Below are 115343 nucleotides of genomic sequence, written 5' to 3' on the forward strand. Positions count from 1 at the left end.
CAGCGCGTGCTCGAAGATCGCACGCTTCAACTGCGCACGCTCATCCATCGCTACGGGCATCGATTCTCGGAGTTCCAGTTCGGATGGACATCGGCAAACGCCGACCGCCCGACCATGCGGGCGCTCGATTCGCCTTGAGGTCAGTCGGTATCGCCGATTTCGCCACCGGAGTCCCCATCGCCACTGCCACCGGTGCAGTCCTGGACGGAATCCAGGGTGGATCCCGGAGCTACCCCCACCAGGGTCACGAACACGGGATCCATCGCATCGAGCAAGCGTGGGGCAGCAACAACTGGCAAGTCCATGGCATTCATGGTCGTTTCCTCAGGGGTGTGGTTGTCAATTGGCCGAAGCCACGGAAGAAAGCACCGGCGCGCCAGCACCAGTGGGCACAGCCTCGTCGTGCGGCTGAGCGAAAAGCGACTGAACCATTCGCGGATACACCAAGGGATGCACCGTTGGATTGCTGTTCATCTCGAGCAGCCAGATCTTGCCCTCGGCATCGCGGATAGCGTCGACGGTGTAGGCCACGCCAGCGCCCGGTGCCACAGGTATTCCTGATCGCAATGCATGCCCGTACGCCACGAGCGTCGCATGGCCTGGATCCCCGGGACTGCGCAAGTCAACGACACGCCGTCCCCTGGGATGCATGAGTTCGGAGCCATAGCGGAAGTCGACCAACTGCTTGCCTCCGCGTGCAGGCACAGCCTCGGGGTCGACTTGGCGGTAGCTCATCACCATACGGCTTCTTTCCAGCAGCTTCCCCACCAGTTCCGGGCTGCGTCGCTGCGTCAGGTGTGCACGCTCTTCGACGAGTTGCAGCCACGTCAAGTGACCATCTCCTTTGACCGCAGCCATAGTGTCGACTTCCATGCAGACAGGATCTTCGTCCCAGTACCAGATCTTGAGAACCTCGCCCTCCACGAAGCGCTCGTAGTACTCGGACTGCGCGATATCGAGCGCAGTCTGCGAGGCAGATCGGAAAGGCCCCCTGATGTCCTGACCGAACGAGGAGGCCGCGCGCTTCACGATGACGTCGGACATTTTGGATTCCGAATCCACCGAGAACGCGGGAACAGGCAACCCCTTTGTCGCGGCGAACCGCTTGAACCCGAGCTTGTCGCTGGCGATCGGCCAGCGTTGTGGCGCATAGGGCAGCCACCCCGCGAAATGCGTGACGTTGTCGGTCCAGACAGGCTCGTAGCTGTTGCGCCCGTCCTTCAGCGTCAGGAATTGCGGGTGCAGAGCCCAGTGCCGAGGACCATGGCGCAGCAGCGCCTGCATCGAGTTCCCGGCCAGCAAGAGATCCCCACCAGCGGACTGGACTCCGATCCGGAGCCACTTGACGTGGTCCATGAAGCTGTTCTTGGAAGCGGGCACTTTTCCTCCGGTCGTTGAGAAGCCTCCACTTTCGTCTCGGCATGCAACCACCAGGAAGGGCCACGATCGCGTCGCGCAGCAGCCACGCCGAGAGGCGAAGGCATTTTCCGGTTATCCGCAGTACGCGCCCAAAGGTTTAGGGCATCGACATCTTTTTTTCGAGTCAAGGTCAGAAATTTTTTCGAAGCCCCCTAAACATCGGCGTCGCAAGCGCGGACAACCACTCAACGCAGCGATCTCAGAGTTGTGGCCGAGCCGGCGCTTCTGAGGTTTTGTTTGAGCACAACCTTTCTGCACAGGAATCGGATCATGGTGGCGATCGTCAGCGGCAACAGCCTGGGTCTCAATCTCAGCTCATTGGCAGTTCTTGGCGCGAGTGGCCGCTTCGGAGCTGCCGGCCAGGGCCGTGGCACCGACAGTGCCTACGTCAACGTAGCCAACGGCAACCTGATCCTGCAAAGCAGGGACGATCTCCTGGTCGGGCGCGGCCTGGACGTCGATTCGATCCGCACCTACAACAGCCAGGGACAGCTCACCGACGACAACGCAGACAACTGGCTTGTCGGCGCCTTCGGCCAGCGCATCGAGCTGAACGGCGCCATCGGCGCGGATGGAAGCACCCTGACGCGCACGGACTGGGATGGCTCGAGGTCCGTCTATGCCTGGGACTCGGCACGCGGCCTTTACGTGAGCACGCAGGGTGCCGGCGCGTTCGACACCATCGCACACGACGCCGTCGCCGCCGAGTTCGTCTGGACCGACGGCGACAGTGGCCGCAGCGAACGCTATCAGGATGCCAACCCCGGCAAGCTGGTGTCCGTGACGGATGCGAGCGGCAATGCGGTCACGTTGGCCTACAACGCGAACGGTACGGTGCAATCGATCACCGATGCCAATGGCGAGGTGACCTACTACGACTATGCAGGCACGAACCTGACCCAGATCCGCACGGTCACGGCCGGCAATGTCACCACCACGCGCGTTCGCTACGCCTACGACAGCGCCAACAGACTGTCGAGCGTGACCGTGGACCTGAGTCCGGAGGACAACGACATAGCGGACAACAAGAGCTACGTCACCAGCTACACCTATGACGGCAGCAGCAAGCGGGTCGCGTCGATCACGCAAACGGACGGCAGCAGCCTGAGCTTCACCTATGTCCTCGCGGGCGGCGACTATAAGGTCGAGACCGTCACCGACGCGATGGGCGGGGTCACGCACTTCAGCTACGACACCACTCAGGGCACTACCACTGTCATCGACCCGCTGGGCGCCACGATCGTCTATGCCTATGACGCGCAAGGGCAGCTCACCAACGTCATGCAAGGCGTCTCCGCCCTGCACCCATCCGGCTTGTCGCAGGTCAGCTATATCTACGACGATGCGGGCAACGTTGTCCGGGTCACCGATGGCGAGCGCCACAGTGTCGGATTCGAGTACGACTCACAGGGCAACCTGATCCTGGAAAGCGATTCGGCTGGGAATACGCGAGTTCGAACATACAACTCGGCCAACCAGTTGCTCACGGATACGCGCTACGCAAAGGCCGGAGCAGACACGGTGGCGGGCCTCCCGGAGACCACGCGCTACGTCTACGCCCAGGGCAATCCGCTTCAGCTGCGCTTCGTCGTGAGCGCACAAGGCACCGTCACCGAGTACCGCTACGACGCTCACGGCCTGCGCACGAGCAGCATCAGCTACTCCGGCTCCATCCTGAGCACGGACACCCTCCCTACCGAAGCCGAGATGCAGTCGTGGCGCGCCACGCAAGACCTGACGCAAAGCCAGCGCACCGACTACACCTATGACGCGAGAGGCGCCCTTTCAGGCACGACGACCTTCGCCTTGATCGGCACCGACGGCGAGGGCGTGGGCGGCACGGCGCTCGCAACCCACTACGTCTATGACCAGCAGGGCTTGCTGATCCAGAAGATCGACGCGGTCCCCGGCGCGCAGACCACCTACGTCTACGACGGGATGGGCCGGCTCCTTGCGGCGGAAGGTCCCTCGCTTGACGGCAGCACGCGCAACCTCTCCGTCACGAGCTATGACGATGTCGGCGGCAAGACGACCGTGACATCCACGAACGGACTGTCGACGATCTCGGCCTATGACCACAACGGCCGACTCGTGAGCGTCTCGCAGCGCGGCCCGAACGCCGAAGCCCTCGGAGAAACCACCTACGCGTACGACCGGGACGGCAACCTCCTGATGACTCAGGACCCCACCGGCGCACGCCACTGGTCGCTCTATGACGAAATCGGGCGCAAGATCGCGGACATCGACGCCACCGGTGCGTTCACCGAATACACATACAACGGCAATGGCCTGCTTCGTAAGACGATTGCCTACGCAACACCTGTCGACACGACTTCCCTGATCGATGGTGCTGGGCTTCCACGCACCGCGTGGTCATCCAACGGATCAACGCTCGGACTGCAAGACCTGAGACCTGCCGAGACGGCACAGGACCAGAAAGCCTGGCGCTTCTACGATGTGGCGAACCGACTGATCTGGCAGGTGGATGCACAGGGCTACGCGACGCAAACCACCTACGATGGCGCATCGCGTGTCATTGCCGTGACCCGACTGGCGAATCCGATCGACATCGCCGCACTGGACCTCGACGGGGACACCTCGGTCTCGGTCGATCCCACCACCGTCGGCGGCATGACCCTTGTAGTGGATGCCGCGCCAGTCCCGCTCGGCAGCAGCATCACGCTGGAAGCCGTCATCGACGGCACCGGCGCAAGCGGCATGGTCACCTTTTTCAGCGGCGAGACCATCCTCGGCAGTGCGCAGGTCGTCGACGGCAGGGCCGTCCTCCAGACCCGTGCGCTGCCCGTTGGCGTATCGAACATCCGAGCAGCCTACTCCGGCGACAACGAGCGCCCGGCAGGCATATCAACGGTGTTCCAGAAGACGGTCGTCGGCGCGACCACCGGCGTGGTGCTGGCGCTGCCGGCGGCAGCTACGAGCTACGGCGCGCCCTTTGTCCTGTATGCCTCGGTGAACACCCTGTTGCAGGGCCTCCCTGCGGCCTCCGGCGATGTCGTCTTCTACGACGGCGATGACGTCATCGGCACGGCCTCCATCGCCAACGGCGTGGCGGCACTCGAGATCGCCTCCCTGCCGCCGGGCACGCATTCCTTCCGTGCTGAATACGCCGGAGACGCAACGCATGCGCTGGGAGTCTCGGCGGCCTCCAGTCTGGTGATTCAGCCCAGGCCCACCTCGGTGGACTTCAGCATCGCGGGGAACGGCGTGGGCAGCGGACTCTACGCGACCGTGGTGCCCGCCTTTGGCGACACTGCGCCCGCGCCAACGGGAACGGTCAGCTTCTACAGCGGAACCCTGAAACTGGGTAGCAGTCAGCTGGAGTACGGGCAGGCCTCCATTCCGTTGAACATCAATGCCAACAGCGTGCCGTTCACCGTTGTCTACGAAGGCGATGCATTCAACGCCGCCAGCACCGTCACGAAGCCGGTACGGCCCACGGTCCAGCTGCTGACGGATGTCTCTGGTGGATGGACTTCCGAAGGCACCAACATCCATCTGATTGCCGGCGTGCAGGGTACGACGGGCGCAGGCGGATTCGTCACCTTTTTCGACGGTGATACACCACTCGGTACGGCGGCGGTCGTCAATGGCAGCGCGGATATCCATGTCAACTTCTTGACCTCTGGCGAGCACCTCATCCACGTCGGATATTCCGGCGACGCAAACAATTCGCCTGCATCCGGGATGTCCCAGTACATCACGATCCTGAGCAGCGGTGCCGCCTTGCCGCCAAGCAACACCACGATCGGCAGCCACGCGGTGCAGCTTGGCGTCGCAATGCCGAACTATGGGCGGTACGGATTGCCGACGGTCATTCAGGCTATGGCCAACAGCTCGGACTCGGCGCAGCACCCGTTGACAGGCACGTACAGCGTTTTTGACGGGGGCCAGTTGCTAGGAAGCTATCCTCTCGATTCTTCCGACGGATCGTGGATGGACCTCCCCGTTTCAGGTCTTTCGCAAGGCCCTCACTTGATTCGAGTGGTGTATTCCGGCGACGAATACAACAGCTGGGCCTCAGCTGATATCTGGGCGCACGTCACGTTAGCTCCCACAGAAGTCCAACTCACCGCCTCGACACAACAGGCCATCCCGGGTGTTCCCGTCTTGCTGACCGCACGTGTCGGCCATGAACTCCCTGCGAACTATCAGGGTACCTCGACGGCCTCCGCCCCAACCGGCACAGTCAACTTCTATAACCAAGGGGTCCTTCTTGGCTCGGCCACGGTCGTGAATGGCCTCGCGACATTTTCCGTGAGTGATCTGCCGCCTGGCGATATCCAGATCACGGCTGTCTACTTTGGAGACTGGTTTAACGCAAGCAACGGCTCCGATTCGCTGCCCCTGAATGCATCGAAGCCGAAGGAATACCTTGAACTGCATGCCGGCTCGGCTTCCGCGGTCTATGGCACCCCCGTGTCGCTGGAAGTCACCACGCGGGCGACGGACGGCATCCCGGAGGGCGCCACGATCGACATCTACGATGGCGACACGCTGCTCGGTCATGCGACCGTAAGCGAGGGACGCGCCACGCTGCAGACCACCTTCTCTACAAGCGGGACGCACGAGATCCGGGCGGTCTATCTCGGCGGTCCAGACAGCGCGGCCGCGACAAAAAGCGTGGAGATCGCCGTAGGACCGGCACCAGCCTCCATCACGAACCTGACGCCGGCCTCCGTCTCCAGGAACGGCGATTTGTCGGCCCAGATCGCCGGCATCGATGCTGGCGGTTTCGTGAGTTTCTTCGAGGGCACGCGCCTTCTCGGAACAGTCGAGATCGTCAACGGCCTTGCGACTCTCAGCGGCGCCAGACTGTCGGCTGGTGCACACGAGATCACGATTGCTTATTCGGGCGACGCCCTGAACGCCAGCAGCGAACTGAGGGTGTCACAGATCATCGTGGGCATGCCGATCGTCGACTCGGCCCAGGACCGGACAACCCTTCAGTTCTTCGACAAGGACGGAAGAGCACAGGCATCGATCGACGGCGAGGGCTACCTCACAGAGTATCTCTACGATGGCGCGGGTCGCCTCGTCGAGACGATCCGTTATGCAGGGAAGGTGCCCGACTTCAATGGGGCACAGAGCATTGCGCAAGTGGCGGCGGCAGCTCGTACAACGCACAGCCTGCGCGGCCTGCGGCCCGAAGCGAGCGCGAACGACCTGCACACATACAACCTCTACAACGCGCGCGGACAGCAGGTCGGGCAAATCGATGCAGAAGGTTACCTGACGGAGACCGAATACGACGCCAACGGCAACGTCGCGACCACCACCCGTTACGCGAATCCGGCCATCACCACCGCCGGCCGCGCCAGCCTCTCAGCTGTGCGCCCCACCTTCAGCGCCGAAGACCAGATCGTCTACCAGGTCTGGGATGCGGCCAACCAACTGATTGAACGCACCAACGCCGAAGGCACCACGACCTTCTTCAGCTACGACAGCGTCGGCCGGCTGGTCTCTAGCACCACCTCGCTGGGCGCCAGCAGCCGCACGCTCACCCAACGCCACGACATCCAGGGCCGTCTCATCGGCGAACTCAGCGGCGTGGGCAGCGCCCTGCTCGACGGCGCGCAGACCCAAGCCGACGTCGATGCCATCTGGGCCGAGTACGGCATCACCCACACCTACGATGCTGCAGGCCGACGCACCAGCACCACCGCTCCGGGCAATCAGACCACCCTCTTCTTCTATGACAGTGCGGACCGCCTGACCCACACCGTCAACGCGCTCGGTGAAGTCACCGAGACCCGTTACAACGCTCTGGGCCAAGTCAGCGCGGAGGTACGGTACGGCAGCCGGCTGAACTTGGCCAGCGTGGCCTCTCACCCGGGCGGATTGCTCAACCCGGTGCTCGGCGTCCTATTCGACGATCTGCGCTCTTCCACCGACAGCGTCCTCACTCACAGCTACAACGCCACAGGCACGCTCGCGGCAACCACCGACGCGCTCAACCACACAGTCTCCTACGCCTACAACGCCTTCCGCGAGGCCGTCGCCAGCCAACAGACCATCCAAGGCCAGGTGGTACAAAACTCCAGCGAGTTTGATCGCCGTGGCCAACTGATTGCCACGACGCTGGACGCCCAAGGCGTAGCTGCAACTGCCGATCGTATCTACGACGCATTCGGCCGCCTGGTTCAGAGCATCGATGCCAATGGCAACAACAGTTCGTTCGACTACGACCGACTCGGCCGCGTGATCACCGCCACGGACCCCTCCGGCGCCGCCAACAGCAGCACCTACGACGCCTTCGACCGCGTACTCACCCGCACCGACGCGTTGGGCAACACCACCAGCTACAGCTACGACACCGCCGCACGCAGCATGACGGTCACGACGCCGAGCGGCTTCACGACCACCACCACGCACGACGCGCTGGGCCACACCCAGAGTCTGCTCGACGGCAACGGCAACATCACAACCTACGCCTACGATCTGGATGGCCAATTGCTGTCGACCACGGTCGGAATGATCACGTACAGCTACGACGCCCAGGGCAATAAGGTCACCACGACCACACCGTTGGTCATTAGTGAAGCCACCTACGACACGAACGGCCGCCTGAGCACCAGCGTGGACGCCAACGGCAATGTCATCGTCTACTCCTACGACAAGGCCAACCGGCTGCTCAGCCGCGCGGTCGACCCCGATGGGCTCAACCTGACCACAACTTACCAGTACGACGCCAAGGGCCAGCGTCTGAGCGAAATCGATGCGCGCGGCATCGTCACCCAGACCAGCTACGACCTGGCCGGGCAGGTGATCACGCAGGTGGTGGATGCTGGAGGCTTGAACCTCACCACCACCTTCAGCTACGACGCCGCAGGCCGTACGCTCACGACGACAAGCCCGGGCGGTACCGAGACGCGCTATACCTACGATGGCCTGGGCCGACGCACTACCACTCAGGTCGATCCTGACGGATTGAGCCTGACGACGAACTACGTGTACGACGCGAAGGGCAATCTCATCGTGCGCGTCGATCCGAATGGCAATGCCACGCGCTACGCTTATGACGAGAATGACCGGCTGGTCTTTATCGTCGACGCCACAGGGGGAGTGCAGCGCACGCTCTACGACGACAACGGCCGCATCAGCCGCACCACTTCTTTCGCCCAGCGAATCGACCTCTCCCTCCTGGGCGACACACTCTCCGTTGCCGAGATCACCGCACAGCTACAGCCGTCCGCGTCGCAGGACGTTGACCAATTCCGGCTCTACAACGCCGACGGCCAGCTCAGCTACACCGTCAATGGCACCGGCGATGTGGCCACTTTCGAGTACGACGGCAACGGCAACCTCGTCCACTCCTTGCGTTATGCCAATCGCATCGACCTCGATGTCTGGGAGCCGGGAACACAGCCCGATGTAACGGCCGACAGCGCCCTTGATAAGAAGGTCGAGACCACTTACGACAGCCTGAACCGAGCGGTAATCCTTCGCACCAGCGTCGACGACGGCACACGCATGGCCGTCGTCAGACAGCAGTTCGATGGCAATGGCAATCTGACCTCGAGAACAGCCTATGCCCAGACGATCACCCACGACCGGCCGATCTCGGAGTTTGAACTCTCTGCGTTGATCGAGGGACCCGGCTCGCCCCAGGACATGGTCACGCGCAGCATCTACGATGCTGCGGGCCGTCGGACCTGGACCACCAACGGCATGGGCGACGTCACCCAGTTCGTTCACGACGCCAACGGTAATGTCGTCAAGCAGATCCGCTACGCCAATCGCCTTGATTTGGGCGCCGTCCCGAATCGGTCGCCCGACACCGTGGTGGCCAGCGGAGCCGATCGCATCACGCTCTTTGCGTATGACGGCGCCAACCGGATGGGCTACACAGTGGACGCAATGGGTGGCGTCAGCCACTCCATCTTCGACGCCAACGGCAACGCTGTCCAGCAGATCGCCTACGTCAACCGGGTCGCCGCGCCCACCGCAAGCACTGTGGTACCAGACGCTGCCGCACTGCAATTCCTCATCACGACGAATGCGGCCGACCGTGTCAGCCGCCTCGTCTACGACAGCGCCAACCGTGCCGCCTATGCCATCGACACCGGCGGCGGTGTCACGCACAATACCTATGACGCCGCAGGTAACCTCGTCGCGCGTACAGCCTACGCCAACACGATCGACGCCAGCGTGCTCACGGCTACTGCGGGCATCGCAGCCGTGCAGGCCCTGCTGTCTTCTTCCGCGGCCAACGACCGCACCACGCTCAGCGCCTTCGATGCCGCAGGGCGTGCGGTGTATACCATCGACGCCCTTGGCTACGTCACGGGGACTGAATACGACGGCATTGGGCATGTCACCGTCACCTCGCACTATTCGCAGGCTCTCACAAACCTCGAACCTGGCGTTGACGCCACGACTCTCTATGCTCGACTGGCATCGAACGACGGCCAGCAGATCCGTCATGAGAGCTTCTCCTACGACGCAGCGGGCAACCTCGTAAGCGCCAGCGACCGCCTTGGATACTCCGAGTCGTACGCCTATGACGGCCTTGGCAACAAGGTCTCGTTCACCAACAAGCTCGGCAACACTTGGTACTACGACTACGACGCAGCCGGACGCCTGAGCATGGAGTATGCGCCGGGAGGGGCCACTTCCCCTTCAAGCTGGAATTCCGCAAGGGTCGAAACCCGACTGGAGTACGACGCCTTCGGGAATCTGACCTCCCGCACAGAAGCCTATGGACGGCCAGAGGAGCGAACGACGGAATACTCCTACGATGCGCTCGGACGTCAGGTCCTGACCCGCTTCCCGCAGGTGGGGGTCTACAACCACAATGAGCCGGAATGGTATGGAGGCATCTACGGAAACTCGCGGTCGGAAGATTACACGTCGCTCACCAGTGAAGTGTTCTACAACAGCTTCGGCGAAGCGGTTGCGAGCCGCGATGTTTCGGGGAACTGGAGTTACAAGGGCTACGACGCTCAAGGTCAGCTGACCTACGAAGTCGATGCCATGCGCTATGTGACGTCCTACCAGCGCAACAGGTTCGGCGAGACGACCGCACTCACACGACACGCCCAGGTTGCCAATATCGCATTCAACCCGGGAGTTGAGATCGCTCCGTCCGCGAGCGAGATCGCATCGGGTATCACACCTTCGGTTTCCGACAGGACAATCACCACCGAGTACGACCGGCTCGGGCGTGCTGTTCGCGTCACACAGCCGGCCGTCTGGGTTGGTGTCGGCAACGGTCAGGGCTATATGGCGAGCGCCGTCACGCAGAAGACGTATGACGCCTTCGGCCAAGTCATCCTTAGCGCCGCGCTCGCCGACGCCCCTACGAACACATGGGCCGTCACGACCAACTACTACGATGCGCGCGGGCAGCTCATCGCCACGGTCGACCCCATGGGGTTCACCACTTCCAACGACTACGACGCCGCTGGCAACCTGATTTCGGTCTACGAGTTCGCCAACGCGGGTGCGACGGGCACGCCCTCTTCCCTCACGCTGCCGGTCAACAGCGACAAGGATCGCCTTGTTACCTTCGCCTATGACGCCAACAACCGAAAGATTCGCCAGACCCTGGTCAATGTCACCCACAGCGTCGACTCGGACGGCACCGCGATCACTGGAAATCTCACCACATCCTACGGCTACGACGGGCTCGGCAATCTTGTCCGCACAACGGACGCCACAGGCGGCAACACCTATACGTACTACGACGCGATGGGGCGCGTGTCTGCCGTTGCGGGACCGGGTCGAGTTAACTCGATCGGCAAGCGGATCACTCCGTTGACCGAGTTCAAGCGGGATGCGCTTGGCAATGTGGTCGCGAAGTACGAGTACGCGGCGGGTGCGGTGTCCGCAACCGAGGACGCTTACTATCTGCGTAGCGGCTGGTACGACACTTACTTCGATTGGGATACCGGCACTCTCTACAACGAACAGGGTGGGTGGGATGCCTACGGTGGGTGGGACGGCTACGGTGGCCGGTACACCGGATATAACGCGCTGTATGACCCCGGCTACGCTTATGACGACAACCGCGCCAATCACGTCACGACCAACGAGTACGACGCTCTCGGACGCCTCATCCGCACACAGGATGCTTCTGGTGCTCTCCAGGAGATGTCCTACGACGCCGCAGGACATTTAGCCAAGAGCTGGCAAAAAGTCTACAACTACGAGTCCGAAAATCCAGAGCAAGTCATCTACGCGGTATTCGAGTACGACGCGCTGGGCCGCCAGATCTCGACCTTCACACCTGCCTCCAACAGCGTAGTTGGCTCGGAGGGCATTGTCGTTCGATCGCAGGATATGGTCGGCTCGGTGCGTACGCAAACCCTCTGGAACGCATTCGGCGACATCATCGCCAAGCGCTCCAGATCCAACATGGACGATGGATCTGGCTACGATGAGCGATTCGAGTACGACAACGCTGGCCGCCTGTGGCGTACAGACAGCGGCGACGGCGTTTTCAAGGTCATGCTCTACGACCTGCAGGGCCGCCAAACCTCGACCATCGCCAGCGGTTCCGCTGTCTCTCTGTGGGGCAACTATTCCGCTCAAGACGTAGATGCTCTCGGCAGCAACGGCGTGCGCCGCACCGACAGTCAACTCGATCTGCTAGGTCGAGTCGTCGCCCAGACGCTGCCGCAGCGTCAGGACAGCATCGACCCGACAGCTTACCGGCCGATCGTCTACCAGACCTTCGACCGATGGGGCAACGTACTTTCCAAATCCGACCCACGCAACGCAGCCTGGGTGACCTTCTTCGACTACAACCACAACAATCAAGTCATCGAACAACGTCAGCCCGACGCCAACGGTTCCGCTACGGGCGACGTCCCGATCACCAAGATCTACTACGACGCCATGGGCCGCCAGGTGGCCATCCGCGACGCCAATGGACATGTCAACGGGCAAGTCTGGGACGCAGGCGGCAACATGATCGAGGAGCACCATGCCGACGGCGGCGTGGTGACGCAGACCTTCAACACTTTCGGCGCGCGCACGAAGGTCGAAGACGCGGAGGGCAATGTCACCCGCTACCGCTACGACCGCATGAGCCGCAACACCGCGATCACTTACGAGAATGTAGGTATCTACACCACCGATGCCAGCCTGGCATGGACTGGTGGGCTGGGCACACTCTGGACTACCAGCCAGTACGACACAGCCGGGCGCAAGATCGCCCAAAGCGACGGGACGGGCGCCACCACTCGCTATGAGTACGACCTCCGCGGCAATGTCATCAAGACCACCGATGCCAACGGCTTCGTCTCCAGAACTGCCTTCGATACCTATGACCACAAGATTGCGGGGCAGGACGCCAACCTCAACATGGCCACCTGGGCCTATGACCCCTTCGGGCGCGTCTTCAGCCATACCGACATCGGTGGCGCCACCTACACCTACGAGTACGACCAAGCCCGACAGCTGATCTCGGAGAGCAACACGCGCGGCAGGAACATCAGTTATGCCTACGACGCCGCCGGCCAGCTCGTGGGCATCGAGGACCACGCCCTGAATCAGGTCAGCTTCTACGACTACAACGCTGCCGGCCAGCGCGTGCGCGAAAAGATGGTCCAGGACGGCGTGACGTACCAGGATCAGACGATCGGCTACGACACCCTCGGTCGCCAAGCGCTCATCGACGCCTTCAACGGCGTGCATGTCATGACCACCTTCGACAAGGTGGGCAACAAGCTGCAACAGCACACCACCTACACCACCCAGCTGGGTGCAGGTGTCAAGGATCTCTGGTACGCCTACGACGAGATGAATCGCCAGATCCTCGTAGACGGCGCGGTCGACGGCAATGCCGCCAACGAGGCTAACATCACGGCCACCCAAGGCCATATCCTGGCCTACGACCTCAACGGCAACCGCACCATGGACAAGACCTGGGGCAACCGGGTCGTGGTGCAGATGACCACGCTGGACGAGTCCGGGGCACCGCTTTCGACGCCGGTGTATGCCGGCGCCGTGCTCGACCAGGGCGTAACGACCCAGTGGTACGACTACGACGCCATGAACCGCCTGTCCCAGGTCTGGATCGGCAGCTGGGCGCAGTACCAGACCGGCATTGATGAATCCGGCAGTGCGCCAGCGCCCATCTATGGCCCCACCACCGCTTTCGGCAATCCCAAGGCCATCAAGCTGGACGAGCGCCTGTACGACGGTGCGGGCCGGGTGGTGCATTCCGGCCCCACCGGCTCCCTGCCGGCCAGCTACCTGGCCATGTTGACCGCCGGCAATGCCGACCTGCCCGGTGCCGTGAGCGTTGCGACCCAGTACGACGCTGGTGGACGTGCCATCAGGCAGATGGTCTACAACGATGCGAACCCGATGGCCAGTTACTGGACCTTCTACCAGCAGTTCCTGCCGGGCATCCCCTCCATGTCCGACACGCCCGTGGGCAGCGGCTATGACAGCGCGGGCAATCTGCAGGCCTACCGCGTGTTCCGTGGCATCGGTGCGGCCCAAACGTCCGAGACGCATGTCATCCTGCACGACAAGTTCGAAGGCTACGTGCAGACGCAGACCTACCAGATCGACATCAACGCGTCCAACCCCGCGCCCATCGGAGGCGTGACCACCCAGGCCTACGACGTCAACGGCCACCTCACGAGCGTGACGGACATGACCAGTCCGTTGAACAACCGCACCTTCATCAACGACGCGCAGGGCCAAATCCTGCAGAAGCTCAGTGCCCCCGCCTGGCAGAGCAACCAACTGATCGTCAATGGCGAGGTCACGGGCATGTACGGCATGCTGCCCGATACGCACTTCCCCAAGCTGCCCAACGGGCTGATCAACTACACCCCTACGGGCAACTTCAATCTGGATTACCAGTCCGTGACCAACCGCTACCCCAACGCGGCAGTAGGTCAGTACACGGTGCAGTCCGGTGACACCCTGCGCGCGATCGCGCTCAATGCCTATGGCGACAGCTCCCTGTGGTACCTCATCGCCAACGCCAATGCACTGGAAGGTGACGCGGACCTGCGCGTCGGTCAGGCAATCAACATCCCCACCAAGCTTGGGGCAACCAACAACGCCAGCACCTTCACGCCCTACGACCCGTCGCGCATCATCGGCTCCACCGATCCCCAACTGCCCGCTCCGGCGGCGGCGAGCAAGAAAGGCAAGTGCGGCGGCATCGGCAAGCTCCTGGTTGCTGTCGTGGCTGCCGTCGCAACTGTTTTCACAGCAGGAGCAGCATCTCTGGCCTTCGAAGGCGCGCTCGGCACGACCTTCGCCTCATCGGGCGTGGGTGGGATCATGGGTGCTGGTGCCGCTGCTTTGGGAGGAGGCTCTATCACCGCTTCGCTCATCGGCGGCGCGGTCGGTTCTATCGTCAGTCAAGGCGTCGCCATCGCTATCGGCGAACAGGACAAGTTCAGCTGGAGCAGCGTGGCACTCGGTGCCTTGGGCGCAGGCGTCTCAGCAGGCGTCGGATCCCTTGCCTCGAGCTTGGGCTTCGGCGCCGGCCAGTTGAGCGGGCCGGCAAGTTGGCTCGCTGCAGCCGGGCGCACCGCCATCTCCAGTGCCGCCACCCAAGGCATCGCGGTGGCCGTGGGCCTGCAGGATCATTTCAGCTGGAGCAGCGTGGCGGCCTCTGCCGTTGGCGCAGGCGTGGGGGCAGCGGTCGCTGAAGGCGTCAACTCGGCGATGAACTACAACCCGCGCAACTTCGATTTCGGCAAGAGCCTGGTATCCGGAACCCTCTCAAGCATTGCCGCAGGGGCCACCACCGCCGCGCTGCGCGGTGGTCGAGCCAGCATGACGCAAGTTGCTGTCGATGCGTTTGGCAATGCCCTTGGGCAATCCATCGCTGAGAGCTTCGGGCAGACGGCTAGCAGCAGTTCCAGTACAGGCGAAGATCAACTGGGTGAGCTGATCAGGAGAAACAACGGCTGGGCTGGCGTACCGAGCCAACTCACTTTCGCAGAGGACACGATGAGCCGGCGGGCAATCAACAATCCCTATGGATTGCCGACGTCGAGTCCTACCCAACTGATTAGCGATCAAGGATGGACACCAACCAACAGCTACAGCTACGCGGGCATCAGCGATGGCATCACCAATTGGCGAAACAACCCAGCAGCGTCGAGCCAAGCTGCAGAGCCTGCAAGCAACGGTCCTGTCGTTCGAGACTGGGATCCAGACAACGTTCAAGAAAGCGCAGTGGAGCCTGGACAGCTAAATAGAAACCTAAGCCAAGCCATACCATTTTCCAAGATCAATGGAGTGACGTACTACAAGGATGCAAACGGCGTCATCACGGACTACGACCCCACGCCAAAATACGTACGCAATCCGGTGGCAGGCAGCAATCGCGCGGAAGTAGAGCAGCGAGCCATGAATGAAGCTGCCCGCGATGGCGCACAGCAGTTGGCACAGGAGGCTCAGGACGCGTCAGATCGTGCAGCATTTGAGAAGCGGACCAGCATCGGCGGCGCCATGCGCGGACTGGGCTCTTTCGTTGAGGGTACTGTTAAGAGTCCTTACCACCTATATCGCTCGGTGGACGAGGTTGGGATCACCGGAACCGCCGAACGCATGGCCGAAGGTTTTATCCAAGAACCTTCGCGAATGATAGAGGCGGCAAGCAGTGGTGACATGCAGACTCTTACAGAGTCTGCTGCAGGCATGCTGCTTGGAGTAAAGGGCTTGCGTGGCTCTAACGTCGGACGGGAATCACTATCAGTTCTTGAACGAACAGATCAGCGTCTTAGCATAAAGCTAACCGAAGAGGCTGGGAATAAACGAGTTGGAAACGCTAGCGGTCGCCTAGAGGAAGGTACAAGTGCAGAGCGCGCCGCCGCGGCGGCCGCAGATATTCCGCTGGGCCTGAGAGGAAGTGGTACTACGCTGGCGGCAAATATGGGTGGCTTGGAGCAAGGCTTCCAAGCACATCATCTGGTGATGAGTTCTATGGGGAAGGACTCCCTTGCGCTCAAGTACCTGGCTGAGAAAGGCTTGTATGACATCAATCGCGCGTCAAACGGAATTGCACTCCCAAGTTCCGAATTTCTTGCGCTAGCAGATGAACTCCCGATGCATCTAGGGAGTCATGGCAAAATCTACAAAGAAGCGGTTAGTGCCGAACTCAACGCCCTAGATATCGCCTATCGGAGAGGCGTATCTGATGCAAGCCTAATGAAACGCATAGGCATCATAGAAAACAATCTTGCTGATCGACTGCTAAAAGGCGAGATATGGTTAAATGGGCGTGATGCCGCATTGCGGAAACTGGGGCCTTACAAATGACCATCCTGTTGACTAGAGATACCAGCGCAAACACTCCTTATCCGTCTTGCAGACTGTCCGACGTTCACCAATTAGACAGTATTCATTTCTGGGGAGGGGTTAGCTTGAAAGGAAAATTTCCTCAATTAACCGTGTTCGCGGAAGATGATCCAAACTCCCCTTCAGGATTAACAGATTTCATTGGAACCATCCACCTGAATTTTGTTTCTGAAAAGCTGAAAGATGCGCTCCTAAAGGCCAATGCAGAAGTTGAATTTTTTCCTGCAACCGTCATCTACAACAACAAAAAAATACCCGAAAGTTTTTATGCTATAAATTCGCTCCACAGAATCAAGGCACTCGACCTCCCCAACTCCGATGTCGAGATTGATGATGAGTTAGGGGATGTTCTTGTGGCTCGAAAAATTCGAATTGATGACTCGAAAATTGAAAAATACAATTGGCTTATCATTGACGAAATAAATCGCATCGCCGTCTCGAAACACCTCATGCACGGAATTCAACAATCAGGTTGCTCTGGCTGCAGTTTCATGGATTCATCGAATTTACGATATTAATCGCTTCAATCCTCGCGCCCATAGCCAATTGCATAGGTCCTCAAAGCTCTAGCAACTTGCCGAGCATCTAGTTCTAAGAAGTGTGGTCACTGTCGCAGTTCAAATTCCAAGAGACCCCTAAGTCACTCGATAACATTGGCAATCCAGTCAGACCTGCACGTCAGGATCAGCCCCAATGTCGCCAATGACATCAATTGATATTACATAGATCGAAGCCTCCAAAGGCCCAGCGCGGCAAACAATGCCAACATGCTCTTTCAATTGAAATCACTACACGCTGCATTTTGGATGCCCTATTGCGCTGGCTGAACGATATCTCAAGGGGATATGTGTCTAGAGTATTGAGCAATCAGGAGGAACTCACCTTGCTGATGGGCCCGAAGCGCATCACGATCATGTCGGTCGACATGAGGCAGCCTCCGAATCATCTGCGCGCCCGCGCTCGTAAACAAAGCTTCGGGCGCCCTGGCGAGCGGCGCAATCCCGCCCGGCTGCAGCGGGTGCCCAGAACTCAAGCCACCCAAGCCAACAATCGCCAGACGACAAGAACCGGAGGGAAGACCGATTGGGCCGACTTGACGGAAAGATAGCCGTGGTCACTGGAGGCACCAGCGGCATCGGCCTGGCTTCCGCCCAGCGCTTTGTCGAGGAAGGAGCCCGTGTCTTCGTGATGGGCCGACGCGCCACACACGTGGAAGCCGCCGTATCGCGCCTGGGTCCCACTGCGGTGGGCATCCAGGGTGACGTCAGACTGCTTGGGGACCTGGACAGGCTGTTCGCCACCGTGAAGTCGCGAGCGGGCCGCATCGACATTCTCGTCACCAGCGCCGGCAGTGCGCAATTTGGCGTACTCGGCGGAATCACCGAGCACCACTTTGACTCGATCTTCGACACCCATGTGAAAGGCACCCTCTTCACCGTCCAAGGTGCACTGCCACTTCTTTCGAGCGGCGCTTCAATCATCCTTGTGGCATCGAGCGCCGCCTCCACGGGGACGCCCGCCTACAGCGTCTACAGCGCGAGCAAGGCGGCAGTGCGTAACTTCGCCCGCAGTTGGCTTCTCGACCTACGCACCCGCCGCATCCGGGTCAATGTGCTGAGTCCAGGTCCCACGCACACAGAGGGCCTGACCTCGCTCGCTCCGCCGGGCCAGGCACAGCGGATGATCTCGGCGCTTTCGTCCCGAGTGCCGATGGGTCGCATCGGCACGCCACAAGAGATTGCCGGTGCGGCCCTATTCCTCGCCAGCGAGGACAGCAGTTTCGTGAACGGCATCGAGCTTGCGGTCGACGGCGGAATGACGCAAATCTAGGCACCGTACACACCGACAGCCGTGCCCACGGCATCGATCACGCGGGACAATGCCTGCGATTGATTGAAGTCCCGGTACTTGTTCGCAAGCCGCGAAGCCGCATGACGGGGCTCAGGATCGTGCAGCATGGTCGCAATGCGTTCTTCGCCGCGCCGCACACCATCGTTGGCGGACAGAGACCAGGCAGCGCCTGTGCCGGCCACCACACGGGTGATCAGTTCCTGTTCGATCGTCGTGGGAAGAATGAGCAATGGCACACCGGCCAGCAGTCCTGCGGCAAGCAACCCGTGTCCGCCGTTGTTGATGATCAGATCGGCCTGCGACAGCAATGAAGAGAGTCGAACGGCCTTGTCGCGCACAACCCAGTTGTCCCCAGAGATGCGCGAAACAGCCTGCGGCAGCAGTTTCGGAAGCACTGCAACCACCGTGGCATCCAGCCGCCGCAGCGCTGCGATGATCGCCACATTGCGATCGTCTCTGGCCAGATAGAGCAGCACGCGCTTGCCACTCCCCAAGCCTCGACTGCGTCCTGAGGCAGGCCAGTCCACTTGGTCGCCATACGCATCCGAGAAGATCGGCCCAATGTAGGATGCAGACGGACGCGGCGCAAAGTGGTCCAGCTCCGGCCATGTCGACAGCAACTGTGTCCCAACAGCAAGCAGGCTGCCGAGGTTTTCAAGAGAAGGCGCACCATATGCATCGCATGCACGGTTGAGCCGCCGAACGAGGTTTGCCTCCAGCGCCTCGACCGCAGCTCTGGCCACATCGCTGCTCGGACGCCTCACGATCGATAGGCAGCCGTCAAAGATAGGAACCTCCCAGCCCGAGTTGAAGCGCACGAGCGGCAGGCGATGCAGATGAGCGATCAACCCGGCGATCGGTGCGAAATCGGCCAGCAGCACATCGGGGCGCTCGACGGCGAGCAGCGCTTCCCACTGCTTCAGGGTGACCAGCAACTCGACGTCATTGCCAAACACCAGCCGTTCCAGGATCTGCGCATAGCAGTCGATGCGGGGACGTGGCCCGCTTCGCTGCTTCAAGGACGCGCCCGGGCATTGCACTGCGGGAATTCCTTCGCTGTGCCAGAACGCCTGAGCGGCTGGCAGGTCCGTTGCGGCGACCGTCACCTCGAACCCCTGCGCCCTCAGCGCCTGCACCACCGGCCTCATGCGCAGCAGGTGCCCCCAATTCGAGCCCAGCTCCATCACCACCAACACCCGCTTGCCCGTGCCCCGTCCCATCACGTCATCCTCGCTCGCCCTCGTCCCCCCGCTCATACCCTGCCCAGCACCACATCCGCCAGCGACCTCCCGTTGACGTCCCGGTGCGCCGACAGCGCCGCATGCGCCACCTCCAGGAACTTCGTCCGGTCTCCCGTCTGCCCGCCCAGGATCGCCTGCGCAAACTGCGCCGACAGACTCGCCGCGTCCAGCCCCTGCGCCCGCCGCACCGACGCCTGTGCCTGCTCCGCCTCCCCCTGCAGCGCCTGCGCCACCGCCAGCGCACCGTGTGTGTCCGCGAAGTTGCGGTCCAGCGCCAGGGCCGCATTGAACGCCTCCATCGCCGCGCCCACATCGTTCTGGAACAGCGCCGTCCACCCCAGTCCGTGCCAGCTGCCGATGTGCCGCGGTATGAACCTCACCGCCCGCTCGAACGCATCGCGCGCGCTCGCGAAGTCCCCCGACAGCAGCAGCGCCATGCCCGCCGCCGACCAAGTACGTCCGTCCTGCGGATGCCGCTGCAGCGCCGAGCGCAGCAATTGCAGCGCCCCCTGGGCATCGCGCTCGCCCAACCTCACCGAGGCCGCGGCCACCTGCGCCTCGTGCTGCGAAGGCTCCAACGTCAGCGCGCTCGCCGACCAGCGCCGGGCATCTTCCATGCGCTCCTCGTCCGCCGCCATCAGGCTGGCCACGCCAAAGGCCTGGGCCGACCGGCACTGACCTTCGTGCTTCTCGAAGAGCGCCAATCCCTCCTCCAGTTCGCCTCGCCGATGCAGCTGCCGCAGGCTCAGCGTCAGCGCTTCGGGCACCACCGCCAGATGCTGCTCCACCAAGGGCCCGAGCAGCGCCAGCGCCTCCTCGCTGCGCTCCTGGCCCGCCAGCGCGCTGGCCAGGTTGAACCGCAGCACCGCATCGTCGAACCCCTCGCCGATCAGCCCCTGCAGCAGTTGCGCAGCCTCTTCCCACTGGCCCTGCGCCATGTCCAGCAGCGCCAGCCGGTGGCGCCAGCCCGCATCGCTCGCATGGCGCTGCAGCACCCAGTGCGCCTGCTCCTGCGCCCGCCCGAAGTCCCCAACTCCCAGCGCCCGCTCGAAGATCTCCCCGCGCAGCGACATGTTCTCAGGATCCGACGACAGGTACCCCAGCAACCGCCCAAGCTGTTCATCCTGAACTCGCTCAACCGATACGGATGGTTTGGAAATAGACATGCGAAAGAAGGAGTGAGGAAAGTTTGATGAAAGTACAGAACCGGTGCCGTTGGCGGCTACGTCGAAGCGGTCGGCCGGACTCAGACATGTTTCTTTGCGGTGCCGGCTTCAATCGAAGGTGCCACGAGGCGCCGCATTCGCCCCAATGCCTGTTCATGCAGTTGCGAAACACGTCCTCGCGTGATGCCCAGCGTGCGAGCGATGTCCTCATAAGTCAACCCCTGCAGATAGTGCAGGCGGATCACGGATTGTTCCCTCGGCGTCAACTGGGTGATCAGCTCACGCACGCGCTGCTGCTCCTGCTTGAACAGGACGGATTCGTAGGAGCCATCGGGCAATGCGCTTTCTTCGCCGCGAAGCATCCCGGTGTCGTCGAGCATGAAGCTCAGCATCATGCTCGCGCTGATCTCTGCCATGACATCCATGAGTTGAGTGGCATCGGGCCTTTCGCCTTCCACCCTGGACGATCCCCGGGCCGCCGCAACGCGCTCAGCCACCAGCTTCCTGTGAAGACTGAGTTGCTCCTGCCGCTCGCTGATGTGCTCGAGGCCGTTGCGGATCGACCCCAGCATGCGCACATGCGCATAGGTCCTGAACTGCGCGCCGCGATGGGGGTCGTAGCGATCCAGTGCCTCGATCATCCCGAGTGTGGCCCACTGTACATACTCTTCGAAGTCCGTTTCGTGATTCACGTGTTTTGCATAGAGGCCTCCGGCCACCGCCTTCGCATAGGGGAGATGCAACATGATCAGTGCCTCTCGCGCCAGGGCATCGCGCTCGTGGATGTGCCGGTGCCACAGGACAGCTTCGGCCGCCCTCTGATCCGCGAGTGCCTGGGCATCCCGCTCGTCGGGCGAATGGCGCCTGCGCCCTGCCTCCTGCATCGCGAGAGCGCCGAGCTCCGGCGCACCATAGGGCGCGGTGAAGGGCACGTCGTTCACCATGCCTGCTCGCTCAGTGGAAAGAGCCCACCAGGCCCTTGAGCAACAGGCTCCAGCCGTCGATCAGGACGAACATCAGGATCTTCAGCGGCAGGCTGATCGTCGACGGCGGCATCATCATCATGCCGAGCGCCATGAGGATGCTCGCCACGATCAGATCGATCAGCAGGAAGGGCAGGAAGACGACGAAGCCGATCTGAAAGGCCGCGCGCAACTCAGACAGCATGAACGCCGGGATCAACTGCAGGGTGCCCACCTCTTCGGCAGACTGCGGAACGGGTGACTTCGACAGCTCGATCATGAGCGCCAGGTCCTGCTCACGGGTCTGGCGCAGCATGAAGTCGCGCAACGGCCCGCTGCTTTTGGCGTAGGCCTGCTCCATCGTTTGCTGTCCGCCCATGAACGGCTGGAAAGCATCCTTGTTGATCTTCTCCAGGACTGGCGCCATCGTGAACAGCGTCAGAAACAGTGCCAGGCCGATAAGCGCCGTGTTCGGCGGTGTCTCTGGCATCCCGATGGCATGACGCAGCATCGACAGCACGATGACCGTGCGCAGGAAAGACGTCACGCACACCAATAGCGCCGGCAGGACCGCCAGGACTGTGAGCCCGAGAACCACACGCAGCGCCTGGGCGGTCTCCGTAGCTGGCGCGGGCGCCGCAGGCGCAGCAACAGCGGCCCACAAGACCCCCGTCGCACCGAACTGCAAGCCCAACGCGAGGGCAACGCGCATGGCCGTGCCCCCGCCCCTCACGGCATGCTCCCTTCGGATCCGTTTTCCGACGGCGCGCTGTCGGGGCCCGTGCAGGGAGACGATCGCTCGCCCAGCAGCGAGACCGCTTGCTCCGAAGCGCCGACGAGCCACTGCCGGCCGTTCCATTCGACGACGTGCACGCTGGCACGCGGCGTCAATCGCAGCGAGCGGACCATCCTCAACTCTTCCTGCGGCCTTCCGCTCGGGGATTTGCCCCCCAGCGACAGCCATCGGCCTCGGAGTACCGAAGACCAGTCGGCTACTCTTGGTGAAGTGGCCATGCCGCGGCGCAGCCCCCAAGCCAGCGCACCGGCAACCACCAGCACCACGCTCAGTGCGCCAAGCACACCGATGCCCCCTGTTTCCCACACCGGTGGCGTATCACGGCGAACGGGCAGGGACGAAGGCAGCGTCGATGAGGCAGCGGGTACATCGGAAGCGGCCTGCGCGGCGCCCTCCGCCCAGACTGGCAGCACGCCGGCCACCCAGACGATCAACGCGCGCGCCATCAGAGCGTGCACCCGTGACCAGCAGCGTACGCCGCCCACGCCCCGCTTGAAATTCGGATGGTTCACGTGGCCAGCGGCGTCGGCAGTTCGGTGATGCGCACGCCAAAGTGGTCGTCCACCGCCACCAGGATCCCGCGTGCGATCAGTTGCCCCTCCAGCAGGAGGTCGACCGGTGCGTCGACCGCGCGGTCAAGGCGCAGCACCTGTTGCTCCCGGGCTGCGAGCAGGTCGCCGACCGTCACTTCCGCCCCGCCCACGCACACGGTCAGGCGGGCCTTGATCTGATGCAGCGGATTGGCGCTTCTGCCTGCGCCAGCTTCGGAGAGCGAGGCAATGAGCGGTGCATTGGCGGCCACGGGCGTGGCCAGTTCGGTGAAGGACAACCTCTCGGCAGTCAAGGATTGGTTGGCTTCCGCCTGGAGCGCGCTGGAGTATTCGCCGGATTTCATGACATGGGGTGGAGAGAAAGGGGGAAACAAGTGTGGGGAACGCGCTCAGGTCAGCCGGGACCGTTGCCCGACAGCGAACCCATGAGCTCGACGCCGCGCTGATCGCCCTGCCTTCCAAGGAACGCTTCGCACAGCGGCAGGCCTTCATGCCGGTCCGGATCGGGATGCGCACGCACGTGCAGCGGTGCATCCAGCCGGTGGGTGGTTCTCAGCACGTCGCCCGTTCGCAACGACGACAGGACCCCTAGTCCGATGTCGATTGGCGCGAGTTCAACGCTGAGCCAGGCGACGCATGGCGCGAGAGCTTCGGCAACCGGAACGAGCGCCGACGTGTCGTTTCTGAGCAGAGAGGGTGTAGCAACACCACGCCCTTCCCACAACTGCTGCGAGGCCCGTGCATCCGAAACGACCAGGATCCGCATCCCCGCGCAGAGGATCTGCAGGGCCAAGGCACCCGACCAGGGACGCATCAGGAAGTCCGGAAGAGTCAGCTCGCCCGAAGCGGCGCTCGACTCGGCGGCACCAACCCCAAAGCACGCTGCAAGGCGTCGGCACCAGTCCAGCCATGCCTCCTGGGCCATCTGCTGGGCAAGCGTCCCTCCGAGGGCAGTTTCGCGCCCTCCCCCGCCATACATGGCGTCCAGGACCGCCCGCTGCAGCACTGGTTGCGTCGGGTGCTGCGCGCCAGCATCACGCAGCGCGCGCCACCAGACATTGCCGCTTTCCTCGCCCGACCAAAGCTGCCACTGTTGCGCAACAAGATCGTCCTCGGGCCAGTCTCCGACAGGGGCCACAGAGACAACGCTCTCGCCTGGCGCCTGAGGCCCCGCCCCCTTTACGTTCCAATCGGCAGACCAGTTGGCCAGCAGGTCACCGAGGGTTGCGCGTGCGGCCTCGAGATGCACGCGGCCCCAGTGGTGCAGGGGACGCACGCCGGGTGCTTCGGCGACAAGGAGCGGACCAGGCATCGGCGTCATTTGCCATCCATGCCGAACAGGGCCGTCAGCATCTCGCTGGCCGTGGAGACGACCTGCGAGCACGCCTGGTAGCCGCGCTGCATGATCACGAGGTCGCTGAACTCCTGCGAGAGTTCGATGTTCGACCCTTCGATCACGCCCGACTGGATCTTGCCGAATTGCCCGCTGCCTGCCACGCCGGACGACCAACCCGTGCCGTTTTTCGCGACGTACTGGTTGTTGCCGATCGATTCGACGTCGTCCGCATTGCGAAAGAGTCCGAGTGCCAGCTGCGCGCCCTTGACCGTCTGGCCGTTCGAATACCCCAGCACCAGAGTGCCCGTGTTGTCGAAGGTCCGGCTGGTCAGCGTGCCGAATGCATAGCCATTTTGGTTGCTCATCGCCAAGGTGCTGATCGAGCCGGTGTCGTTCGACGTCACATTGCCCGAGAAATCGAGCGTCAGCGTGGTCGCCGTGACACCAGAGGGCTGGTAGGTGAAGGACAGGAGCTTCGTCTCGGCGGTCGGCCGGGCGTTGTTGAATACCAGTCGACTCGTGCCGACGGTGGTCGTACCGTCCAGCAAGGTCACCGTCCAGTTGCCGGGCGAACCACTCACGGGAGCCAGCGTCATCTTGAGCGTGTGGCTGCCGCCGGCTGCGTCGATCACCGTGATGTTGTTGACCGTCGCCGTGGACGCGCTGGCGGCGGAAGACACATTGCCGGTGAAGACGACATTCGTGGTTGGCTTCGGCGGATTGACTTCGAGTCCGGCGACCGACATCGCAACAAGGTCGCCGCCAGGCCCGAGCGCGAGGACCTGATGACCAGTGGTGGACGACACCAGCTGCCCCTTGTCATCGAACTTGAACTGGCCATCCTGCGAATAGCTGATGCGCCCCTTCTCGTCGCGCAGCGTGAAAAACCCTTGCCCGTCGATCGCCAGGTCAAGCGCGTTGCCGGTGGTCTGCAGCGGGCCCTGCCCGAAGTTCAACCGCGTTCCCACCATGTTGAGCCCGCGGCCCGTCTGGCCCTGCGTGCCGGCTGTGCTCATCGTTGCCGGGTCCGAGAACAGGTCGGCGAACTGCGTGGTGGACCCCTTGAAACCCGGCGTGTTGAGGTTGGCGGTGTTGTTCGAGATGGTGCGCAAACCCGATTCGAAGCCTCTCAGCCCGGTCGACGCAATCCTGATGGACTCGATCATGTGTATCCCCTTACTGCACGGAAGTGATCTGGCTCATGCTGATGTTCGGAAGCGTTCCGGTCGCGGTGCGCACGCTCAGTTGCGGCGTCGCGCCGGACAGGTCGATGCTCACCACCGTTCCACTCACCGCACCGGTGCTGGTCGAGACGCCCACGGTGCGGCCGATCAATCCAATCGACTGCTGCGAGGCCTGGTTGAGCACCAATGCCTGCATGCTGCTGTTGAGCTCCTGGGTTTGCTGCAACGTCGTGAACTGCGCGATCTGGGCCATGAACTCCTGGTTGTCCATGGGTTTGAGCGGGTCCTGATAGGTCAGCTGGGTCATGAGCACCTGCATGAAATCCTGCAGGGTCAGGTTCGCGCTGGCGGATGGGGCGGTCGCAGCGCCTACGGGACTGGTTGCCATGGGTTCTCCTGATTCAATGTCACGGGAAGGAAGTCTGCCGCGCGGGGCTCAAGCGGCGACGAGGAAGGCCCGGCACCGGCGGTCGCCTCGAATTCGCAGCGACCATTGCAGGTGAAGGACACGAGCCGCTCTCCGCGCGACGCAACCCAGCGTTGCAGCAGCGGAAGGAGCCCTGTACTGTCGATCGATCGGTCGGCACCGACCCAGACTTTCACGCCGCGCTCGTTCCATTCGGCGTACAGGCGCAGCGGCTCATCGGACGGCGCCGGGGCGGCGCGAGCCCCTGCATGCGCTGTATCTAAAGCAGGTGTCGAGAGCTCCTGCCACGGCAGATCGGCGGGCAGGTCATGCAATGCGTCCTGGGATGCGAAGGAAAGAAAGGCACGCCGCGCGGACGTGCTCGCGACCGGATGCACCTGCCCATGAATGGCTTCGGGACCAGCACTCGCCCGAGACGCGCGTCCCAGGCCAGGCGTCGCCACTACGGTCAACCCCGCGCTGGACGCAGCGCCTCCCGGGGGAACGCCCCTGTGTCCACCTTGGGGACGGCGGCATTGCCGACGCCGGGAACATCGGAGGCATGTGATGTGAAGCCATTGCGGGCAGACGAATCCGCATCGACACCTGCCGCAGCAACGCTGCCGGTCCGTCGCAAATGGCCGGTGTCCTCCTGCCCCGGCTCGCGCGCGGAGTCTTCGCGCTTCGGAACCCAGCGCAGCGGATTGGCAAAAGGCTGCGCCAGCGTTCGCAGCGGCCGTAGCGGCCGTAGCGGCTCGTGCCCGCCTCCCGTATCCGGGTGTCCTGCCTGGACAGCCTGCTCGAACGCCCGGGACCAGGCGCTTGCCGCCCCGGAGTCCCTGCCGGCGCCGGAATTCGTGCCCACCTGCGTCCGCAGGATCACCGGCGTCTGGAGTCCCGTGACAGGGGATTCGCTCATGACCATGCCCCTTCCGATGCACGCCGTGCGAGCCATTCACGATCGGAGTCAGCAGCCTGTCGGCGCAGCGCTTCTTGCGCGAACTCCTCCACTGCCTCATCGCGATGGGCTTCGATGGCATCGATCTTCTGCTGATGCGACAGGCAGTCCCGAGCCGCCTGCGTGCAATCCTTGCGCAGGTCGGCGCATCGCACCTGGGCCTGCATCATCCGCTCCCGCAATTGAGCCAACCATTGAAGCGAGCGGGCATGGGCGCCAGGGTCCACCTGTTGCGCGACGCGCCCGGCGGCCTGCTCGACGGCCGTCGAATGCGATGCGACCAGGGCCTCCAGCGCCTCCCGCGCGGCCGCCGACTCAGCCTGCAGGCGTGCGAAACGAACCTGCAGGGCATCGAGCTGCCAGCCCAGGCGCTGGCGCAGGGGCTCCAGGGCATAGTCAAAGCCACGGGTGTCGACAGTGCTCACGCTTGGCTCCCCGGGCCATTCGGCGCAGCCAGTGCGCCGCGCCAGTCTCTTTGCCAATCGGTCAAGCCGCCAACGGTGTCGCCGCGCGCGACGCCGCCTTCTTGCTGACGCAGGAAGGCGTGAAGTTGCGGTTGGCACGCCAGCGCGGCATCGAGTTCGGCGTTGGAGCCCGCTTCGTAGGCACCGAGTTCGACCATTTGCCGGTTGCGCTCCAGCAGCGCGATCGTGCGCACCGCATCGGCGACGAGCTCCCGCTCCTGCGCGGTCGTGAGTTCCGGCAACAGGCGGCTGGCGCTCTTGAGCACGTCGATCGCCGGGTACTGCCCCTGATGCGCGAGGCGGCGCGACAGCACGATGTGCCCGTCGAGAATCGCACGCAGGGCATCGGCAACGGGTTCGTTCATGTCATCGCCTTCGACCAGCACCGTCATGAGCGCAGTGATGGCGCCGCCCGACGGAGATGTGCCACAGCGCTCGCAAAGCTCGGGCAGCTCCGCGAACACCGAGGGCGTGTAGCCGCGCGCGGTCGGCGGCTCCCCCGCGGCCAGTCCCACCTCCCGACGCGCCATGGCCAGCCGTGTGATCGAGTCCATCGTCAGCAGTACTTGGCGACCTTGCGCCCGGAAGTCCTCGGCAATGGCGAGCGCGGCATGCGCCGCACGGATGCGTGCCAGCGCGGGCTGGTCGGCGGAAGCGACCACCACGACGGAGCGCTTCATGCCTTCCGCGCCGAGCTGCTTCTCGATGAAATCCCTCACCTCGCGTCCGCGCTCGCCGATGAGTGCGATCACGTTGACGTCCGCCCGCACATGGCGCGCAATCATCCCGAGCAGCGTGCTCTTGCCCACGCCCGAGCCTGCGAAGATGCCCACGCGCTGGCCCTGGCCGAGAGTCAGCAATCCATCGATGCACCGCACGCCCGTGTCCAGGCGATTCTCGATGCGAGGCCTTTGCATGGGGTTGATCGCAGCGGCCTTCAGCGCAGCGGTGCGCTCGGTCCAGGGGGCCTGAGCACCGTCAAGCGGTTGCCCGAAGCCATCGACGACCCTGCCGAGCAAGGCATCTCCCACGCCGAGACGCGAACTGTCACCGCGCGCGATCACCAGGCTGCCGGCGCTGAGGCCTTGCATGCTGCCATAAGGCATCAGCGTAACTTTCGCTCCATGGATGGCCACGACCTCCGCAACCACCTCTGCATGCGCACCGCGACGCACGTCTTCCGCAGGCACGATGCTGCACAGCTCGCCCACATGCACGCGCGGCCCTTCGGCCTCGATCGCCAGCCCGCGCAGGTTGCGCACTGTGCCGATGCGGCGCGTGAGTTCGAGCATCGGGATGGCCGCACGCAGCGCGCGCAGCCGGGGCCATGCCTGCGCGTCTGGAGCTGCGGCTTGGGTCGGGAACGGCGCGGTGGTGGCATCGAGCACACTCATCACGGGATGCATCCTTCGCTGCTATGGCGCTGGCGGAATGCTTCCGTCAGGGCCTCCAGTTGGGTTTCGAGCCGGGCGTCCAGGCAGCCGCTGGTGCCGCGCACCACACAACCGCCCAAGGCGACCTCGCCATCCGCGCGCCAAGCGACTCGCCCTCCGCCCTGGTCGGCAAGCCATTTCGCGAGGGCAGCATCTGCTTGAAGAAGCGCGAGGTCGTCCGCGTGGACATGGATCGACAGCAGCCCTTCGAGCGTGTCGCCACAGCACTCGCTGACCGCTTGGCGAACCGCTCGGACGACGACCTCCGGGTCGAGCGCGCGTTCGCCCAGCAGCCGTCCGATGGCCGCATGGCACAGCGCCACCATGTCGTCTTCCGCAGCTTCCAGCCGCCGCGTCAGATGCTGCGCGGTCTGAGCCCTGAGCGACAGCATCAGCTGATCCAGGAGGCCGCTTTGCCTCGCCATCGTTGCGCGCCCGTTTTCGTTTTCTTGCTGGACTTCGATCGCGCCAGCTTCCCGCCCCTGAAGCAGTCCCTCCTGGCGACCCTGCTCGAACCCCGATTGCCTGGCCTCCTCTCTTCCGGCCTCCAGGCCCTCTCGATAGGCCCTCTCGACAGCTTGCGCCCGTTCCGCCTCGGACTTCTGCACGGCTGCGGCGTGAAGTTCGTTCGCGGACTTCAGCACGGCTGGCTGCGCTTCGAGGGCTGGTCGCGGGAAGGCGTCCGACGAGTCTTTCGATCCGGTCGCGGCCCCCTGCGCAACGGTCGTGGGCCGCAGCAGCGCGCGTGTGGCGGGAGGGTGCGGCACGCCACGCAGAACCACTGCGCCGGCCGACGCAGATGCGGCGTCCTCGCGAACGCGGCTCACCGGCTGTTCCTCCGGCCAGCGAGCGGCTCACTGCCCCATCGTTGCCACCACGCCGATCGCCGCGTTGGCCGCACTGGCTCGACGCCATGCGATGCGGCGCCATGCGATGCGGCGCCATCGGCACCGGTGGCACCTGAAGAAAAGGACGCTTCGTCCAGACGCGCCTGCAGCAGCTGCATCAGGCTGGTCTGCCAAGGCTTGCGGGAGGAGACGACGCTCTCGCTCGCATCGCTTCGCGGAGATGACGGGTGGCGCTCCAGCCGCGTTCTGATGCCGGCGGCCTTGGCTGCAGGAAGCAGCTTCAAGACCTCCCCCTGCCAGGGCCACGCGCGAATACGCAGCAGCTGTGCCGTCAGCTCCACCGGTTCGTGCAGCAGCACGCTTGCGAGGGCCGCTGGCGACGCACGAAGGATTGCGTCTTCATCCGATGCGGCCGCTTGGCCATGCTCGGGCAAGTGGGCCAGCGGGTCGGCGCCTATTCGCACAGCACGCAGCAACTCCTCGTCGATCGGGATTCCCAGCGTCTCCAACTCACCAAGCAGCGGCAACAAGGTTGCGCGATCCGCGGCGGGCAGCTGCGAAAGCACCCAGGCCCGGTCGTGCTCGGACATTGCTCTGAGCAGCAGCGCCGCCTGACGTGGCTGCGGTTCACCGCCCGATGCCGTGGACATGGCCGAAGCGAACAGCGACTGGCTCACCGGGTTGCTCCCACGGGCTGGCGATCGTGGCCCGTCGTCGGCACGGTCCGCGGGGCCAGTGGCCTGACCGCGTTGGCCTGCGGCTGCATCCAAGCGCGCACCTTGGCCAGTGCCTCCAGGCGTTCGGCCTCAGACAACGGGGCCGCAGGGTATCTTGCCTTCGCTCTGGCCGCACGGATGATCGCCCAGGCCAGCAGAACGACGGACGCGAGCAGCAACGCCAGGACCGGGCCCGAAGACACCGAGGCAGGAAGCGCCCAATGTGCCGGTGTGCCTGAACGCAGGCTCGCATCCTGCTTCTCGCTCGCCTGCAGCTCTGGATCTGGTTCGCTGGGCGCTGCTGATGCGGGCGACGCAAGGAAGCCCGCGATGGTCTGAACGACCACCGTGTCGCCTCGCTCAAGCGAGGCGCCTACGCTCGCGGCCACCATCTGCCGCAGTTGTTCGTGCTGCGCGGGCTGCAGTGCCTGCTTGACCACCACCGCGACCTGGACGCGCCGCACCGATCCCGGCTGGCTCATCACCTGCTCGACCCGGTGACCCAGCGCGTACTCGACCTCCTGCTGGCTCGTACCACCCGCCGACGCCGTCGCGCCACCCGAAGACGTGGTGTTGAGCGGAGCCCCCGCATCCCGGCTGGTCTCGCGCTGACGGGTCACCACGCCGGTGGGCGCAACGCCCGGCTTGCCGGGCGCGCCGATGACTTCATCGGTCTTGACCTGGACCCTGTCCATGTTGAGCACCACGTCGACGCTGGCCAGTGCCTGGCCCGTCCCGAGGGCGCGCTCGAGCACGACCGTCGCCTTGCGCGCGAGGTACGCTTCCGTTTCCTTTTTGAGGTCCAGCCGCCCGCTGCCCATGTCGTCGGCTTCATTGACTCCGCTGCCGTTGCGAGTGAGCGCAACGCCGCTGCGGTCGACAATGGTGACGTCCTGCGGCGAGATTCCTGGGACGGCGGCCGAGACCAGCCGCTGGATGCCCGCGACCTGTTCGGCCCGCAGGCCCTGCCCTTTCTTCATGCTCAACGTGACCGACGCCTTGGGCCTGATGGTGGCCTGCCTGAACAGCCCCTGCTCTGGAAGAGCCAGCAGCACGCGTGCCTCGCGCACCTCCGCCAGCGACATGATGGTCCGGGTCAGTTCGCCCTGCAGCGCCCGCTGGTAGTTGATCTTCTGCGCAAACTCGGTCATCCCGAGGTCGTTGTTGTTGAACAGCTCGAAACCCACGGCTCCGTGCAAGGGGATTTCCTTGCCCATCAGCTTCATGCGCGTCCTGAGCACCTCGTTCTTGTCGACCAGGATCGTGCCCGTGCGCTCTCCACCGGCGTCGGTGCGTTCACCCACCACATACGGAATCTTGAGGCGCTCCAGTTCCGCGGTCATCGCCGCGCTGTCCTGCGGCGTCAGATCTGCAAAAAGCGTCTCGTACTCGGTCCGGGAAAGCCAGAAGGCGCAGAAGGCAGCCAATGCCAGCAGCGCGATGCTTCCCACGAGAAAAACGCTTCGCCCGGTGGTGCCGAGCTGCCGCGCTAGCGCGGCCCAGAAACGTTGGATCACCTGTGTTCCCCCATCCCGGAAGCCAGGCGCACCGCCCCCACTTCACTTGCCTTGCGTGCCATTGTCACCATGGCTACACCTGCATCCTCATCACGTCTTGGTAGGCTTCGAGAAGCCGCCCCCGGACCTGCATCATCAATTGGAATGACAGCCGGCTTTCCTCGAGACGAATCATCATCTCGTGGAGGCTCTGCACGTTCCCGGTGGCCAGTTGCTGCAGGTCGACCTGCGAAGCCACGAGGTCCCGGTTGACCGCTTCCAGCCCGCGGCTGACCATCGCGCCAAACTGGTCTTGCACCTGCGCGCCGTCGGCGACTGCCGCTGAAACGGCAGGCATCACCTCATCCGGTGAAGAAATTGCGGAGATGCTCTGAAGGGCCATCAATGCGCTGCTCATGCGTTCTGCCCCCCAATGTCCAGTGCACGCAACGCGAGCGTCTTAGCGGTGTTCATGGCGACGACATTGGCCTCGTAAGAGCGCAATGCACTCATCATCGTCACCATCTCGGTCGCGCTATCGACACTCGCGTATGCGACGAACCCCTTGGCATTCGCAAACGGATTGCCGGGCTCATACACAAGCCGGGATGGTGCGTCCGCAGGCTCCACACTTGCGAATGGCAGGCCCGCGGCACCTTGTGCTCCTTCGGCAAAGCGCCCCATGGCGGCCTCAAAGCCCGATGTCGAAGCGAGCACGGCGGGAGTGCTGCGGCCGACCACACGCATGGGCTGGTAGCGTGGCGCGCCAGGGGCCTGGACGGTGTTGGCGTTGGCGAGATTGAGCGCGGTCACCTCGACACGCGTGCGCTCCAGCGCCATGCCGGCGGCGCTGATGGCAAAGACCTGCGAATAGTCCATCGACGACATTCCTCGGTAGGTGGGATTGTTACTTCTTGCCGTCATTCACTGCGACGGACAGGATCGCGTAATGACGCGACAGGCCCTTCACGAGCGCCGTTCTGCGCGAGGCGGCTAACCTCGACATCCAGCAAGACCTTGGGCGACAGCCCCAGCGCCGATCCCTGGGACGCGGCCTCCAGCCGAGGCGCCACGCCGGCCAGGTCGCTCATCTCGATGCGGCCCCGGCTCGAGAGCCCACGGCGCGCCTCGTCGAGCTGCGCCTCGAAATCAACCGACAGCGGCACGTAATCGACGGAGTTCGCGTTGGCAATGTTTGCGGCAATGGCCTGCTGGCGCAGGCTGGCCGCGTCCAACGCAAGTCCGAGTGCGGTGGCCGTGACGGCCTCGATGCTTGTAGACATGGTGATGAAATCCTTTCTGTCCCGTCCATTGGCTACTACTGGATGACCAGTTCGCCGTGCAGCGCACCTGCGGCCCTTACTGCGCGCAGGATCGAGATGACATCCCGCGTATTGGTCTTGAGCTTGGCCAGCGTCTGCACCAGATCGGCCACTGTGTTGCTGCCGGGTGCAACATAGCCAGGTCCGTTCTGCTCACTGACGTCGACCGTCGTGTTCGTGACAATGGCGGTGCGCACGCCGGCATTGGCGCCCCACAGGCCCGAGGGCTGCGATGCGGAGTTGTAGTTAGCGATCGATATCTTGAGATCGCCGTGGGAGATCGCGACCTGGGAGATGCGCACATCGCCTCCGGAAACCACCGTGCCCGTGCGCTCATTGATGACGACGCGCGCGCGCCGATCGGGCTGCACGCTGACGTTCTCGATCTTCGCGATGAAATTCGCGAGTTGCGCCTGCTGGCCCTCGGGCACCCGGACCTCGATGCCCTCGGCATCGCGCGCACGCGCCAGGCCGGCACCGACCTGGGCATTGATCGCGGAAGCGATGCGGCTCGCGGTGGTGTAGTCCGCATCGCCGAGCACGAACGTGAGCGTCTGATCAGCGCCCAGCACGTCGGCCTTCACGCCCACCTCGACCTTGGCACCGTTAGGGACGGAACCCGATGTCGGGTGGTTCTTCTGCACCACATTGCCGTTGGCATCGTAGCGGTAGCCCCCTACTGACAATGCCCCTTCGGCCAGCGCATAGATCCGGCCATTGGCCGCCTTCAGCGGCGCAAGCAGGAGACTCCCCCCAGGAGACTGCGGGCGTCCCCTGCGGAGGTCACGGTCACATCGAGTGTGTCGCCCTCGCGCGCAAACGGAGGCATCACCGCCGACACCATCACGACGGCCACGTTGCGGCTTTGGACCTGGGCCGGCGAGACACTGAGATTGAACTGGGAGAAGACGTTGGCTAGCGCTTGGCGTGTGGTGGCATTGGTCGGCGAGTCACCGGTGCCTGCCAGGCCCGTCACGATCCCGTAGCCGACGAGCGCATTGTCCCTCCAGCCCTGCAGCTTGCCGAGATCTTTCACCCGCACCGGAGCAGTCTGTTGAGCATTCGCCGGGGCGCTCGCCCCCATCAGCAGCGCGATAGCGGCGATGCTCGCAGCCACGCCTCGGCGTACGCCTGAACGCATCGGCGAGGGTCTCGACGATCTGGATTGGATGTGCATCACAGCCCCAACCAGTCGAGTGCCTTGCGCCACCAGCCGCGGCGCTGCCGCTCCGAGAGATCGCCTTCGCCGATGTAGTGAATCTGCGCATCCGCAAGGCGCGTGGACAGTACCACGTTGTCGCTCGAAACGTCCTGTGCTCTCACCCGTCCCTCCAGGTTCACCTTGTGCTGCTCCTCGTTGACGGTGAGCAACTGCTCCCCCGCGATGCGCAAGTCGCCATTGGCCATCACCTCGCGCACCGACACGCTCAGTGTCGCCAGCAGGCGGTTGGCGCGCTGGGTCGTCCCGCCGCCGTCGAAACTGCCCGCCTGGCTGATCGAGCCGCCGCGCTGGCGGCTGCTCGACAGCGACGACAGGCCGAAGTTCACGGCGTTGTTGCGCTGGGTCGTGGTGTCTGTGCTGGTGCTCGCCGACGATTGTTCGTAGACCTGCACGGTGATCAGGTCGCCGACACGAAAGGCCTTGTGATCCCCCGCGAGGGACCTGTAGCTGGTCGCGTCGTACAGGCTCTCGGCGCACGCAACGGGCATGCCGAGCCCCATGACGAGCAAGATCGTGATGCCAGCCAGGCCGGCCTTCAAGCCATGACCAAGGAAAGAGCACCGGGCGCTCATTGGCGGACCTCCACGATACCGGGCCCGACCACGCGGGCCACGATGGAACTCGATGCACTGGGCAACTTGACCCGCACCGACTGCCCCTCGATGCCGTCCTGCAGCACCTCGACACGGCTCTCCAGAGCGATGCCTCCCTGGCTCGTGCGCAAGGTCGCGTACTCGCCGCGCGCGATCAGCGGCGCGGCCTCCACATCGGAGCGGGTCAGAACTTGCCCTGCAGCCAGCGGACGGCGCAATCGCAGAGCGCCGTCTGCCGGACCGTCGATCCCCCGCACCGAGGCGGTGGCAGGTACCGCGACGCCGGCCACACGTCCGGCAGCCACCGGCACCGAATTTCGTCCCGCCCAATCGACATCGTGCACAAGCAGCCGGCTGCGTTCGGGGCGCGAAGGATCGATCATCCTGCCCGCAGGCAGGTCCTCGGACGCGATCAGGCCCGGGGCAAAGACACTCACGTCGAAGCTCGTGGCGATCGTGCGCACGAAGCGCTCGTCCGACCAGACATCCACCCACACCACCTGGCGCCTGGACAACGCGGGGGCGGTCCACGCATTCGCATCTGCGGCACCGAGGGTCGACCGGGCGCGCAACTCCAACTTTTCGCCCGGCACATTCACGTCGTCGGGCACCTGCGCGAGATCGACGTCCGCCCGCAGCCGTCTGGCCTCGAGCTGATCCTTCAGGTGCTGTCGGGCTGCCGAAGCGATCTGCTCGCCCGCCAGGACGCTGACAGCGAGCCGCACGCTGTTGGCGGCCGGCCCCTGCCACTGGATCTGCGTCTCTTCGATTCCGCTGCGCCGTCTGATCCATCGCAGCAGGGATTCGCGCTCCAGCGTCACCGGCTCGCCCGAACGGGGCACCGTGCCGAGCGGCAACGCCATGAGCAGCCGCAGTTGCGCGAGATCCTGGCTGCTGAGGTTGGCGACCTCGCCAAGCGTGACCTGCTGCTGCCTCACCTGTGCCTCGGGCCGCAATTCGAGCCGCACGCGTGCCGCTGCAGCTTGGGCTTTCACTTGGGCAGGAGCCAACGCCCCGCAGGCCAACACGCAGGCGGCGGCGATGAATGGAGCGGCACCCGTGCGGGACCGGAACAGGATGGTCACGGCATGTCCTTCATCGGCGAAGGTTGTTGACCATGCCCAGCAGTTCGTCCGACGCCTGCACGACCTTGACGCTGGCCTGATACGCCCGCTGCGCTACCATCAGATTGACCATTTCGTCGACCATCTTGACGTTCGACGCCTCCAGAAATCCCTGCCGAAGCGAACCGATGCCCTCCTGTCCCGCACGACCGGCCATGGGCTCGCCGGAAGCATCACTGGAGCGGTAGAGGTTGTCCCCCTGCGCAAGCAGCCCCATCGGATTGGCGAACCGAACCAGCTGCAGCTGCCCCACCTGCGACGCCTTGGGCTGCTGGGGCGTCGTCACGCTCACGGTCCCGTCGGGCGACACGGTGACCGAAGTCGCCGTCGCTGGAATCGTGATCCCCGGCTTGAAGGGGTGACCCGACTGCGAGACCAGTGTGCCATCGGCATTGACCTTCATGGAACCGCCGCGACTGAAAGCAGTGGCCCCGTCGGGCAACTGCACCTCCACGAAGCCATCGCCCTCGATCGCGAGGTCCCACGAGGAGCCTGTTGGATTCAACGCACCAGGCTCGAAGAGCCGCGCAAGCGCGTTCACGCCGACCCCCGCACCCGTGCCCATGGCAGCACCCAAGAGGCCGGGCACCGCTTGGTCGGCGCCCGCGGGAGCAAGCCGCGAGGCCTCCGTCATCATCAAATCGGTGAAGCTGACCCGCCCCTTCTTGAAGCCGGGCGTGTTCACGTTGGCCAGGTTGTTGGCGATGGTGTCGACGTGCAGCTGCTGGGCCTGCATGCCCGTGGCACCGATATAGAGAGCATCAAACATGAGGGATGGTCCTTGAAGGGAAAGCAGCGCTGTGCGCGAATGGGCCTCGGATCAGGAAAGTTCGCCGAGCTTGCGGATCGCATTGCCCAGCATTTCGTCGTAGCCGCTGGCCACCTTTTGCATGGACTCGAAATGGCGCATGGTCTGCATCAGCTGCACCATCTCCTGAACCGTGCTGACGTTGGCGTTCTCGAGCGACCCTTGCCGGACTTGGACATCCGACTCGCTGGCCATCACCATGGCGGCGCCTGGAGCCAACAAGCCGTCACCGAGACGCTGCATGCTGGCCGGGTTCTCGAATCGCACGAGTTTCAGCTGCGCGATCGGTGCGCCGCTCGCGGCGGCGGATAGAGGCTCGGTGATGTTGCCGGACGCGTCGACCACGGGCTTGAGCGTCGTCAGGAAGATTTCCCCGTTCTTGCCCATCACCGCATGTCCCTGCGCGGTCACGAGCCGTCCGCGCGCGTCCAACGAGAAATTCCCCTGCCGGGTATATGCCGCCCCCTCGGGGGTCGTGACCTCGAAGAAGGCATCTCCGGAGATCGCGAAATCCAGCGGCTCACCCGTCATGCGCAAGGTCCCCGGCCGCACGTCCAGCAAGCTTTTTGCCGTACCGAATGCGGCGGCGGGCTGCGCCGGCGTCGGCGACGCCATCTGGTCGAGCACTTCAACGAAGGGACGTGTCGCAATGACTTCGCGTCTGTAGCCAGGTGTGGTGACGTTGGCGAGGTTGAGCGCAATGCGATCCAGGCGCTGCATGTCGTTTTGCATCGTCGCAAGGGAAACTGCAAGGAGGTGGTCCATGGTGCGCGGGGTGTCAGTGAGATATCCGTGGGGTGAGGACGGTCAGGATGCGAACGGTCATTGCTCTGGACTTCATATGGCGATCACACCCCAAGCCTTGAGCTCGATGCTCTGAGGCACCTCCGTCATGGAGAGCACGCGCAGATGAGGCATGACGCGTTCCGAGATCGAACGCACGTGTCGACGCAGTTCAGGCGAGCACAGGAGGACGGGAAGCAAGTTGCTTTTCATCATGCGTTCGGCCTGTTGGACCAAGCGGGCAATGAACTGCTCCGTGAGCTTCGGATCGAGAACGAACGGTTGCGCCGGTTCCGCGCCACTGCGCGCTCGCTGCACGCTGTGCAGGAACTCGCTCTCCACCGCAGGGTCGAGCGTCAGTACCTGGAGCGCGCTGGCCTCCCCCATCAAGCTCTGACAGATCGCCAGGCCCAGTCTGTGGCGCACCGCTTCCGTCAGAGTGACGGGATCCTTGCTGTGCCGTCCAGCGTCGACCAGGGTCTCGAGAATGGCTTCCATATGCCGGATCGAAACCTTCTCGCGCAGCAGGTTCTGCAGAACCTTCTGGATGTCGCTGACCGACAGCACCGTGGGCACCAGTTCTTCCACCAGACCCGGTTGACTCTGACGCACGCGGGCAAGCAACTTGTCAGCTTCTGCACGACTCAGCAGCGTTGCCGACTCGCGCCGCAAAACCTCGGTGAGATGCGTGAGAAACACCGTGGGGCCATCCACCAGCGTGAACTTCTGGGCAACCGCCGTCTGCCGCTGGGATTCATGGATCCAAAGGGCCGGTAGCCCATAGGTCGGGTCTCGCGTCACTTCGCCGGGGATGCTCTGGATATCTCCGCCCGGATGGATCGCCAACAATCGATCCGGACGGACATCACCCTTCGCACACAGCACGCCGTCCACCATGATCTCGTAGCGATCGGGGGCAAGCTTGGTCGCAGCCCGGAACCGGACAGGCGGCAGAACCACGCCAAGCTCCTGTGCGTGGAGCTTGCGGAAAGTGGCGATCCGCTCCAGAAGGGGACTGGCACCGTCCTGCACAAGCGCGGACCAGTGCGCCCCCACGGCGATCTCGATCGGCTCGACCGCCAGCATGGCGTGAGCCTCGACATCCCCGCGCGCGCCCCCCGCCGTACCGGCCTCCTCGCCCTGATCCACGGCGGCCGCGTCGGGCATCGCCGCCGACGGTCGCTGCATGCGGTGCGCCACGGCGGCCGCCGCAAGCATGCATCCCACCAACACCAGCGTCGGAAGCACTGGTACCCCCGGCAAGGTCAGCAGTCCTGCCAGGGCAAAGGCGACTAACAGCAGCGTCTTCGGAAATGAGGTGATCTGTCGCAGGACCTCCGCGCTCAGATTGGAGTCCGATGCGGAGCGCGTGACGATGATCCCGGTGCCGACCGCGATGACCAACGCGGGCACCTGGGTCACGATCCCGTCTCCAATGGTCAGCAGCGTGTAGGTCCGCAGCGCCTCGCCCCAAGGCAGGCCATGCTGCAGCACGCCGATCACCAATCCTCCGATGATGTTGATCAACATGATGATGATGCCGGCGATCGCATCGCCCTTGACGAACTTGCTCGCGCCGTCCATCGCACCGTAGAAGGCCGACTCCTTCTCCAGGTTCTTGCGCCGCGCCTGGGCCTGGGCCTGATCGATGAACCCCATGTTGAGATCGGCATCGATGCTCATCTGCTGGCCAGGCATGCTGTCCAGCGTGAAGCGCGCGGCGACCTCCGACACTCGCTGTGCGCCGCTGGTCACCACCACATACTGCACAACGATCAGGATCAGGAACACGATCAGGCCGATCACGTAGTTGCCGCCCACCACGAAGGAGCCAATGGCTGCAATGACCTTGCCCGCATTCCCGTCCGACAGGATCAGACGCGTCGCCGCCACATTGAGCGAGAGCCGAAACAGCGTGGCGATCAGCAGCAGCGACGGGAAAGTGGAGAACTCGACGGGGCGCGCAATGTAGAAAGTCAGCAGCAGAACCAGCAGCGCGAAGCCGAAATTGGTCAGGATGAGAAAGTCCAAAAGGCCTGCGGGGATCGGCACGAACAGCACGATCATCACGCCCAGCACCAGCAACACCATGGCAATGTCGCTGTGCCGCCCGAAGAACCGCTGCAATCCAATCATGCGGCCCGCCCCTGATGGGTTTGAGTCGAACGACGTGCATCGCGCTGCGCAAAGACCCAGACCACAATGCGAGCAACGGCCGCGTAGTGCGCCATCGGCACGTGCTCCTGGAGCGCCATTTCCGCATACAGCGCGCGGGCCAGCGGCGGATTCTGGACCACGGGAATGCGGTGCCGGGCAGCGATCTGGCGCATGACGGCGGCCATCGGCCCCTTGCCCTTCGCGACCATCTGCGGCGACGTCATCTCGCCATGCACATAGCGCAGAGCCACCGCCACATGCGTCGGATTGGTGATGAGCACATCGGCCGACTTCGTGTCGCGCAGCGCCAGGCTTCGCTTGAGCATTTCTCGCCGAAGCTCGCGCAGCCGAGCACGTATACGCGGGTCGCCGTCCCGGTTCTTGGATTCATCCCTCATGTCTCGATGGCTCATGCGCATCGTTTTCGCGAACTCGCGCCGGCTATACAGCAGGTCCAGCAAGGCGATGAAAGCAAGCATCGCGGCCAATCGCAGGCCGAGCGACGCAAAGTCGTCCAGCATGGTGCGCACAGTGCCTGCCGCAGAAAGGCCAGTGAGGTGGAAGAACTGCGGCAGCAGCGACTTGATCGCGGCATACGCCACCACCGTGAGCAATGCAAGCTTGAGCAATGCCCTCAATGCGAGAAAGAGCATTCGCACAGAGAAGACGCGCTTGAAGCCCGCCACCGGGTTGAGTCGATTCCAGTCTGGCTTGAGAGGATCCAGCGACAGAACAGGTCCTGTCTGGATCAGATTGCTGAACACAGCGGCGACCAGCAATGTCACAAAAAACGGAACAGCTTGCGTAAATGTGAACCACAGTCCCTCCGCCAGCAGCGAGCCGGCGACAGCCATGTCCAGATCGACGCGCCCCGCGAGCACCAGCAGTGTGCGATCGAAGCGAAACTGCTCGCTCCAAGTCACCCATCCCTGGGCGGTCAGAAAGAGCATCGCGGACGTGAAAACGATCGCGGAAATGACATCCACGCTCTTGGCCACCTGGCCGCGCTCGCGCGCCTTCTGCAGCTTGTAAGGCGTGGCGGGCTGGTTGCGATCCAGGTCGCTCTGCGACATCAGCGTCGCCCTCCAGGCTCATGTCCCGCAACTGAGACGGCCAGGAACATCGCCGTCCAGTTCTCGAAAATCGAGGCATACACCCTGCTCATGACCGAGCCCATGCCCGAGAACCATAACGAAAGCGCAATCAGACCGACGACGACCTTTGTCGGGATGCCGACAGCCAGCATGTTCATCTGAGGCAGATTGCGCGAAAGCACACCCAGCACAAACTCCGCGATCAACAAACAGAAGACCACAGGAACCGCAAGCGCGAACGACAGCCCCAGAAGGCCGGCCGCCTGCTTGAGCACCGGCCCCAGAGCCGCATCGACGGGCCAGGGCTGCCCAAGTGGAAAGCGTTCGAAGCTGTAGACGACGCCACGCAACAGCGCATGATGGCCATCAACCAGGAAGAACACGACCACGCCCAGCTGACTGAACGCAGTTGCCAACAGCGGCATGCTGGCATGGGTTGTCGGATCAAATACCTGCCCCAGACCAAACCCGATCTGGATGTCCAAAAGACGGCCGGCCACCGCGAACGTACTGAAGGCGAGGTGAATGCCGACGCCCAGCGTCGCACCCATTGCCACTTCTGTGGCAGCAGCCTGCATGAGCAGGCCAGGCTCCGCCGCGAGTCGTGCCATCAGGGCCTCAGGAAAGAGCCCCCCGCTCGCATTCGTTCCGGTCGCAAGGACGGCGGCAAATCCAAGAATGGTCAGCACCCGCACCCGCAATGGCGTTCCGCCCGAGGCGAGGATGGGCGTCAACAGCAGCATCGCGCCGAGCCTGAGGGACGCCAGTGCAGTGGCCACCAGCAACGAAGCGCCAGGCAGCAGGGCAAAGCTCGAACTGTGCACGGACTCTGCTCAGAACATCGATGGGATCGACGACCAGAGCTCGGTGGCGTACTGGATCAGCTTACGCAGCATCCAGGCCCCAAAGATGATCAGTGCAAGGCCTGCCGCCACCAGCTTGGGCACAAAGGTCAGCGACATCTCCTGAACCTGAGTGATCACTTGAACCACACTGATCAAAAGGCCGACCAGCATCGTGAGGCCCAGGACAGGCGCGCAGGTAACGAAAGCGACCCACAGCAGGTCGCTCATCATGCGCAGAGCTAAATCGGGGTGCATCGGCGCCTGTCAGTAATAGGTAGGCAATGCCCCTAAGGGCCGGCCCTCGACGCCATGGCAAACACTAGAAGATGTCAGCATTGCATCTTCCTCCCTCGTCCCGCCGGCACTTCTTTGCGTCACTTCCCGCGCCCTCCGCGCCGCTCGGCAACCTTAGAAAGTCCGGTTACTCTGTATGCGGCTGACTGTGTTTTGATATCTAACCCCCACAAATCTAACCTTTAATTACCAAGAGCTCGCCTTCGATTACAAAATTTAGGAATGCCCGCGAAGAATTTAGATCTAAAGCATTAGGAACTTTAAAGACCGCTTCTACGGCAGTTGCGTCTCTGCAACTTGCCTGCCTGGCATTGCGTCGGGCAGAGCCGCCGCTGTTAAAGCACGACTCCGATAGGACGTTGGTTTAAGCCGCGTTCCGGAGTGATTGATCTTCGAATTTGTCAGGCGACCGCGACCAATCACTGATTGCAGGCGTTTCAGGGGCAGCCAGCCCTCGTAGGTGCGGATGCGAGTAATGTCCAGGCCCACGACTGGCTGGGCTCGCCTGCCCATCTGGCAGCGCAGCCCCTCGAGCCCGAGCAGGCGAGCTACGCGATGCTTGCCGCATGTCTTTGCCCAGATCGCGCATGTCCATGGTCAGCTCGCGGTAGCCATAGACACCGCCACTCTCCAACCAAGCGTGCTTGAGAAGGCCCAACAGACGATCGTCCTTGCCACGAGTACTCATCGGCTCAACCTTCCAGTCGTAGTAGCCGATGGGGCGAACGACCACGACCTTGCACAGCCTGCGAACGCTGTGCCCGCCTTTATGGCGCTCGATGAACACGTACTTCACCCGGACTGTTTGGCAAAGTACGCCGCGGCCTCCTTTAGGAGGTCGCGCTCCTCAGTCACACGTTTGAGATCGGCCTTCAGCCGCCGCAGTTCGTCTGTCTGCGACACTTACGCCTGCCGATCACCGGCGGTGGATTCGATGGCCGCCGCTTTCGGCACCTCCCAAGCAGCCACACCCGGCGCCAGCCCACTGGCTGCCGTCGTCGGAGACCGTCAACTCGGCCATGCCAGTTCAAAGGCGTCGGTAATTGACCGCTTACAGACGAGGGAACATCTTGTGCCTCAGCTCGCGAAAATCAAAGTCACGAGAACACCCCATTATCAGCAGCCAGGGCCACCTCGAGCCTCAGATCGCGATAACGAAGGTCACGAGAACGCCCCATTACTGCCGGTTGGCCCGGCGCACGCACTCGTGCGCAAAACAGCAACGCATTGTCGCCAGCCATGCAGATTTCAATCTCGATTGCTTACCCCAGATGGCAGGGTCGTGCCGCGCTGAAGCGAGCACCGCCGTGACTTCATAGGTAGCTATCTTTTCAGCATTCCTCCAGTGCCCCTCGCAACGGAACCGTAGCCACCGCACAGGTCTGTCTAGGTCGAAAGCTGGTCGTCTCCTCTACTGGACTCTCGAACGACATAGCGATCATTCTCGTCCAGCTCATCAGGGTCTACCAACACGACCGAACGCTCGCCAGTACTGGAAACGTGAATGAATGAATACGGGTTTGCTGTTTCATCGTTCACCAAGAGCAACGATCTATCAAGCGTCTGAGCCAACCGAGCGGCTGCCTCAGGAACATCGGGGCGTGGTAATTCTTCAGAGATGTACAGAGTGATCAACTGCGAGTACCGTTCCGCGGAATGAGCGTCAGCGACGCACGTCACGAGCGCATCCTTCATTTCGCCGATGCTGTGGACAACGTCCACGCTCTCAGTGGAGATGCTCAGCATCTCTGCTATGCAACGTTGCAACAGGCCGTCATCGGCGGGGCTCTCCAGGGAAGCATCAAACCAGATCATTGTCCGAGTCTCCAGATCTCGAGCGCTCGTCGAGCAGTCGCATCGTTAGTTGTCCGGATTGCATTTTGCATCGCCTGCGGTGTGTTGCCTTGCGAATTGAAAATGCCCAGCGCCTTGAATTCACCCCTATCGAGCGCGTGGAACCCAGGTCCGCTGTGCGGCACCAAATGGTCATCAAAACGCTCATAGGTTCTTCCGTTAACCGTGTACAGGTTTCCGCTTCGTGTGCCCTGTCCATTGTTAATGGCCTCTATGTCCGCCTTCATATCCACAGACGGTTCGGCCACGGTATTTTTTCCCTTCGGCCGGCTGTTCTCCTTGACGCCGCGAATGCTATGCCGTGAGGCGAGGGGCGGCTTGTAGTTCCAAACTCTCTTCGGCCCAATATACAAGCCATTGGTCTGCTGACGCGGTGGCAACCGAGGCTGCTGCCCCCTTGCTGCCAAGGTCGCCGATCCAGCCCCAAGCACCCCCGCTGTAGCCAAGCCCGCCTGCGCCGCCACTGTTTCATTGGCCCCCAGCAATCGTGCCCCCAAAACCCCGGGGATCGAAGTCGGCATAAGGGCCATGCCCAGGTTGTTCCCCGACCGCCGGAAGAGCTCCCTTTCGGGCTCGCTCATGTAGTCGGCAGGCGCGGTCACGTAGGGCGAGCGCACCTCGTACAGAGACTGAACCTTATTCACGGCTCCACGCAGCTTAACGGCATCCTCCGCGCTTAACGCCAGCTCACCGCGGTCATAGGCCATCAACTGGTCGCGAGCCTGCGTGTATTTGGATTCCTCGAGTTGGTTCGGCCAATGCTTGCATTCCTGGTAACGCGCATTGATGACCCACGGATCGCGCCACGCCTCGTCCTTCGTGGCGATCCACTGTATCCAGCCCATCGCTCGCTCCGCCTCCCGGACATTGCTCCAGATCCTTTCGCAGTCCATTTTCTGGAGCATTCGGGGCGGCGTCGGCGCCACCTGCGTATGCAAGCGACCGATGGTCCCATTGCCGCTGAATGGCGTGTCGCCCATCAGCCCGCTGCTCCATTCATTTCGCAGAGGTCGCCGTGCCGTGCCGCTGCCCGGCTTTCCACAAACACAGTTTTTGCCCCTGTGATGACTTTGACATTGCCGGCGTCCAGAGAAACGCCAGATCGCACACCGCTTCCGGCATTGCCCGTCACCCCCTTCACGACGCTGTCAACCATCAACACCTTCTCGCTGTGGGCAAAGACCGAATGCGCATACGCGGCGCGTTCCGGAGGAAGGAAGGCGACAATGTCGAAGGGGACAATTCTGCTGCCGACCTTGCAAAAATCCGGAGTTACGTTGAGCACCATGAACTGCGCTTCGGCATCGGCAACGTGCTTTTCCACGGCCATCAAGCAGCTCCCTTCATCCGTTTTATCGCATGAACTGACTTTTCATCGATTGATTGGTCGCGCAGCTCGACCGCAACGATGTCGCGCGCCTGATCAAGGGTCAGCCGCCAGGTGAGATGAACCTGCATGTCGTCCAGATCGATATGCACGGTATCGAGCTTCATAGCCTCGCAGTACTGTCCGCCGTTTCCAGCCTTGCACGCCGCTTCAATCCGAACTTGGGGCAGTTGCATCTCGATGGCAGGCGCGGAGGCAAAGAAGCCGGCCAGGCCGATTTCCTCGCCCCCGACGAGCCCGTCGGCAATCACCTGGTCGCCCGGCGCATACTGGAAGAAGCGCTCGTCAAAGTCCGAGGCATAGTCCATGACGCGCTCATGCTCGACCGCCTTGCGCCAAGCGTCGTCGTATGTGCCGGCCAAGGAAACACGTGGCTCCCAGGATCGGGCGATCGGCGCCAGCCCAGCAACCACAAGGTCCCGATTGCTACCCGAAATGGGTGCATCCGCATACTCGATCTGCGGTGCCTGCACTAACTCTCTGCCTTCGTAGCGGGCGCGGGCGTCGTGGTCCTTGTGCGCCGTCCCAAACCAACCCGTTCCACATGGATTCGGCCCGTACGTACGAGGCGACGCGGAGGGGGGGTCGCCCTTGTCGAACCACCACCCGCCGTAAGCGAGTTCGTAGCGAAGCGGAACCCCCGTTGTGGGCTCAGGATCAGTCAACACATAGTGCGCCGCCTCCGGCCCGGCGGCCCAATATCGGGGCCCCGTCAACCGAAGCGCTTTATGCAGCAGCGGCTCTCCTTCGCGTTTGACGGTGAGGGCAACATTCCACGCCTTGCACGGTCGCTCATCGAAAGTGCGCGCCGTACCGGTTAGGTAAACATCTGTCGCAGGCTTGGCTAACAGTACGTCGGTGGCGGCGCGCAGGCTCGACAACTCGGCGTGCCTAGGATCCCACAACTCATCCGCCAAAATTGTCCCCCGATGCCCTAGGGCGGGCTGCAGGCGGCCTGCAGCGAGAACAAAGCTCGCACAGACGATCACGACGTCATAAAAGCGTCTTCCCTTGCCCATCTTGTCAAATTGAAGATGAGGAAAGGGCGTCGCATTGCGCACCTGCTGAAGGCGTGGCGCCGGAATTGCCGCTGCCGATGCCGCGCTCAAAGTGTGCTCCCGGAGGTTCCATCGCCCGATTCAGGACGCACCTCTTTCGCACCTCCCATTCCCGCCACCGCAGCCGATGCGACGCCCAGCAGCTGCGCAGGGTCGACTTCTCCTCCTCCTTCGCCGCCTCCCGCCGAGGAGACCTGCCGGGCCACCGAAGCCAGTTGAGAAACCTTGCCTAGAAGTTGGCCTGGGTCGCTCATCAGCTTGCCCAGACTTGCCGCCGGGCTGTCGGGGGGCTGGAACGGCGGCGCAACCGGAACAGCCGAAGGCTGCAGAGCGGCCTGCCCGCCGGTGGGATTCAGCCAGATATTTTCTCCGTTGACGGTGACATCATCTCCTTGCGCAGTGATGTTGATCTTCTTTCCCGTAACGGCGATGGAACCATCGGCCCGCAGTTGCACGACCGAGGCGCCAACCCGCAGCGAAATGGTCTTTTCGTCCATCTGAATGTGGCTGCCTTTGTCGCCTCCCACTGAAAGAGCGTATTGCTCGCCGACCTTGGTGGTCTTCGTCTTGCCGACCATGGTGTTGTCCATCATGCCGACGACGCTGTTGCGCAACACGCCAACGTTGAACGAGTAGGCCAATCCGATGTTCACCATCTTGGCGAGGCCGACGTTGTGCATGTATGCCATGCCGATAGTGGATGTTTGGTTGCGGCCCACTTTCTTGCTGCGGTCTTGCCCTACCGAGTGGGTCTCGTCGTGCTCGACCTCGATGTCCTGGTTGCGCTCGGCATGCAGCCACACCTGCTCCTGCCCCTTCTTGTCCTCGAAGCGAAGCGCATTGGCGTTGGCGCCGCTGCCGCCTTCGGAACTGCGCGTGAGCAGGCCGCTTTGCGTGGCGTTGTCGGGCAGCGTCCAGGGCGGCATGTTGTCGGCGTTGTAGACGCGGCCGGTCACGATGGGGCGGTCGGGGTCGCCGTTCTCGAAGTCGACGATCACCTCCTGGCCGATGCGAGGGATCTGGATGCCGCCGAAGTTGGAGCCGGCCCAGGGCGAGGACACGCGCACCCAGCAGGAACTGTTCTCGTCCTTCGTGCAGTAGCGGTTCCAGTGAAAACTCAGCTTCACGCGGCCGTACTCGTCGGTCCATATCTCGCGGCCGGCCGGGCCGGTGACGATGGCGGTCTGCGGGCCCGTGGTGCGCGGCCTGGGCACCGGTGGCACCGGCGCGCGAAAGACCTTGCTCGACGGAATCACGTCGAAGTCGACGCGGCACTCGAATTCCTGCTGCGAACTCGCATCGCCCACATCCTGGAGTTCCAGATGCGCATGCGTGACAAGGTACTGCCGGTTCGATTCGTTCTGCGGATGGCGCTCCAGCGTCATCATGCAACCCGGCACCACCGCGCGCAGGTTGCCCGAGCCGCTGGCGAGCTCGCCCTGGCTGCCCGTCTCTTCCATGCGCGTGCGCACCAGTTGCTCGCCTTCGGACTCGACGACATAGTCGCCCGGCCAGCCGTAGCGCTCCCAGGTGTTCTGCGCGGTCTTGCGCGGCATGGCGCTGATCTGCTGCAGCTCGGCCTTGGGGCGCTTGAAGTCGAAGTCGTCAGTCACCCAGCGGCCGCTTTGCAGTTCCTCGCAGGCGTTGAAGCGGTCGCAGTGCTCCTCGCGCACCGTCGCGTCCGCCGGATGGAAGGGGATGGTGCGGTAGCCCTCGTGGGCGAAGGGCTGGTGCGAGGCCATGTCATCCACGATGACCAGCTTGTGGCTGTTCTCCTCGTGCTCGAAGTAGAAGTACAGGCCCCATTCGTGCAGCAGCCGCGCGACGAAGTCGTGGTCGCTCTCGCCGTACTGCACCTGGAACTCGCGCGGCGGATAGCTCCTCGTCGTCCGGATTTCGAAGGGCAGGCCGTACTTGCCGAGCACCGCCTTGACGATGTCCAGCACGTTCTGGTTCTGGAAGATGCGGTAGTCGCTCGTGCGTGTCGCGAGCGTGAGCCATGGTTCGATCACGGCCTCGTAGAGCGCGCGCCGGTTCTCCAGCCGCAGGAAGCGCACGCGCGTGACCAGCCCCGAGATGTGGCGCTGCTGCGGCCCCGAACCCGGACGGCCGTCGAGCACGATGTGCGCGGCCAGCATTTCACCCACCAGCTGCTTGATGGCGACGTTGGCCGCCTGCCGCTCGTTGTAGCCCTGCTGCTCGGGCGTGGCCAGCGTCAGCGTGTAGCCGAACAGCCTGCTCAGCCCTTCACTGCCGTCAATGGCAATCGGCTCCAAGGCGGGCTCGCCGCCCAACATTGGCATGGCCGGCGAAGAGACGCTGAGAACGCGCGCAAGCTGCGCGGACCCTGTTGGCATGGACTCCCCCTGAATTGACCTCGCGTAACAAACGGCTCTGGACCCCGGGTCTCAGCGCAAGGAAGCCCCGAAGGTCGGCCGCAAGAAGCTCAAGCCTCCTTGTTTTCCTTAATGTTCCAGCCCAGCACCGTCTCGGCGCCCTTGCCGCCCTTGTCGGTCTGTTCCCAGTACTGCTGCTTCACCTTCGCGGCTTGGAACGCGTACTGCACCAACACCGCGTCGCCCCCCTGCTCCGCCGAGTACTGCACCGAGGTCACCAGCACCTCTTCGAGCGTCACACGCGTGTACTCGATCTGCGAGCCGCCGGCCTTGCATACCGACACTTCCACCTTGCTCAGGTGCTTGCCGCTGGCGCAGTTCTTCAGCACCGAGGGTGCCGCCTTGTCGATGCGCGCCAGAACCTGCAGGTCGTTGAAGCTGGCCTTGCCGACACCGCCGCCACCGCCGCTGACCATGTTGCCGGGCTGCGTGGCTCCCCACGCGAACGACTTGATGTCGGTCCAGTCCTTGTGGTTCGAATCCTTCGATTCGCCGTTTGCGCCCTCTACGCGCATGAACATGTCTACCGCCATGTTTAACCCCAAAAGTTATATAGGCCCGATTGCGGGACACCGTTGATATAAGCCGCCCTGTTTAGCAGCCCGTGCCTCTATCAATACCGAAACTAGCGAACTCTAAGCCAACCTGCCAGTGTCCAAAGTCACATATTAGAAGCTCAACGCCGTTGAAATTACGAATTAAATACTCATTCGACGGCGCGCAGCGCTTTACAAGTGCATCTTTATCGGACGTAGCCGTTACTCTAGTAAAAGATCGTTGCAGGTGCGCGAATAATTTTTGGATTCGCGATTTTTTCCAGGGCTTGTGATTTATTCGGCAAGAAATTGGTATCGACTGAAATTTTATTAATTCTTCCGTCTTAATCGACACAAATGGCAGGGCTTCTATGGGAGGCCGAAATGAACCAAAGCAATGCGGGATCCCCGTTTTTGAAGAGGCTCCTGCGTTCGCGCTCGGTCGAAAGAAGATTGGAAATTGGAGATTGACGGCGTGGACGGATCAATCAGCTTTGAAACCCGGCTGGACTTTTTCGCTCTTTGCGAAGGCGGTCATCGAAGGACCAGGCGCAGCAGGAACGGGAATCCGCACCGAGATATCAAAATACCAATGGTGGTCCTTCTGTGCTCGCTCGTCGGCGTGTACCCGTCGCTATGGGCGGACATCGAGTCCATCGCGCCCAAGATTGGATGTCTGCCGCAGACCTTGAACGAATGGGTCAAGCGTGCCGAGTCGGCACTGGCGTGCGTGAAGGTATCACGACTAGCGAGGGCTTGCGGATGGCCAGCCACCTGCCTCAGCTCGAGGCGCCGGCGTCTACGAGGCAGGCCTCGGTGAGACTAGGGCCCGTCCGACCTCGTTGATGCGCGCTTGATCAACTGGCGATAACTAGCACCACGAGAATGCCCTGTTATCGGTGGTCGTTTCCGTATCGCATCTCAACCCACGATAAGCCGGCGTTTACGAAGGTGAGCTTTGGCGGGTGGAATGCCACCACCATGTCGGAAATTGGTTCGAGGACGAGCGAGCGAGCGAGCGAGCGAGCGTGCGTGCGTGCGTGCCGCTGCACGCGCGTGCTCGTCTCACCGTTCATCTCATGCGTTTGAACTGCCTTGCCCCCTTTACGTTGCCTTTGGACGCGCCTGCCGCGCATCATTGCAATCCGTTTCCTTCTGGTCACTCCTAGGCTCGACAACACAAACAAATTGATCACCCGCGCTGCATTGTTCGGCCAGCGGTTGATCGTCCTCGCGGTGAGTACTCACAGGCTCCGCCTTTCTTCACGTTCATCAACACCCGATAGCCTGCATCAGGGATGCATCTCTTTCAGAATACTTGCCGCGAGTAGTGGGTCAACGTGTTCACGCCATTTAGAGTAATGAAGGGAGCGAGCCTGACGGCACTGCCGTTGACCTGTGCCGCGTTACCGACCCAGTTGCCTGGGTTGTTTTGCTGTGCAAGCCACAGCGCACCCCAAATATCGATGACGAAACCGCCCATCATTTCCAAGCGGTTGAAATCGGCCATGGTGGTTAACGTGCCATGAGGTGCGGTTCCCAGTGCTATGTTGTCCGGACGGTTGATGGCAACCCACCAGTGCGTGATCTCTCCGGCGTTCCCGCGCTGATGGTAGACGTCGATGGAGCGAATGGGACAGGTGAGCGCACCCTGCAAAGCAATGCGATGTGTGACGATGCAGTGCACTGCCAGAGCCGCGGAAGAATGGCAGAAGAGTCCCTTCCGGGGGTCAACAAGGCCTGGGTGCCAAGCGCGCCAATTGTTGATTCGGAATCGCGCGACACCTTGAAGCACCGGCCAAGCATTCAGTCGGGCGAGTTCGCCTGCGCCTGCATTGTCCCAGTCGGCAATCGTTGTCTGATTGGGGCGGAACGCTCGCACAAAACCGGAGGACAAAATGCCTTCTTCCTCTAGGACAGCGATATGCGGGGCATAGGGGCCGAACGCAGCGTTGTTGGCATCGTCGTAGAGCTCGGCACATATGGTGCGTGTCCGCCAGTTCAGCAGGTCCAACTGGTTGGCCACATTCGCCATCAATGTATCTCTGTCCAATAGGAACTGCGCATAGGCATCTATTTGCGCCTTCAGGTTCGTGACACTGGCGCCACGCACTGAATTGATAACACCTGTTCCCGCGTTGTATCGGCCGGCCTTAGCGGTGAGCCAGGTTTGCATTCTCAGCGCGAGCGTGAGCCAGTTCGCACGGCTAGGAACCTGATCAAAAGCTGTAAGCGCATTGTCCACGCCACTCAACTCATTGCTTCGTGCATAGCTCCCGCTTATCAGCCCCCCCATGTACCGGTAGTTGGCCGCACTGGCCCCGGCGAAAGCGGCCGGTGTGGGCAGCACCGGATACGTATTGGGGCCGAAAGTAATGTTCATATTACACAGTCTTACACCCACAAACTCTGACCGCATCGCACAAACATGGTAGGCCCAGCAATGTAGATCCTTTGCCTCTCACGACATATGAGGCCATTTCCATTACGCGTGATTAGCTCGCTTTGAAATGCAGTTGGTGGCCTAGAACGCTCGGATTCACACCATCTTGCGTGGGACATATGACGCATCTTCAGCGGCGAGCGGGACGGTGATTGAGGCGCCGCGCACGCCAACGGGTGTTCAGCCCGTCCCTACCCCCCAGCAAGAGCAAGGTCGTAATAGCAAGCAATCGACAGGTGGCCTGCAATGACGAGACAGATCATTAACAGCCAGCCCTGCGGCTGTTTCGCGGCGCTCTCCTTAGCAGTTCACCAAGCACAGTGCAGCGTCGCACGCAAGGTCAACTAGCGTCAGCTGGCATCTAAAGCACATACAACTGTGCCTCACATCCCCAATCTTGGTGATGACGAGGTGGTCGGCCGCGAGTAGTTTAGGAATGCTAAGCACGCCCAAAAGGCAACCCTAGCCATCGGCGCACAACGAGGAGAAGAGGCATGGCACCCGCAAGGAAAAACATCTCCAACGCCGGCGCTCCGCAGACGCAGGAGCGAATAAAGCCGTCTTCAGACAGACTTGTCATTCCGACTCAAAGCCGCCACAAGCCTCCACGCAAGCAAACTCCGCTGGACGTTGCGGTTGAGACCGGTGCACTCCTCGACAGCCTCGCGAAAGTGAGCCAGTTGCTGTCCACCCCAGTCGCGGGCAAGGAAATCCTTCACCCTGTTCAAGCGGCCACCCTTGCAAGACTGGCACATCTGCACGGCATCGCTCCGCGGCAACACGACTGTGAGTCATGTAGTGACGCTCGGCACCAGTTTGCAGGAACCTGGACGGCAGAGAATGCACGCGCGCCAGATCTGGCGCTAGGTGAGAAGGTACCAGCAAAGAGTGAAGTAGACGCCAGCGGCGCGATCAGGAAGAAGATCGGGCGGGCGGACCCGGAGTTCGCCAATCTAGTCTCCAACGCGAACACCGCCATCCTCTTCAAGGATGAAGAGAAGACCGGCGCTGACCGGATGATGACCCCGCGCATGAAGCGCAGACTCGACGCCCTGGCAATAGCCGTCGCGACCGAATGGCCGGGCGTTAGGCTGCGAGTGACCGAGGCCTGGGACGAAAACAATGAGCATGCCGGCAGTAGCCTGCACTATGAAGGGCGGGCAGCCGACCTAACCACGAGCGACCTGGACAGCGCAAAGCTCGGCCGCCTCGGCCGCCTCGCAGTTGAAACGGGGTTCGATTGGGTCTGGTACGACAACCGGGCGCACATTCACGTCTCCGTGAAAGCCTAGCAATGAGCCCGCATGAAAGCTCTGGCGTTGTTGCCGCGTCGAACAGATCCAAAGTCAACCATGGTCATCGATCGACGACGAGAGCTCTCCTCCCAAATTAACTGCTGGATGCGAGCATTGACCATAGGCAGCTTGTCGGCCACTCGCTGGCCGGAAATGCTGCCAGACGCAATATCGGCGCAAAGAGTGCTAGGAGGAAGGATGCGCCCAACACCGCCCACCATCTTGCTCAAGTGCGTATCTGTGGTCTTCGCTCTTGCTACGGCCAGTTGCACGCACTTCGCAATGGAGCCTTGTGAGGACGACGACGTGAAGGTCCTAGGCAACAACACGCCCGGGACTGCGCGTATCCGCACATCCCACCACCGTGCGCTGCTCTCGCGCCCTGACGAAGTAGCCGGCCGTTTGTTGCCATATGCGCTCATGTCAGCCTACGCGTACTACATGCGCCCGGACTGCAACGACGCGGGGAACCCTGTGCGGGTCAATGCGGACCGCGCGGAGAAGCTGAGAGAGATGCTGGCAAGGACAACAGACGCGGCGTCGTCATGGATGCAAGACGGCTCTCTAGGGCCTGTTTCTCCGGCTAATCCTTCGCTGACTGGCTGCGAGGACGACCAGGGACTGATGCTACACATCTGGCAGCGAAAATTGGACAACCAGACCCTCGTAGCAGTGGCTTTCCGCGGCACGTCCGGCGATGGCGACTGGGTGCACGCCAACAGCTGGTGGTTTACGCGCTTCTTTAACAGCGACAACCAATACTCCCGCGCTCGGGCTCATATGCAAAAGATTATTGAAACTTTCGACCAGCGCGCGACGGCCAAAGGCGAACGTAAGCCGCGCTTCGTCGCTACAGGGCACTCGCTCGGCGGTGGCTTAGCTCAGCATGCTCTCTACGCCTTCCCTAACCGCGTCGAACAAGCGATTGTGTTCGACCCTACTTCAGTCACCGGATTCGCTGACGTAAGCCGCGAGCAGCAGGCGCAAGGATGCGCGTGCACGACGGCTGAACTCGCGTCTCTCGGCGTCGACCATGGAGCAGAGGCGCGGATTCTGCGCGTTTACGAGACAAACGAGGTGCTAGTAAACCTGCGCATCTTCCATAAGGTCTTCTTTGCGCCTGAACGCCATGTACAGGAACTGCGCTTCCCGCTCAATGAGTCGAGCAATGTGATTTCCAAGCATGGCATGCAGACTCTGGCCGACAACCTCTATGAGCTGGCGGCCGGCCAACGACGCTATGAGAAGGGGTCGGCGTGGCTCGCCAGCAAGAATGCCGCCTGCACGAACCGACTGATCGAGAGTCAGGCGCGCAGCTGCAAGGCCAGTGGCGGCGCGGTTTGCCCGCAGTAGCTTCGCCGATCCCCAGAAGGCGTCACTTGGCAAAGCATCAAGGGGGCCCGGGTATAGACGTCTCCCCCGTGATAGCGGTGACATCAAGAACACAGGCCTTTCTATCAACTTTCAACTGGAGCGATGCAATGGCAAAACTGGGCGACTGGTCGAATCACGACAACAAGCGATACATCGGCAAGATAGACCGCATCTATGTTTCCATGGCCGAAAAATACGAGGTCGAGTATTTCATTGACCACTATCTTCAGAGTCGTGGCTACACGCTAGACAACGCCGGCAGAGACGTCATCGCTGGCGAGCTTGAGCAATATCCGGGCAAGGCGCCCTTCAAGCGAGACGACCTCATTGCGTTCTTGGATGGGCGCATTACTAAGAAGAAGTAAACGTAAACGCCTCATTGGACCGGAGCGTCTGATGGGCGGCGCTTACTCAAGCCGCTAGAAGCCGAATTGGGGCGGCGGCCCACAGGGTTCATACAGCGTTGATCGAGGACTTTCGCTGCTGGTCTCTTCGGACGGGCCGGCCACGCTAGAGTTGAGCCATCGTTTTCACCGCGCTGGTCAATCGATAAGGCCGATGACCATACAGTGGTTTAGCGATTACAGGAGTGGAGGCATCCCAATGTCAATGACAGCGGCTCAAGATGAGCTATTCACTACATTTCTGCGTGGCAAGGCGAACGAAGCCTTCCAAGTCGTAAAGCCTTGGCCTGGTCACTTCCTTCGGATGCTCGAGTCAAAGGGCGGATACCAGACCGCGCTCGACTTAATTGCAAAGAGCGGCGCGTCGGATGGCTTCACCCGCCTGTGGGAGGCTGGGCGTCTAGACCTGAGTGTGGAAGCACTGGTTGTCGAAAGCCAATGGCGATCGTACTTCGATCCTCAGCTGGTGCAGATGGCGGAAAAGGTGCTGAGACGCGCTGGCTACGAGCCGACACTGTCCAACCCGCCCACCATGGATGGAGGAGACATCGGTGCGGGCCAGGATAGAGCGCGACGCACACCCTATCCGTTCGAGCTCGGTAGCAGCTACGCCAGATCGGACGTGTTCAGAATCCTAGGCTTCACTCAGGAGCCCAAGGGTGGCCCTTGGTTTACAGGTTACGCCGAGCACGATGGCGACTGGTTTGTCTTCTGCAACGTTGGCGCACCCGGTAGAACAGGACACGACTACCAAAACCACTTTGAGGGCGATCGACTGGTGTGGTTCGGTAAGGGGCCTTCACGGCTGGGCCACGAACAGATTCAGCGGCTGTTGTTGTCCCACGGCCATGTCTATATCTTCTTTCGACTTGCTGATCGCGATCCTTTCACTTTCGCTGGCATCGCCAAACCAATTCAGGTGTATGACCAGGCCCCCGTGAAGTTGGTATGGGATTTTTACACGCCGACCGCCGCAGTGCCTCAACAACCCACGACGGGCGACAAGGTAGTTGAAGGGGCGCCCAAGGTTAGGCAGGTCAAAGTGTACGAGCGCGACCGCGGCGCGCGCCTTAAATGCATCGGCAGGTGGGGCTGGAACTGCGCTGTGTGCACATTTGACTTCGCCGACGTCTACGGTGAGTTAGGCATGGACTTCATCCACGTCCATCACGTGAACCCGCTGTCGGAGATCGGAGAGGCATATGAGCTTGACCCTATCGAAGACCTGCGCCCGGTGTGCCCGAACTGCCACGCGATGCTCCACCGCAGAACCCCGGCGCTAGGAGTTGACGAGCTGAGAGACAGACTCCGGCAGACCCGCAACGTACCGGTGCAGCAGCCCGGTGCCGGCCCACAACCCGTTGCAGGTGCAATGCCACCCACAGGAGCAGCGAAGCACTAGACACGGCGTCGGCTGAACCGCGCGTGTCCGCGCCGAAGTAGAAGTGAGCCACTACACGCAAACTGGCTCAACTTCCGGTCGGCGCCTGGAGTGAACCCCTGCGGCTGGACCACCGGGCAAATCAGAACTGATACGCTGGCCGGGCCTTCAACCAGGAGAAGGTTATGTCATCGAGAGGTCCGTATCGGCGCCGCGCGCCGGAGTTCAAGATCCAGCTGTGCCAAGACATCCGCAGTGGCGCCATCGGGCGGCGTGATGCGGCCAGGAAGTACACCCGGTCGACCAATCTGATTCAGCTGTGGCTGACGCAGTACGACCGGGGCGAGCTCAGCACCGAAGAGGCCGAAGCATCGGTCATCGCGGAGTACGAAGCCAAGATCGCTGCGCTTGAGCGCAAGGTCGGCCAGTTCACGATGGAACAGGACCTTGTCAAAAAAAGCGCCGCGCCTGCGCCTCGTGAGCGACAACAAGAACTTGTCGATCGTCACCGGCCCGAAGCCTGCTCCATTCGACGGGGTGCCAAGTGATCGAACTGCCGCGCAGCGCCTTCTACTATCGGTCGACGGCGACCAGCGAGTGCCTCAACGATGGGCACCTCATCGAACTGATCGAGAGCATTCAGGACGAGTTGCCTGGCTATGGCTACCGGCGCGTGACGCACGAGTTGTGGGCATGTGGTCAATCACAAGCGTGTCTCGCGTGTGATGAGGGCCCAGAGCTTAGGCATCAAGCCGCGCAGGCGCTTTGTGCGCACCACCGACGCAGACATGACTCGCCGATCTTCCCGAACCTGTACCGCAATGTCATCCCGACCCAGCCCAACGTGGTGTGGGTGGCGGACTTCACCTACATCCGGATTGCCATGGGGTTCTGCTATCTGGCGGCCATTCTGGATGCCTGCAGCCGCAAGGTGGTGGGCTACGCGATCTCGCGCAATATCGATACGACGCTGGCCTTGGCGGCGTTGCGATCCGCCGTGCAAAGCCGATGCCCTGCGCCTGGCTGCATCTTCCATACGGACCACGGGGCGCAGAACGCAACCCAAACCTACCGCAGGGCCCTGCAGGAAGCGGGGCTGCGCGGCTCGATGAGCTCGCCCGGCAATCCGTACCACAATGCGCAAGCCGAGAGCTTTATGAAGGCGCTCAAGGTCGAGGACATCTGCATCGGCGGTTACGAGACCTTCACCGATGTCGCGGCCCGACTGCCGAGGTTCATCGAGGAGGTCTACAACGCCAAACGCCTGCGCTCGGCGCTTGGCTACTGGTCACCCAACGAGTTCGAAGATCAACTGGTCCAGCAAGCGGCTTAGATCTGACTCCCGGTGGTCCTCCGGATCATTGATCAAGCGCTGAAGCGCCGTACGCGACCATTCGCAAGCGCACTCACCCAAATGCACAGGAGGTTGAGCTTCAATCGTATCGGCTGGCACTTGGCCAGATCTCCGCCGATCACAGCTCCGCAGGCTCCCTATCTCGCCAGAAGAGCCTATTGTCAACCCGAAGGCGCTACGTGCTCGCGTTGAGGACTTATACGTGGTTAAACAAAAACTAGAGCGTTGAGATGGACCACACCGTCGCGCTATAGGTTCGCATGTTGCCGAATTCGCCGCGTTACTTCTAGCGGGCCCACTAGCTCAACGGCCCAACCTGCGCAGTCTTTTTGCCGAATATCCAAAATTCAACCTGGCTGAAACCCGTAGACATGGCGCACGCCAAAATCGCGCCTTGACGTCCGCTGCATCTCCCCAAAAACGGACCTTCCTTAGAAATGACAAACTCGGTCGAAGATCCTATCGGACTTCAGCATCGCGAGCTTTCTGAGCAAGCCATTCAATTCGCTGCTCAACAGCAGAGAGAACCGACCGCAGATCCTTCGAAATCGCTTCAAGTCCCATTGCATTAACCTTGCCGTACTGATCAGCATGAGCCGCAGCAGTAACAAGCTGGCACGCCAATCCAACTGTGAGCACTACCCCCCTACCTGCAACTAACTGCCCGCCTCTCCCTTGATCATCTGGGCCGCGAAAAAGAATTGGAAATATTGCAGTGGATAGCGGAGTTGCTGTCATCCAATTTTCTTCGATCCCAAAGTACTCAACAAAAGCCTCTGACCTAGAAATCAATTGACTTGGCGAGCTAGAAAGAAACACATCCCACATAGCAGAAATCATAGACCACCCGAATTTCAGGCTCGGCCGGTAACTTAGCGCATCGGTCACTGAGTTTACGCCTTCCTCCCAAAAATCGATGAACTCAGATCTACGCGCAAGGCTTGAACGCCCCTTGAGGACCTCGCCCCAAACTTTTTGACCGTGATGTCTATTTTCCAAAGAAGCTCGCTTTGCGATTTTAAGCAATCCGAATTCAATCGCATAAAGCGAAGACTTTATCGCCTCAATAGCACCTTCTGAAGCAGCCAAAGAGCAAACCCCAATAGAGTGAACATCTCTGGTCACAACTATAATCTCGCGACCGCCATATGCTGGGAGCCAGTCTGGTGCAATTGCAGGGGATGAGGATTGCGCGATATTTAATTTATTCTTCGCGATCACAATAAGACCAAGTGGAGAATCGTGACTGCGCCCCTCACTTGCCACCAAGATCTGCTCTTTAAGCATTTCAATAATCGCCATAGCATCGGCAGCCCAACCATTTGGATCAGAAAAAAGAGGCTTCCGAAGAACAAGCGGCACGATCCGGGCTTGTCCCAACAACCTTTTCAACTCACCGCACAGACGGTCTCGATCCCCCTGCTCCTCTAGCCAAAAGACTGCGACTTGGAAGCCCGGAATACGCTCCATACTATCCAAAATCGCTGCCACAACAGTTTCATTTTTCATAATCAGTTTATCCTCGGGCTAGCGGCAGCTGCGATCCGGGCAAGCACGGGAATTCCGACCCGTACATGGTTATGCACGTCAATGTGAAAGAAGTTTGCGTCGTCGCCAGTGCGCAATAAATCAAGAGCTGCAACGCCTTGCTTATGAAGTCCAAGCTTGCTATAGCACTCCGAAAATTCCGATGTTGCGCAATGTCCACGAGCACCGAATTCATTGACAAACATACGCATCGCACGATAAATACACCAGAGCCAAGGATTTGATCTTTTCCCCTGTTCACTCATAGCATCAGCCGCAGCTTCGAGAAAAAACTGGTATTCCGTATTCAGTGCGATTTTTTCCGACAACAACTCCTCGGAAAAATAATTTCTTAAAAGAGACCGATCAAATCTGATATCAGCAGCTTTTGCCTTTTTCATCATCAACCACTCAACCAGCGATACGACCGTATTCACAGTGAGATAGGGGTGACCCCGGGTTTCTCCAAACAAATCATCCGCAAAATTTGCCGTAAATCCGAATCTATCTGGCAGTACTTTTGTAAGCAACTCAATGAACTCCCCAGTTGTCGATTCAGCTTGATGATCAAAGAGGGGAAATGAATCCTGAGTCACATAGGCGCTGAGCTTGTTTTGATCCATAAAAACATAATGAGCGTTAGGCTGCTGGCCCACTAGAATTACCATATTTTCTTTTGCAAAGGCCACAAGCTGATCCAAAAGAGGAAACGCGATCGTATACTTGAGATCTGGATTGTGATTAACAGCGCCTTGTAGCCGACCAAATAAAGTCTCGTATTCATCGATCACTAGAACAGTCTTACTAGCAATAGCAGATCCCTGTCGTATTTCTTCAATTATGTCAACCAAGAATCCCGATGGTATTGGAGCCCCAGTATCTAAGTGCTTTAAGAGAAATCCATAGAGTCTTCCCGATACGTCCTCCTCGCGAAGAACTTCACATGTTTGGAAAACAGTTTCTGAGGACGCAAGCGAGCCGCTAAGGTCATTGCAGGCAGTTGTTTTTCCACTTCGCCTGGCGCTGCACCAAAGCCGTACGCCGTTTCTGCCTTCAATATCTTGCAGTAGGTTACGAACAGATTTTCTTACAACATGAAAATATCTAGATTGAAATGGATTGTTGAGCGGAAAGGTTCGTGCGAAATTATGTTCGAGCACTGCGTCTTCATGGGATTGCGATTGCTTGCTCAAAGCCCCGGAAAGAATTGCGGACGCCCGTTGCTCGAATTGTGAAGCGCTCTGATTTCCTTCATTTGTATCGACAATTTTCTCCTGCATTCTCTCCGCCTGAGCTGACATAGCAACATCAGGTTTCAATCCGCAGATGATCAAGCAAATTTCCCGGGCCTCTGCCTCTTTAAGATCCGACAAAGGAGGAGTTTCAGAGTCCAAAATCGCAAAAATCTCACCTTTGGTCGAGTTTTTTATAGCGCTCGATGAAACTACGAGTACTTCTAGTCGCCTTCTTTCATGGAAATATTGACTCAATTGTGGCAATGGCATCGATGCGGACTCCATTTGCACACAATTATCCAAAGCGCAAGCCATGGGCCTAATCAGGCGACTCAGCATGATCGAAATTGAACCCGCCCCCATTTCCGCCGCCAGACTCGAAATCCCTTCCGCATCAATAAAGGCAAGATAGTGGATCCAGCGGACGCGATTCGCGGCCAGCAATTGCGCTCCAGTTTTCGCATGAAGTTGACATCTAATAAACCCACAAAAAATCCCGGTCAGCATGCGCGATGCAACTTGGCGCAGAGCGACTCGGCGATTTCTACTTTTTTCTTTAATAGCCCCGCCCGAGTAATTTTCAATCACAAGATCAGCGAAACGCTGCACTCCTGATAAAGCTGTGGCGTGAGCCGCTTCTTCCGCACGGTTTTGCTCGTGAACCTTAAATTGAAAGCCTTTCTCAAATACGTGAGTCGTGTGAAAGAGAATACTGCTTTGAAAGCTACTCAGTGCCACCTGCCTTGTTGCACTATTCATTGCGATGAGCTTATCGGTTGTCGCCCCCACCCATTCGCGGTAATATGTCGGCCACTGAAATATATGGTGAACTGAGAGATCGTCCAGCTCGGACTCCAAGCTCAATAAAAAATTGTCAACTTCAATTTTAATCTCAGCCGGAGAACTCGCACCTTCCGCATTTTCAGCTCTAGCTTTTTGACGCACCCTATCGAGAGTCGAGACAAGTGACTTTTGGCGCTTTTTCACAAAAAGAGAAATTGCCGCCTCAATATTCGGCAGCCACTTTTCCACCTGAACAGGACCAAGATCAACGATAAGCGACTCTAGCCTTTGCTGCGCTTGAGGGAATTTCGTCTGCCTTGCCTCTTCTCTAATTGCATCTAACAGCTCTGCAACAGTTGCCACCTTATCCTCCTCAGTCGAAATAAAATAATTTAAGCTGCGTTCGGGTCCACATATGATTTCGGAGAACCATAAAATAGCTGGAAACAAGGAAATTATCTCTCAATTCAAAGCGAATTGAATTCATAATTTATTCATTTACTCACACGTCGCGCTGTACATGAGGTAATCCCGTCAGCTCAGTTGAGCATCAGTTTGTCGCCCTAAGGAGCACCTGGGAACTGCCAAGTCATAGCGACCGCTACGGTACGCGGCAGTTAGTTACGCGGCATCCCATGTTTTGGGGATGAAGCGAGCCGATACACTTGACTAAACACAGCAATGAGCTGCTTTTAGTTAGTCCGCCCGCGATATCGGGACAAGAAGAAGCCCACGCCGACGCAACATTGGTTGGCGGCTAATTGAGACACGGCTATGTGCCAGATATCTCGCTCGAAGCTTCTTCAGTATAAAAACAGCAAAATTAGAGCACCAGGCCGAGCACTCTCATGATCCTCGCTCCTGAAGCCGAAGCAAGCGACATACAAACGATTGCGGACAAATAGGCAGAGGATTTAAATGTGGAAGTTCGGATGCGCTGATTTACATCGCTTAGATTGAGAATCAAGGCTTTTTTTGATTTCCCCTCGTTCCTCTAAAATAGGCAATTCAGCTCAACTAAACTGTGAGTTTTAACTCAATGCTTCTTTAGCATTCAGAACTTCGATCGCATGTTCTAACTCGCTATCGATCAAACGGAGCCTCTCCCGCAACTCCGCCTTATTCAGAACAGGTCTCTCCCCGTCAACAGATGGAGCCCCCGAGAGCGCGGAAATAATGAAGTCTCGTTCGTCCTCAAGGCGTACCATACTCTCACGCAGGGCCTTGATATCAGCGATGTCAACTGCGCGCTTGCGCGCAGACTCGTCACTCAACAAGCTCTTCTCTATCTGATCTATGCCGCCTTGAATTTCAGGATGGCGTTCCGCCGCGATGCGCAGAAACTGCGCGAACTCGTAGATATGGAAGTCTTGCCTCGTCGCCTCGTGAAATTCCTCCAATAACTCAGGACGCGCACCGAGCTTCCGCCCCCTATATATCCACCACCAATCCTCCTTTGCGTCATCAGAGATGAAGATGATCGGTCGCTTCTCCATCTCAGACTTCTCGATCAGATCTTTCCAGATGATCAGGTCCCCATACTTATCGAACTCGCCAGCATCTTTTTTCGCGTCCTTGTAGCCTGGCGGAATCTTGCGAGCATATCGATCCTCCCCTTCTTTCTTAATTGCCGCAAGGCGCTCGGCCTTCCATCGCGACCCCACTCGCCCTGCGAACAACCCCGTGAGGCGAGTCACCGCAACGGCTATGTCGTTGGTGGGATGACTATCGCGAGCAGTCGCCATGCGCTTACGAAAATCCTCCATGGCCATATCCAGAGCTGCGATCTCGCGCTCCACGTCGATCGTGGGATGCGCTCGCAGTTGTCGGAGCTTCTCTTTGGCTTGCCCCAATGCGCCCTCATGATCCTTGATGAGACGGTCATAGGCATCTTGCGCGCCGAACTCGACCTCGAGGCGATTTCGAAGAAACTCGAGTCCGACCTGGTACGGAATCCATAGGGACTCCTTGAGGACCTCGAAAACACGCAATAGCTCATCTCGCACTGGCGCGGGGTGTCGCAGACAGTGCAGGAGGACGTTTGTGTCAGGAACAAAGATGGCGCGCTCCCATAGCGTCGCCAGCTCTTCAGACGCCTTCGGAAACCAACCCGGAAAATCCGCTCTCATCTCATACCTCCAGCCACTCAAGTCGCTCGATGCCCAAGCGATGAGCCGCGTCACGCACGAGTTCCCGCTCTACTGCGCCTACGGTCTTTCCGGTCTCAAGTAAGACGACCGCGAATGGGCTCGCCCCTTTATTGCGCTTGCTCCGCTCAAAGGACGCGAAAAGAATCAACTTCCAGTCGCGGCTTTTGCCCCAACAAATCACGCGACCATCATCTAGCATTTTCCCATGCGGCTTAATGAAGCTATCAGTAACCGACAAAGCTCGCGATTCCATGGACAAGGCCCTCCAAACGTCGCCCTCCGTCAAAGACAATCGCCTGCGCTCGTAGGGTTTCAGTAAGGAATCCTTAATATAGACTCGGACCTTGCGGGGGTCCATGAAATGGCTCAGCCGAACACCGATGTCGGCGGAGCGCGTCCATCTCTCATAGTGGCTTGAACGATCCACATCGGATATGTTCGACCATCCGAGCTCATCGGCTTCCGCCCAGAGCTTCGTGCGAATATCGTCTCGGATCTCATCTGGAATCTGCATTGTCATTGAACATTTCCTGGCGGCGGCGACAGAGGGAAATCGAAAGCCGGCAGCTCAAGCCGCGCATCACCTTCACGCGCGAACAGATCTGCTTGATCTTTCATCCAATCCAACATGAAGCTGCCTGCGCTCTCATCTCGGAACTGAATAACTCCGGGCAATCGCAGGCGTTCGACATCTCCACGAGCTGCCTTTTCCAACTCAATTACCTCCGAGATTCGTCGGAGATCGCTCACGAAATCAAGAACGACGACCTTGGACTTCCGCGGACTCACACGCAGCCCCCGCCCCAATTGCTGCACGAAGATTCTGCGACTGTGAGTCACGCGCATGAATGCAATCATGTCCACGTCCGGGACATCAACTCCCTCATTGAACAGATCCCTCGTCGTCACCACGTCAAGATTGCCCTTCCTGAACGCGGCCATCACGCGATCACGCTCCCGCGGGGGCATATCACCAGTGATCGATTCGGACCGCAGGCCAAACAGGCCCAGCATCGCGGCAAAACTCTTTGCATGAAGAACCGTCGAACAGAACACGATCGCCGATCGTCGTTTCTCACTGTCGAACACGGCTCGGATACTTCTCGCAGCTTCCTCATCGCGCGTGGGTAGAAGAAGAAGTCGGTTCAGCTGAGCGATCGAGTAGCTGTTGCGCGAGTGTGCCTTGACGAACTTCCAGTCGATGTTGTCCGCAAGCAATCGATAGTCCGCCTCGCAAAGAAACCCACGGCGCAATCCTTCGGCGATACCAATACGAACCACGGGTGGTCCCAACAGCGCGTCGATGTCATAGCCATCGCCACGCCAAGGCGTCGCGGTGGCTCCGCCGATCAACGCGTCCGAAAACTGGTCGGTGACCCGCTTGAACGTGTCCGACCCCACATGATGCGCCTCGTCGATCAACAGCACGCCGAAGTTTGGGAGAGTGTCCAGCTTGGACACCACGCTCTGCACAGTAGCGAACGTAATGCCATCCCAGAAGGACGGGACTTCCCCTCCAACAAGTCGGTGCGTCGGAATCCATTTAGGCAGTTGATCCCAGAATGATCTTTGCAGTTGATCAACGAGCTCCCGGGTCCCCGCGAGAACAAGCGCGCGACCGTGCGGAACGGCTTCGTCACGATAGAGTTGCGCGAGCGCCTCGGCCATCACCACGGTCTTTCCCAAGCCAGTCGCTAAGACCACTTGCCCACGACCGGTTTCTCGCAAGGAGGCCACGAACTCTTCAATCGCCTCGTTCTGGTAGTCACGCGGCTCTCGGCGGGCAGATGGATACTCGGGGCTGCGGCGAGCCATTTCAAGCAATACCCCAGGTTCCAATATCTCGATCTGCATGCCGAGCGCCCGCCAGCGACCTATGGCGGCAAGCGTGGCCGGCCCGGTGGGCCGAGAGGACGCCACGAGAATGCGATCGGCCCGATAGTAACGAGCAGCCTCGGCGACATCGTCGACGACTGCTGCGGACGGGGACCCCGCAGTAGCGTATTTACAGCGGATCACCCATAGCTTGCCCTGCTTCACGCCGAGAACGTCCGCGCCGCCACTCGCTGGACTTCCTACCAATCGAACGTCCTCGAAAGCATTCGAGACCAGAAGACGAGCGACATCCCTCTCGAATGCCTGCCATGGCCCTTTCAACAGCCGACGCCCGTCGAGGAAGGGAGCTCTCATCTCACTCGGAAAGGTCCGGCCTCAGCAATCGCAATGAACAAGTTGCGCGAACGATGGCGTCTCTGTCCGCGCGCTCCAACTCGGTGGGTGTTTGGTGCGTGAGCCAGACCGCGTCCTCGAGATACGCGTCATAACGCGATCGAACACGCTCCTTAGCTTCCTCGGTGATCCTGGGCGAACCGAAATCGAGCGTCTCGTAGGGGTCCTCCCAATATTTTCCATCTAAGAAAAGTTCAGGGTGTCGCGTGAAGCAAGCTCTGACTGACTGGGCATCCGCGTAATCCCAGAAGCGACCATCCGCGATGATCGAGCGATGATCGGTAACACCTCGCGCGGCCATTCGACTGGTGATTGATTCGCGCTCTTGATCGGACAGCTCCAAGAAGAGCGACGCACCTTGTCCGGAGAGACGCTGCGAAATCGCTTTGCCGATATCCCCCATGACGGTCGTAGCCTGAGCGATGATTTCGTTCGGGTCCAAGCGACTGTCGACGCAATACTGATTGCGAAAGTCTGAAAGTACCTTCGCGATGGCCACATCCGGTAGTTGCCCTTTCAAGAACTCAACGGTTCGATAGGACAACTCGGTCAGCAACGCGTCAAGAGGCGTCATCGTCGTCGAGCGGAAAACATCGTTACCAACATCGACGAGGAATCCGTAGGTTCTGGTCGCGACATCGTCCAGTTTAAGCAACCACGGCACACCGGGTGGCAGCTCTGGGTCCTCCGCCTCTACGCCGAACGCCTGAATTTCGTATTCAACTCTGTATGTCGGATGAGCGTACTTCCGGGTCAGCTCGTACAACGGCCGCCTCGGCGGAGGCACTGGCGGAGTTTCAGGAGAAGACTCAACATCCGCAGGCGTTCCTGAATCTCGATTCGAGGGAGTATCCCCTTCGGGAACGTTGTCGCCTGTGCCTAGAAAGCCTTCTGGAATCCCCGAATCCCCGCTCTTTGGATCCGAGGAGCCGCCATGATCTCCAAGTGCCTCGCGATCTTGCTCCTCCACCAATTGCCACCAACGTTCATCCGTCAAATAGTCAGCGTCGCCAGCGGCGAAGGATTCGGCCATTTGCGTCGCGCGATCGTTGTCCTTGACGACCATGACTCTCGACCACAGACCGTTCTTTCCCTGTGGGCTGGAGCGGCGGAAAGCCTGGAACAGTCGGTAGAGGGGGCTTTGGTTGCCGTCATATCCACGCTGCTTCGCCGCCACAGGTCGCAATGGCCCTTCTCCGCGAACCAAGCGAACCATCTCGTTCCAAGCGGGGTCATCGCGCTCGAACCGATCCTTCGTGTAGCTCACTCGGCAGTGATCAAGATGAATTTCGCCCACGAAGCGCCCTCGATTGCGCGGGTCATCGATCGGGTACTCCTCCTCCGAATTCTCGCCATCGCTCCAGGTAAACAAATCCTTGTTGGCGATCTCGATTTTCCGACCGTTGCGAATGAAGTCGATGCCAAACTCGGTCTTGTCAAGATACCTCTGCAATCCGATCCAGCCGCGCAGGCGCCGAGGCGTCTCGATGACTTCGCATTGTGGACTATTTGTGGGACATGCTTCTTCGTCTCGGCTCAGTGTGCGCATGCAGTGCTTGCAATATCGGCGAGGAGCCAAGGACAAGTCGAGTCTTTCCACCGCGTGGACAATCGTGCCATCAGGCAACTCGACGGAGCGCTGCTCATCCCAAACGCAGTGTCGCTGAGCGTTGATCCGCGTGTTATTGACCGAGAGCCGGATCCTGCCGGCCTCCGAGTTCTGCAGCAACGCCGAGTAGGTTCGCGCCAATTGCTTTCGGATGGTCTTGAGATTGTTGGCTCGAGCCAGGTAGGCGCGTTGATCGGGCTTGAGCCGCGAGATGATGATTTGGGTTCCATGCTCGGCGTGCTCCCGCTTCGCTTTGGTCTGCCGAGGCACCTTGAAGCTTTGCGTCGTTCGCAAGGCGTGCAGGTCAATGCGAACGCCTACCCATTCCGGATCACCCGCGCGCGTCGTCCAAACCTCCGTGACGAGGCCAAGACGGGCGGTCGCGATATTGAAGCCCATTCCGAACAGGCCAAGATTCGACAAGGGATCGTTCCCCGTCCATCCCGCGCGGACCGCTTTTTCGAGAGTTTCGAGGGACATCCCCGGACCGTTGTCCCTCACCACGACCTGACTCGACTCCGTGTCCACCGTTGGGATCGACACCGAAATCTCGGGATTGTCGACCTGGCTCCCCGCCCGAGTCGCGTGCAGGAAACCGTCCATGCCGTTGTCAATCAGCTCCGCCAGGCAACGCCATTGCTGAAGATTGATCTCGCCCAGCATTTGAAGCACGCGTGGGTCCGGCGTGAGATCAAGATCCTGCGACATGGATGAACTCCCTCCTATGGATTGACATCGATTCTCTACGAAGAAGCCATTACCTCACGCGTTTCCGCTTACGAGCTGACAAGGCTCGCTTGGAGTCACTTGATTTCATGGAGAGAATCTTTTGGGTCAAGGTAGCGAGCGAGCCCGGATCCCTTGTCTCGCACTCCCATATCACCAGCACGGTCCACCCGAGGGCTTGGAGCGCCTCTCGCTGCCGCTCATCTCGCGCGACATTCGCCGTCAGCTTCGGCTCCCAGAACTCCAATCGAGATTTGGGCAATCGCGTCGCCGCGCACCCAGCGTGGCGATGCCAGAAGCAGCCGTGAACGAACAACGCCACCCCTCGCGAAGGAAACACCAAGTCCGGAGAGCCTGGCAAACGGCGATCGTGAAGTAGATAGCGAAGCCCCGCAGCATGCAATGCGCGACGAACACGCATCTCAGGCTTGGTGTCGCGCGAGCGCACAAGCGCCATTTGCGCTGATCGAGCCGGATCAGTCGGTGGCGAAAAGGCCCGGGTGGGCATTGTCTTGCGCCTCCATCGCCAGCGCGACAGCATCGTCGTCCGCCACCTCCTCACCGGGCGTCATGGCGGCGTTCTGCGCGAAGGCGGAAAGAAAGTCACGAATGATCCGCCCCCTGCTCTTGTATGGTGGGTTCTCGGCGAAGTGCTGGCCAATCCTCTGGACAATGAAAGTTGGAGACATCTTGTCCTCCAAGACTTCCGACATGGCCCACGCGCGACCGGGATGCATCACATCCCATGGAGATCTCTTGTTGGCACGGGTTTTCGCCGAGTCCCCATGCTTGCTGATCCCCCAGCAAATTCCGACCTCATTGTTCCAGATCGGCTTGAACATACCGATCAGATGCCGCTCCGCGACCAATTGCGCATTCGTCGCACATACCAAGCGACGGCATTCAAAATCTTCGACCCGTAAGGGGTCAAGCAGTTGAGATCGGACTGCGTAGTCTCCTACCGTACGAATCATTCGCCTGTGGTCAGCAAGCCGACCGTAAAGCTGCGGCCCTTGTTCCCGCGCGGACCGGGCATCCGCCTGTTTGGGATCCGCCTTCCCTACATAGATGGGAGTCTCGGTCCTGGACACTGCCCTGTAGGCGGGATGATCACCGTTGTAATAGATCGCGTAAACCCCGGATCCATAGGTCCGCGCGATTCGCTCAATCGGTACGCGTTCCTGCGCCATCAATGCGAGGGCGACGAGGCGTCCCGCAGTATCAGGATTCGTGGGATCGAATGACGCGCCGGGCTCCTTGATAGGGTCCAGCCCCGCCCGCGTGGCCTCAATTTCACCCGAGAGCGCAAGCAACTCCGCCACCGCCCTCGTCGCGGCTGGCCGCGACAAAGATGGCAACAACGATCTCAGTTGATCGAATCGCTCGCGAATTTCGCCGATGACGGCTTGCTCGGGTCTTCGAGGCCTTGTCGCCATCACGCGGCGATCCGTTGTTGGCCGTCGGTATCGGCCAAAATTCGAGCAAGCCATTTGCCGATGGCTTCAGCCAACTGCGCCGGTACGGCATTGCCAAGTTGTCTCATGCTCTCCGTCCACGAACGTGGGAAATGATAGGTGTCCGGCAGTCCTTGAAGACGGGCGGCCTCTCTGATGGTGAAGTAACGCACCGAGCCATCATCACGAACCATCATGTTTTCACCACCAGGCACGCCATGGTCGCCAGCCTTCAACGCCTTAGCCGGCTGATCGAGAGGGCTACCCGTATGACCCGGGTAGACACGCGCCCCATCCTGAAGGACATGGTTGATCTTCCCATTGGGTTCGTCGAGACCACGCAACGCGTCACGCACGGTCACCCATGCGGCTTCTTTCGGAGCCTCATCACGAGCACGAAGCCTATTGACCGTCGCGAGATCAGACGGAGCGATTTGATCGTCGTTCGGTTGTCGCATCCCATGTCGAGCCCAGTACTCCCCAGTAACCCACTGATCCCAAAGCAACCGCTCGCGCGAATGAGTCGGAACAGGGGGAGACAGCACACCGCCCAGATCCGAGCGAACCCCAGCGATGATGACGCGATGCCGTTTCTGCGGCGCACCATAGTCGGCGGCGTTCACCCGCACGACAAGAACATCGTAGGTCGGAGCGTGTCGCAAAGCGCCAAGCCGTGCGGTATGTGTGACATGATCCTCGCCCTCGAGCCGCGGCACCTCGGGATGGCTTAAATGAGCAACGATCCAGCCTAGGTATTCCGCGAATGCCTCCCGCGTGAGACCTCGCACATTCTCGAAAAGAAAGGCCCTAGGCTGCGTCTCGCGAACAGCCCGAATCGCCTCCGGCCACATGTCGCGCGCGTCATCTTGCCCCTGATGCTTACCTCCAATCGAGAACGGCTGGCAAGGGGGACCTCCCGCCACCAGATCGAGTCGCCCGGCGAAGCGGCGCCAGTCGATGTCGCGTACATCCGCTCGTTCGAGCGGCCAGTCGCGGACGTGTTGAATACGCCGACGTTGATTGTGGTGAACCGTCGCGACCGCTTCTTCGTTCCACTCCGCCATGAACTCATGATGGAAGCCGGACCGCGAAAGACCCAGGGCCAGTCCGCCGCAACCGCTGAACAACTCGATGCTATGCATGGGTATGTCCGTTCTTGATGATCTCTGGGCCGCAGAAGGCGAACAGAGAATGTTTGCAGTGGATATTCATGTTCTTTTGCTCTTACCCGCGCCCGGAGTTTGGATGCGAGTGACCTCGACTCTCATGGGTTCCTTCGGAGCATTGGTGGCGAACAAGCTCGATTGCTTGCCGCCGCTATTGCGCTCAGCGAACGACCTCATGAACTCCCGCAGAACATCGGAGGCGTGCCTGTTTTCAGCGACACACGCGCCTTGAAACGCGTCGCGAAGCTCCTTCTCCACGCGAATACGAATCCCGACATCCTTTGAAGACATGAGGCATGCTAGCAGATGGATACACAGATGTGTATCCGCTCTGCATACTGTATTTTAATACAGTATTTTCGTTGCGCGTATGAAATCGGCAAGGCGTCTGCTCGAGAAGGCAGGCTCGACCGGTCAGCTCACAGTATTGAGGCGCGCGGCGCGATCGCGCTCTACCTCGATGCGCCGCGCCTCACGCGGATCAACGCCGTCGATGCGCTTATCCGTTTCGGCGCGCGCCATCCTACGCGCGGCCGCAAGCGTCACCGCCGGCCGCACGCGAAGCCAAAGACCGCACCCGTCCGCCTGCAAATATTCCCTGTCACGTAGCGCCTCCGGTGATGCCGCTTGAGCCGCCTTTCAGGCTAAGCCCTTGATGTACAGGGATTTTTGAGCTGACTTCGGATCTACTGGGAAAGAAAGAGGGTGGCTAGGGCGGAATCGAACCACGAGCCGCGATTTTCAGGCCTCGATTGATCCAAATGCATTCCGCTCGAATGGCGAAAGTCCTCTGATGTAGCGATGCACAGTGCTCTCGGAACGATGGCCGGTCTGCCGCTGGATAGCCCACGTCGGCACACCAGCCCTCGCAGCCGCAGTGACCAGCCCAGCGCGCAGACTGTGCGCTGAAAACCCGCTTGGATCGATTCCGCAGTCGCGCATGCGCCGCCGCATCACGCCGCCGACCGCTGCACCGCTTAGCCCGCGCCCAGGCCTTCCATACCGATCCACCCTCCTGAACAACGGCAGTTTGTCCATTGCCTCCTCCTTACACAGCCCGCGCAGCCGCAGGATCCACGCCTTCAGCAGCTTGACCGGGCACATCCGCCCTGGCCCATGCGGCAGCGCCACTACCCTGCCCTTGCCCTGCTGATCCGTCTTCGATCGCACCAAGGTCACCGTCACGCCTTGGGCATCGAACGCGAGGTCTTCGAGCTTCAGCCTCGCCAGCTCCGACCTCCTGAACCCTCCCGCAAAGCCCACCACCAGCAAGGCTCTGTCCCTCAGGTCTCGCAGCGGGTCTAGGTGGCGCTGCGGCTTGGCGAGCAGACGCAACATATCCAGGCTCAGGGGCTTGGCTTGCTTTTGTGCCGAGCCATGTACGCGCCGTATCCCACGCATGGTGGTCTGCACCAACTCCGAACGCGTGGGCGATGGCTTGCCCAGGGCAGTGTGCGCACTGGCGATCGCAGCCAAGCGCCGGTTTAACGTGCTCGGCTTGACCTTGCCGGCGTAGGCCGCCAGGTATCTGGCCACCATGGCCGGTGTCGCCGGGATTCTTCCGCCCCAATCTCGGAAGTGCCGCAGGTCACCGGCATAGGCGCGCCGGGTACTGTCGGCCACGGCGCTGACAAGATAGTGCTTGAACTGAGGAGGCCGCTTGCCGGGCTTGGTGGGACTGGGCTTTCTTGCCGTAGCCAATCTAGAAGGCCCGGATGATCTGTGCGCAGTGGATACGCCTGTCGATGACTTGATGCGACGCTTCTTCATGGTGTTGCTCGCGGATGAGTTGACGCTGGTTGGGTCTTGAAAATGAACAACGCCCGCATCAGCGGGCGTTGAGGGGTTTGTTGCCATAAGCTTGCCCATGGCCGTGGTCTGCGGTCTACAGCGAGTCGGAACGAGTTCTCGGGCTACTCACCACCACTGTTAGATAAGCGGTCTGGTCCCCTAAACTGGGCCGGCTGCGCAGCCGGATGGTCAGGTGCAAGGCGCCCTCCCCCAATGCCTCGCCCAGGCTGCGTCCTAGGCTACGCACCACCCGCACGGTGAGCTGGTACTCCGATGGAGCCCACAGAACCAACACCGCGCCCAGCGCCTGCTCCAGCCAGACCCCGCGGTGCCGGAATTCCTCCAGCACTTGCACCATCGCCGCATCCAACTGGGCGGGCTCGTCCAACGCCTGCGCGAAGAGTTCCAGCTGCACGTGGCCGAGGTCCAAGGTTTCGACGACATCCGAGTGGTCCCAGGCCGCCTCCAGGATGGAAAGGCCCGCAAGCACGCTGCGTTGCAGCGCCACATAGAACCACTGAAGAGGCGCCAGTTCAGCCGGGACATTGGCATCTGCGATGTCGATGCGTGCATCGATCGAGTCGCACAGGATGCCGAGCATCGAATCAGCGTGCGGCGGCGGGTGGTTGTGCGCCCCGAGGACGATCCCGATGACGTGAGCATCCTGGTCCCACATGCGCCAGATGAGGCACATGGCCGCTTCGATCTCCGCAGGCTTGAGGTTGAAGCCGAAGGCCAGGCACAGGATGCAGGTGTCTGTGAGGTCTACCTGGCTGGCTGAGAGAACGGCATCGCTGTTGGGCGCACCCTTGGCATCCTGGTTCTCATCGACCTCGATGAAGGCCGGTCGCTGCCTCAGCAGATCAGCCAGCGGGGTGTGGGGCGGCGTGTCAATGTGGGCGTGAAAGCGCTGGACAAACTGGCGTCCAGTCCGCCCGATGCCAATCAAGCGCACGGCGGCGCTCGGCCCGCTGTCGGCGGGCGTGTGAAGAACGTTCATGGGGATGACCTATGGCACCGCGCGCGAGGACACACGGCACAAAAAAGTGAAGAGAAACGAGAGAGGAAACAGAAAAAGAAGGGAAAGAAGAAACAGCAAAGGCGCCGGACCGGCCTGATGGCCAGCACGGCGCCTTTGCAAGGGGCTGTGGTCGGGACGTAGATGGCTACGTCATGGGCTTGCGCTTCAGCACTGGCTGTCCAGGCTATCGGCGGTGAAGTTCTTGGCGTCGGTGCGACTTACCGCACGCAGGCACACCGGGGTCCTGCTGGTGATCGCTCGATCGAGCAAGGCGTAGTCCATGCGCCGCATCTGCTCGGCCTGCATCCAGACGATGTTGCCCTTGCCGGTGTGCAGGCACACCGCCTCTTCCCCGCAGGGTTCGTACTTGGTGATCAGCGACATGAGGTTCTCGGGGGCTGAGGTTGTGGTGGGAGAGGACGTCACACCAGGGGCCGCGGGCGTGCCCTGCCCTGCCGCTGCCGCCTCCTGCTTCTTGGTTTGGGCTACCAGCGCCGCCCAGTCCTTGTTCTCCTCGCCCGGCAGGCAGTCCACCGCCTCACCCTTTTCGTTGCGGAAGGTCGAATAGCCCCTGGCGCTGAAGACACCCGGATTCTGTGTCTTCTGAACCCCCACCAGGCACACGGGCTGATTGCCCCGGTACGCCGCGCTGAATGCATTGCGACCTACCGCATCGACCTTGCTGGCATCGAGTTGGTAGTGAACGGCGTCCGAGTCGTTCAAGCTGTCACGACCTCGAAAGCAAATCAAGCCTCGGTCGAAGCAGCTTCCCTTGGCGTTGTCCGGCTCGCGCCAGTCCAGGATGTACACCACCTTGCGCCACTTGCCGGTGGCGGACAGGCGGTCGATCTCAGCCTGCTTCTTAGCGCTGGCCTCGGCCTCCTTGGCCTGGCGCTTGGCCTGCTCCTTGGTGAAGGCATCCGCCAGGACGAGGACGCGCATGTACGGCACCGTGCCGGAGACGTTGACGTTGGTGGAGACAAAGAAGCTGGACTTGCCCTCCTCCTTCTGCACCTGGTAGGTCAACGACTTGCGGATTGGATCGGACGACGCCTGGGGGCCACGATTCCAGCTCTGGAACTGGGCCACCTCCCCCTTAGCCCTCTGCAGCGGTGTGCCCTGTGGGTTGGTCAGCGCAGCAAAGGGGTTGAGAGAGTCGAGCGCGCTGGCGATCGGGTTGGTCATGGCTGCCATGTACTGGTTCATGGCCTGCACCTTGTCGGCGGACGCTTGCACGGTGAAGGTGACCTTGCAGCTTCGGATTTTGAGCTTGTCGTCGTAGGCGGTCACGCCGGGCGCTTCCAGCGCGATGGTGGCGATGTCCTTGCTCTTGACCTGCAGGTCCTTGAGATGGTCATCGTGAGCCTGGTGAACCATCTCGAGCAGCGAGTTGGTGACCTCGGCGTCGTTGCAAGCAGGTGCTTCAGGGCCGCAGCCTGCGAGGATCACAGAAGCGGACAGCACACTGGCGCAAGACCAACGGCAGAGACGCGCGCGTAATGTTTTGACCATAGGTTTTCTCCTTTACTTTCCGATAGCAGTAGCTCGCCTTGTCGAAGAGCGAGCAGCTTTAAATGATGTGTTTAAGTATCTTTTTTGGGCGAAGCTATGGTTGCGGGCTCGCCGGTCAGACAATTTCAGGAATTTCATAATGATATTCAAACACCGTGGTTTCAAACACATCTTTTTCCAACCATCGGTTGGATGCCAAGCCCGTCCTCCAAGAAGTCCCCGCGCACTTCTCTTCGATCGCTGTTCGCCCGCAATGTACGGATGGCCCGCATCGCCACGGAACTGTCTCAAGAACGACTGGCGTTTGAGTCCGGGCTGGACCGAACCTTTATCGGGAGCCTTGAGCAAGGCATCCGAAACATCTCGATCGACAACATCGAGCTGATTGCCCAAGCGTTGAAAATCCCTGCTCATGAGTTGCTCGACCCAAACTTGGCAGAACAGCGCGGATTTGATGCAACCCTCACAAGAGCACCGAGGTCGACGGCCCGCCCATCCCCGTCCTCGCGACGCAAGATGCGATAAGTCTCCACTCCGCTCAAGTTGCCCAGCCATAGTTAGTACTCCTCAGGCAACAAGAGCGTGGTCACACTTCGATCTGCCTCAGTGATCAACCAAATACGATCGTCCCCCGTCTGGAAGCGCGAGGGAGAGCGTGCCGAATTGCCTACCTCCTGGGGGGCCGACTGCAAAGGCAGTCGGTAGACCGACAGCAACCGAAAACCGTTCACCACGGCATCCTCGTTAGTCTGCACGTCCTCAGGATCGATTTCGCCCCAGTCGCCTGTGACATGCCGGGCCAACAGAGCGAACGGGTTGCTGTTGGTGACGTGCAGAAGCGCCAGCGCACCAGGCGTAGCAACAACGCGGCCCAGCGCAAAGCGCGGTGAGCTGCCGGGCTTGAGAAAGCGGCTCAGAAAGTCCTTCATTTGTATCTCCATGGGAAAGAAGCGCCCATGCGGCAGCCGCACCGGCCTCAAAAAGGCCAGGCGCAGCGGTCAGGAAAAGGCGCGGGGAACGAAACAAAAATGGCCGCCAGAACCAGCGGCAAAAGCGCTGGCTTGGCGGCCATCGAGGGCTACAGGCGGGACGCCTGCACACGGGCAGGCGCTTGCCTGGCTTGCGCCGGCAGGCCCCTAGCCCGTGAACAAATTATAGCCCAAACGCAGACTTTTTGTCTGATTTTGGACTATTTTTGACGCTTTTTTGGACGATTTTGGAGGGTTTTTGGAGCGCCTTTTGGCCTCCCCGCCCCTCTACTACTGCTCGTCCCAAAGAAGCAGGACACGCAAACCTGCCACCCTCTGGAGATGCGGTTAGCCAACAGAGAGGCGTGCCCACAAAAGCACGCAAGTAGCCGCCTCGGCTGCTTGGTTGCCTGTTGCTACGAGGTTTGCCCAGGCTTTTGCTAAGCTGGCTAGGTCTGTACCCGCAGCCCCCGAGGGCAGCGATTCAAAAAACGGGTATATCGAAGGGTACGCACCGAAAAATACAGCTTCAAAAAGCCAATAAAACCCTTTAAAAACAATAATTTAGCAAATTTCATGAAAATAGCCACCTGGAACGTCAACTCCCTCACCGCGCGACTGCAGCACGTGCTCGACTGGCTCATCGCCAACCCGGTCGACGTGCTGTGCCTGCAGGAGCTGAAGATGACGGATGACAAATTCCCGCTCGACGTGCTCAAGTCGGCCGGCTACGAGGCCGCGGTGTTCGGCCAGAAGACCTACAACGGCGTCGCGATCCTGAGCCTCGCTCCGGTGCGCGACGTGGTGAAGAACATCACCGGCTTCAGCGACGACCAGTCGCGAGTGATCGCGGCCACGGTGGAAACGCCCTCGGGCCCGCTGCGCGTGGTCAACGGCTACTTCGTCAACGGCCAGGCGCCAGGCACGGACAAGTTCGAATACAAGATGAAGTGGCTCGACGCCCTGCGCGACGCGCTGCGGCAGGAACTGGCGGCCAACCCGAACCTCGTGCTGCTGGGCGACTTCAACATCACGCCCGAGGACCGCGACAGCTTCGACCCCGTAGGCCTGAAGGAAACGATCCATCACACGACCGAAGAGCGCAACCACTTCAAGGCGCTGCTCGACCTGGGCCTGAAAGACAGCTTCCGCATGTTCGAGCAGCCCGAGAAGAGCTACTCGTGGTGGGACTACCGCATGCTGGGCTACCAGAAGAACCGCGGCCTGCGCATCGACCACATCCTGGTGAGCGAGCCGCTGGTGCCGCACGTGAAGGGCTGCGTCATCGACCGCGTGCCGCGCAAGTGGGAAAAGCCCAGCGACCACGCGCCGGTGGTGCTCGACCTGGACCAGGGTGCCTGAGGCCATGGCCGCGCGCAAACTGGCGCTGATAGCCGTCGCGCTGATGCTCTCGGCCTGCTCGCTGCTGAAGCCTGCCGACAAGGCCGCGGAAGGCGACAAGGGCACCGCGAGCCCACCCGCCGGCGAAACCGCCACGGACGGTCGCGAAGTGCCGACGGTGCGGCTCATCACCGCGCAGACGCCCGCGGTGCGCACCTACCGCAAGATCGGCGCGCGCCACATCTACAACAAGTACGCGAGCCGCATCTACAAGGGCAAGCTGCCGCCGCTGGTGTATGCGGTGGTGGTGGTGGAGACCGACATCGACGCGACGGGCAAGGTGGTCAACGTCACCTTCAGCCGCACGCCGAGCCACGCGCCGGAAGTGGCGCCGATGATCGCGGAGATGATCAAGGCCGCGTCTCCCCTGCCCAACCCGGGCAAGCTCGGAGGCCACACCTACGTGGACACCTGGCTCTGGGACCGCAGCGACAAGTTCCAGATCGACTCGCTGACCCAGGGGCAGAGAAGCCGCTGAAAGAGACCGGGAGAGACGGAAAAGAAAAAAGGCCCTGAAGGGCCTTTTTCATTCGATGCCGAGTTCCTGGATCTTCCGGGTGATGGTGTTGCGCCCGATACCCAGCTTCTGCGCGGCCTCGATGCGGCGGCCGCGCGTGTTGGCCAGCGCGGTGAGGATCAGCCTGGACTCGAAGCGGCGCGAGAGCACGTCCCACACGTCGGTGCGGCCGGCTGCCAGCAGGGCCTGGGCCTCGGCTTCCAGGCCGCCTTCCCAGCTGCTGACGGTACTCGCTGCGGGAGCATGAGCCTCGGCGTGTTCGGAAACGGCATGTACGGAGGGCACCGCCTCGCCGCCTGCAACCGGCAGTGACGGCGCAAGCTGTGCTGCGATGGGCGTCGACGCAACGACCGGCGCCTCGGCCACGGCATGCGCTTCGGCGCCAGCACCACCCGCGCCCGCGCTCGCCATCATCACTTCCGGCGGAAGGTCCTTCGCCTCGATCAGCTGGGCCGGCGCCATCACCGTGAGCCAGTGGCAGATGTTCTCCAGCTGGCGCACGTTGCCGGGGAAGTTGAAGGCCGCCAGCTTGGCGAGCGCCGCATCTGAGATGCGCTTGGGCTCGACGCCGAGCTGGCGCGCGCTCACCTGCAGGAAGTGGCGCGTGAGCGCGGGCACGTCCTCGCCGCGCTCGCGCAATGCGGGCAGGCGCAGGCGGATCACGTTGAGGCGGTGGAACAAGTCTTCGCGGAAACCGCCGAGCTTGACGCGCTGCTCCAGGTCCTGGTGGGTCGCCGCGATGACGCGCACGTTGGCCTTCACCGAGTTGTGGCCGCCGACGCGGTAGAAATGACCGTCGCTCAGCACGCGCAGCAGCCGCGTCTGCAGGTCGAAGGGCATGTCGCCGATTTCGTCGAGGAAGAGCGTGCCGCCCTCGGCCTGCTCGAAGCGGCCGCGGCGCATGGTCTGCGCGCCAGTGAAGGCGCCGCGCTCGTGGCCGAAGAGTTCGCTCTCCAGCAGGTCCTTGGGGATAGCGGCGGTATTGATGGCCACGAAGGGGCCGTTGGCGCGCGGCGAGTGCTTGTGCAGCGCGCGCGCCACCAGTTCCTTGCCCGAGCCCGACTCGCCGGTGATGAGCACCGTGACGTTGCTCTGCGAGAGCCGGCCGATGGCGCGGAACACGTCCTGCATGGCGGGCGCCTGGCCGAGCATCTCGGGCGCGGCGACCATGCGCTCTTCGGCCACTTCCTCGCGCTGGCTTTCATCGACGGCACGGCGGATGAGCTCGACCGCGCGCGGCAGGTCGAAGGGCTTGGGCAGGTATTCGAAGGCGCCGCCCTGGAAGGCCGAGACGGCGCTGTCGAGGTCGGAGAACGCCGTCATGATGATGACCGGCAGGCCCGGATGCAGCGCCTTGATCTTGTCGAGCAGGTCGAGCCCGGAACCGCCGGGCATGCGGATATCGCTCACCAGGACCTGGGGCGCCAGTTGGTCGTCGTCGGCGGCCTGCTCGAGTGCCGCCAGAACTTCGCGCGTGTTGGTGAAGCTGCGCGTGGGCAGGTCTTCGCGCAGCAGAGCCTTCTCGAGCACGAAGCGAATCGATTGGTCGTCATCAACTATCCAGATCGGCTTCATGCATCTCCTCTGTTGCCGGTGGCTGCGCTAGGGCAGCGGTATCAATATCTTGAAATCGGTTCGGCCCGGGACGCTGTCGCACTCGATCACGCCGTGATGCTGTTGCACAAAAGTCTGTGCGAGCGTCAATCCCAGCCCGGTCCCGCCTTCCCTGCCCGATACGAGCGGGTAGAAGATGCGGTCCTTGATCGTGTCCGGCACACCCGGTCCATTGTCGATTACATGCAATTCCAGTGCCAGTCGATACCACTGCTTGTTGAAGATCACCTGACGGGCCACCCGCGTCTTGAAAGTGATCTGCGCGTCACCGGCCGCGCGGCGCTCCGCCAGCGCCTGCGCCGCGTTGTGCGCGATGTTCAGCGTGGCCTGGATGAGCTGCTCGCGATCGCCGCGGAACTCGGGAATGGAAACGTCGAAGTCGCGCTCGATGTGCAGGTCGCGCGGAAACTCGGCAAGGATGACCGAGCGCACGCGCTCGCAGACTTCATGGATGTTGACGTCGCCCACCACATGCGGCCGGCGGTGCGGCGCCAGCAGCCGGTCGACCAGCGTCTGCAGCCGGTCGGCCTCGTGGATGATGACCTGGGTGTATTCGATGAGGTCGCGCGACTCGACTTCCATCTGCAACAGCTGCGCCGCACCGCGGATGCCGCCCAGCGGGTTCTTGATCTCGTGCGCGAGGTTGCGGATGAGCTCCTTGTTCGCCTGCGCCTGGTCGATGAGCCGCTCCTCGCGGTCCTGCCGCACCTGCTGCTCCAGCGGCGACATCTCGATGACGAGCTCGCCCTTCTTCTCGCCCTGCGCGAGCGAGACCTGCACCGGCATCAGCTCGTGGTTGACGCGGCGCAGGAAGGCTTCGTAGCGCAGCGTGGCGAAGTCGTTGCTGCTCACGCCGTCGATGGCCGTGCGCAGCACCTGCGGCTCGTGAAAGCACGCGCCGAACTGCGAGCCTTCGAGCGTGCGGCGCGAGGTGCCCAGCGCGTCCTCGAGTCCTGCATTGGCGAACAGCACCGAGCCCTTGCTGTCGACCACCGCGATCAGCGTGGACAACAGGTCGAAGGACTGGAAGCGCGAATTGGCGCCGGCCGCCTTCTTCCCGAACACCATGGCGACGACTACTGCTGGTTCGGCTGCTTGGCCGGCAGGCGACCGATCTCGCGGCGGATGCCGGCGATGTCGCTCTCGTTGCGCGCCAGCTCGGCCTTCATCTCGGCGACGCGGTCCAGGTACTTCTGGTAGTTGCGCCCTTCGCTGCCCTGCTTCTCGGGCTCGCCGTTGTTGTATTCCTTCTGCAGCTCGGCCTGCCGCGCCTCGGCCTTCTTCAGCTCGGCCTCGAGCACCGAGCGCGCCTCGCCGTCACGGGCACGCTGGTCCACGCCTTCAACGCGCGGGCTACCTGCCGGCGAACGCGCCGCGGACGAACCGCCCGACGAAGAAGAAGCGGAGCCGCCGCCCGAAGTCTTCGTGCCCTGCACGACGGTGACGTTGCCGCCTTCCATGATCTTGCAGCCCTTCTGCTGCGCGATGGTGGCGTTGTTCGTGTACTCGTTGCCGCAACGCCAGACGCGCTCCTGCGCGAGCGCCGACAACGCGACCAATGAACCAGCCAGGAAAATGAGGGAAGCAGTCTTCATGTGTATCGGTGGAGGGCGGCAACAGGAATGCATTTTCGTGCAATTCGACGCGAATAGTGACCAGATGTTCCCCCCAACAAAAAAGGACGGCCCAGCCGTCCTTCGTAATCCATCAGGCTTACACCCGCCCCGGGCCCCTTCGGGGATACCGCGGAACCGGCTTCGCCGGGCCGCAGGTATCGCCCCCCGGAAGGGGGTTGGCGAAGCGACACGAAGTGCGCGCAGCCTGGGGGCGAACCAATTACAACGAGTAGTACATGTCGAACTCGACCGGATGGGTCGCCATGCGGAAGCGCGTGACTTCCTGCATCTTCAGTTCGATGTAAGCGTCGATGTAGGCATCGGTGAACACGCCGCCCTTGGTCAGGAACGCACGGTCCTTGTCCAGATATTCCAGGGCCTGGTCGAGGCTGTGGCAGACGGTCGGGATCAGCGCGTCTTCTTCCGGCGGCAGGTGGTACAGGTCCTTGCTGGCGGCTTCGCCCGGATGGATCTTGTTTTCCACGCCGTCCAGGCCGGCCATCAGCAGCGCGGCGAAGCCCAGGTACGGGTTCATCAGCGGATCGGGGAAGCGCGCTTCGACGCGGCGGCCCTTCGGGTTGGCCACGAACGGGATGCGGATCGAGGCCGAGCGATTCTTGGCCGAGTAGGCCAGCTTCACCGGGGCTTCGAAGCCGGGCACCAGGCGCTTGTAGCTGTTGGTGCCGGGGTTCGTGATGGCGTTCAGGGCACGTGCGTGCTTGATGATGCCGCCGATGTAGTGCAGGGCGAAGTCCGAGAGGCCTGCGTAGCCGTCGCCGGCGAACAGGTTCTTGCCGTCCTTCCAGACCGACTGGTGCACGTGCATGCCGGAGCCGTTGTCGCCGACGATGGGCTTGGGCATGAAGGTGGCGGTCTTGCCGTAGGCGTGGGCCACGTTGTGGATCACGTACTTCTGCAGCTGGACCCAGTCGGCGCGCTGCACCAGCGTGCTGAACTTGGTGCCGAGTTCCATCTGGCCGGCGTTGGCCACTTCATGGTGATGCACTTCGACCGGGATGCCGAGCGATTCGAGCACCAGGCACATTTCCGAGCGCATGTCCTGGAAGCTGTCGACCGGGGGAACCGGGAAGTAGCCGCCCTTGACTGCCGGACGGTGGCCGGTGTTGCCGTGCTCGAACTCCTTGTCGGTGTTCCACGAGGCTTCTTCGGATTCGATCTTCACGAAGCAGCCCGACATGTCGTTCTTCCAGCGCACGCCGTCGAAGACGAAGAATTCGGGTTCCGGACCGAAGTAGGCGGTGTCGCCCAGGCCCGATGCCTTCATGTAGGCCTCTGCGCGCTTGGCGAGCGAACGCGGATCGCGCTCATAGGCCTTGCCGTCGGCGGGGTCGATCACGTCGCAGGTCAGGATCAGCGTCGTTTCTTCGAAGAAGGGGTCGATGTTGGCGGTGTTCGGGTCGGGCATGAGCTGCATGTCCGAAGCTTCGATCCCCTTCCAGCCGGCGATGGACGAGCCGTCGAATGCGTGGCCCGAGGTGAATTTGTCTTCGTCGAAAGCCGAGACCGGCACGGTCACGTGCTGCTCTTTGCCGCGGGTATCGGTGAAGCGGAAGTCGACGAACTTGACCTCGTTTTCCTTGACGAGCTTGAGTACATCGGCGACGGTCTTTGCCATCAGTTTCTCCTGAGTTGGATGGTGGTTAGGAATACAGGGACGTGGGATGCAGTTTCTGTGCCATTGTCACCTCATCGGATGAGGCTTCCGTGGCCGCCGCGAAACCCAAATGAAGGCGGAAAATCACTATTTTGGTGCATTGATTTTTATCGCACCAATTCAGGGCCAAGCTTGGCGTCAAAAGTGTGCAGGCCTTCGATCAGCTGGGCGTAGGCGGCATCGAGCCGGCCGGGCTCGCCCTTGACGCCCAGCTCGATATGCCGGCCGTACGTGGGGTGGTCGACGCTGGGCAGGCTGAAAACCTTGATGCCGGCGTGGGTGGCCTCGATGGCTTCCATGAGCGGTGTCAGCGTGGCCTCCATGGCACCGAAAACGATCACGGACTTCTCGGCGACGGCGTTGCTGGCGAACAGCCCGGCGTAGCGGCCGTCGAGCACCGATTCGATCATCGGCCAGGCCATGACGGGGAAACCTGGCACGAAATGCACGTCGCCCACGCTGAAGCCCGGGATCTTGTTGTAGGGGTTGTAGATGAGCGTGGCGCCCTGCGGAAACACGCCCATGTTGAGCCGGTGCACATTGTCAGCCCGGTCGGGCTCATAGGGCAGGCCCTGCTCGCGCGCGGTGTCCTGCATGCGCTCGCGGATCAGCAGCTCGGCCTCTGGGTGCAGCGCCAGCGGCACGCCGAGCGCCTTGGCCGCGCACTGGCGGGTGTGATCGTCGGGCGTGGCGCCAATGCCGCCGGTCGAGAAGACGACGTCGCCCGAAGCGAAGGCGCGCTGCAGCGCCGCGGTGATGCGCCCGGGCTCGTCGCCCACGTATTCGGCCCAGCCGAGCTGCAGGCCGCGCGCGGCGAGCAGCTCGATGACCTTGGCCATGTGCTTGTCGGCACGCTTGCCGGAGAGGATCTCGTCGCCGACGACGATGAGACCGAATGTGCGAGTCATGGAGAACCCCATTGGGAAAGAGCGGCCTTGCTAGCTTCGTCGGCCTCGATGGCGGCGGGCGCGCCGCCTGCGAGCGATGCCTCCGCCGCGGCGCGGCGGGCACGCAGCTGCGCGAGCGCGTCGAGGCAATAGTGGGCGAACCAGAGCGCCGAGAAGGCGAAAACCAGTGTGTAGATCCAGATGGCGATCGGCACCAGCACGAAGAAGGCGGCGGCGAACAGCAGGCCCGAAGCCCAGACGATGCTGGGCGCGGCACCAAGGTAGCCGCAGAGCACGCCGATGCACAGCAGCGGCACCCGGTGCGCGCGGATGAGCGCGGCACGTTCCTCGGGGCTGGCGTGCTCAGCCAGCGCGTCGAAGCTCATCACGCGGTAGGTGAGCCAGCCCCAGATCAGCGGCGGCAGTATCAGCACCAGCGGCGGAATGAGCCACAGCGGCATCGACACCACCAGCGCGATCACCGCCAGCACGGTGGCGCCGAGGGAGCGCGCCACGCTGCCGAAGAACGAAGCGCCCTTCTTCTGCTCGAGCCCCGGAAAACGCCGCTCGCTCACCAGCCTGGTCAGCGCGGGCGCCATGAAGCCGGCGACGATCAGCAGGCAGATCACCACGATCACCGGCGTGGCGGCGAACACCACGACCAGCGATGCCAGCGCGGAAGTGATGTCGCCGGAGAAAAGACGGCCGATCCAGGCCCAGAAGCTCGACAGCAGCGGCCAGGCGTCGAGCGCGCCGCGCGTCCAGGCCACGGCTGCGTCCCAGTAGAAGTAGCCCAGCGCCGCGGCCAGCACGATCATCAGCCCCAGCGGGAGCAACGACAGCACGATCACGCGCGGCAGCATGCAGTAGGCGACCGCGCGCCAGAAGGAGTCGAGGAGCAGGCGCATGAGGCAGCGAGGATAACGCCTCGGGCGAGCCCTTCAGGGCGGGGTGCCCCTCAACCGCGACCGACCATTCGCTTCAGGCCGAGCCACTGCTGGGCCCAGAAGCCGCGGCCGTATTCGCGCACGCTGCCGTCGGCGCGCGGCTCGACCTGGTCGCGGATGCCGGTCGGGTCGTAGCGGTCCTCGAAGTTGGCGGTGCGAAAGAGCATGTCCCACCACGGCAGCAGCACGCCGAAGTTGTGGCCACCGAGGGTGCTGGCGCCCTTCGATTCATGGCCCAGCCCGATGCTGTGGTGCAGCCGGTGGAAGCGCGGGCTGATCCACAGCCGCTCGCCGATGGCGCCGAAGCTCAGCCGCAGGTTGGCGTGCTGCAGGCTCTCGCTGAGCTGGGTGAAGGCGACGAATGCGATGAACTGCCCGGGCGCCACGCCGATGAGCTGCGCCACGATGACGATCAGCGCGTCGTGCACGATGTCGTCGAGCAGGTGGTTGCGGTCGTCGCTCCACATCGTCATCTGGCGCTGCGAGTGGTGCAGCGAATGCAGGCCCCACCACCAGTTGAACTGGTGCTGGCCGCGGTGGATCCAGTAGCCGACGAAGTCGAGCACGACCAGGTAAATGGCGAAGGCGACCACCGGCACGTCGGTCACGCCGGGCCATACTTCGTCGAGGTGGAAGGTGCCCCACCCCGCCGTGCGCAGCGCGCCCATGGCGTCGTCGAAGAAGGGCTGCAGCGTGAAGAACATCGCCAGCCGGAACAGCCCGAGCCGGTGGATCAGCGTGTAGAGCACGTCGATGCGGATCGCGTGGCGGTCGACCACCGGCTCCACCGAGCGCCAGCGCTGCAGCGGCCCGATGATGGCCAGCAGCACCAGGATCTGAATTACGCCCACCAGCAGCCAGCCGGTGGCGTCGAAGGCGTCTTCGGTCCAGCCGCCCAGGCCCACGGCGTAGACGAGCGGCTGCACGGCGGTTTCGAAGAACCAGCCCTGCATGGCGGAAAAGGCGTCTGTCAGCCAGTCGATCACGATCAGGAAAACTCGTCGTTCAGTCGTTCAGGGATGGGAGGCGATCCAGGCCTTGAAGTCCGGATGCTGGCGCAAGGTGCGGAAGCAGAAGCCCTTGGCCTTCAGGCCGACGATCAGCGGCTCCAGGTTGGCCGGCGCCCACGGGTCCTTGCGCGACCAGATACCCAGGTGCGCGAGCAGGATGTCGCCGGGGCGGATGGTGTCCAGCGCCTGTGTCAGCAGCTTCGCGTTGCTGAATTTCTCGCTCGGCAGCTCGTCGCCGAGGAAGCCGGCGCTCGCCCAGCCCACGTACTTGTAGCCGCAGCCTTCGGCCGTTGCCAGCAGCGCGGGCGAGGTCTTGCCGCCCGGCGCGCGGTAAAGCGGCAACGGCTTCTTGCCGGTGACCGCCGCCAGCCGGTCGGAGGCCTTCTTGATGTTGGCGCAGTACTCGGCCGCGCTCCAGGTCGATTCCTTGCCGTTCTGCGGGCCGGCCGAGGGCTTGATGCGGAAGGCGGGCGGCGTGCCCTTCACGTCGGCGCGCCAGTAGGCGTGGTCGTACGTGTGGGAGCCGAATTCGTTGCCCTCGGCCGCCCTCGCCTTCCACCACGGCGCCCAGTGGTCGTCGAGGCTGTCGCCGTCGGTCTGGGTGCGCTCGGCGGCGGCGAAGAAGGTGACGCGAACGTCTTGCCGCTTGAGCACGTCGGCCACCAGCGGGGCGATGCCCATGTGGCCGGTGTCGAAGGTCAGGTAGACGGGCTTTTCGCAGGCGGCTGGCTCCTGCGCCGCCCAGGCGCCGGGCGACAGCGCCGCCGCCAGGGCGACCATGGATGCGGCGACGGCCAGGCCGGTGCGCCTAGATGCGCTTGGCATGGTCCAGGGTCCACACGCCGTGCGGCGAACGGCCGACGTTGACCTGGCGCACGACCTTGTTGCTGGCCAGGTCGACCACGCTGAGCTTCTTGGCCCAGCGCGAAGTCACGTAGAGCGTCTTGCCGTCGGCCGAAACATCCATGCAGTCTGGGCCGCCGGGCACCGGATAGGTGGCGATCACCTTCAGCGTCGCCAGGTCGATGCGGCTGATGGTGTTGGCCACGCGGTTGCTCACGAACACGCTCTTGCCGTCGCCGGCCGAGCGGAAGGCGTGGGCGCCCTTGCCGGTGGGAATCTTGCCAACCAGCTTGGGCTCGGCGCCGGCCACGTCGAACACCTGCACGCCGTCGCTGCCGGTGAGGCCCACGAGCAGCGTCTTGTCGTTGTGCACGCCGAAGATGTCGGCCGGCATGGCGCCGGTGGTGGTGCGCCACTTGATGGTCTGCGTGGGCAGGTCGACGGCGATCATCTCGTCGCTGTCCTGCATCGTCACGTAGGCGATGGTGCTGGTGTTGTCGATCCAGATGTGGCTGGGAGTCTTGCCGCTGGCGATGCGCTTGGCCAGCTTCAGGTCCTTGCCGTCCCAGCGGTAAACGTCGACGTGGTTCAGCCGGTTGCCGGCCGTGACGAACCACTTCATGTCGCGCGAGAACTGCAGCTGGTACGGATCGATGATGCCGTAGACCACGCGCTGCACTTCCGCCGTACGGGGGTTCAGGAAGGTCAGCGAGTCGCCCGCCGAATTGGCCACGATGACCGACTTCTCGTCGGGCGTCATGTAGATGTGGTGCGGCTCCTTGCCGGTGGGAATGCGCAGCTTTTCCGTCCAGTCGACGGGATTGATCACGCTCACGTTCGCGTCCAGCGAGTTGAGCACGAAGATCGGAGGGGGTTCTGGCGCTGCGGCGGCGGTATGGGCCGCGAAGGCCGTCATGCAGGCAAGCAGGAAAGCCGCGAGGCGGCCGTTCGGTCGGGCAGGAAGTCGCAAGGGAAGGTTCCGGGAGAGAGTTCGGAATGTTAACGGCCGGCCCTTAAGACTGGCTGACCGGAAGCGTGCCCTTTTCCCCCATTTCCCAGCGTTTTCCTCGCGTTTTTCCCTTCTATTTCAACGCCTTGGCAGGTTTGGCGGGCGCGCGCAGGCCCGCCACCTCGTCGGCGGTCAGCCAGCGCCACTGCCCGGGCGCGAGCCCGGCGGGCAGCGCCAGCTCGCCGATGCGCGAACGGTGCAGCCCCTCCACCCGGTTGCCGACCGCCGCCAGCATGCGCTTGACCTGGTGGTACTTGCCCTCGGTGAGGGTGAGCCGCAGGTGCAGCGGGCCGTCGGACTCGCAGGCGGCGGCGCGCACCGGCTTCGGATCGTCGTCGAGCACCACACCGGCCAGCAGTTTCGCGATCTGCGCCTCGTCCACGGGGTGCTTCGCCGTCACCTCGTAGACCTTGGGCACATGGTGCTTGGGCGACCCCATCTTGTGGATGAACTGGCCGTCGTCGGTCAGGAGCAGCAGGCCGGTGGTGTCCTGGTCGAGCCGGCCGATGGCCTGAACGCCCTGCACCGCGCCCTTGTTGGGCCGCAGCCGCAGCGGCGACGGCAGCAGCGTGTAGATGCTCGGGTAGGTCGATGGCTTCTGCGAGCACTCGGTGCCGGCGGGCTTGTGCAGCATCAGGTAGGCCTTCTCGTGGTACTCCCACGGGGTGCCCTGGACGATGTAGTGGAGTCCTTCGGGTTCCAGGTCGGCGAACGGGTCGTCCACCACCTCGCCGCCGACGCTCACGTGGCCTTGCTGGACCAGCCCCGCGCACACGCGGCGCGTGCCGAAGCCCTGGGTATAGAGGATGTCTTGCAGATGCATGGGAAAAGAAAAAAGCGGCCGCCCCGCCAAGGGTACGGCCGCCTTCGAGTTTGCCGCAGGATCAGTAGCCTGCCGCCAGGCCGGTGTTGCGGCGCGGGTCGTTGGCGCCGTAGAAGCGGTTGTTGCCCACCGGCTTGCCGCCCAGCGAAGGCGCGCCGACGATGATCGCCGCCAGGTGGTTGGCCGGCTGCGGCACGCCCAGGTTGTGGCCCATGTCGGCCAGGATCTTGCGCGTGTCGGGGCTCAACGCGTAGGCCTCGACGTTGGTCACGTCAGGCAGCCACTGCTGGTGGAAACGCGGCGCGTCGACGGCTTCCTGCACGTTCATGCCGTAGTCGATGGCGTTGATCATGGTCAGCATCACCGCGGTGATGATGCGGCTGCCGCCCGGCGTGCCGACCACCATCACCGGCTTGCCGTCCTTGGACACGATGGTCGGGCTCATCGAGCTCAGCGGGCGCTTGCCCGGCTCGATCTTGTTGGCCTCGCCCTGCACCAGGCCGTAGAGGTTGGGCACGCCCACCTTGGAGGTGAAGTCGTCCATCTCGTCGTTCAGCAGCACGCCGGTCTTGGCGGCCGTGACCTTGGCGCCGAACCAGTCGTTCAGCGTGTAGGTCACCGAGACCGCGTTGCCCCACTTGTCGGCGATCGAGTAGTGGGTGGTGTTGCTGCCTTCGTGCGGCGCGACGCCGGGCTTGATGTCCTTGGAGACGCCGGCCTTCTTCGGATCGATGACGGCACGGATCTTCTCGGCGTAGCCCTTGTCGAGCAGGCGCTCGAGCGGGTTCTTAACGAAGTCCGGGTCGCCCAGGTAGCTGTTGCGGTCCACGTAGGCGTGGCGCATGGCCTCGATCTGGTAGTGCACGGCCTGCGCCGAGTGGTAGCCCAGGTCCTTGAGCGGGTAGCCCTCGAGGATGTTGAGCATCTCGCAGATGATCACGCCACCCGAACTCGGCGGGGGCGCCGACACCACGCGGTAGCCGCGGTAGTCGCATTCCACCGGAGCCATTTCGCGCGTCTTGTACTGGTCGAGGTCGGCCTGCGTGATCAGGCCCTTGCCGGCCTGGCTCGACGCCACGATGGCACTGCCGACCCAGCCCTTGTAGAAGCCGTCGGTGCCCTTGGTGCTGATCTCGCGCAGCGTCCTGGCCAGGTCTTTCTGCACCAGCTTGTCGCCCACCTTGTAGGGCTCGCCCTTGTTCAGGAAGATGGCGGCCGAGGCCGGGTCTTCCTTGAAGTCGGCCGTGGCGGTGGCGAGCAGGTCGATGTCGCCTTGCTGCAGCGCGAAGCCCTTGTCGGCCAGCTGGATCGACGGGGCGAGCAGGTCGCCGCGCTTCATGGTGCCGTACTTCTCGCGCGCGTATTCCATGCCCGAGACGCTGCCCGGCACGCCCACGGCAAGGTGGCCCTTGGTGCTCAGGCCCTTGATGACGTTGCCGTCCTTGTCGAGGTACATGTTGGCCGTGGCAGCCAGCGGCGCCTTCTCGCGGAAGTCGAGGAAGGTCTTGCGGCCATCGGCCAGCTGCACGGTCATGAAGCCGCCGCCGCCGAGGTTACCGGCCGCGGGGTAGACCACCGCCAGCGCGTAGCCCACGGCCACCGCCGCGTCGACCGCATTGCCGCCGCGCTTGAGCACGTCGACACCGACCTTGGTGGCCAGGTGCTGGGCACTCACGACCATGCCGTTCTCGGCCGCGACGGGCGCCACCGACGCGGCATTCGACGCGCCGGCCGCGGCCAGCGCGAGCACCGCCGCTACGGCACCCCTCAGCTTGGGAGTCCAGTGGATTTGTTGCATGTAGAAGTCTCCTCTAGAGCGTGTTGAAGAATCTGTTGTGTGTTCGTCTCGCCGGTCGGGTCAGGCCGTGAGCAGCGCCTTGCGGCGCAGGGCATCGAGCGCAATCGCGACCTGCTGGCGCGCGAACTCCCTGACAGCCGCCGGCTCGGTCAGCGGCTTGTCGTCCTTGACGAAGCGCAGCCGGTCGCTGCGCACCTCGGCTTCGAGATGCTCGGCCAGCGCCTCGTGCGAATGGGTGCCGTCGAGCAGCGGCAGCAGGCTGCGTTCGAGCAGCGACACCGTCACGTGCTCGTGCCACTGGTTGCACGTGCTGGCCGCGACGCTGGCGCCCGCCACCAGGGCCACCGAGCCCCGCACCGCGGACAGCGCCTGCGGCAGGCTGGAAACCGTTTCGGCCGTGAGCACCGGCGAGCGCCTGAAGCGCAAGGCGCCGAGGATCAGCAGCTCCTCGGCCATGGCCATCACAGCCGGCTCGACCGCCGCCACAGGCTGCCCCAGCAGCCCGGCCACGGCCTCGATGAGCGCTCCGGCGGACATCGAGGCCGGATAGCGCATGTCGAGCAGATGCGCCACCGCCTTGTGCACCGGCAGCCGCATCGTGACCTTGAGGCCGCGCTGCGCATTGCAGGGTTGCTCGCGCGCGTCGAGGGCGAGCGCGGTGCCGTCCTCGGTCTTGAAGATGCCGGCGAGTTCGAGCTGGCGGATGCGCGCGGGCTGCAGCTTGTAGCGGATGTCCGTGGCGTGCGACTGCCCCACCAGCAGCGTCTGGCGGAACGTGCGATTGACCAGGAAGTCGAGGTACTGCTCCATGAGCACCTGGCTGCCGCCGCATTCGCGCAGCAGCGGATCGCGCACCTTCTCGCCGTAGTTCTGCACGAACATCGTCGACGGCTCGGCGTCGCAGAGGTAGGCCAGGCCACGAGCCTGCGCGCGCGCGACGAATTCCTTGAAGTAGCACGGCGCGTTGCAGGGCTCGAGGAACTCGTGCAGCAGGTAGGAACTGTTGGCGTTGCGCACGATGGGCATCGCCTCTTCGAGCGTCTTCTTGAGCACGCTGTCGGCGCGGGCCGACTGCTCGAGGAAGTCGAGCATGCCGCGGGCATAGGAGAGCTTCTCTTCGGGCGTGTCGCGGGGGCCGCCGCGCAGGATCATCGCGTCGCGCACGATCTCGCGGGCCTTCCAGCCGGGGTACACGTTGTAGCTGACATAGGCCACGCCGTTCGGCGCGAGGTTCTCGCTGCAGATGCGCAGGATCGCGTCCTGCACCGGGCCCGGCACCCAGCTGTAGACACCGTGGCAGACGATGTAGTCGAACTGGCCGAACGAGGCATCGATGTCCGCAAGATTGAAGACCTTGAGCTCGATGTTCGAGAGCCCCGCACGCGCGATGGCGGCCACGCCCTGCGCCACCTGTACCGTCGACAGGTCGACACCGACCGCGCGCGCCTCGGGATGGCGTGCCGCGAAGGGAATCAGGTTGCCGCCGGCGGCGCAGCCGAGTTCCAGCACGCGAGCCTTTGCGGGGGGAGGAACGTCGAGACCGAAGAGAAAGGCCAACCCTTCCAGATGCTCCATCGCCGATTGCGGGAACGGATGCGAGTCGTAGGGCACCGTGTCGTAGTAGCTGGTCAACTCGGAAGTCAGGGAATCCGGCACGGGCGTCCTTTTCGGGATCTGGGCGGGTAGCAGGAGGCAGAGACGACTGCAATGTGACAGTGCTGGCCGACTATAGCCGTGCGTCCGGGCAAAAAGAAGCGCAGCCATGCTGGGCTTCACGACAACAGGCCGTCGCGCAATAAAAAAAGCCCGGCCGTGTGGCCGGGCGTGAAAAGCCTATCTGCTTGGCATTGCATCAAGGCCCCCGCACAGGTTGACCAGCGGGGGACGGTTTACCCGTCAAGGAGAAACTGGGATGGGTGGAACATTCGGCCGGACGGGCGACCGGGCGGAGCCAGTCTGCCGCGGCATCTTCCGGCCACATGGCGCGCAGGCGCGCATCTCGCCACAGGCCCCGCGCGACGTCCTCCAGCTCGAGGGCGTCCACGGTATGCCACTGCTGCTGCAGCCGATGCGCGCAAGCGGCGATCCAGAGCGTGGCGGGCATGTTTTCCATGGGCATAGTTTACTGTATATTCATACAGTCTTTTCAGCAAGGATGCCCACAATGTCTCCGACCGAAGAAACGACCTCCCCGCCTTCACCAAACCACGCGCTCAAGGAAGCGCTCGCCTGGATCTCGAAATTCGCGCACGCATGGAAGGCCATCGAGCCATCGCCGAGAAGCCTCAGCATCGACGGCTTCATCATCTGGGGCCCGGTGCTCTACGAGAAGCACAAGGGCGAAGACCCGGTGCAGCTGGCGCGGCAATTGTTCGGCCAGTCCGGCGAGTACTTCAAGTACCTCTACCCCGGGCGCGGGCGCAGCTCCAACGATCCACGGTCTTAGAATGCCGCGATGAATTGGCGCACACTGCTTCCGCTTGCCCTGGTCCTCGTCGCCGGCTGCTCGACTCCCCCCAACGAGGTGACGCAAGTCCGGGAAGGCGTGCTGCGTGCCATGACCTACGTCCAGGCCTCGGACTACTGCGATGCGCGCGACAAGACGCCGCGCTGGCTCGGCAAGGCTCCGGCGGAACAGGGCGTGCTGTTCCAGTGCTACTGACGCACCCTGGCGAAGCCATCGCCGTGCATTGCGGCGAGCGCGGCGCATAGCTCCAGGCACCTGTCCTACGTTCGCGGGCAAATCCCGGCAGAAGACGTGTTCCTGCCCCTCATCAACAATTTGCTGACAAATAAAATCTGTGAGCAACAAAGATGAGCATCAAGGAGATTTGCGAGCTGCACGGACTCGATCTCGAAAGAGGAAGTCGCGTCCTGTGTGATGGCAGATTGGGCACGGTGGCTGGCGCATCCGGCCCGTTCCTGCGGGTAAGGTTCGACGGGAACCAGATCAGCAGCCCTTGCGATCCGCTTGAAGTGCAGCCTCTAGACCAGGGTGCCGCGAGGGCAGCCCAACCCTTTGATCAGGGCTCGGTGACATCCGCGTAGTCGTTCATGGTCGAATCGGCCACTCCCTTCGAGCCGCCAGCTATGCTGCAGTGGACTTGAACACGAGGGAGATCACATGCAACAGAGCCAACCGACCGTGCGCGCTGGCGACGTCCTCCGCACCAGCCCGTTTCACGTCTACGTCGCGCCCTTTGGCATTCTCTCGCTGGCCGTCTGGGGTTTGTGGTCGGTTGCGACTGTGGCTGCGCCAGCGCCGCATCGAAGTGTTCGCGGATCGCGTTGTCGTCCGTGGTGCGCTGGTCAATACGGAAGTGCCGATTCAGGGCGTGATCGCGGTAACGCAGCGCTATGACATGCACGCGCTGAGTTCCTCTCTGCGGCTCGAGTATCACGCCGAGACCCGTACACGCAAGATCTCGGGCTGGCTCGTCAGCTCGCGCGCCCTGGAAGCGCTGGCCAGCTACATCGCCGCGCGCAATCAGGTCTTGCAGCCGACGATTCAAGGCGAGTTGCACTGAGGTGATGATGCCGCGCGGCGGCAGGCACAGGCCTGTGCCGCGCGCCTCACGGCGCTGGGGTCTACCGATGGGCTCGCGCTTCGCGGCGGTCTTGCTCAGCCAGGTACGGGTCACCGCTTCGAAGGTGTTCGCTGCCTCGAGTTTGATCCGTTCCTTCTCAACCTTCCGGACCTCTCCTGGATCCTCCCCTCGAGATATCAACTTCAAGGATCCATGCGGGTTTTGGCGTACCCTTCGATTCCTGTCGATTCTTAGACCAACCCCAGCACGCCTCGGACCGTGTCCTCGTCCGTGACTAGCACGTTCGCGTAGTCACCCCGGATCATCGATGCGATCGCTTCGATCTTCTCGAGCCCGCCGCCCACGCAAATGCGCATCGGCACCTCCAAGAAGTCCTCCCGCGGCATGACGATGTGCCGGTCGTCGACCTCGGTGAGTACGGCACGACCTTCTCGATCGAAGAAGTAACCCGAGACAAATCCGACGGCACCGCGCTCGCGATATTCATCGAGTATCTGCGTCGACATGAAGCCGCTGTCGTTAAGCAGCGTCTCGCTGCCGACGTTGGTCACGCCGAACAGCGTCATGCTGCACGAGCGCAGCAATCGGAAGTGCTGCTCCAGGATAGGCTCGCGCATCAACAACGTCTTCATATTCGCGCTCGACACGATGCCCGGTGCATGCAGGTTGACCGATCGGGCATTGACCTTGACCGCGATATTCGAGGTACAGAGTTCGGGCGAGAAGTCGTAGGTCGCGATGGAGCTGCCGGTGATCTGCGCGATCGTCGCTCCTGGCAGATCCTGCTGCGTCATCTGCTGCGACAGCGCCATCACCGTGCGCCCCCAGGCCACACCCAGCACGCTGTCGTTCCTAAGCCGCCGCTCAAGCAGGCGCGCGCCGAAGCGCGCGATGCGCATTGACAGCGGGCCGTCGCTGCCCTGGCTCGGAATGACAAAGCACTCTTCGATACCAGTCCGTTCGCGGAATTCTTTGGCCAGGTGCAGCAGTTCCATGCGCTGCAGGTCGATCTTCACGCTGACGACACCGTCGTCCCGCGCTTTCTGCAGCAGGTTGAAGACAGAGGCGCGCGAGATGCCGAACTGGTTGGCGATCTGCTCCTGCTTCAGTCCTTCTTCGTAATAGAGCCATGCGGCCGACAAGACGGGATCCAGCGCGAACTGGATCGCGCTGATGACTGGCTCGCTACGTCTCGTCTCCGCAGTTCCAGGCGCAATCCTTGGCATGGCGATCCTCCGTTGACAAGCCTTCGATTATGGGAGCACGACCCTAGGCCCTCACGACAGGCCTCTTCGCGGATACCGGAAATCTGGCATTTGCCACACTAGGCAAAAACCCTCGTGACGTTTGCCAGGCATCACAAAATAATGCCAACCAAGCTGAAGTTCTTACCGAAAGGCAAAGCAGTCATGGTCATGGCAATGTCCGAAATGTTCAGGGTCGAGCCGCGCTGGAGCCGGCTGATCGACGACGTCACCGCAGGAAACTGGATCAGTCCTGACACAGGCCGACCCGCCACCGTGCCTTTCGGCCGCATCGTGATCGCCCGCAGTCTGGCGGGCGCCGAGGCGCAGCTCGTGCGTGCTGCGATGCCCGCCTCCACCTATGCAGTGGTGTGCGATCCCAACACCTGGGAAGTACAGGGCCGCGCGGTCGCCGACGCGCTGGGCGACGGCACCATCGTGGTGGTGCTCGACGCGCCGCATGCCGACGAGAACCAGGTCGATGACCTGCGCGAGAGGGTGCGCGAGGCCGATGCAGTGGTGGCCGTCGGCTCCGGCACCATCAACGACCTGTGCAAGTACGTGACGGCGAGGGACGGCCGGCCCTACTGCGTGTTCGGCACCGCGCCGTCGATGAACGGCTACACCTCGACCACGGCCTCTATCACCTTGCGCTCGGGCCTGAAGACCACGCAGGCGGCACACGGCGCGCGTGGCGTATTCATCGACCTCAACGTGAACAGCAGCGCGCCGGCCTATCTGATCGCCTCGGGCTTCGGTGACGCCATCTGCCGTGGCACCGCACAGGTCGATTGGTACCTGTCGCATAGGCTGTTCGGTACCGCCTATCAGGGTGCGCCGTTTGTGCTGCAGGCCGATGACGAAGCCGAGCTGCTGCGGCGTTCGAGCGGCGTTGGCGCACGGGACCCCGAGGCCATCGGCTACCTGCACCGGCTGCTGACGTTGGGTGGTTTCGGCATCGCGATGGCCGGCATGAGCCACCCTGGCTCGATGGGAGAGCACACCATCTCGCACTGGATCGACAGCTTCGCGGGCGACCGCCATCCGGGCACCGTGCATGGGCAACAGGTCGGTTTGGCATCGATCACGATGGCGCGGCTGCAGGAGCGGTTGCTCGCCGAGACACGTGCGCCACGGATCCGCCCGACCGTCATCGACGAGGAAGGCATGCGCCGCCGCTACCCGGCGGCGGCGATCTCGGGCTGCCTGACGGCGAGCCGTCGCAAGGCGATCAATGAGGCCGACTGCGCCGACTTCAACGCGAAGTTGGCTCAGCTGTGGCCCGGCCTACGCGAAGAACTCTCCGCAATGCTGGTCCCATCGGCCACGCTGGCGCAGCACCTGCGCGCGGCCGGCGGCGGGACCACAGCGGCCGAACTGGGCATGGACGTGGGGCTCTACCGCGATGCGGTGCGCTACGGCCGCGAGATCCGCGACCGCTATTCCTTTCTCGACCTGGCCGCCGACATGGGCGTGCTGGACGACTTCGCGCGCGAGGAGTGCTGAGCATGCGTCCCGTCTCACAGATCCCCACCGACCGGCTGGCAGAGATCCACACGGTCTTCACCGACATCGACGACACGCTCACGCTGGAAGGCCGCCTGCCCGCCGAGGCATACCTGGCGCTACAGCGACTGAGCGAAATCGGCATCGACGTGGTGCCCATCACCGGCCGGCCAGCCGGGTGGTGCGACATGATCGCGCGGTTGTGGCCGGTGAAGGGCATCGTCGGAGAAAACGGCGCCTTCTATTTCAGCTACCGCAAGGAAACCCGCAAGCTGGTACAGCGCTTCGTGGCGGGTGCCGAGGAACGGCGCGTCAACAGGCTCAAGCTTGACGCGCTGCAGGCGCGCATCCTGCGCGAGGTGCCAGGTACGGGCATCGCGTCGGACCAGCTCTACCGCGAGGCCGACCTGGCGATCGACGTCTGCGAGGATGTCGATCCGCTGCCCAACGAGGCCGTTGATCGGGTGCTCGCGATCTTCGCCGAGTCGGGCGCGGTGGCCAAATTGTCTTCCATCCACGTCAATGGCTGGTTCGGCCAGTACGACAAGTTGTCGATGACCCGCCTGTTCGCCGACGACGTGCTGGGCCTGGACCTCGAGGCCGAGAAGGCGCGCATGCTGTTTGTGGGCGACAGCCCCAACGACAGTCCGATGTTCGCCTACTTCCCGTACTCGTGCGGCGTGGCCAACATCCGCGCCTACGAGCACGCCGGCATTGCGTTGCCGGCCTTCGTCGCCGAGGGCCGCGGAGGCACAGGCTTCGTCGAGATCGCCGAGCGCTTGCTGACGGCCAAGGCGGTGCGCGCATGACCGGGGTCTACGACATTGCCATCGTCGGTGGCGGCATCAACGGGTGCGGTATCGCGCGCGATGCCGCAGGCCGCGGGCTCAAGGTGTTCCTTTGTGAGAGCGACGACCTCGCCAGCGCCACCTCGTCGGCCTCGACCAAGCTGCTGCATGGCGGGCTGCGTTATCTGGAGCACCGCGAGTTTCGGTTGGTGCGCGAGGCGCTGAAGGAGCGAGAAGTGCTGTGGAACATCGCGCCGCACATCGTGCGCCCGCTGCGCTTTGTGTTGCCGCACGCCAGGGGAATGCGGCCCAAGTGGCTGCTGCGCACGGGCCTCTTCATCTACGACCATCTCGGTGGCCGGGAAGCGCTGCCCGGCACGCTGCCGGTAGGCCTGTCGAGCGGCCCGCTGTCGCAGGGGCTGCGGCCAGCTTTTCGCACGGGCTTCGAGTACTCGGACTGCTGGGTCGAGGACGCGCGGCTGGTGGTGCTCAACGCCATCGACGCGCGGCGACACGGCGCCGAAATTCGGACCCGTACGCGCTGCGTCTCGGCAAAAGCGGCCGACGGCCTATGGACTTTGCGGACTCGCGCCACGGTGCCCGGCTCGGACGACACCCGGGAGGAGGCTGTGCGCTGCCGCATCCTCGTCAATGCCGCCGGGCCTTGGGCCTCCGAGGTGGCGAACAAGGTGGCAGGCCGGCCACCGAAAGGCCGCGTGCGACTGGTGCAGGGCTCCCACATCGTGGTGAAGAAACTCTACGACCACGATCGCTGCTTCATCTTCCAGAATGACGATGGCCGCATCGTGTTCACCATTCCGTACGAGGACCACTTCACGCTGATCGGTACCACCGATCGCGACTATGACGGCTCACTGGAACGGGTGCAGGCGTCGCCCGGGGAAGTCGCGTACCTGTGCCGCGTGGCAAGCGCACATTTCAGCCGAGCGGTCGTGCCGGCGGACGTGGCGTGGAGCTATTCAGGCGTACGCCCCCTGTATGACGACGGTGCTTCCGCGGCACAGGCAGCGACGCGCGACTACACGCTCGAACTCGATACCGAGGGTGGTGCGCCGCTGCTGTCGGTGTTCGGAGGAAAGATCACGACCTACCGGCGCCTGGCCGAGGCCGTCATTTCGCGGCTTGAGCCTCACGTGAGCGTCCAGCAGCGGGAGCAGTTGGTACGGCGCCGCGGCTGGACCGGCCGACAGTCGCTGCCCGGAGGCAACTTCACGCCGCAGGAATTCACGACGCAAGCGGCACGCCTGCGCGCCGACTTTCCGTTCCTGAGCGCACAGCAGGCGACGCGGATGACGCGCTACTACGGTACCGATGCGCGCGGCTTTCTTGAGGGTGCGCGCTCCGCTGAGGCGCTCGGCGAAGACTTCGGCGCGGGCCTCACCGAGGCGGAGTTGAACTATCTGCAGCAAAACGAATGGGTGCGCACTGCGCAAGACGTGCTCTGGCGACGCAGCAAGCTGGGGCTCCATATGACGGCCGAAGAACGTCAACGTGTTGCCAATTACCTTGAGGCGAACGAGGCAGCAACCTGCGATTGAACCGAAGAGTGGATTCCAACTACAGGAGACAAGCATGTATCTCGGCATCGACATTGGCACATCCGGCGTCAAGGCGCTCCTCATGGACGAGGATCAGCACATCGTGGGTACCGCGGCATCAAGGCCTCTTCTGTGTTCGCGACCTCAGCGCGGCTGGTCTGAGCAGGATCCCGCGATGTGGTGGGACGCAGTCTGCGAAGCAGTGGACCAGTTCGCCGACAGTCACGCCAGTGCACTGTCGGCGGTCTCCGGCATCGGTCTGTCGGGACACATGTACGGCGCCACTGTGCTCGACGAGCACGATCGCCCGTTGCGTCCCGGCATCCTGTGGAACGACACGCGCTCGTCGGCGGAGTGCCTGGACATGGAGCGGCGTGAGCCGCGGCTGCGAAGCATCGCGGGACGACGCGCCACACCGGGCGTGACCGCGCCCAAGCTCTCGTGGCTGTCGCGCCATGAGCCAGAGATATTCAGCCAAATCCGCAGCGTGCTGCTGCCCAAGGACTATGTGCGTATGTTGATGACCGGCGAGAAGGTCTCAGACATGGCAGACGCGTCGGGGTCACTCTGGCTCGATCTGGCGCGCCGCGATTGGTCGGACAGCCTGCTGGATGCGACCGGGCTCGATCGCCGCCACATGCCGCGGCTGGTCGAAGGGACAGCCGTCAGCGGGCAACTTCGCCAGGACGTCGCAGCGCGCTGGGGAATGCAACGCCGGCCAGTGGTCGCAGGTGGCGGTGGCGACAACGCCTGCGGCGCTTGCGGTACCGGTGCGATTCATGCGGGCAACGGAAACATCTCGCTGGGTACTTCGGGCGTGCTGTTCGTAGTGACCGACGAACCGAAGTTCAGCAACGAAACCGACGTCGAATCACTATGCCATTCGGTGCCCGGACGGTGGGCGCAGATGTCGGTGATCCTGTCAGCGACCTCCTGTCTGAACTGGCTGGCTGGCGTGCTCAAGCGGCCGGCGATGGAGATCGTCGCCAGTCTTGGCTGCACGCGACTGCCGGCGACCCGACTGCAGTTCCTGCCTTTCCTCGATGGCTGCTGGTCGCCGCACAACGACGCCGAAGTGCGCGGCGCCATCGTCGGTATCGACCACCGCTGCGACGACGCTGCGCTCACGCAAGCTGTTATGCAGGGCGTGGCTTTCGCCATGATGCAGGCGGCCGCCGGCTTCCGAGAGAACGGTGCCAGTTTCGGCCAACTGCTCGCGCTGGGCGGTGGCTCCCGCTCTACTGTCTGGCTCTCGATGCTGGCCGACACACTCGGCGTCGAACTCGCGGTGCCGGCATCGAGTGAGCTCGGCGCGGCCTTCGGCGCCGCTCGCCTCGGGATGATCGCAGCCAGCGGCGCCGATCCGGCCTCGGTGCTCCTGCGACCCGTCATCGACCGGGTGATCGCGCCCGACCCGAACCTTGTGCAAGGTTATCGCGAAGCCTTCGAGTGCTGGCGTGAGCTCTACACCCCCGTGCGCATCGCCTGCGTCCACTGAAGCGTTCGATGTGAATTCACGGCACATCGTCGGACATACCCGAACGACGGGCGCGTCCTCGGTCCGTGATCAGAGCCCATGCATGCGCATGGATTTACACCCAGAAAGACAGGAGACAGGAATGGCCAAGGAAAATGAAACAGGTTCAGGAATCAGTCGTCGTACGTTGCTCGGTTCTGCGACCGCGCTGATGGTGTCGCAGGCGCTGATGGCGCGCAGCGCCATGGCCGCCAGCGAGGCGAAAAACTACAAGTTCGCAGCCGCGCTCGGATGGACTGCCTACGACTCCGGTCGTCATCTGCAGGAAGGCTTCAAGGCCGCGGTCAAGGAGCTCGGCGGCAACCTCTCGATGACCGACGCGGGCTTCGATGCCAAGAAACAGTCGGACCAGATCGACTCGCTGATCTCGTCCAGGCCCGACGTGCTCTTCATCACTCCGGCCGACGCCGTGGCCATCGCGCCTGCTGTGCAGCGCGCGATCAAGGCCGGCATCCCCGTTTTCACCGCAGACAGCATGGTTCCTGGCGCCGACGTCAAGACCACCACGATGTCCAACAACTTCGGCATGGGCTTCTTCAGCGCTGACTTCATCGCCAAGCAGCTCAAAGGCAAGGGGCGTATTGCCCGGGTCATGCTGCCGCAGAATGAAAGCTGGGACCAGCGCACGCTCGGCATGGAATGGGCGTTGCGCGCCTACCCCGACATCAAGGTGGTCGCCGACTGGGCCTTCGCGCTGGCCGGCAATGTGACGCCGCGCCAAGCAGTCGACAACATCCTGACCGCGAACGGCAATCTCGACGCGATCTGGTGCGCCTGGGACGGGGCTGCCGTCGAAGGCACGCTGGCCGCGCGCGCGGCCGAACGGCCCAATCTGATACTCACCGGTATCGACGGCGGCTCGCAGGCGTTCAACTACATCGCGGGCAACTCGCAGCTCAAGCTGTCGATGGCCCAGAGCTTCTACGAGATGGCCTATCTGAGCGTGTTCTACGCACACCAGTTCAAGGCCGGCAAGAAGACGCCGCGCACCGTCATCACGCCGACTTACGCGGTGACGCAACCAATGTTGGCCAAGGCGATACCGGACGACTACGACGTACCTGGTCGCGCGGCGCAACTCGGATGGACGCGCGCTGTCTGATCCGCCGCAAAACCCATCCAGCGTTCACCAGAGGTAATCGATGACCAGTCCCGCATTGCGAACCACCGGGCTCACGAAGCGCTTTGGCAAAGTCGTCGTCCTGGACGGCGTTGACTTCACCCTGGAGCGCGGAGAGATCCACGCGCTGCTGGGCGTAAACGGTGCCGGAAAGTCGACCTTCATCAAGATGCTCTCGGGCGTCATCCAAAAAGACGGCGGCGAGATTGAAGTCGACGGGCGACGCGTGGAGATCTACAGCCCGCGCGATGCGATGAACTGCGGCATCGTCGCCGTGCAGCAGCATCCCGAGCTGGTTATGAACCTGGACGGCTACCAAAACATCTTCCTCGGGCGGGAGGGGGCCGGCAGTGGCCTTCTGCGACATATCGACGAACGCTCGCTACGCCAGCGCGGTGATGCATTGATCGCACGCTTTCCAATGGAGATCGACCTGGGTCGAACCGTAGGATCGCTGTCGGCCGTCGAGCGCGAGATCGTCGCCGTACTGCAGGCGCTGGCCAGCGACGGCATCCGGGTGATGATCCTTGATGAGCCGACTTCCACGCTGACCGAGGTCGAGAAGCGCGCGGTGTTTCGCATGATGACGACGCTGCGCGACGCCGGCATCTCGATCATCTACATCACTCACAGGCTGGAGGAAGTGGCCGAGATTGCCGATCGCTTCACCATCTTTCGCGGCGGGCGCCGCGTGGCAACGCTAGGTGGTGGCGATCTGCAGCGCAGCAGCCACTCGCTGGCCGAATTGATGCTTGGCGAGGGCCTCGGCCACTTGTATCCCTCCAAGCCTGCGCGACCTCCGGAGGGGCCGGTGGCATTCGAGGTGCGGCGCCTGCGCCAGCCGGAGGTGTTCGACGACATCAACTTCGAAGTGCGCCACGGCGAGATCCTCGGCGTGTTCGGCCTGGTCGGCTCCGGGCTGGACGAACTCTCCAAGCGGTTGTTCGGTGCGCTGCAGGGCCCCTCGGGCAGCGTGTTGGTGAATGATGTGGAGGTCTCGCTGCCAAACCCCTCGACGGCACTCAGGCACGGCATCTTCTTGGTGCCAGGCGACCGCCGTCAGGAGGGCCTGACGCTCAGCCGCGGTGCCGGTTTCAATATCCCGATGGCCAATCTTGGCCGCGCATCGGGCCTGCTGGGGCTGCTGCGCCGTCGCCGCAACAATGCGCGCGCACAGGCGCTGGCCGCCCAGGTCGCACTGACACCGCCGGTGCTGGACCGGCCAGTCGCAAGTTTCAGCGGTGGCAACCAGCAGAAGGTCGTGATCGCCAAAGGCATGTTCACCGAAGCGCGGGTCTACATCTTCGTCGAGCCCACAGTGGGCGTGGACATTGGCGCGCGTGCCCGGCTCTATCAATTGATGCGCGAGCTTGCGCAGAAGGCGGCGGTGGTGGTGATGTCGAGCGACTGCGACGAGGTGCACGGTGTGGCCGACCGCCACGTCGCGCTTTACAAGGGCCGACAGATCGGCTCGCCGGTGCCGCTCACGCGCAATCAGCTTATGACGGCAGGAATCATGGGGAAACTGCAATGAACTTCTCGACATCCGGGCGCGTCGTCGCTGCTCTGCGGCTGGTGGGGGTCGCGCTGATTGTGACGGCCATCGTCGTGACCTTCAGCATCATCGAACCGCGCTATGCGTCGTATGCCAACTTCTCGGCGATCACCCGCCATATGGCGGCCAACGGTTTGGCCGCGTTAGGTCTGACCTTCGTGGTGGTCGTGCGACGCTTCGATCTTTCGTTCCCGGGCATCGCCACCTTCTCCGCGGTGACCATGGGATTTGCGATCGCGGCAGGCCTGCCGCTGTGGCTTGCGGTGGCGGCCGGGATGCTCGCGGGCGTGCCGATCGGCCTGCTGAACGGCTGGGCAGTGGGCTTCAGGCGGTTGCCTGACATCGTCGTGACTATCGGCTCGGGCTCCATCGCAGCCGGCATGGCCTTCTTCTACACCGGCGGCCAGACCATCTTCGCCAATTTCATGCAGTCGGGAATCCTGGACCTCAACGACATGAAGTTCATGAAGCTCAACGTGCTGGTTTACCTGATGCTCTTCGCCTACCTGCTGGCGGGCATCGTGCTGCATCGAACGCGGGCCGGCATCGGCTTCTATGCCACCGGCGAGAACCCGGTGTCGGCCTTCTTCTCGGGCATCCGTACGCAGGTCTACGTGCTGGCGGCCTTCGGGATCTCGGCGGCCACCTCGGTCTTGGCCGTCCTGCTGCTGATCGCGAGTTCGGGCAACGCCAGCACCAATCACGGCGCCACGCTGCTCATGCCGGCCTATGCAAGCGTGTTCCTCGGCGCGGCGCTGATGGGCGGCGCGTCGATCCCGGCGACCTTCGTCGGAACGTTGGTGATTACTGTCTTGCTGGACGGATTCTCGCTGCTGGGGGTGCCGTTCTACTACAGCGACGGCGTGGTCAGCGCGATCCTGCTGGCTGGCGTGATCGCTTTCGACGAACGGCTTCGTAGCCGCCTCGCAGGGCTGTTGTCCTGGATCTCGGGAGCCCGCAGCATGGAGGCCAAGGCATGAACACCGTGGTCCTCTCGCATCGTGTCGTACCGTCTCGCATGTCGTTTCGCTGGGCCGGCCGCTGGTGGCTTGGGTTCCTGCTGATCGCCACGGTCGCAGCCTTCGCAATCGCTCGCCCACAGATGCTGGACGCAGGCAACGTGGCCACCGTGCTGCGCAGCGCCGGGCTGATGGCCTTCATGGTGCTGGGCCTCACTTGGGTGAATGCCGCGGGCAAGCTCGACGTCAGCTTCATGCAGGTGGCAGCCCTGGCCAACATGACCGTCGCCTGGTTGGTCGATGCCGGCTCAGGCTGGCTCGTCGCCGGGCTGGCCGGGCTGGCGGTCGGCGTGGGTGTCGGCGCGCTCAACGGGCTGCTGGTGGGCGTGCTGCGGCTTTCGCCGCTTATCACCACCATTGCCACCGGTGGCGTTTGCGCCTCTGCGGCTGCGGCGATCGGCCACGGGACCTCGATCCGTGTGGCCGATCCCGGCCCGCTAGGCGCCCTCTTGGATATCTCATTCGGGCCGCTGCCGCTGATTGCCATCGTGGCCATCACGGTCTACGCGATCGCCTGGTGGTGCCAGGAAAGGCTCACCATGGGGCGCTACGTCTATGCGTTGGCCGAGAACGAGGCCGCGGTGCTGGAGGCCGGCGTGCCGACATCGCGACTGGTCGTCTTGCTGTACATCCTGACCGGGCTGTTCGCCGCGGTGGCAGGCGTCCTGCTGGTACCGAGCCTGTCCTCGGGCCAACCCATGATCGGGAACTCGTACTTCATCGACGGACTGACGGCTGTGCTCGTGGGCGCCATGATGATCCGCATCGGCCAGCCGAACGTCATTGGCTCTGCCACCGGCGTGTTGCTGCTCGCCACGCTCGTCAGCGGCGGCGCGCTGATGGGCTGGCCCGACTTCCAGCGCGACATCCTCAAGGGTGCGCTGCTGATCCTGGGTGTTGCCTTCTCCGTCTGGATGGCGCGGCGCACCTCATTTTCCTCCGCAACTCTCGAAAAAAGGATTTGACATGAAACACGTTGGCGACCTGCTTGCCAAGCTGCTGATGGAGTACGACGTCGAGTACGTCTTCGGCATGCCCGGTGGCCAGACCACGGCACTGCACCAGGGTATCGACCGGCTGGCGCCACGCATCGAGCACATCCTGGTGCGCGATGAGCGCAGTGCTCCCTACGCCGCCGACGCCTATGCGCGTCTGACTGGAAAGCCTGGTGTTTGCGATGTGACGGTGGGCCCGGGGGCCACCAAGCTGACGGATGGGATCGTCGAGGCCTTCAATGCCTCTATTCCCATGATTTGCATCGTCGGCGAGCTGCCGCTCGACTGGGTGACGCTGCGCCACAAGGGAGTGGCCTCTCAGGGCTTCGACCAGCAGGCCTTCTTCCAGAGCATCGCGAAGGCGGTGTTCATGGTGCCCAGCGTGACGGCGCTTCCTGACGTCGTGCGCTCGGCATTCCGTCTCGCGACCTCGCCGCGGCCCGGCCCGGTGGTCATCATCGTGCCTCACGACATCATGGACGCACCATGGGAAGACGCGCCGGTGCAGATCGATGAGCGTTGCAAGCAGGCGCCGTCGATGCGCAGTCGGCCCGAGGAGATGGACCTGCGCAAGGCGGCCGAGCTGATCTCGCGTGCCAAGCGGCCCGCGCTGATTGCCGGTGGGGGCGTGCACGCATCGGACGCCGCCTTGCTTCTCACCGAGTTCTGCGATCGGGTGCAACCACTGCACGTGTCCAGCCTGTCGGGCAAGGGCTCTGTGCCCGAGACGCGACCATACGCGGCCGGCGTGCTCAACCCGCTGGGCTCGGCCGCTGCGATCCAACTTGTGAAGGAGGCCGACCTGCTCATCTGGTGCGGGAGCAAGGCGAGCCAGAACACAGCGATGAACTGGACGTTGCCGCTCGCCGGGCAGGCCAACATCACCATCGATGCCGATGCCACCGAGCATGGCCGAACCTTCCAGCCGACCGTAGCACTGTGCGGCGACATCCGCGCCACGCTGGCCGTGCTCAACGAACTGGTGACCGCTGCGCCGCAGCGCGCTTGGTTGGAGCGCATCGCGAACGTGAAGGCCGACGTTCAGGCCGGGCTCGACGCGGACAAGGCCAATCGCCAGATGCCGATCGTTCCGCCGCTGGTGATGGATGGCATCGCGCGCCGACTCGGTCAGGACGACGTTGTCATCAGCGATGCAAGTTTCTCGGCCGGCTGGATCGCACAGTACATCCCCGCTACGCGCAGCGGCCGGCAGTTCATCTACGCGCGCGGCCAAGGGGGCCTCGGCTACGCGTCGCCGGCGGCCATCGGCGCGGCGGCCGTGCTGCGCAAGCAGGGCGGTCGCGTCGTGACCCTGGCTGGCGATGGAGGCCACGCGTTCGCCGTCGGCGAGCTTGCGACGTTGGCGCAGAACCGCATGAGGGTCGTCAACGTGGTCATCAACAACGGCACTCTGGGCTGGCTGCAGATGTGGCAGGAAGTATTTTTCAAGGACCTGCGCAAGTCGGTCGACTTGGCAGTAGGCGACAAACCCGACTTTGCCGCAGCTGGCACAGCCATGGGACTTCTGGGCCTCAAGGTGCATTCGCCCGACCAACTCGACGCAGCGCTTGACGAGGCTTTCAGCTACGACGGGCCAAGCCTGGTCGAAGTGATGATCGATCCGCGCGCCACGCCAATCCACAGCTTCCGCAGGCGGCAGGCTGACAAGTCGCCCAAACCGCCGGTTCGGCCAGGCACGGTGTATGAATTGCGCGACTGGAAGCTTGCGGTCGACCTGCCCTGAGTTTCCCATGACCCGGCTTTCTTCTATTGAAGGACCGGGTCTCCCCAGCGATCTTAGTGACCTCGCACGAAGGCCTTGCAGACCGCCTGCCATGGTGCAAAGCTCAAAGGCAGCAGGCGCCATGCGCAGCCGGTGCGCAGGACATGGCAACAGGCATTGATCAAGTGCCGGCGGTCGTAGCGCGCCGGGGCACCACGACCACCTTCCAGATGGAGATCGGACCCATGAACAAGCGTTACACCGAGGAACAGATCATTGGCTTCCTGCGCGAGGTACGGCTGGAAGGCCAGGTTCGGTGGCATGAACGTCTCGGACGCACAGCGCCTGAAGGCGCTCGAGGCTGAGAACGACGAAGCCATGCCTACCCGCCAGTCGCGGACATGTGGCGGATCAGCTTGACCGGCAAGACACGTCCTTGAAGCGAGAAGTCGTGCCCCTTGGGCTTTTGCTCCACGGCTTGGCTGATGGCCGCATGCACGTGCGCCTCGCTCATCGAACTGCGCAGCAGCTTTCTGAGATCGACGCCGTTCTCATGCCCGAGGCAGGTGTAGAGAGTGCCGTCAGCCGTCACGCGGACGCGATTGCAGTCACCGCAGAAGTGCGCGGTGAGCGGCGTGATGAAGCCGACGAGCCCGCCCGTTTGCTCGACCCTTGCGTAGCGCGCCGGGCCGCCGCTGCGATCCGTCAGGTCGCTCAGAGTCCAGCGCCTGCTGATCTCACGGCGAAGCGCGTCCAGGCCCAGGAACTGTTCCGTGCGATCGCAACCGGTCTCGCCCAAGGGCATGGTTTCAATAAGGCTCAGGGCCATGCCGCGACCGTGTGCGAACTTGATCAGCTCGTGGATTTCCAGGTCGGTGACGCCGCGCAAGGCCACGGCATTGAGTTTGACGGCCATGCCGGCGTCCTGTGCCGCCTCGATGCCGTCCAGCACCTTTTGCAGCGCGCCGCCGCGCGTGATCTGCGCAAAGCGTCGCGGATCCAGAGTGTCGAGCGAAACGTTCACCCGTCGCACGCCTGCTGCCGCGAGGTCCTGCGCGAAGTGCGCCAGCCGCAAGCCGTTGGTCGTCAGTGTCAGCTCGTCCAGGGAGCCATCCTTCAAGCAGCCGGACAGTGACCGGAACAGCTCGATGACCCCCTTGCGCACCAGGGGCTCGCCGCCGGTAATGCGCAGCTTTCTGACGCCACGCGCGATGAACAGGCGTGCGACCCGGTCTAGCTCCTCCATCGAGAGCAGCTCCGGGCTGGAATGAAATTGCATGTCCTCCGACATGCAGTAGACGCAGCGCAGGTTGCAGCGGTCGGTCACGGATAGGCGCAGGTAGCTGATCTGCCGGCCGAAGCTATCGGCCAACGGCGCCGCAGATGGCACCGACGCAGTTCGGTGCAGATCGATCAGCATGGAAGCTCTTCGCGCGCCGCCGCGTAGAGATGCTCGAGCGACACGAATTTTTCCCTGGGCTTGCCGAGCTTGGCGCCGCGTTCTATCTCGGCGGCGTTGATGCGCGACCAGTCCTGGAAGTCGAAATATCTCCCGGCGTGGTGTGTGGACCCGATGCCACTGAGGGAGATTTCGGCCGCGAGCGCCCGATGCGCCAGTGCAGGCAGGTCGGCCAGCACCGCCTCCGCGGTCTCGTAGCTGCAGGCGCGGTTGGTGCCGATGGTGCCCTGGGGCCCGCGCTTGCTCCAGCCGCATACGTAGAGACCGCTCATCAGCTTGCCGCCGTCGACGACGCGGCCGTGGAGATTGGTGTGCGTGCCCCGGCCTGCGTCGTAGGGCACGCCCTCGATCGAGCAGGACCGGCGTCCGATGCTGGAGAACACCAGGCCGCATTCGATGCCGACCGACTCCGGACCCGCGGCCCAGCCACGCGGTCTGCCGAAACGAATACGTTCGATCGACGCGGCGCCTTCGATGTCTTGCGGCTCCAGGTGAAAACGGAAGACGCAGCGTTTGTCCTTGGCAGCGCGAACGCCTGCCAGGCGCTCAAGGATCGCGATGGCCGCCGCCTTCTCCGCATCCGTTCCGCCGGGCACCGCGAAGCTTCCAGCGCGGATGTCGGCGGTGTCCACCAGCGCCTCACATGAAGGCAACTCGGTGATCTCGTGCAGCTCCTTGGGCGAAAAGCGGGTATCGGCAGGACCACGGCGCCCGACGATATGCACTTCGCGAACGCGGCTGTGGGTTAAGGCCTCCAGTGCGTGGGCCGCGATGTCGGTGCGGCGCAGCTCGTCCACGCTCTTGAGCAGGATGCGCGCGATGTCCAGCGAGACGTTGCCTTGGCCGACGATCACCGCTCGTTCTCCGGACAGGTCGAAGTGACAGTCCTGCTGGTCCGGATGGCCGTTGTACCAACCGACGAAATCGCTGGCCAGATGACTGCCAGGCAGGTCTTCGCCTGGGATGCCCATGTGCCGGCCGAGCGGTGCGCCCGTGGCCAGGATGACCGCGTGGTAGCTCGCGAGCATGTCTTGGACCGACACGTCCGGGCCAATTTCGAGACCGCCGACGAATCGAAAGCCGGGCCTTGCCGCAATGCGGTCAAAGACGGCGGTCACCTGCTTCAACTTGGGGTGATCGGGGGCTACGCCGTAGCGCACGAGGCCGTAGGGCACGGGAAGGCGCTCCAGCATGTCCACGCGCATCGGCAGCGCCGAGTTCAGGAGACGCTCGGCGGCGTAGAAGCCGCTGGGTCCCGCGCCCACGATGGCCACCCTGAAAGGTGATGTGGCGGCATCACTCATAGCCCCAACTCCATTCGTCGCGCTTCAGCGGTGGGCAACGGCGGCAGGCGTTCGGCGATCACTGGCGTCTCGGTTGAACGAAGCCTGTTGATTTCGATCCACTGCGTTTTGTCTTCAGGAAGAAGGAATGAAGCCTGGATGGCGCCCACGGGGCATGCGGTGGCGCAGCCGCCGCAGTCGATGCAGTTCTCCGGATCGATGTAGGTCATCCGCTCGTCGATGTGGAAGCAGGTGACAGGGCAGACGGTGACGCATTCGGTATAGCGGCATCCGGTGCAGAGGTCGGTGACAACGTAGGCCATGTGCGTGAAAGAAGAAAAAATGGGGAGAGATGCCCGCTCAGAGCGCGACGACCTGCACCAGCGCATCGGAGAAGGTCGGCGCGCGGCCCAGGTCGGCGAAGGCCAGCGGCGTGAGCGCGTGCACCGTAGCGCCAGCGCGGTTCGAGCGGTGCCAATAGCCCGAGGGCGCCATCACCAAACCCGGCGAGACGTCGGCCGAGAGCGTGGCCTTGGCCTCGAAGGCCCCCCGATCGTTGAAGACGCGGATCGGCGTTCCAGCGGTGATGCCGCGGGCACTCGCGTCATCGGGATGCAGCACCACCATCTGTTCCTCTCCGGCCTGCTTGCGCTGAGCCGGCAGATTGCCATAGTTGGAATTGAGGAAGGCATGGCTCTTGGGCGAGATCAGGCTCAGCGGATAGCGCTGCGCCAGCGCGGCTGCAGTTGCAGGGCTTTCGTTCGGTGCGATGTAGTGCGGCAGCGGATCCACCGGTTCACCCGACTGTTGGCCGCCGAAGCCCTGTCTGAAGAGCGGCGCCACGAAGTTTCCGCCCTCTGCCATCGACGACTTGAATTCGCACTTGCCGGACGGCGTCGGAAAGTTCCCTTCACGATGCGGCGCCCAGTCGTCGGAAGCAGGCATGTTCAGGCGCATGAAGCCCTTGCGCCTCAGTTCCTCCAACGTGATGCCCTCGAGAGCCGGGCTGCCCCAGTCCATGGACGCCTCGATCATCTCGTCGTCTGTGCGATGGAAGAAGGGGTCGTCGATGCCCATCGCCTTGGCCAGGCGCCTGAAGAGCTCGGTGTTGGACACCGCCTCGCCCAACGGGTCGATGGCCGGGTTGTTGTACGAGAGATAGAGATGGCCCCAGGAGAACATGATGTCCTTCTGCTCTAGCTGCGTCGTGGCCGGCAGCAAGATGTCCGCGTAGCGCGCGGTGTCGGTCATGAAGTGCTCGCTGACCACCGTGAAGAGGTCCTCGCGCGCGAGGCCTCGTTCTATCTTGTCCTGGTCGCTGACCATGGCCATCGGGTTGGCGTTGTAGACGAACATCGAGCGAATCGGCGGATCGAGTGGTATGTCGCCCGTGAGCGCCGGGCCCAGGCGCCATGAGTTGATCACCCGCATCGATTCGGGCTGAAGATCCGGACGCATCAATCCCGGCCAGTTGACCGGAAAGGCCCAGATCGGCAGCTGGAGCAAGCCGCCGCCCACATGCTTCCATGCGCCGATGAGCGCGGGCAGGCAGGCGATGGCACGCACCGTCTGCCCGCCGCCTGCATGGCGCTCCACCGCGACTCCGATGCGCACGACTGCAGGGGGAGTCGCAGCGTATTCGCGGGTCAGCTTGAAGATGTCCTCCACGGGAATGCCGGTCTGCTCTGCGGCGAATTCTGGCGTGTACGTCTTCACGCGCTCGGCCAATTCATCGAAGCCCAGCGTGTACTGGTCGATGTAGTCGCGATCGATCAAGCCTTCCTTGATGAGGATGTGCGCCATCGCCAGGGCCAGCGCACCGTCAGTGCCCGGACGGATGGGAATGTGCCAATCCGCCAGCCGCGCGGTGCGCGTGCGCACCGGATCGATCACCACCAACTTGGCGCCGTTCTTGCGCGCCTGCTCGATGAAGGGCCAGTGGTGCGAGTTCGTGCTCAGCGTATTGCAGGCCCACAGTACGATGTACTTCGAATGCACGAAGCTCTCGGGGTCTGCGCCCGGCGTGTGCCCAATGGTCATCATGTAGGCAGTGCACGAGCCCGAGTCGCAGAAGGTGCGCTCACACACCGTGGCACCCAGCTTGTTGAACAGGGGGTCACCCACGTTCAGGCCGTTGAGGATGCCCTGGGTTCCCAGGTAGCTGTAGGGCAGGATGGACTGCGGGCCATCCGTGGCAATGAGTGCCTTCCAGCGGCTGGCGATCTCGGCCAGTGCCTCGTCCCACGAGATCCGCTCGAACTTGCCACTGCCCTTGGGTCCGCTGCGTCGCATCGGGTAGAGCAGTCGCTGCTCGCTATAGGTCCGGTCCTGGTAGTTGTTGACTTTCACGCAGAGGCGCCCCCGCGTGAAAGGGTGATCCGGATTACCGCGTACCGCAATGGCCTTGCCATCTTCGACAGTGGTCAGGATCGAGCAGGTATCGGGGCAATCGTGGGGGCAGGCGCCCACGACAACGTGTCGGGCCATAACGTGTCCTTTCTCTCGGTGCTTTGATGCGATTGGCGTTCGCAGCAAGTCTGGCGAGCAAGGGGCCCTGGTGCCTTATCCGATTGCGACCTTTACTTTTCCTGGTGTGCGAATGATGATTCGGCACGCTTCTTGCGCCAGCCACCTGCAATCAACCTCTTGAGTCGGCCTCGCACCATGTTCGCGCATTCGTTGGACAAGTACGTCAACAGCACGATGCGCCAGACCTCCAACGCGCAGGGCTGGTCGAACATCTTGGCTGAGCGCTGGAGTCATTCAGCAGGCGAGCTTCCGAGACTGGTGCCACGCGACACCGAGGTGGCCATCCAGTTGAGCGGCCGGTCACTTGTCGATCGTGCGGGCGGTGGCCGGCGCGAGCACACCCATGGCCATCGCGGCACTATTTGGCTTTGCCCCGCAGGCGTCGAGGAGGAGTACATCAATGTGGCTGAGCCCATAGGCGACTGCTTGCATTTGTTCCTGCCCGGCCGGCCGTTCTCCGAGATGGTGCAGCGTGAGTTCGACATCGATCCGGCGCGCGCCGGCCTACGCTACCAGGCGATTGATCACGATCCCTTCGTGAGCATGATCGCGGACCAGATCGTGGGTGAACTGTCCAACGAGACGGGCGTAGGGCGGATGTTCGTCGAGAGCCTCTCGGTGGCGCTCAGCGCCCACCTTTTGAAGAACTATTCGGAGCTGGGGCTGGTCCGGCCGCTGGCGGACAGGACGACCAAGCCGTTGGACAGCCGGCGTCTGTCGCGTGTGGTCGACTTCATTGACGGCAATCTCGACCAGGACTTCACCGTGCTCGATCTCGCAGGCATTGCCTGCATGAGCGTGGGCCACTTCACGCGCAGCTTCAGGACGGCAACGGGGCGGGCGCCACATGCCTTCGTAGCCGAGCGGCGGCTCATGATGGCGAAGCGCCGTCTGCGCGAAGAAAGCTGCTCGATCGAGGAGATCGCGTTTTCGGCGGGCTTCTCGTCACTGGCCAACTTTTCCAAGGCCTTCCGTCATTCGACCGGCTTGTCGCCCAGCCAGTTCAGGGCCCGCTCCTGAACACGCAGCGCGCAGAGGTGACTCGAGACTGCCTTGCATCTCTTTCGCAATTCCGGAAATAGAAGCAACTGCTTGACGGTGAACGGGGTGAAGCGATGTAGCCCGGACTGGAGTGAACTGAAATCTGTTCGGCCGCATCATGGAAGCGTGGGCAAGCGCCGAATGCACGGAGTGCACCGCCGACAGCAAGGCATGGCTTGCCGACTCCCGACACAGCCCCGGGCCAGTGCCACGGAATCTATGCAAAATCAGTCGTCGCGAAATCGTTGACGACGTGCACGCCGTCGTCGTCGCGGCGCACCACGCCGCGCAGCTCGAAGTCGCGCATGGTCTTGTTGACCACCTCGCGCGAAAGACCCGAGTAGGACGCGATCACCGATTGCGTGATGCGCTTGTCATAGCCTTGCTCGCCTGCAGGCGCGAGCCGCGTGAGCTGCTGCAGCACGCGAAGCACCGAGTCTTCGGCCGTGTGCACGGAGATGCGGTGGAACTGGCCTCGCAGCGTGCTCATGCGCTTCATCGCAAGGCCCAGCAAGCCCAGCGCGATCTCGGGATGCCTTGCGCACAGCGCGCGTATCTGGGCGATGGGCACCAAGTAGACCGACGAAGGCAGCGCGGCGATCAGCGTCTGTTTGGAGCGGTAGCTGTCCTCGCGTATCGACAGATCGAAGAAGAAGTCGTTGGGCCCGATGAACTCGGTGGTCATTTCCGTGTCGTGGCGTTGATTCACCGCGACCACCCGCAGCAGGCCGCTCGCGACGCAATAGATCTGGTCGGTTGAATCACCCGCTGCCAACACGGCATCGTTGCGCTTGTAGGAACTCAGACGACTGCATTCGCTGAGCTTGGTGCGCTCCGCCAGCGGGAGACTCGCCATCAGTGGATGTAAGTACATTTTCTTATATTGCACTCGTCTCTGTACCGGCGGAACACACGAACATGGGAGGCGCCCCTCCTGCCAAGCAGAACCCCGCCGTGGTTCCCGGATCGGGCATCCCGTGACGCACCTCATCGCACGATCCGCCCGGGCGCCCTCGCGTGTTCAACGCGAAATCGTGCGGGGGCCGAGACATCACCCTGTTGCTTCAGCTACTTCAACTGCGAATGAACGACTGCGGCAGAGGCCGGCCCAAGAAGGGCATGTCGCAGGCTCCAGATGCACGCAGCGAGTCGAAGCAACTGTTCCACGTTCTGGTCGTGATCCGCGGCCAGGGGATCCTCCTGCCCAATCAGGTCGCAGATGCAGTCCAGCCCCGCTGCGGGAGTGAAGCCCAGACCGGCGCGCGCCATCCCCATCGCCATAGCTAGAACTTCCGTTTTTTCCATGTCGAACTCCGTGAATTCAGAAGGCGCTACCCGCTGAAGTACCGCCTGATCGTCAGGCCTTTATGCCGACGAAGAAATCGCTGTGGTTGCAGGTTTTGTAGGACAGGCCCAACCCAACTGCGTCCACGGGCATGAGCCAAGAAGAAGGTCTTGATATCCGGGACGAAAAAGTCACCGCGTTCCGAATGCTCCCGCCCGATGGCGATGGCATCTGACTTCAGTCCGAAAATTGCGCGAGCAACGCGTTGAACTTCCTTGCGTTCTCGATGAACATGAAGTGCGAGCCCGCCTCCTCGTCATCGAAGATCTCGACCCTCGCACCGGGCACTTGGCTCGCCTCCCACCGCACGCAACTGTGCGGCACCAGACTGCCCTTGCCGCCGATGAACAGCGTCGGCCTGTCGATCCGCGGCAGTACCTCGCGCCAGTCCTGGTGGCAGTGGTTGTAGAGGAGATCGGCCGCCGCGGCACGCGGCATCTTCATGTCGACGATCCATTGAAAGACCTCGGCGGGCATGTCGGCCGTGACCATGGAGCGCAGGAACCCGACGGTGGCCTGCGCGCCGCCCGGTCCGCGAAGCGCGTTGGCCGTCTCGCTCACGCTGTCGGGCGTGAAGATGGGGCCGTAGTCGGCGACTTGCTGGTCGGTCCATTCGGGGTTGCGCGTCAGGCATGTCGCCTGGTCGCAGAACACGTAGCGGGCGATGCGCCCTGCCCCGAAAAGGTCGAAGTGACACCACAGCACCGAGCAGCCCATGGAGTGGCCGAGAATGGTCACGTCCCTCAGGTCGAGCGCGACCAGCACGTTCTGCAGGTCCGCGGCGAGGCGCGCGATGCGGTAGCCGCGCCCGGGCTTGTCAGAGTCGCCGTGGCCACGATGGTCGAAGGCGATCACGCGGTATTGGGCCGACAGGCCTTCCAGTTGGTACCTGTACTGCTCGGCCGTTTGCGACCAGCCCGGCAGGAG

98 protein-coding genes and 5 pseudogenes (2 of these 103 only partly in view) are annotated in these 115343 nt (G+C 62.5%); 28 read left to right on the forward strand and 75 right to left on the reverse strand.

Features of this window, described 5'->3' with window-relative positions; all coding sequences use genetic code 11:
* The 3 genes from AC1VNX_RS23560 to AC1VNX_RS23570 form a co-directional block, all read right to left on the reverse strand.
* Window positions 1–48, reverse strand: partial view of an outer membrane protein assembly factor BamB family protein gene (locus tag AC1VNX_RS23560; protein ID WP_483159993.1) — the 5' end (the start) only. 1599 nt of this gene lie to the left of the window's left edge; only the first 48 of its 1647 coding nucleotides appear in the window; its start codon is at window positions 46–48; its stop codon lies off the left edge, out of view.
* A 92-nt stretch (window positions 49–140) separates the two neighbouring features.
* Complete coding sequence (locus tag AC1VNX_RS23565; protein ID WP_483159995.1) at window positions 141–314, reverse strand: hypothetical protein; 174 nt, start codon at window positions 312–314, stop codon at window positions 141–143.
* Between the two features lie 25 nt (window positions 315–339).
* Window positions 340–1356, reverse strand: coding sequence for a hypothetical protein (locus AC1VNX_RS23570; RefSeq protein ID WP_483159997.1), 1017 nt, complete (start codon window positions 1354–1356; stop codon window positions 340–342).
* A 333-nt stretch (window positions 1357–1689) separates the two neighbouring features.
* Between AC1VNX_RS23570 and AC1VNX_RS23575 the strand changes: the two genes are divergently transcribed.
* From AC1VNX_RS23575 to AC1VNX_RS23585, 3 genes are all read left to right on the forward strand, one after another.
* Window positions 1690–16683 (forward strand): Ig-like domain repeat protein, encoded by a 14994-nt coding sequence (locus AC1VNX_RS23575; RefSeq protein ID WP_483159999.1) that lies wholly within the window; start codon window positions 1690–1692, stop codon window positions 16681–16683.
* The gene (locus tag AC1VNX_RS23580; RefSeq protein ID WP_483160001.1) at window positions 16680–17240 is read left to right on the forward strand and encodes an imm11 family protein; all 561 of its coding nucleotides are present in this window, start codon (window positions 16680–16682) and stop codon (window positions 17238–17240) included. Before AC1VNX_RS23575 ends, AC1VNX_RS23580 begins: the two co-directional genes overlap by 4 nt.
* 565 nt (window positions 17241–17805) lie before the next feature.
* Window positions 17806–18552 (forward strand): SDR family NAD(P)-dependent oxidoreductase, encoded by a 747-nt coding sequence (locus AC1VNX_RS23585; RefSeq protein ID WP_483160003.1) that lies wholly within the window; start codon window positions 17806–17808, stop codon window positions 18550–18552.
* Here the strand turns inward: AC1VNX_RS23585 and AC1VNX_RS23590 are convergent.
* The 35 genes and pseudogenes from AC1VNX_RS23590 to AC1VNX_RS23760 all read right to left on the reverse strand — a co-directional run bounded on the left by AC1VNX_RS23590 (window position 18549) and on the right by AC1VNX_RS23760 (window position 49600).
* On the reverse strand, window positions 18549–19793 hold the full coding sequence (locus tag AC1VNX_RS23590; RefSeq protein WP_483160005.1) for a glycosyltransferase: 1245 nt from the start codon (window positions 19791–19793) through the stop codon (window positions 18549–18551). The genes AC1VNX_RS23585 and AC1VNX_RS23590 overlap by 4 nt on opposite strands.
* 32 nt (window positions 19794–19825) lie before the next feature.
* The gene (locus AC1VNX_RS23595; RefSeq protein ID WP_483160007.1) at window positions 19826–20980 is read right to left on the reverse strand and encodes a tetratricopeptide repeat protein; all 1155 of its coding nucleotides are present in this window, start codon (window positions 20978–20980) and stop codon (window positions 19826–19828) included.
* Window positions 20981–21060: 80 nt separating this feature from the next.
* A complete protein-coding gene (locus tag AC1VNX_RS23600) occupies window positions 21061–21924 on the reverse strand; it encodes a sigma-70 family RNA polymerase sigma factor (RefSeq protein WP_483160009.1) in 864 nt (287 codons plus the stop codon).
* A gap of 10 nt (window positions 21925–21934) precedes the next feature.
* Window positions 21935–22654 carry a flagellar type III secretion system pore protein FliP gene (gene fliP, locus AC1VNX_RS23605; protein ID WP_483160012.1) on the reverse strand — a complete coding sequence of 240 codons (720 nt, stop codon included), beginning with the start codon at window positions 22652–22654 and terminating at the stop codon, window positions 21935–21937.
* A 17-nt stretch (window positions 22655–22671) separates the two neighbouring features.
* Window positions 22672–23250 (reverse strand): flagellar biosynthetic protein FliO, encoded by a 579-nt coding sequence (locus AC1VNX_RS23610; protein ID WP_483160014.1) that lies wholly within the window; start codon window positions 23248–23250, stop codon window positions 22672–22674.
* Window positions 23247–23633 (reverse strand): FliM/FliN family flagellar motor switch protein, encoded by a 387-nt coding sequence (locus AC1VNX_RS23615; RefSeq protein WP_483160016.1) that lies wholly within the window; start codon window positions 23631–23633, stop codon window positions 23247–23249. Before AC1VNX_RS23615 ends, AC1VNX_RS23610 begins: the two co-directional genes overlap by 4 nt.
* 50 nt (window positions 23634–23683) lie before the next feature.
* A complete protein-coding gene (locus AC1VNX_RS23620) occupies window positions 23684–24610 on the reverse strand; it encodes a FliM/FliN family flagellar motor C-terminal domain-containing protein (RefSeq protein WP_483160018.1) in 927 nt (308 codons plus the stop codon).
* The gene (locus tag AC1VNX_RS23625) at window positions 24607–25791 is read right to left on the reverse strand and encodes a flagellar hook protein FlgE (RefSeq protein WP_483160021.1); all 1185 of its coding nucleotides are present in this window, start codon (window positions 25789–25791) and stop codon (window positions 24607–24609) included. The genes AC1VNX_RS23620 and AC1VNX_RS23625 overlap by 4 nt, the downstream gene beginning before the upstream one ends.
* 10 nt (window positions 25792–25801) lie before the next feature.
* Window positions 25802–26197 carry a flagellar hook assembly protein FlgD gene (locus AC1VNX_RS23630; RefSeq protein ID WP_483160023.1) on the reverse strand — a complete coding sequence of 132 codons (396 nt, stop codon included), beginning with the start codon at window positions 26195–26197 and terminating at the stop codon, window positions 25802–25804.
* Window positions 26179–26550 carry a hypothetical protein gene (locus tag AC1VNX_RS23635; protein ID WP_483160025.1) on the reverse strand — a complete coding sequence of 124 codons (372 nt, stop codon included), beginning with the start codon at window positions 26548–26550 and terminating at the stop codon, window positions 26179–26181. Before AC1VNX_RS23635 ends, AC1VNX_RS23630 begins: the two co-directional genes overlap by 19 nt.
* A gap of 134 nt (window positions 26551–26684) precedes the next feature.
* A complete protein-coding gene (locus AC1VNX_RS23640) occupies window positions 26685–27134 on the reverse strand; it encodes a hypothetical protein (RefSeq protein WP_483160027.1) in 450 nt (149 codons plus the stop codon).
* A complete protein-coding gene (locus tag AC1VNX_RS23645; RefSeq protein WP_483160029.1) occupies window positions 27131–27598 on the reverse strand; it encodes a hypothetical protein in 468 nt (155 codons plus the stop codon). The genes AC1VNX_RS23640 and AC1VNX_RS23645 overlap by 4 nt, the downstream gene beginning before the upstream one ends.
* Window positions 27595–29031 (reverse strand): FliI/YscN family ATPase, encoded by a 1437-nt coding sequence (locus tag AC1VNX_RS23650; RefSeq protein WP_483160031.1) that lies wholly within the window; start codon window positions 29029–29031, stop codon window positions 27595–27597. Before AC1VNX_RS23650 ends, AC1VNX_RS23645 begins: the two co-directional genes overlap by 4 nt.
* Window positions 29031–29897, reverse strand: a complete 867-nt coding sequence (locus AC1VNX_RS23655) for a FliH/SctL family protein (RefSeq protein ID WP_483160033.1) — start codon at window positions 29895–29897, stop codon at window positions 29031–29033. The genes AC1VNX_RS23650 and AC1VNX_RS23655 overlap by 1 nt, the downstream gene beginning before the upstream one ends.
* Window positions 29894–30595 carry a hypothetical protein gene (locus tag AC1VNX_RS23660; RefSeq protein WP_483160034.1) on the reverse strand — a complete coding sequence of 234 codons (702 nt, stop codon included), beginning with the start codon at window positions 30593–30595 and terminating at the stop codon, window positions 29894–29896. The genes AC1VNX_RS23655 and AC1VNX_RS23660 overlap by 4 nt, the downstream gene beginning before the upstream one ends.
* Complete coding sequence (gene fliF, locus AC1VNX_RS23665; protein ID WP_483160036.1) at window positions 30592–32151, reverse strand: flagellar basal-body MS-ring/collar protein FliF; 1560 nt, start codon at window positions 32149–32151, stop codon at window positions 30592–30594. Before fliF ends, AC1VNX_RS23660 begins: the two co-directional genes overlap by 4 nt.
* A gap of 73 nt (window positions 32152–32224) precedes the next feature.
* A complete protein-coding gene (gene fliE / locus AC1VNX_RS23670) occupies window positions 32225–32548 on the reverse strand; it encodes a flagellar hook-basal body complex protein FliE (protein WP_483160038.1) in 324 nt (107 codons plus the stop codon).
* Window positions 32545–33009: a flagellar basal body rod protein FlgC gene (gene flgC / locus AC1VNX_RS23675; RefSeq protein ID WP_483160040.1), complete on the reverse strand. Its 465-nt coding sequence runs from the start codon at window positions 33007–33009 to the stop codon at window positions 32545–32547. Before flgC ends, fliE begins: the two co-directional genes overlap by 4 nt.
* A gap of 41 nt (window positions 33010–33050) precedes the next feature.
* Window positions 33051–33413 carry a flagellar basal body protein gene (locus AC1VNX_RS23680; protein ID WP_483160042.1) on the reverse strand — a complete coding sequence of 121 codons (363 nt, stop codon included), beginning with the start codon at window positions 33411–33413 and terminating at the stop codon, window positions 33051–33053.
* 35 nt (window positions 33414–33448) lie between these two features.
* Window positions 33449–34629, reverse strand: a pseudogene (locus tag AC1VNX_RS23685) (flagellar basal body P-ring protein FlgI).
* The gene (locus AC1VNX_RS23690; protein WP_483160044.1) at window positions 34629–35162 is read right to left on the reverse strand and encodes a flagellar basal body L-ring protein FlgH; all 534 of its coding nucleotides are present in this window, start codon (window positions 35160–35162) and stop codon (window positions 34629–34631) included. The pseudogene AC1VNX_RS23685 and the gene AC1VNX_RS23690 overlap by 1 nt, the downstream one beginning before the upstream one ends.
* An 80-nt stretch (window positions 35163–35242) precedes the next feature.
* Window positions 35243–36352, reverse strand: a complete 1110-nt coding sequence (locus tag AC1VNX_RS23695) for a flagella basal body P-ring formation protein FlgA (protein WP_483160046.1) — start codon at window positions 36350–36352, stop codon at window positions 35243–35245.
* Between the two features lie 10 nt (window positions 36353–36362).
* On the reverse strand, window positions 36363–37160 hold the full coding sequence (gene flgG / locus AC1VNX_RS23700) for a flagellar basal-body rod protein FlgG (RefSeq protein ID WP_483160048.1): 798 nt from the start codon (window positions 37158–37160) through the stop codon (window positions 36363–36365).
* A 51-nt stretch (window positions 37161–37211) separates the two neighbouring features.
* On the reverse strand, window positions 37212–37964 hold the full coding sequence (locus AC1VNX_RS23705) for a flagellar hook-basal body protein (RefSeq protein WP_483160050.1): 753 nt from the start codon (window positions 37962–37964) through the stop codon (window positions 37212–37214).
* Between the two features lie 72 nt (window positions 37965–38036).
* Window positions 38037–40118 carry a flagellar biosynthesis protein FlhA gene (gene flhA, locus AC1VNX_RS23710; protein ID WP_483160052.1) on the reverse strand — a complete coding sequence of 694 codons (2082 nt, stop codon included), beginning with the start codon at window positions 40116–40118 and terminating at the stop codon, window positions 38037–38039.
* Complete coding sequence (locus AC1VNX_RS23715; RefSeq protein WP_483160054.1) at window positions 40115–41212, reverse strand: EscU/YscU/HrcU family type III secretion system export apparatus switch protein; 1098 nt, start codon at window positions 41210–41212, stop codon at window positions 40115–40117. The genes flhA and AC1VNX_RS23715 overlap by 4 nt, the downstream gene beginning before the upstream one ends.
* Window positions 41212–42057, reverse strand: coding sequence for a flagellar biosynthetic protein FliR (locus AC1VNX_RS23720; RefSeq protein ID WP_483160056.1), 846 nt, complete (start codon window positions 42055–42057; stop codon window positions 41212–41214). The genes AC1VNX_RS23715 and AC1VNX_RS23720 overlap by 1 nt, the downstream gene beginning before the upstream one ends.
* A 9-nt stretch (window positions 42058–42066) precedes the next feature.
* A complete protein-coding gene (locus AC1VNX_RS23725; protein ID WP_483160058.1) occupies window positions 42067–42306 on the reverse strand; it encodes a flagellar biosynthetic protein FliQ in 240 nt (79 codons plus the stop codon).
* Between the two features lie 477 nt (window positions 42307–42783).
* Window positions 42784–43269, reverse strand: a pseudogene (locus tag AC1VNX_RS23730) (IS3 family transposase); the annotation flags it as partial.
* 489 nt (window positions 43270–43758) lie between these two features.
* Complete coding sequence (locus AC1VNX_RS23735; protein ID WP_483160060.1) at window positions 43759–44187, reverse strand: hypothetical protein; 429 nt, start codon at window positions 44185–44187, stop codon at window positions 43759–43761.
* Entirely contained in the window at window positions 44184–45206 is a 1023-nt protein-coding gene (locus tag AC1VNX_RS23740) for a hypothetical protein (protein WP_483160062.1), read from the reverse strand. The genes AC1VNX_RS23735 and AC1VNX_RS23740 overlap by 4 nt, the downstream gene beginning before the upstream one ends.
* A complete protein-coding gene (locus tag AC1VNX_RS23745) occupies window positions 45206–45556 on the reverse strand; it encodes a PAAR-like domain-containing protein (RefSeq protein WP_483160064.1) in 351 nt (116 codons plus the stop codon). Before AC1VNX_RS23745 ends, AC1VNX_RS23740 begins: the two co-directional genes overlap by 1 nt.
* Complete coding sequence (locus tag AC1VNX_RS23750) at window positions 45556–46722, reverse strand: DUF2169 family type VI secretion system accessory protein (protein WP_483160066.1); 1167 nt, start codon at window positions 46720–46722, stop codon at window positions 45556–45558. The genes AC1VNX_RS23745 and AC1VNX_RS23750 overlap by 1 nt, the downstream gene beginning before the upstream one ends.
* Window positions 46719–48974: a type VI secretion system Vgr family protein gene (locus tag AC1VNX_RS23755; protein ID WP_483160068.1), complete on the reverse strand. Its 2256-nt coding sequence runs from the start codon at window positions 48972–48974 to the stop codon at window positions 46719–46721. Before AC1VNX_RS23755 ends, AC1VNX_RS23750 begins: the two co-directional genes overlap by 4 nt.
* A gap of 143 nt (window positions 48975–49117) precedes the next feature.
* On the reverse strand, window positions 49118–49600 hold the full coding sequence (locus AC1VNX_RS23760) for an Hcp family type VI secretion system effector (protein WP_483160070.1): 483 nt from the start codon (window positions 49598–49600) through the stop codon (window positions 49118–49120).
* 622 nt (window positions 49601–50222) lie between these two features.
* Between AC1VNX_RS23760 and AC1VNX_RS23765 the strand changes: the two are divergent.
* Window positions 50223–50368, forward strand: a pseudogene (locus AC1VNX_RS23765) (IS3 family transposase); the annotation flags it as partial.
* A 544-nt stretch (window positions 50369–50912) separates the two neighbouring features.
* Here AC1VNX_RS23765 and AC1VNX_RS23770 read toward each other — a convergent pair.
* The gene (locus tag AC1VNX_RS23770) at window positions 50913–51986 is read right to left on the reverse strand and encodes a hypothetical protein (RefSeq protein ID WP_483160072.1); all 1074 of its coding nucleotides are present in this window, start codon (window positions 51984–51986) and stop codon (window positions 50913–50915) included.
* 554 nt (window positions 51987–52540) lie between these two features.
* Here AC1VNX_RS23770 and AC1VNX_RS23775 point away from each other — a divergent pair.
* The 6 genes from AC1VNX_RS23775 to AC1VNX_RS23800 all read left to right on the forward strand — a co-directional run bounded on the left by AC1VNX_RS23775 (window position 52541) and on the right by AC1VNX_RS23800 (window position 57833).
* The gene (locus AC1VNX_RS23775) at window positions 52541–53338 is read left to right on the forward strand and encodes a hypothetical protein (protein WP_483160074.1); all 798 of its coding nucleotides are present in this window, start codon (window positions 52541–52543) and stop codon (window positions 53336–53338) included.
* A gap of 423 nt (window positions 53339–53761) precedes the next feature.
* Complete coding sequence (locus tag AC1VNX_RS23780; RefSeq protein ID WP_483160076.1) at window positions 53762–54694, forward strand: hypothetical protein; 933 nt, start codon at window positions 53762–53764, stop codon at window positions 54692–54694.
* Between the two features lie 128 nt (window positions 54695–54822).
* Window positions 54823–55080 (forward strand): hypothetical protein, encoded by a 258-nt coding sequence (locus AC1VNX_RS23785; RefSeq protein ID WP_483160078.1) that lies wholly within the window; start codon window positions 54823–54825, stop codon window positions 55078–55080.
* Between the two features lie 238 nt (window positions 55081–55318).
* Entirely contained in the window at window positions 55319–56521 is a 1203-nt protein-coding gene (locus AC1VNX_RS23790) for an HNH endonuclease (protein ID WP_483160080.1), read from the forward strand.
* 164 nt (window positions 56522–56685) lie between these two features.
* Window positions 56686–57048 carry a transposase gene (locus AC1VNX_RS23795; protein WP_483160082.1) on the forward strand — a complete coding sequence of 121 codons (363 nt, stop codon included), beginning with the start codon at window positions 56686–56688 and terminating at the stop codon, window positions 57046–57048.
* On the forward strand, window positions 57045–57833 hold the full coding sequence (locus tag AC1VNX_RS23800) for an IS3 family transposase (RefSeq protein ID WP_483160084.1): 789 nt from the start codon (window positions 57045–57047) through the stop codon (window positions 57831–57833). The genes AC1VNX_RS23795 and AC1VNX_RS23800 overlap by 4 nt, the downstream gene beginning before the upstream one ends.
* A 480-nt stretch (window positions 57834–58313) precedes the next feature.
* On the opposite strand, the gene AC1VNX_RS23805 is transcribed toward AC1VNX_RS23800, so the two are convergent.
* From AC1VNX_RS23805 to AC1VNX_RS23850, 10 genes are all read right to left on the reverse strand, one after another.
* Window positions 58314–59363, reverse strand: a complete 1050-nt coding sequence (locus AC1VNX_RS23805) for a hypothetical protein (protein ID WP_483160086.1) — start codon at window positions 59361–59363, stop codon at window positions 58314–58316.
* Window positions 59364–59365: 2 nt separating this feature from the next.
* On the reverse strand, window positions 59366–61762 hold the full coding sequence (locus AC1VNX_RS23810; protein WP_483160088.1) for a hypothetical protein: 2397 nt from the start codon (window positions 61760–61762) through the stop codon (window positions 59366–59368).
* 668 nt (window positions 61763–62430) lie between these two features.
* On the reverse strand, window positions 62431–63528 hold the full coding sequence (locus tag AC1VNX_RS23815) for a PIN-like domain-containing protein (RefSeq protein WP_483160090.1): 1098 nt from the start codon (window positions 63526–63528) through the stop codon (window positions 62431–62433).
* A gap of 1 nt (window position 63529) precedes the next feature.
* Complete coding sequence (locus tag AC1VNX_RS23820; RefSeq protein WP_483160092.1) at window positions 63530–64069, reverse strand: hypothetical protein; 540 nt, start codon at window positions 64067–64069, stop codon at window positions 63530–63532.
* On the reverse strand, window positions 64066–65739 hold the full coding sequence (locus AC1VNX_RS23825; protein ID WP_483160094.1) for a DEAD/DEAH box helicase family protein: 1674 nt from the start codon (window positions 65737–65739) through the stop codon (window positions 64066–64068). Before AC1VNX_RS23825 ends, AC1VNX_RS23820 begins: the two co-directional genes overlap by 4 nt.
* Before the next feature lies 1 nt (window position 65740).
* Window positions 65741–68095: an ATP-binding protein gene (locus tag AC1VNX_RS23830; RefSeq protein ID WP_483160096.1), complete on the reverse strand. Its 2355-nt coding sequence runs from the start codon at window positions 68093–68095 to the stop codon at window positions 65741–65743.
* A 49-nt stretch (window positions 68096–68144) separates the two neighbouring features.
* A complete protein-coding gene (locus tag AC1VNX_RS23835; RefSeq protein WP_483160098.1) occupies window positions 68145–68654 on the reverse strand; it encodes a very short patch repair endonuclease in 510 nt (169 codons plus the stop codon).
* A complete protein-coding gene (locus AC1VNX_RS23840) occupies window positions 68590–69549 on the reverse strand; it encodes an Eco29kI family restriction endonuclease (protein WP_483160100.1) in 960 nt (319 codons plus the stop codon). Before AC1VNX_RS23840 ends, AC1VNX_RS23835 begins: the two co-directional genes overlap by 65 nt.
* Entirely contained in the window at window positions 69549–70709 is a 1161-nt protein-coding gene (locus AC1VNX_RS23845; protein ID WP_483160102.1) for a DNA cytosine methyltransferase, read from the reverse strand. The genes AC1VNX_RS23840 and AC1VNX_RS23845 overlap by 1 nt, the downstream gene beginning before the upstream one ends.
* A gap of 66 nt (window positions 70710–70775) precedes the next feature.
* Window positions 70776–71024: a hypothetical protein gene (locus tag AC1VNX_RS23850; RefSeq protein WP_483160104.1), complete on the reverse strand. Its 249-nt coding sequence runs from the start codon at window positions 71022–71024 to the stop codon at window positions 70776–70778.
* Window positions 71025–71039: 15 nt separating this feature from the next.
* Between AC1VNX_RS23850 and AC1VNX_RS23855 the strand changes: the two genes are divergently transcribed.
* Window positions 71040–71342: a hypothetical protein gene (locus AC1VNX_RS23855; protein WP_483160106.1), complete on the forward strand. Its 303-nt coding sequence runs from the start codon at window positions 71040–71042 to the stop codon at window positions 71340–71342.
* 132 nt (window positions 71343–71474) lie between these two features.
* Here AC1VNX_RS23855 and AC1VNX_RS23860 read toward each other — a convergent pair whose 3' ends face one another.
* The 3 genes from AC1VNX_RS23860 to AC1VNX_RS23870 form a co-directional block, all read right to left on the reverse strand.
* Complete coding sequence (locus tag AC1VNX_RS23860; protein WP_483160109.1) at window positions 71475–72602, reverse strand: site-specific integrase; 1128 nt, start codon at window positions 72600–72602, stop codon at window positions 71475–71477.
* A gap of 16 nt (window positions 72603–72618) precedes the next feature.
* Entirely contained in the window at window positions 72619–73524 is a 906-nt protein-coding gene (locus AC1VNX_RS23865; RefSeq protein ID WP_483160111.1) for a hypothetical protein, read from the reverse strand.
* 186 nt (window positions 73525–73710) lie between these two features.
* Window positions 73711–75057: a hypothetical protein gene (locus AC1VNX_RS23870; protein WP_483160113.1), complete on the reverse strand. Its 1347-nt coding sequence runs from the start codon at window positions 75055–75057 to the stop codon at window positions 73711–73713.
* Window positions 75058–75318: 261 nt separating this feature from the next.
* On the opposite strand from AC1VNX_RS23870, the gene AC1VNX_RS23875 reads away from it, so the two are divergent.
* Window positions 75319–75582 (forward strand): helix-turn-helix domain-containing protein, encoded by a 264-nt coding sequence (locus AC1VNX_RS23875; RefSeq protein ID WP_483160114.1) that lies wholly within the window; start codon window positions 75319–75321, stop codon window positions 75580–75582.
* Window positions 75583–75614: 32 nt separating this feature from the next.
* On the opposite strand, the gene AC1VNX_RS23880 is transcribed toward AC1VNX_RS23875, so the two are convergent.
* Window positions 75615–75986 carry a type I restriction endonuclease subunit M gene (locus AC1VNX_RS23880; protein WP_483160116.1) on the reverse strand — a complete coding sequence of 124 codons (372 nt, stop codon included), beginning with the start codon at window positions 75984–75986 and terminating at the stop codon, window positions 75615–75617.
* A gap of 615 nt (window positions 75987–76601) precedes the next feature.
* Here AC1VNX_RS23880 and xth point away from each other — a divergent pair.
* Window positions 76602–77387: an exodeoxyribonuclease III gene (gene xth / locus AC1VNX_RS23885; protein ID WP_483160118.1), complete on the forward strand. Its 786-nt coding sequence runs from the start codon at window positions 76602–76604 to the stop codon at window positions 77385–77387.
* 4 nt (window positions 77388–77391) lie between these two features.
* Complete coding sequence (locus AC1VNX_RS23890; RefSeq protein ID WP_483160120.1) at window positions 77392–77904, forward strand: hypothetical protein; 513 nt, start codon at window positions 77392–77394, stop codon at window positions 77902–77904.
* Window positions 77905–77952: 48 nt separating this feature from the next.
* Here the strand turns inward: AC1VNX_RS23890 and ntrC are convergent, their stop codons facing one another.
* The 13 genes from ntrC to AC1VNX_RS23955 all read right to left on the reverse strand — a co-directional run bounded on the left by ntrC (window position 77953) and on the right by AC1VNX_RS23955 (window position 92278).
* Window positions 77953–79518, reverse strand: a complete 1566-nt coding sequence (ntrC, locus tag AC1VNX_RS23895; protein ID WP_483160122.1) for a nitrogen regulation protein NR(I) — start codon at window positions 79516–79518, stop codon at window positions 77953–77955.
* A 27-nt stretch (window positions 79519–79545) separates the two neighbouring features.
* The gene (gene glnL, locus AC1VNX_RS23900; RefSeq protein WP_483160125.1) at window positions 79546–80625 is read right to left on the reverse strand and encodes a nitrogen regulation protein NR(II); all 1080 of its coding nucleotides are present in this window, start codon (window positions 80623–80625) and stop codon (window positions 79546–79548) included.
* 8 nt (window positions 80626–80633) lie between these two features.
* Window positions 80634–81152, reverse strand: coding sequence for a hypothetical protein (locus tag AC1VNX_RS23905; protein ID WP_483160127.1), 519 nt, complete (start codon window positions 81150–81152; stop codon window positions 80634–80636).
* Between the two features lie 241 nt (window positions 81153–81393).
* Complete coding sequence (gene glnA / locus AC1VNX_RS23910; RefSeq protein ID WP_093199113.1) at window positions 81394–82809, reverse strand: type I glutamate--ammonia ligase; 1416 nt, start codon at window positions 82807–82809, stop codon at window positions 81394–81396.
* 146 nt (window positions 82810–82955) lie between these two features.
* The gene (locus AC1VNX_RS23915; protein ID WP_483160130.1) at window positions 82956–83756 is read right to left on the reverse strand and encodes a competence/damage-inducible protein A; all 801 of its coding nucleotides are present in this window, start codon (window positions 83754–83756) and stop codon (window positions 82956–82958) included.
* Window positions 83753–84643 (reverse strand): EI24 domain-containing protein, encoded by an 891-nt coding sequence (locus tag AC1VNX_RS23920; RefSeq protein ID WP_301512126.1) that lies wholly within the window; start codon window positions 84641–84643, stop codon window positions 83753–83755. The genes AC1VNX_RS23915 and AC1VNX_RS23920 overlap by 4 nt, the downstream gene beginning before the upstream one ends.
* Window positions 84644–84693: 50 nt before the next feature.
* Window positions 84694–85668 carry a sterol desaturase family protein gene (locus AC1VNX_RS23925; protein WP_483160132.1) on the reverse strand — a complete coding sequence of 325 codons (975 nt, stop codon included), beginning with the start codon at window positions 85666–85668 and terminating at the stop codon, window positions 84694–84696.
* A 27-nt stretch (window positions 85669–85695) separates the two neighbouring features.
* Complete coding sequence (locus AC1VNX_RS23930; RefSeq protein WP_483160134.1) at window positions 85696–86517, reverse strand: polysaccharide deacetylase family protein; 822 nt, start codon at window positions 86515–86517, stop codon at window positions 85696–85698.
* Complete coding sequence (locus tag AC1VNX_RS23935; RefSeq protein WP_483160136.1) at window positions 86501–87505, reverse strand: YncE family protein; 1005 nt, start codon at window positions 87503–87505, stop codon at window positions 86501–86503. The genes AC1VNX_RS23930 and AC1VNX_RS23935 overlap by 17 nt, the downstream gene beginning before the upstream one ends.
* A gap of 112 nt (window positions 87506–87617) precedes the next feature.
* Window positions 87618–88367, reverse strand: coding sequence for a pseudouridine synthase (locus AC1VNX_RS23940; RefSeq protein WP_483160137.1), 750 nt, complete (start codon window positions 88365–88367; stop codon window positions 87618–87620).
* Window positions 88368–88428: 61 nt separating this feature from the next.
* Entirely contained in the window at window positions 88429–90165 is a 1737-nt protein-coding gene (gene ggt, locus AC1VNX_RS23945; RefSeq protein WP_483160138.1) for a gamma-glutamyltransferase, read from the reverse strand.
* 60 nt (window positions 90166–90225) lie between these two features.
* Window positions 90226–91821, reverse strand: a complete 1596-nt coding sequence (locus AC1VNX_RS23950; protein ID WP_483160139.1) for a class I SAM-dependent methyltransferase — start codon at window positions 91819–91821, stop codon at window positions 90226–90228.
* Window positions 91822–92017: 196 nt separating this feature from the next.
* Window positions 92018–92278 carry a hypothetical protein gene (locus AC1VNX_RS23955; protein WP_483160140.1) on the reverse strand — a complete coding sequence of 87 codons (261 nt, stop codon included), beginning with the start codon at window positions 92276–92278 and terminating at the stop codon, window positions 92018–92020.
* A gap of 51 nt (window positions 92279–92329) precedes the next feature.
* Here AC1VNX_RS23955 and AC1VNX_RS23960 point away from each other — a divergent pair, with 51 nt between their 5' ends.
* From AC1VNX_RS23960 to AC1VNX_RS23970, 3 genes are all read left to right on the forward strand, one after another.
* The gene (locus AC1VNX_RS23960; RefSeq protein ID WP_483160141.1) at window positions 92330–92611 is read left to right on the forward strand and encodes a hypothetical protein; all 282 of its coding nucleotides are present in this window, start codon (window positions 92330–92332) and stop codon (window positions 92609–92611) included.
* A 9-nt stretch (window positions 92612–92620) separates the two neighbouring features.
* A complete protein-coding gene (locus AC1VNX_RS23965) occupies window positions 92621–92827 on the forward strand; it encodes a hypothetical protein (RefSeq protein ID WP_483160142.1) in 207 nt (68 codons plus the stop codon).
* A gap of 577 nt (window positions 92828–93404) precedes the next feature.
* Entirely contained in the window at window positions 93405–93692 is a 288-nt protein-coding gene (locus AC1VNX_RS23970; RefSeq protein ID WP_483160143.1) for a hypothetical protein, read from the forward strand.
* A gap of 251 nt (window positions 93693–93943) precedes the next feature.
* On the opposite strand, the gene AC1VNX_RS23975 is transcribed toward AC1VNX_RS23970, so the two are convergent.
* Complete coding sequence (locus tag AC1VNX_RS23975; protein WP_483160144.1) at window positions 93944–94939, reverse strand: sugar-binding transcriptional regulator; 996 nt, start codon at window positions 94937–94939, stop codon at window positions 93944–93946.
* Window positions 94940–95128: 189 nt separating this feature from the next.
* On the opposite strand from AC1VNX_RS23975, the gene AC1VNX_RS23980 reads away from it, so the two are divergent.
* The 9 genes from AC1VNX_RS23980 to AC1VNX_RS24020 all read left to right on the forward strand — a co-directional run bounded on the left by AC1VNX_RS23980 (window position 95129) and on the right by AC1VNX_RS24020 (window position 106780).
* On the forward strand, window positions 95129–96463 hold the full coding sequence (locus AC1VNX_RS23980; protein ID WP_483160145.1) for a sn-glycerol-1-phosphate dehydrogenase: 1335 nt from the start codon (window positions 95129–95131) through the stop codon (window positions 96461–96463).
* A 2-nt stretch (window positions 96464–96465) separates the two neighbouring features.
* The gene (locus AC1VNX_RS23985; protein WP_483160146.1) at window positions 96466–97272 is read left to right on the forward strand and encodes an HAD-IIB family hydrolase; all 807 of its coding nucleotides are present in this window, start codon (window positions 96466–96468) and stop codon (window positions 97270–97272) included.
* Window positions 97269–98810 carry a glycerol-3-phosphate dehydrogenase gene (glpD, locus tag AC1VNX_RS23990; protein WP_483160147.1) on the forward strand — a complete coding sequence of 514 codons (1542 nt, stop codon included), beginning with the start codon at window positions 97269–97271 and terminating at the stop codon, window positions 98808–98810. Before AC1VNX_RS23985 ends, glpD begins: the two co-directional genes overlap by 4 nt.
* 34 nt (window positions 98811–98844) lie before the next feature.
* Entirely contained in the window at window positions 98845–100308 is a 1464-nt protein-coding gene (gene xylB, locus AC1VNX_RS23995; RefSeq protein ID WP_483160148.1) for a xylulokinase, read from the forward strand.
* A gap of 121 nt (window positions 100309–100429) precedes the next feature.
* Entirely contained in the window at window positions 100430–101449 is a 1020-nt protein-coding gene (locus AC1VNX_RS24000) for a sugar ABC transporter substrate-binding protein (RefSeq protein WP_483160149.1), read from the forward strand.
* A 40-nt stretch (window positions 101450–101489) separates the two neighbouring features.
* Window positions 101490–103001 (forward strand): sugar ABC transporter ATP-binding protein, encoded by a 1512-nt coding sequence (locus AC1VNX_RS24005; RefSeq protein ID WP_483160150.1) that lies wholly within the window; start codon window positions 101490–101492, stop codon window positions 102999–103001.
* Entirely contained in the window at window positions 102998–104002 is a 1005-nt protein-coding gene (locus AC1VNX_RS24010; RefSeq protein ID WP_483160151.1) for an ABC transporter permease, read from the forward strand. The genes AC1VNX_RS24005 and AC1VNX_RS24010 overlap by 4 nt, the downstream gene beginning before the upstream one ends.
* On the forward strand, window positions 103999–105006 hold the full coding sequence (locus tag AC1VNX_RS24015) for an ABC transporter permease (protein WP_483160152.1): 1008 nt from the start codon (window positions 103999–104001) through the stop codon (window positions 105004–105006). The genes AC1VNX_RS24010 and AC1VNX_RS24015 overlap by 4 nt, the downstream gene beginning before the upstream one ends.
* A 1-nt stretch (window position 105007) precedes the next feature.
* Window positions 105008–106780, forward strand: coding sequence for a thiamine pyrophosphate-binding protein (locus AC1VNX_RS24020; protein WP_483160153.1), 1773 nt, complete (start codon window positions 105008–105010; stop codon window positions 106778–106780).
* Window positions 106781–106842: 62 nt separating this feature from the next.
* Here AC1VNX_RS24020 and AC1VNX_RS24025 read toward each other — a convergent pair.
* Window positions 106843–106986, reverse strand: a pseudogene (locus AC1VNX_RS24025) (transposase); the annotation flags it as partial.
* An 18-nt stretch (window positions 106987–107004) separates the two neighbouring features.
* On the opposite strand from AC1VNX_RS24025, the pseudogene AC1VNX_RS24030 reads away from it, so the two are divergent.
* Window positions 107005–107128: pseudogene (locus AC1VNX_RS24030) on the forward strand (IS3 family transposase); the annotation flags it as partial.
* A 13-nt stretch (window positions 107129–107141) separates the two neighbouring features.
* Here AC1VNX_RS24030 and moaA read toward each other — a convergent pair.
* Genes moaA through AC1VNX_RS24050 form a run of 4 tightly spaced genes read right to left on the reverse strand, consistent with a single transcriptional unit; the run spans window position 107142 to window position 111988 of the window.
* On the reverse strand, window positions 107142–108179 hold the full coding sequence (moaA, locus tag AC1VNX_RS24035) for a GTP 3',8-cyclase MoaA (protein ID WP_483160154.1): 1038 nt from the start codon (window positions 108177–108179) through the stop codon (window positions 107142–107144).
* Window positions 108173–109522: an FAD-dependent oxidoreductase gene (locus AC1VNX_RS24040; RefSeq protein WP_483160155.1), complete on the reverse strand. Its 1350-nt coding sequence runs from the start codon at window positions 109520–109522 to the stop codon at window positions 108173–108175. The genes moaA and AC1VNX_RS24040 overlap by 7 nt, the downstream gene beginning before the upstream one ends.
* Window positions 109519–109824 (reverse strand): 4Fe-4S dicluster domain-containing protein, encoded by a 306-nt coding sequence (locus AC1VNX_RS24045; protein ID WP_483160156.1) that lies wholly within the window; start codon window positions 109822–109824, stop codon window positions 109519–109521. Before AC1VNX_RS24045 ends, AC1VNX_RS24040 begins: the two co-directional genes overlap by 4 nt.
* 37 nt (window positions 109825–109861) lie before the next feature.
* Window positions 109862–111988: a molybdopterin-containing oxidoreductase family protein gene (locus AC1VNX_RS24050; protein WP_483160157.1), complete on the reverse strand. Its 2127-nt coding sequence runs from the start codon at window positions 111986–111988 to the stop codon at window positions 109862–109864.
* Window positions 111989–112180: 192 nt separating this feature from the next.
* Between AC1VNX_RS24050 and AC1VNX_RS24055 the strand changes: the two genes are divergently transcribed.
* Complete coding sequence (locus AC1VNX_RS24055) at window positions 112181–113050, forward strand: helix-turn-helix domain-containing protein (protein WP_483160158.1); 870 nt, start codon at window positions 112181–112183, stop codon at window positions 113048–113050.
* 238 nt (window positions 113051–113288) lie between these two features.
* On the opposite strand, the gene AC1VNX_RS24060 is transcribed toward AC1VNX_RS24055, so the two are convergent.
* The 3 genes from AC1VNX_RS24060 to AC1VNX_RS24070 form a co-directional block, all read right to left on the reverse strand.
* Window positions 113289–113927, reverse strand: a complete 639-nt coding sequence (locus AC1VNX_RS24060) for a Crp/Fnr family transcriptional regulator (RefSeq protein ID WP_483160159.1) — start codon at window positions 113925–113927, stop codon at window positions 113289–113291.
* A gap of 212 nt (window positions 113928–114139) precedes the next feature.
* Entirely contained in the window at window positions 114140–114376 is a 237-nt protein-coding gene (locus tag AC1VNX_RS24065; RefSeq protein WP_483160160.1) for a hypothetical protein, read from the reverse strand.
* Window positions 114377–114593: 217 nt separating this feature from the next.
* Window positions 114594–115343, reverse strand: partial view of an alpha/beta fold hydrolase gene (locus tag AC1VNX_RS24070; protein WP_483160161.1) — the 3' portion only. Its footprint extends 96 nt past the window's final position; 750 of the gene's 846 nt are visible here — the last part of the coding sequence; its start codon lies off the right edge, out of view; the stop codon is at window positions 114594–114596.

It is taken from the genome of Variovorax sp. TLI9-5A (genome assembly GCF_056867935.1).

Bases quoted from the DNA above. Each gene is read 5' to 3' on its own strand.
- AC1VNX_RS23815 (WP_483160090.1), bottom strand. From the start codon at position 63,528: ATGAGAGCGGATTTTCCGGGTTGGTTTCCGAAGGCGTCTGAAGAGCTG.
- AC1VNX_RS23620 (WP_483160018.1), bottom strand. From the start codon at position 24,610: ATGACGCCGATGCCTGGTCCGCTCCTTGTCGCCGAAGCACCCGGCGTG.
- AC1VNX_RS23860 (WP_483160109.1), bottom strand. From the start codon at position 72,602: ATGGGCAAGCTTATGGCAACAAACCCCTCAACGCCCGCTGATGCGGGC.
- fliE (WP_483160038.1), bottom strand. From the start codon at position 32,548: ATGAGCAGCGCATTGATGGCCCTTCAGAGCATCTCCGCAATTTCTTCA.
- AC1VNX_RS23770 (WP_483160072.1), bottom strand. From the start codon at position 51,986: ATGAACATTACTTTCGGCCCCAATACGTATCCGGTGCTGCCCACACCG.
- AC1VNX_RS23575 (WP_483159999.1), top strand. From the start codon at position 1,690: ATGGTGGCGATCGTCAGCGGCAACAGCCTGGGTCTCAATCTCAGCTCA.
- AC1VNX_RS23875 (WP_483160114.1), top strand. From the start codon at position 75,319: ATGGCCCGCATCGCCACGGAACTGTCTCAAGAACGACTGGCGTTTGAG.
- AC1VNX_RS23570 (WP_483159997.1), bottom strand. From the start codon at position 1,356: ATGGACCACGTCAAGTGGCTCCGGATCGGAGTCCAGTCCGCTGGTGGG.
- AC1VNX_RS23640 (WP_483160027.1), bottom strand. From the start codon at position 27,134: ATGAGCGAATCCCCTGTCACGGGACTCCAGACGCCGGTGATCCTGCGG.
- AC1VNX_RS24045 (WP_483160156.1), bottom strand. From the start codon at position 109,824: ATGGCCTACGTTGTCACCGACCTCTGCACCGGATGCCGCTATACCGAA.
- AC1VNX_RS23790 (WP_483160080.1), top strand. From the start codon at position 55,319: ATGTCAATGACAGCGGCTCAAGATGAGCTATTCACTACATTTCTGCGT.
- flgG (WP_483160048.1), bottom strand. From the start codon at position 37,160: ATGTTTGATGCTCTCTATATCGGTGCCACGGGCATGCAGGCCCAGCAG.
- AC1VNX_RS24040 (WP_483160155.1), bottom strand. From the start codon at position 109,522: ATGAGTGATGCCGCCACATCACCTTTCAGGGTGGCCATCGTGGGCGCG.
- AC1VNX_RS23690 (WP_483160044.1), bottom strand. From the start codon at position 35,162: ATGCCCGTTGCGTGCGCCGAGAGCCTGTACGACGCGACCAGCTACAGG.
- AC1VNX_RS23960 (WP_483160141.1), top strand. From the start codon at position 92,330: ATGTCTCCGACCGAAGAAACGACCTCCCCGCCTTCACCAAACCACGCG.
- AC1VNX_RS24020 (WP_483160153.1), top strand. From the start codon at position 105,008: ATGAAACACGTTGGCGACCTGCTTGCCAAGCTGCTGATGGAGTACGAC.
- AC1VNX_RS23980 (WP_483160145.1), top strand. From the start codon at position 95,129: ATGGCAATGTCCGAAATGTTCAGGGTCGAGCCGCGCTGGAGCCGGCTG.
- AC1VNX_RS23865 (WP_483160111.1), bottom strand. From the start codon at position 73,524: ATGAACGTTCTTCACACGCCCGCCGACAGCGGGCCGAGCGCCGCCGTG.
- glpD (WP_483160147.1), top strand. From the start codon at position 97,269: ATGACCGGGGTCTACGACATTGCCATCGTCGGTGGCGGCATCAACGGG.
- AC1VNX_RS23680 (WP_483160042.1), bottom strand. From the start codon at position 33,413: ATGTCTACAAGCATCGAGGCCGTCACGGCCACCGCACTCGGACTTGCG.
- xylB (WP_483160148.1), top strand. From the start codon at position 98,845: ATGTATCTCGGCATCGACATTGGCACATCCGGCGTCAAGGCGCTCCTC.
- fliP (WP_483160012.1), bottom strand. From the start codon at position 22,654: ATGCGCGTTGCCCTCGCGTTGGGCTTGCAGTTCGGTGCGACGGGGGTC.
- AC1VNX_RS23905 (WP_483160127.1), bottom strand. From the start codon at position 81,152: ATGAAGACTGCTTCCCTCATTTTCCTGGCTGGTTCATTGGTCGCGTTG.
- glnL (WP_483160125.1), bottom strand. From the start codon at position 80,625: ATGGTGTTCGGGAAGAAGGCGGCCGGCGCCAATTCGCGCTTCCAGTCC.
- AC1VNX_RS24000 (WP_483160149.1), top strand. From the start codon at position 100,430: ATGGCCAAGGAAAATGAAACAGGTTCAGGAATCAGTCGTCGTACGTTG.
- AC1VNX_RS23890 (WP_483160120.1), top strand. From the start codon at position 77,392: ATGGCCGCGCGCAAACTGGCGCTGATAGCCGTCGCGCTGATGCTCTCG.
- AC1VNX_RS23985 (WP_483160146.1), top strand. From the start codon at position 96,466: ATGCGTCCCGTCTCACAGATCCCCACCGACCGGCTGGCAGAGATCCAC.
- AC1VNX_RS23805 (WP_483160086.1), bottom strand. From the start codon at position 59,363: ATGAAAAATGAAACTGTTGTGGCAGCGATTTTGGATAGTATGGAGCGT.
- AC1VNX_RS23705 (WP_483160050.1), bottom strand. From the start codon at position 37,964: ATGGACCACCTCCTTGCAGTTTCCCTTGCGACGATGCAAAACGACATG.
- AC1VNX_RS23775 (WP_483160074.1), top strand. From the start codon at position 52,541: ATGGCACCCGCAAGGAAAAACATCTCCAACGCCGGCGCTCCGCAGACG.
- flgC (WP_483160040.1), bottom strand. From the start codon at position 33,009: ATGGACTATTCGCAGGTCTTTGCCATCAGCGCCGCCGGCATGGCGCTG.
- AC1VNX_RS23715 (WP_483160054.1), bottom strand. From the start codon at position 41,212: ATGTCGCAGAGCGACCTGGATCGCAACCAGCCCGCCACGCCTTACAAG.
- AC1VNX_RS23825 (WP_483160094.1), bottom strand. From the start codon at position 65,739: ATGAGAGCTCCCTTCCTCGACGGGCGTCGGCTGTTGAAAGGGCCATGG.
- AC1VNX_RS23920 (WP_301512126.1), bottom strand. From the start codon at position 84,643: ATGCGCCTGCTCCTCGACTCCTTCTGGCGCGCGGTCGCCTACTGCATG.
- AC1VNX_RS23915 (WP_483160130.1), bottom strand. From the start codon at position 83,756: ATGACTCGCACATTCGGTCTCATCGTCGTCGGCGACGAGATCCTCTCC.
- AC1VNX_RS23565 (WP_483159995.1), bottom strand. From the start codon at position 314: ATGAATGCCATGGACTTGCCAGTTGTTGCTGCCCCACGCTTGCTCGAT.
- moaA (WP_483160154.1), bottom strand. From the start codon at position 108,179: ATGCTGATCGATCTGCACCGAACTGCGTCGGTGCCATCTGCGGCGCCG.
- AC1VNX_RS23870 (WP_483160113.1), bottom strand. From the start codon at position 75,057: ATGGTCAAAACATTACGCGCGCGTCTCTGCCGTTGGTCTTGCGCCAGT.
- flhA (WP_483160052.1), bottom strand. From the start codon at position 40,118: ATGATTGGATTGCAGCGGTTCTTCGGGCGGCACAGCGACATTGCCATG.
- AC1VNX_RS23845 (WP_483160102.1), bottom strand. From the start codon at position 70,709: ATGCATAGCATCGAGTTGTTCAGCGGTTGCGGCGGACTGGCCCTGGGT.
- AC1VNX_RS23855 (WP_483160106.1), top strand. From the start codon at position 71,040: ATGGATACACAGATGTGTATCCGCTCTGCATACTGTATTTTAATACAG.
- AC1VNX_RS23835 (WP_483160098.1), bottom strand. From the start codon at position 68,654: ATGCTGTCGCGCTGGCGATGGAGGCGCAAGACAATGCCCACCCGGGCC.
- ggt (WP_483160138.1), bottom strand. From the start codon at position 90,165: ATGCAACAAATCCACTGGACTCCCAAGCTGAGGGGTGCCGTAGCGGCG.
- AC1VNX_RS24005 (WP_483160150.1), top strand. From the start codon at position 101,490: ATGACCAGTCCCGCATTGCGAACCACCGGGCTCACGAAGCGCTTTGGC.
- AC1VNX_RS23840 (WP_483160100.1), bottom strand. From the start codon at position 69,549: ATGGCGACAAGGCCTCGAAGACCCGAGCAAGCCGTCATCGGCGAAATT.
- AC1VNX_RS23820 (WP_483160092.1), bottom strand. From the start codon at position 64,069: ATGACAATGCAGATTCCAGATGAGATCCGAGACGATATTCGCACGAAG.
- AC1VNX_RS24010 (WP_483160151.1), top strand. From the start codon at position 102,998: ATGAACTTCTCGACATCCGGGCGCGTCGTCGCTGCTCTGCGGCTGGTG.
- AC1VNX_RS23880 (WP_483160116.1), bottom strand. From the start codon at position 75,986: ATGAAGGACTTTCTGAGCCGCTTTCTCAAGCCCGGCAGCTCACCGCGC.
- glnA (WP_093199113.1), bottom strand. From the start codon at position 82,809: ATGGCAAAGACCGTCGCCGATGTACTCAAGCTCGTCAAGGAAAACGAG.
- AC1VNX_RS24050 (WP_483160157.1), bottom strand. From the start codon at position 111,988: ATGGCCCGACACGTTGTCGTGGGCGCCTGCCCCCACGATTGCCCCGAT.
- AC1VNX_RS23615 (WP_483160016.1), bottom strand. From the start codon at position 23,633: ATGAAATCCGGCGAATACTCCAGCGCGCTCCAGGCGGAAGCCAACCAA.
- AC1VNX_RS24060 (WP_483160159.1), bottom strand. From the start codon at position 113,927: ATGGCGAGTCTCCCGCTGGCGGAGCGCACCAAGCTCAGCGAATGCAGT.
- AC1VNX_RS23785 (WP_483160078.1), top strand. From the start codon at position 54,823: ATGGCAAAACTGGGCGACTGGTCGAATCACGACAACAAGCGATACATC.
- AC1VNX_RS23735 (WP_483160060.1), bottom strand. From the start codon at position 44,187: ATGATCTGGTTTGATGCTTCCCTGGAGAGCCCCGCCGATGACGGCCTG.
- AC1VNX_RS23650 (WP_483160031.1), bottom strand. From the start codon at position 29,031: ATGAGTGTGCTCGATGCCACCACCGCGCCGTTCCCGACCCAAGCCGCA.
- AC1VNX_RS23600 (WP_483160009.1), bottom strand. From the start codon at position 21,924: ATGGTGAACGACGTGCCCTTCACCGCGCCCTATGGTGCGCCGGAGCTC.
- AC1VNX_RS23965 (WP_483160142.1), top strand. From the start codon at position 92,621: ATGAATTGGCGCACACTGCTTCCGCTTGCCCTGGTCCTCGTCGCCGGC.
- AC1VNX_RS23755 (WP_483160068.1), bottom strand. From the start codon at position 48,974: ATGCCAATGTTGGGCGGCGAGCCCGCCTTGGAGCCGATTGCCATTGAC.
- ntrC (WP_483160122.1), bottom strand. From the start codon at position 79,518: ATGAAGCCGATCTGGATAGTTGATGACGACCAATCGATTCGCTTCGTG.
- AC1VNX_RS23975 (WP_483160144.1), bottom strand. From the start codon at position 94,939: ATGCCAAGGATTGCGCCTGGAACTGCGGAGACGAGACGTAGCGAGCCA.
- AC1VNX_RS23630 (WP_483160023.1), bottom strand. From the start codon at position 26,197: ATGGCAACCAGTCCCGTAGGCGCTGCGACCGCCCCATCCGCCAGCGCG.
- AC1VNX_RS23795 (WP_483160082.1), top strand. From the start codon at position 56,686: ATGTCATCGAGAGGTCCGTATCGGCGCCGCGCGCCGGAGTTCAAGATC.
- AC1VNX_RS23955 (WP_483160140.1), bottom strand. From the start codon at position 92,278: ATGGAAAACATGCCCGCCACGCTCTGGATCGCCGCTTGCGCGCATCGG.
- AC1VNX_RS23760 (WP_483160070.1), bottom strand. From the start codon at position 49,600: ATGGCGGTAGACATGTTCATGCGCGTAGAGGGCGCAAACGGCGAATCG.
- AC1VNX_RS23830 (WP_483160096.1), bottom strand. From the start codon at position 68,095: ATGTCGCAGGATCTTGATCTCACGCCGGACCCACGCGTGCTTCAAATG.
- AC1VNX_RS24065 (WP_483160160.1), bottom strand. From the start codon at position 114,376: ATGGAAAAAACGGAAGTTCTAGCTATGGCGATGGGGATGGCGCGCGCC.
- AC1VNX_RS24015 (WP_483160152.1), top strand. From the start codon at position 103,999: ATGAACACCGTGGTCCTCTCGCATCGTGTCGTACCGTCTCGCATGTCG.
- AC1VNX_RS23940 (WP_483160137.1), bottom strand. From the start codon at position 88,367: ATGCATCTGCAAGACATCCTCTATACCCAGGGCTTCGGCACGCGCCGC.
- AC1VNX_RS23930 (WP_483160134.1), bottom strand. From the start codon at position 86,517: ATGCCAAGCGCATCTAGGCGCACCGGCCTGGCCGTCGCCGCATCCATG.
- AC1VNX_RS23625 (WP_483160021.1), bottom strand. From the start codon at position 25,791: ATGATCGAGTCCATCAGGATTGCGTCGACCGGGCTGAGAGGCTTCGAA.
- AC1VNX_RS23745 (WP_483160064.1), bottom strand. From the start codon at position 45,556: ATGGCCGTGGAAAAGCACGTTGCCGATGCCGAAGCGCAGTTCATGGTG.
- AC1VNX_RS23595 (WP_483160007.1), bottom strand. From the start codon at position 20,980: ATGTCTATTTCCAAACCATCCGTATCGGTTGAGCGAGTTCAGGATGAA.
- AC1VNX_RS23725 (WP_483160058.1), bottom strand. From the start codon at position 42,306: ATGAGCGACCTGCTGTGGGTCGCTTTCGTTACCTGCGCGCCTGTCCTG.
- AC1VNX_RS23780 (WP_483160076.1), top strand. From the start codon at position 53,762: ATGTCAGCCTACGCGTACTACATGCGCCCGGACTGCAACGACGCGGGG.
- AC1VNX_RS23740 (WP_483160062.1), bottom strand. From the start codon at position 45,206: ATGGGCGACACGCCATTCAGCGGCAATGGGACCATCGGTCGCTTGCAT.
- AC1VNX_RS23590 (WP_483160005.1), bottom strand. From the start codon at position 19,793: ATGGGACGGGGCACGGGCAAGCGGGTGTTGGTGGTGATGGAGCTGGGC.
- AC1VNX_RS23580 (WP_483160001.1), top strand. From the start codon at position 16,680: ATGACCATCCTGTTGACTAGAGATACCAGCGCAAACACTCCTTATCCG.
- xth (WP_483160118.1), top strand. From the start codon at position 76,602: ATGAAAATAGCCACCTGGAACGTCAACTCCCTCACCGCGCGACTGCAG.
- AC1VNX_RS23850 (WP_483160104.1), bottom strand. From the start codon at position 71,024: ATGTCTTCAAAGGATGTCGGGATTCGTATTCGCGTGGAGAAGGAGCTT.